Origin of the sequence: Rhizobium ruizarguesonis, from assembly GCF_017357285.1 — a bacterium.
Taxonomy (GTDB): Bacteria; Pseudomonadota; Alphaproteobacteria; order Rhizobiales; family Rhizobiaceae; genus Rhizobium; species Rhizobium ruizarguesonis.
This window is the reverse complement of the sequence record NZ_CP071678.1, coordinates 3,550,397-3,661,112: the sequence shown is the minus strand read 5'-3', so window position 1 is coordinate 3,661,112 and position 110,716 is coordinate 3,550,397. Positions and strand designations below refer to the sequence as shown.

Genomic DNA, 110,716 nt, shown 5'->3' with positions numbered 1-110,716 from the left:
GTTTTCGCACCGAGGCAGATCCTGCCGATTTCGACCAACACAATCTGCTCTTCAAGCTCCGCCAGGAATTCGAGGGCGGCCACCGCCTCGGCCTGACGGCCGAACGGTTCCGTCGCGATCTCCAGACCGACAAAAGAGATCTGCAGGGGACCGGGCGCACCTATATGATCGACAATTATGATGCCCGTGAGCTGAACGACCGCGACCGCGTTTCCCTCGATTACGATTATGAAGCCACATCGTCTGACGCTTTCTTCACCTCCGCCCGCGCGGTACTCTATTGGCAGGACCTGAAGAAGGAATCGGGCACGAACGGCCGCACAGCGGCCAATGTCGCCTATGGACGCAACAACGAGATCGAAAACAAGACCTGGGGCTTCAACGGCACCGTCACCAAGGATTTCGAATATTCGAACGTCCGCCATTCGGTGAAGGCAACGCTCGAAGCGACGACGTCGGACTGGACCCAGTACAGCTCCGCGCTATGCCCGACGCCGACGACATGCCCTTCGCTCAACAACCAGTCGGAAGTGCCCGACGTCGAGAGCAAGACGATCGGCCTGTCGATCGAAGACAAGATCGAGTTCGGCGATACGAATTTTGCGTTGACGCCGGGCATTCGTTTCGACTGGTTCAGCTATGATCCGTCGACGAGCGGCGGGTTCGCCAGCAATCCGGCGCTTGCCAAGTTCGGCACGCTGTCCGACCGCAGCGATCAGCACGTTTCGCCGAAGGTGCTCGCCACCAACGAACTGACACCCGATGTGCAGCTCTACACCCAGCTGTCGTCGGCCTTCCGCGCACCGACTGTCGATGAGCTCTACAGCCGCTTCTACAATGCGGGCGGCAACTATGCCCAGCTCGGCAACCCTGATCTGAAGCCAGAAACTGGCTATGGGGTCGAGATGGGCGCCAATTTCGACACGGGTGATTTCAACGGCCGTCTGGCGGTCTTCCACAACCGGTATCACAACTTCATCGAAACGGTGACGAGCGTCAACGCGACCACTGGCATCACGGAGTTCAACTATACCAACGTCAGCAGTGTGACGATCTCCGGTATCGAAGCGAGCGCCGACAAGACGTTCAACAACGGCATCAACCTGCATGCCGCACTTGCCTATGCCTATGGCAGGAATGAAGAAACCACTCAGCGCCTGCGCTCGGTGGCGCCATTCAAGGCGATCGTCGGCGGCGGTTGGAGCAACGAGACTTTCGGCTTCGACCTTTCCTCGACGCTTTCGGCCGGCATGCTCACCGACCATCTCAATACGCCCGTCACCAACACCGCCGACACGACCTTCGATGCGCCCGGCTACGCGATCGTCGACCTGACCGGTTGGTGGACGCCGGACCAGGTGCCGGGCCTGCGCGTGCAGGCAGGCGTCTACAACATCTTCGACCAGGAATATTTCAACGCGCTCGCCGTGCGCGATGTCAACCTGATCTCGACGGCGTCGCAGCCGCGCGATTGGTATTCCGAGCCCGGCCGCACCTTCAAGGTCTCGCTGACCAAGACCTTCTGATCGCGATCACGCTTTCAGGGCTGGGGATGGGCGGCTTTCGGGCCGCCCTTTTTCATTCCCGCATTCGCCTCTTGCGCAATGGCTGATCTCAGGCTAACAATTTTTTCCATGATCAAGTCCTTGAACATTGCAGTTTGGTGGTGGGTTCGCTAAGGCGGCCTCGACCAATCGTGTTCAAAGACGACGAGTGAGCCGCCCGAAACTTCGAGGCGGCTTTTTTGTTTTATGGCCGCCTGTCGTCCGGGCCCCGATAACGGAGTGGAACAATGGTAACGATCCTGCGGGATGATGGTGCGGAAATCTACGAGACCAAGGGCGGCATATCCGTCACGCGGCAGCGGCGGGCGATCCCCTACGGCGATGCGGTCTCTTCCTATGTCGACAAGCTCGACGAGCGCCGCGGTGCGGTGTTCTCGTCGAACTACGAATATCCGGGCCGCTACACGCGTTGGGATACCGCCGTCGTCGATCCGCCGCTCGGCATCTCCTCCTTCGGGCGTGACGTCTGGATCGAAGCCTATAATGAACGCGGCGAAGTGATCCTCGGCTTCGTGACCGAGCGGCTGAAGACGGTGTCCGAAATCGTGCTCGGCGTGTCCTCCGCCCGTCGCCTCGACCTCACCGTCAAGTCGCCGGACCGGGTGTTTACCGAGGAAGAGCGCTCGAAGATGCCGACGGTCTTCACCGTGCTGCGCGCCGTCACCGACCTGTTCTACTCGCAGGCGGATGCGAGCCTCGGGCTCTACGGCGCCTTCGGATACGACATCGCCTTCCAGTTCGATGCGATCGATCTGAAGCTGACGCGGCCCTCCGACCAGCGCGACATGGTGCTCTACCTGCCGGACGAGATCCTCGTCGTCGACAACTACGCCGCCAAGGCCTGGGTCGACCGTTACGACTTCGAAAAAGGCGGCGTGTCGACCGAGGGCAAGGCCCAAGATATCGCGGCGGAGCCCTTCAAACACACGGATGCCATTCCGCCGAAGAGCGATCACCGGCCGGGCGAATATGCCGAGCTCGTCACCAAGGCGAAGGAAAGTTTCCGCAAGGGCGACCTCTTCGAAGTCGTGCCCGGGCAGAAATTCATGGAGCGCTGCGACAGCAAGCCGTCCGACATTTCCAAGCGGCTGAAGGCGATCAATCCGTCGCCCTATTCCTTTTTCATCAATCTCGGCCACCAGGAATATCTGGTCGGCGCCTCACCCGAAATGTTCGTGCGCGTTTCCGGCCGTCGCATCGAAACCTGCCCGATTTCGGGTACGATCAAGCGCGGCGACGATCCGATCGCCGACAGCGAGCAGATCCTGAAGCTCCTGAATTCCAAGAAGGACGAGTCCGAGCTTACCATGTGCTCTGATGTCGACCGCAACGATAAAAGCCGTGTCTGCGAGCCGGGTTCGGTCAAGGTCATCGGCCGCCGGCAGATCGAGATGTATTCGCGCCTCATCCACACGGTCGACCATATCGAAGGGCGGCTGCGCGACGACATGGACGCCTTCGACGGTTTCCTCAGCCACGCCTGGGCCGTCACTGTCACCGGCGCCCCGAAGCTCTGGGCTATGCGCTTCATCGAGAGCCATGAAAAAAGCCCTCGCGCCTGGTACGGCGGGGCGATCGGCATGGTCGGCTTCAACGGCGACATGAACACCGGCCTGACGCTGCGTACCGTGCGCATCAAGGATGGTATCGCCGAGGTGCGTGCTGGTGCGACGCTGCTCAACGATTCCATTCCTGAGGAAGAAGAAGCCGAAACAGAACTGAAGGCCTCCGCCATGCTTTCCGCCATCCGAGACGCCAAGACGGGTAATTCCGGCAGGATCCAGCGCGACGTCGCGAGCGTCGGCAAGGGCGTCAGCATCCTGCTCGTCGATCATGAAGACAGCTTCGTCCACACGCTCGCCAATTATTTCCGCCAGACGGGGGCGACGGTTTCGACCGTGCGCACACCAGTGCCGGAGGAAATCTTCGACAAGCTGAACCCGGACCTCGTCGTGCTGTCGCCCGGACCTGGAACGCCCAAGGATTTCGACTGCAAGGCGACGATCAAGAAGGCGCGGGCGCGCAACCTGCCGATCTTCGGCGTCTGCCTCGGTCTGCAAGCGCTCGCCGAAGCCTATGGCGGGGAACTGCGCCATCTGGCGCTGCCGATGCACGGCAAGCCCTCGCGCATCCGCGTGCTGGAGCCTGGCATCGTCTTCTCCGGCCTTGCCAAGGAGGTGACGGTCGGCCGCTACCACTCGATCTTCGCCGATCCCTCGACGCTGCCGCGCGAATTCATCATCACGGCGGAAAGCGACGACGGCACGATCATGGGTATCGAACACGCCAAGGAACCGATCGCTGCGGTGCAGTTCCATCCGGAGTCGATCATGACGCTCGGTGGCGATGCCGGGATGCGGATGATCGAAAATGTCGTGGCGCATCTGGCGCGCAGGGTGAAGACGAAGGCTGCGTGACGCCAATTTCGCCTGGCCCTTCCTGATGTGGGAAGGGCCAGGCATCAGGCCGTCGGGCCGCGACTTGACTTCTTCCGGCAAATCAGAACATTTCAGGAACGATCAATCGGAACCTATCGCCGTGGCCAATGCTGAAAAGTTCATCGTTCTCCCTTACCGCAAGAACCGCGGCAATCTCGTGCCCGGCGAAATGCGCCAGGCATCGAACTCCGTCAGTGCGGAAAAGATCGCTTCGGCGATGGCTGAGCGTTTCGTCGGCGTGGCGGCCTATGCCGTGATCGTCGATGAAGAAACCGGCGACATGTCGTCGCCGCGATTGCTTGCACGATATGGCGAGATTGCCGATCTCAACGCCGCCTGAGGCGCCGTTTTTACATGGAGACGTCGCTCTACCTGCCGGTCAAAGCTTTCCTGGAGGCGGCGGGTTATGTCGTGAAGGGCGAGGTCGGCGGATGCGATCTCGTCGGCTTGAGCGATGCCGAGCCGCCGGTCGTGGTGGTCTGCGAACTGAAACTCTCCTTCAACCTTGAACTGCTTCTCCAGGCGGTTGACCGCGCGGCGATGAGTGATGAAGTCTGGGTTGCGGCCCGCGTTTCCGCCAAAGGCCGAGGGCGGGAGGCCGACAAACGATACCGCAACCTCTGCCGGCGACTTGGTATCGGCATGCTTGGCGTCTCCGATGGCGGCGAGGTCAGCGTCATCGTTAGTTCCGTCTCGCCTATGCCGCGCACCAATCCGAAGCGGCGGTCGCGCCTCGTCAAGGAGCATCAGCGCCGCCGTGGTGATCCCGCCGTTGGTGGCGGCTCGCGGGCGCCGATCATGACCGCCTATCGCCAGCAGGCGTTGCTCTGCGCGTCTGCACTCGATGGGGGGCTCAAGCGGCCGCGAGATATGAAGATGCTTGTGCCCAATGCCGGCCCGATCCTGCGCGACAACGTCTACGGATGGTTCGAGCGGATAGAAAAGGGTGTTTACGCCCTGACGTCTGCAGGGCAGGCTGCTCTCCTACGCTGGCCGCAGCCTGTCCTTTCCGACCCGGCTCCTTGAGCCGGCGCAGTGCCGAGCAACGGGGATCGCTCGTCGAGGGTTGCCTTCCGGCTACTGCGTAATTCCTTGAATCGGAATCGATATGAGGATGAAATTATGCAGTAATTCAAAGTGTTACAGCGCCTTTTGCGCGTCCGAAAGGATGCGCGGCGCTGTAAGGCCGGCAACGCCTGTGAACGGCGTGTCATTCCCCTTTGACAAATCCTCCGTCATCGCCCATATCACCCTGAAATGAACCGCCTGCGCGACATTCGCGTGGGCGGTTTTGCGTTTCAACGGCTTGAAAGCTGCAATTCATTCGCAACCGCAGGGGGACGAAATGAGTGACAACGGCGATCTTACGGTTCGGAAGCTGGCGATGTGGGGGATTCCACTGTCGCTCGGCGTCATGGGTCTGAAGATGGTGGCGTGGTGGGTCACCGGGTCAGTGGCGCTGCTGTCGGACGGGCTCGAATCATCGGTCAATGTCGTTGCCGCCTTCATCGCCTTCTTCGTCATTCGCTATGCGCAGAAGCCGGCCGATCACGACCATCCCTTCGGCCATCATAAGGCAGAATATCTGTCTGCCGTCACCGAAGGCGTGCTGATCGTCGTGGCCGCCCTGCTGATCGTCAACGAGGCGGTTGGTTATCTCGCCGAGCCGCGCATGCTGGATGCGCCCGTGCTTGGCCTTGCGATCAACTTCGCAGCCGGTGTCATCAATGCGATATGGGCGCGGTTGCTGATCAGAACCGGACGCAGACATCGCTCGGCAGCACTGACGGCGGATGGGCATCACATCATGTCCGACGTCGTGACCTCCGTCGGCGTGCTCGTCGGCCTGCTGCTGGCGCTGGCAACGGGTTATGCGATCTTCGACCCGGTGCTTGCCATTCTCGTTGCCGTCAACATCCTCTATCAGGGCTGGAGGGTGATCTCGCAATCGATCGGCGGGCTGATGGACCAGGCGGTCGAGCCGCACGAGGAGGAGGCGATCAAGCAGGCGATCGCCACCCACGCGGCCGGCTCGATCGGCGTGCATGACCTGAAAACGAGGCGGGCGGGTACCGTCACCTTCATCGATTTCCACATGGTGGTGCCCGGCGCGATGTCGGTGCGGCAGGCGCATGATATATGCGACCGCCTTGAGGATGCCATCAGGGCGGTGCACGAGGGCGCCACCATCGCAATTCACGTGGAGCCGGAGGGCGAAAAGGCTCACGGCATCCGAGTCAAAGTCGTCAAGGAGGCATAATGCCGAGTACCGATGTTTCCAACCTGTCGATGCTGGGTCAGCAAACTGAAACCGCGCAATCGCCGGAGGAGGCGGTGCTTGAAAAAGTGCCGTCCAACCATGCCGGCACCGATTACGTCGTGCGCTTCACCGCGCCGGAATTCACCTCGCTCTGCCCGATGACCGGGCAGCCGGATTTCGCCCATATCGTCATCGACTACATTCCGGGCGAATGGCTGGTGGAATCGAAGTCGCTGAAGCTCTTCCTGCATTCCTTCCGCAATCACGGCGCTTTCCACGAGGATTGCTCCGTCTACATCGCCAAGCGCATCGTCGAGCTGCTCGATCCGAGGTGGCTGAGGATCGGTGCCTACTGGTATCCGCGCGGCGGCATTCCGATCGATGTCTTCTGGCAGACGGGCACGCCGCCGGAAGGCGTGTGGCTGCCGGAGCAGGGCGTTGCCACCTATCGCGGCCGTGGGTGAGCCGCGGTCGGGCGCAGCCCGAGCAATCGATCCAGTGAATCGATTGCAGCGGTGAACGCCCTGAGCTTAGAGCGAAGGGCCGGGCAACGGCGCGGCAATCGCTGCCCGTCTCCGGCCGCTAGATCTCACACATCCGTCGTGTCGTCGCCGGACGAGTCGTCGGTGTAATCGTCGCTGTCGTCGTAATCGGCCTGCTGGATATTGTCGTTATCCTTGTCGTCTGACGCGGTATCAGCGGCCTGGCGGGTGTCGTCATTGCCGTAGTAATTGTTGATGACGGTTTCCTCGGTCGGCGCGCTGGCATTGCCGAAGGGATTGGCGCCGAAGGGCGAGCCCCAGCCGAGCGAGGACATGTGGTTGCCGAAGATGCCGCTCAGCGAGTTGGCAAGCAGCATGCCGCCAGCGACACCCGCCGCCGTGCCGAGCGCGCCGTGCAGGAAGCTGCCGCCCGCAGACGGCGCAGAGACCTGCTGGGTCCAGGGGCCGGTCGGCTGTTGGGGCGGCTGGCGGACATCGCGGTCGTAGCCGCGGGAATCGTCATAGCCGCGGGACTGCTGGCCCCAGGGACCGGGATTGGAGGGGCCAGGATTCGAGGGAACTGGGGCCGGCTGCTGCGTCTGGGTATTGCCGAAAATCGAGCTCAGGAAACCGCCGCCCTGTTCGGCCTGGCGGTGTTCGCTCTCGCCGGCTTCCAGCTGGCGGAGACGCTCTTCCAGTTCCTTGATGTGGTTGGCGGCCGCCTCCAGTCCCTTTTCCTGAACGATGACGGCCTGGGCGAGATAATAGGTGGCGGAGGGCTGTTCGCGCGTCGCCTGGTCGATCAGGGCTTCGGCGTCGCGGTCGCGCGGTGTGGCCGCGGCGGTGCGTACGCGGTCGAAGAGGGCGGTCAGCAATTGGCGTTCTTCGGGTGACATTGTCCTGCCTCCTAATCATCTGATGCGGCGTTTGCCGCGTGAGGCTGAGGTAGGAACCGATTTGGGCTTTTCAAAGCCTTTCGCCGTTACAATTCGGTAAGGCTTGCAGAACGGCGCGCGGCTTCTTAAGGATATCTCTATCGCTTCGGTGCCTTGTGTTTTTCCCGCATTGTTTTAGGCATTGAGTCGCACTATGTGCGAGGAACCCGAATTCATCTCCAAGAGGTTCGAATGAACGACGAAGACCAGGACGACAAGACGAAGGAACTGCCGCTCGGCAAGGAAACGGAGGCGAATCTTTTCAAGTCGCGTTCGATCTTCATCTACGGACCGATCAATCAGGAATTGGCGCAGAAGGTCTGCTCGCAGCTCGTGGCGCTTGCCGCGGCCAGCGACGAGGACATTCGCATCTATGTCAATTCGCCCGGCGGCCACGTCGAATCCGGCGATTCCATCCATGACATGATCAAGTTCATCAAGCCGAAGGTCTGGATGATCGGCACCGGTTGGGTCGCCTCCGCCGGCGCGCTGATCTATGTCGCCACTCCGAAGGAGCGGCGCCTGTGCCTGCCGAACACGCGCTTCCTGCTGCATCAGCCCTCCGGCGGCACGCGCGGCATGGCATCCGACATCGAAATCCAGGCGCGCGAAATCATCAAGATGAACGAGCGCCTGAACAGGATCATGGCAGCGGCCACCGGCCAGCCGCTCGACAAGATCGACAAGGATACGGATCGCGACTACTGGCTTTCGGCCGAAGAGGCGAAGGACTATGGGCTCGTTTCACGGATCGTGACGTCGCAGGCCGATATCTAAGTTTTCTCAGCCCAAACCATTGAAACGCCCTTGTCTGCAGACCGCAGGCGAGGGCGTTTCATTTTATTGCCGACCAGGAAAGGCTCTAGTATGAGCGCGTGAACCCGCCATCATGCATGATGTTCAGCCCGGTCATGTGGTCGGAGAAGCGCGAGAGGAGCCCTTCGACAGCGACGGCAACCTCTGCCGGTTCTCCGTATTTTCCCAAAGGGATGTTTGCCGTTTCCTCGGCAAGGCGTTGTTCAAACGTGATACCGACGGCATCGGCGCGCTTTTCGATCCCCTCTCGATACCAGGGAGATAGCGTGCCTCCGAGCGAAAGCGTGTTGACGTGGATGCCCCGGGCGCCGAGCGCGAAGGCCAATGTCTTTGCCTCGCCGATCCAGGCGCAGCGCAGCACGTTCGAGGTAGCGTAGCGCCCAAGTACCTGCGCAGACGATATTCCCGATATGATGACGATCTTTGCCCGGCGACCGTTGACCGGATCGGGGTTCATCCGGTCGATCGCCGCCTTCAGGACCTCGAGAGGTCCGATGAAGCAATTCTGAAACAGCGCACGCCAGGCGTCTGCGCCCGGCATCGGATCATTGGTGCTGTGGGCCTGCGGTGGCATCAGCACGACGCCATCCAGAGTGATGCGCCTTGCCGCCAGCTCTTCCCCGAATTGGCGGATCGACTGATCGTTCGTCATGTCCAGCTGCAACCAGACATGACCGTCGCCGGTCAATTCATCGGAAAGCGTTTTCAGCTTGGCCTCGTTGCGCGCGGCCAGAACCAGCGGATAGCCGCTCCCGGCGAGCTGATGGCAGACTGCCGTTCCAATGCCTCCGGTTGCCCCGGTAACGAGAACCATCCGTGCTTCGCCGACCATTCGTCCATCCCCCGATCTGACGGAATGGGGGTCACTCTATGCGCGCGGTGGGCGAGCGCAAAGGCGTTTTGTTGTGACATTTTCTTCGCCCGGAAGACGTTTGAACGGAGATGATCTTCTATCGCCAGGCAGCGAACCGAATGCGGTAAATCTGGACTTGCGCGTGCCGCAGCGGTCATGCTCCATGCGCCATCCCGCAGCGACGAGTCCTGCCATGTTCAAAGAGTTTTCCGTCCAGGCCCTGTTTATGGGGCTGCTGACCGCTTTCGTCGGTTCCGCCAGCTCCTTCGCCGTTGTGCTGCACGGGCTGCAGGCGGTCGGCGCCACGGATGTACAGGCGGCTTCCGGGCTGATGGCATTGTCGATTTCCATGGGCATCTGTGCGATCGTGCTGAGTGCCGTGACCCGATTGCCGGTCAGCATCGCCTGGTCGACACCGGGCGCCGCACTGCTGGCAAGCACCGGGGCGATCGAAGGTGGCTTCAATGCGGCGGTCGGAGCATTCCTGATCTGTGCTGCGCTGATTATCGCTGCTGGACTGTTCAAGCCGCTCGGGCGAGCGGTTGCCGCCATTCCGGCGCCACTCGCCAATGCGATGCTTGCCGGCGTGCTGATCGGCCTGTGTTTCGCACCGGTGAAGGCGATCGGCTTCAATCCGCTGTTCGGCCTGCCGATCGTCGTCGCCTGGATTGTCGTCGGCGCCTTCAAGCGGCTCTGGGCAGTGCCGGCAGCACTCGCGGCCTTCGTGCTGGTGCTCGCCTTCGGCGTTGATATCCCCGACGGTGCGCTCAGCTCGCTCGAGCAGTCGCTGGTGCCGACGGCGGAGTTTGTCCGACCGGTGTTCAATCTCGCCGGGCTCGTCTCGATCGCGCTGCCGCTCTTCATCGTCACCATGGCTTCGCAGAACATTCCGGGTATCGCGGTGCTGAAGGTCAACCACTACGACCCGAAGCCCGGTCCGCTCTTTGCCGTCACCGGCTTCTTCTCGCTGCTGTCGGCGCCGTTCGGCGGCCACGCGGTCAATCTGGCGGCCATCACCGCGGCAATGTGCGCCGGACAGGACGCCCATGCCGATCCGAAGCGGCGCTATTGGGCGTCCCTGATCGCCGGCGTCGGTTATATCATTCTCGGGCTGCTTGCCGGCGCTGTGACGGCCTTCGTCGCGCTGGCGCCTTCCATCTTGATCGAGGCGGTGGCGGGGCTGGCGCTGGTCGGCGCCTTCTCGTCCTCGGCGATGTCGGCCTTCCAGGCGCCGGACTCGCGCGAGGCGGCGGCGATCACCTTCCTCGTCACCGCCTCCGGCGTTTCCTTCGGGGGTATTTCCGGTGCCTTCTGGGGTCTGATCGCGGGTGGGCTGATGCTGGCGCTGTCGCGGCTGGTGAAGATTTGGAAAGACCGAGCTCAGTCGAGGTAACGGAAGGTCGTTGTGCTCTCCAAATGCCGGATCTTGGCGCTTTCAAGCAGCTCCGCCGGCAATAAGTGGGCAGTTCGTCGAATGTTGGCGGCGACCAAAAGCTGGACAAGGACTTGCCAGCTTTACCGTCCGAGGCTATAAGCGCGGGCATGAAGACCACTGGCGCCAGAATTTCTGACACGATTGCACGCGGCCGTATCGCCCTGCGTGACAATACGCGCGCCTTGACCTCGCTTCTTCTCCTCGGCCTTACGCGCGGTTGCCGGGTCCTTTGAGGAGCGCCCGGCGGCCGAAAGCCCGCCCGGCCATCGCTCCTCGCGACTCACTTTCAAAATTGACCTAACGACCGACAAGGTCCGCATTTGTTTATCGCCAAGCCCGACATGATCGGCTATGAGGCGGGCAAATGCCGGGACGAGGAGACGATACGATGGACGCGAAGACGCAATCCTCAGAGAATAAGATGGCCTCAGAGAATAAGATGGCCTCTGTGAATAACATGGTCTCCACAAACAAGACGGCCCCCGCAAAAGGCATGCCCGACGCTGCGGTAAAATACCGGGCCTACCCGCAGGTGAACATTCCCGACCGCACATGGCCGACGAAGACCATTACCAAGGCACCGGTCTGGTGCTCGGTCGACCTGCGCGACGGCAACCAGGCGCTCGTCGACCCGATGGGCCACGATCGCAAGGCGCGGATGTTCCAGCTGCTGATCGAGATGGGCTTCAAGGAAATCGAGATCGGTTTCCCCTCGGCTTCACAGACCGATTTCGACTTTGCCCGCTGGTGCGTGGAGGAGGGCAATGTGCCCGACGACGTCTCCCTGCAGGTGCTGGTGCAGTGCCGCCCGGAACTCATCACCCGCACTTTCGAAGCACTGGAAGGCGCAAACCGGCCGATCGTGCACTTCTACAACTCCACCAGCGAGTTGCAGCGCCGCGTCGTCTTCGCCAAGGATGTGCAGGGGATCAAGCAGATCGCCGTCGATGCCGCCAAGATGATCACCGATATGGCCACGAAGGCCGGCGGCGGTTACCGTTTCGAATATTCCCCAGAGAGCTTTACCGGCACCGAACTCGATGTGGCGCTGGAAATCTGCAACGCCGTCATCGAGGTCGTCAAGCCGACGCCGGATAACAAGCTGATCATCAACCTGCCGTCCACCGTCGAGATGGCGACGCCGAACGTCTATGCCGACCAGATCGAATGGATGTGCCGCAACCTCGACAATCGCGAGAACCTGATCGTTTCCCTGCATCCGCATAACGATCGCGGCACCGGCATTGCCGCTGCCGAACTGGCATTGCTGGCAGGTGCCGACCGCGTCGAAGGCACGCTGTTCGGCAATGGCGAGCGCACCGGCAATGTCGACATGGTGACGATGGCGCTGAACATGTTCACGCAAGGCGTCGATCCCGAGATCGACTGCTCGAATATCGAACGCATCAAGGAAGTGTTCGAATATTCGAACCAGATGGTGATCGGCGAGCGTCATCCCTATGTCGGCGAACTGGTCTATACGGCCTTCTCCGGCTCGCATCAGGATGCGATCAACAAGGGTATGAAGGCAGCACAGGTCGCCAATCATCCCGTGTGGGAAGTCCCGTACCTGCCGATCGATCCGCGCGATGTCGGTCGTTCCTACGAGGCGATCATCCGCATCAATTCTCAGTCCGGCAAGGGCGGCATCGCCTATATCCTGCAGCAGGATTACGGGCTGAACCTGCCGCGCAACCTGCAGGTGGAATTCCGCGAAGAGATCCAGCGCATCACCGACGTAGAGGGCAAGGAGCTTCCGTCCCGGCGCATCTACGACCGCTTCATCGAGCGCTACGTGACGCAGCCGGAAGGCCGCCTGCGCTTCGTCGACCATCACACCTATCCTGACACTGAGCACAAGGGCCAGCGGATCGTCGCAGCCGAGATCACCGACAATGGGGAGATCAAGCGCATCGAAGGGCGCGGCAACGGCCCGATCGACGGCTTCATCAACGCGCTGTCGCATTATCTCGGCATCGAGATGTCGGTCGAGGACTATTCCGAGCATTCGCTCCAGCATGGCTCGAACGCGGCGGCGATCTCCTATGTCGAGACCTCCTATCCCGGCGGCAAACTCTTCGGCGCCGGCATCAATACCAACATCGTCGCGGCATCGCTGGAAGCGATCGTCTCGGCCGCCAACCGTGTGCTCGACGTGAAGGCCGGCAAGGCCTGATCTTAAAAGGACTCAGGCCGCGACCGCACCACTGCACAATTCCTTAAATCGGAATCGATGGAGGATAAAATTGTGCAGTAATTCAAAGTGTTACAGCGCCTTGTTCGCGTCTGAAAAGAGGCGCGGTGCTGTAGCGCGGCGCGGCCTGACGATGCAGTCGGCGACTTTGTCGGCTTCGTTTCGCGCTTCGGCGTGGCGTTGGCCCCATTGGCAGAGCGCCAGCAGCACCGGTTCGAGCGCGAGGCCGAGTTCGGTCGCGTTGTATTCGACGCGAGCAGGGACTTCGGCGAAGATCTGGCGGGCGACCAGCCCGTGCTCCTCCATCTCGCGCAGCTGCTGGATCAGCACCTTCTGGGTGATGGCGGGCATCATCCGCTTCAACTCCGACAGACGCTTCGGACCGGAGAAGACGTAGTAAAGGATGACCGGCTTCCAGCGTCCTGAAATCACCTTCAGCGCGCGCTCGACCGGCAGCTCGGGGAGTCTTTTCATCGGCTCGGCCATGGTCACCTCCTGGTGGGTAGGGCACGAAAGAGTGTGTATTTTTGCCGGATATCCTATTGCTAAACCTGCCCCACGCCAATCAGACGTGAGGTTCATCTGCCATGAAAGCCGTTCAGTTCACTCGCTTCGGTCCGCCCGATGTCCTTGAGCCCGTGGAACTGCCGGTCCCCGAACCTGGGCCGGGCGAGGTTCTCGTCCGCGTCCATGCAGCGGGTGTCAACTTCTTCGAGGTGTTGATGCGGGCCGACCGCTATGCCGTGACGCCTGACCTGCCGATGTTTCCCGGTGTCGAGGTCGCGGGTACAATCGAGCGAGCAGGGACTGGTGCCGACCCGTCGCTCCTTGGCAGGCGGGTTGGCGTTCCTCTCTTTGCGATCGGGCGCGGTTCGGGCGGTTATGCCGAATTCGTCGCGGTCGATGGCGGGGCGGTGGTGCTGCTGCCCGATGCGCTTTCCTTCGCGGCGGCGGCCGCGCTGATGGTGCAGGGGCTGTCGGCGCTGCATCTCCTGCGCCGCAGTCCGGCGAAAAACAAAAACGTTCTTGTCAGTGCGGCAGCGGGCGGTGTCGGATCGCTGCTTGTGCAGCTGGCGAGACGCGACGGGGCGAGCTTGGTGATCGCGGCGGCGAGCAGCGACGAGAAGAGGGGGCTTGCCCTATCTCTCGGCGCCGATCATGCGGTCGATTATACGGCGCCCGGCTGGCAGGAGGACGTCAAAAGGCTGACCGGAGGGCTCGGTGCGGATATCATCTATGAAACCGTCGGCGGCGCGTTTTCAAAGGCGGCGCTCGATGCGCTGGCACCTTGCGGCGAGCTGGTGCTGGCGGCGATGGGGCGGTTCGGGCTTGGGGCGGCCGATGTTGAGGACATGCTTGATGACAATCAGTCGATCAAGGGATTTTCGCTGTTGCCGCTGCTGACGTCCCAGGGTGTGCGGGAGGATCTTGCCGAACTCTTCGAGCTTGCCGCGGCGGGCGCCCTGACGGTTATCGACGGCGGTCGTTTCCCACTGCATCAAGCGGCGGAAGCGCATCGCGCCATCGAAGGGCGGAGGGCGGTCGGCAAGGTGGTGCTGGTGCCTTAAATCAAAGAAGGCGAGCACGACGTGGTGCGAAAACCGCTCGAGGTCATGCTCTATCAATCAGATCGCCGTGGCGATCTCCATGGCAAGCTGTCCGAGGGTTGCTTCGGCGGAGGGGCCGGCAAGCACATAGGAGGTGCCGGCATTGTGCCAGGTCACGAGGCCGATCTCGTCCTTGATCGTTTCCTTGAAGTCGTCGGTCTCGGGCGGCTGCGCGTCCTTGCGGAAACAAATGGAGATGATGTCGCCGTCGGAATTAGAATAGACGAGCTGTCCGACAGGGCGGCTGTCGCCAAGGATGACGCGCGCGCCCTGGAAGGTCCAGGCTTCGGCGCTGAGATCAGGCACGCGGAAGGGCACGCCGATCGCGGTCGTCAGCCAGCTGGAGATTTCCTCGGCCTGCGAGGCGGGCACTTCGACGAGATGACGGGGCTGGCGGATCAGCAGGCGCTGATAGGCGGTGACGTCGCCCAGCCAGTCGTTGGTATTGGTCGGTGCCGTATTGGTGGTGGCCATGGTGGCTATCTCGTCGGCATCGGGGCCTGCGCCGACGAAATAGCCGATGCCGCAACCGACGACGAAGAGGATGAGGGCGGCGGCCAGCGCCTGCGGGCCGCTTGGCGCCAGTTTCACCTGCGGACGCGTGGCGCGCTGGGCGATCGGCGTTTTCGGCGGCTGTGTGCTCTTGATGGAGCGGACGAGGGCGAGCGGCACCGGCTCCTTCAGGATATCGTCGAGGCGGCGGCGGCCAAAATCGGCGCCGTGACGCAGCTTCTCATGCAGCCGGCGCGCATTCTCGTCACTTGCCAGACGCTGTTCCAGTTCGTGCCGCTGTTCGGGCGAGACTTCGCCGTCGAGAAGGGCGGTGAGCTGTGCTTCGAGCGGCAATTTCCTAAAATCGAGCAAATTCAGTACCTGTGGATCGGGTGAGTGCCGGCAAGCCCGGCGAAATGCAGCCTCGCGGTGGCGAGCTGAGAGACGACGTTTGCCACCGGAATGCCCATGATGTCGGCCGCCTGCTGGTAGCTGTGGCCTTCGACGTCGACGAGCAGGAACATGCTGGAAACGCCATCCGGCATATCGGAAATCATGTGATGGATGGTGTCGGGATCGACCGCAGCCGAGGCGGCCTCGCGAATATCGGTGACGTTGCCGCGGACGGAAGCCTTCGGCTTGCGCTTGCGGTTGTCGTCGGCCCATTGCTGGCGGGCAAGCGTGTAGATCCAGCTTTCGAGCCGGCCTTCGCCGCTCCATTGATGACCTTTGGCAATGGCGCGCTGACAGACGGCCTGAACGAGTTCATCGGCCACGGCAACCTCACCCGCGAGCGTGATCGCGAAGCGGCGAAGGCGGGGCAGGAGGCCGACGAGATCACGCCGGAGATCGATGGTCGTTGCGGGCTGACGCATTGTCTATCCAAGAAGCATTCACAATGGTTTCGCGGACGAAGGGTTCGCCGTCGGGCGCGAAACCGACTTTATCGACGCCGTCGATGCATGTGCTTTATGAAACAAGTCTCCTGCACTTCGCAAGCATCCGATCGTCTTCATCCCTCTTTCCCAAGGGATTTTCGTATTGTGGCCCGCAAAGCTTGCGTCAATATGTCTTGTAGCCGTTCAAGCTTTGCAGCAGGGAGCGATAGGCCCAGGTGCCTTCGCCGCCGCGATCACGGATTTCGACAAGCTGGACGCGGGCGCCCTGGATGTCTCCCTGTTCCACCAGCGCCATGCCCATATAGGAGCGGGCGAGGATATAATTCTCATCCGCCTGCAGTGCCTTGCGGTAGTAGGACATGCCGAGCTCCATGCGGCCTGCCTTGCGGTTGGCGTAGCCGAGATAGTTCAGGACGCGCGGGTCGTTCTGGTTGCGAGCGAGATTGAGCACCGTGATGGCGTTGTCATACTGCCCGGCATAGGCAAACTCGCGGGCGAACTGATAGAGATCGTCGTCGTTGAAGCTGCTCTTCTTCGGGTTGACACATTCCTTCTTGGCTTTGTCCCAGACCTTGCCGCCGGTGCAGGTCTTGGTCGTCTGGGTCTTCGGCGGCGGATTGGTGTCATCGTTGCTGTCGCCGGCCGCGAAAGCGGTCGTGGCGATGCCGAAGGCAAAGCCGGCGGCGAGCGAAAGTCTGGACAGGTAACGGAAAGAAGAAGTCATCGGCGCGCTCCGTTCTCAGGCAATGCAGTTGCTCGGATTGTACGCTTACCACTAAAAATACCAAGAGGGTAAGCAACCTCCATGGCAAATGTTGCGACGGTGGCCCGATGTCCTCGCAGATCGATTCAAGTGCTGCATAAAAAGCGTTCAGAGGTGACGCTAAGGCGCGAAAATATCGGCGCTTTCCGGCATCACCGCGTCGCCGGCCCTGTTGAGGCTGAAGCGCTCGCCGCTGAGCTCCCAGGCGCCGGGAGAGCCGTCGATGGAGAAGAGGTTGTAGGCGGCGGGCGGCTTGACGCTGCCCGGTCCCTGCGAGGCTGAGGCAATGCCGACGACCGGCACCGGCTGCACCTGGCCGCGCAGCCAATGCAGCGTGTTCAGGTGCGTATGGCCGTGCAGCACGAGTTCGGCGCCACCCGTCGAAATCACGGCGGCGAAGCGGCGGATGCCGATCATCCGTTTGTAGAAGGCCGTGGCGCCGCGGATCGGTGGATGATGGATCATGACAACGCGGAAGAGCCCGGCTTCGCCAGCCGCGCGCAACATGTTGACAGTATCGCGGGCCTGTCGCGCGCCGAAAAAGCCGGAGGCGGCGAAGGGAGGAGTGGCGACCGCCGTCGAACAACCGACAATCGCGACTTTGCCGCGAACACGCAGATAGGGGAAGATATGGCGGTCGTCCTGCCATTGCGGCGGAGCCAGATCGCCGCGGACGTAATCGTACCACGCGCGCATCGACTTCTCATATGCGCCTGGTACATAGGCGTCATGATTGCCGGGAACGACTGACGTGTTCGCGGGATCGCCGAACGCGCGCAGCCATGCAGCGGCGGCGCGAATCTCAATGCCGCTCGCCAGATTGACGAGGTCGCCGGTGACGGCCAGGTGATCGGCCTGGTGGGCGCGGATGTCGTCGAGCAGCAGATCCAACGTGCTGCCGAAAAGGTGCTTGCGTCGATTTCGATGCCAGTTCACAAAGCCTGTTATGCGTTTTGAAAACAGCTCTTGAATGGAAAGACTGGGCAGCGGCCCGAGGTGGACGTCGGAGATATGCGCGAGCTTGAACATGTTACGAGACATAGACCAGCTTATTGACAAATCAAACACATCGGGCGCGATGAAGAGCTGAAACGGAGTGATAGTGGATAAAGAGAACCGGCCCCTGCACATGAGGCTGGCATTGCGCCTGCTGCATGTCTATTTCAGTTTCGTCCGCAGCATGACCGTGGGCGTGCGGGCCGCTTGTTTCGATGCAGACGGACGCATCTTTCTCGTGCGCCACAGCTATGTCGGCGGCTGGCATATGCCGGGCGGCGGGCTGGAGCGCAACGAGACGGTCGAGGAAGCGCTTGCCAAGGAATTGCGCGAGGAGGGCAACCTCAGGATCATCGGCAAGCCGCAGCTGATCCAGGTCTATTTCAATACCACCACCACAAGGCGCGACCATGTCGTCTTCTACCGGGCAATCGTCGAGCAGACGGCGCCGCGGCCGCCGGACTGGGAGATATCCGACAGCGGCTTCTTTTCCCTCGACAGCCTGCCCGAGGGCACGACCAAGGCGACGCACCGCCGTCTTGCCGAGCTTCGCGGTGAGCAGGAGCCCGCCCACCGCTGGTAATTCTCAGGCGGCGGCAAGCCTGGCACGATCGTGCGGACTGTCGAAATCGAGTGCTGGGCCGACGGGAACGATGCCTGTCGGATTGATCGTCTTGTGGCTGCGATAATAGTGTTCCTTGATGTGCTTCAGGTTCACCGTCTCCGAAACGCCCGTCGTCTGGTAGAGATCACTGAGATAGTCGGGCAGGTTGGGGTAGTCGCCGATGCGGCGAATGTTGCACTTGAAATGGCCGACATAGACGGCGTCGAAGCGCACCAACGTGGTGAACAGGCGCCAGTCGGCCTCGGTCTGCCTGCTACCGAAGAGGTAGCGGCCCTTGCCGAGGCATTCATCGAGCATGTCGAGCGTTTCGAACAGATTGCCGACGTTTTCTTCATAGGCTTGCTGGGTGGTGGCAAAGCCGGCCTTGTAGACGCCGTTGTTGACAGTGTCGTAGACGGTGGCGTTCAGCGCATCGATGTCGGAGCGAAGGTCCTCGGGATAGTAATCGGCCGTCGAGCCGGTCAGCCCGTCGAAGGCACTGTTAAACATGCGGATGATCTCGGCGGATTCGTTGCTGACGATCGTGCCGGTCTTCTTGTCCCAGAGCACGGGAACGGTGACGCGGCCGGAATAGTGCGGATCGGCCTTGACGTAGATCTGCCAAAGCGCGGACGCGCCGAAGAGGTGGTCGCCGGTGGCACCGTCGCCGACCTTGAACTCCCAGCCGCTCTCGACCATTAGCGGATCAACGACCGAGACCGAAATCAGCTCTTCCAGCTTCTTCAGCTTGCGGAAAATCAACGTGCGGTGCGCCCAGGGGCAGGCGAGCGAGACATAGAGATGGTAACGCCCGGCCTCGGCCTTGAAGCCGCCGCTGCCCGAAGGGCCGGCCTCACCGTCCGATGTCACCCAGTTGCGAAACTGCGAGGGCTGCCGCTTGAAATGGCCCTTGCTCTCCTTTGTGTCGTACCAGACGTCGTGCCAGACGCCATCCACCAGCATTCCCATGGTCTTCATTCCCTTGATTGCGTGTTGAACGGAAGATATCGCAGATGGCAGAGCTTTACAGGCGACAAAGATTGAACAGTGCGTCACGTCGCGCATTTTGCGTTGGACGGCGGAAATTTTTCCTGCTATCGGCGTTTCACGATTTTCGGACCCCTGCCTGATGTTCATTTCCAGAAACCCGCGACGACGCTGATGCTCCCGAACGCCCAAGGCGTGTTCGAGACCCATCAATCTGTCCATCCGGTTTCTGTCATCATGTACAAGCACGATCTCGTCTACCTCACTGAAGACGCGTCTCATGACGCCGCCATCGAACACATCAACGAAGAAGCCTTCGGTCCGGGCCGCTTCACGCGCGCGGCAGCGCGCATCCGTGAGCAGGGGCCGCATGATCTGTCGCTCTCCTTCATCTGCACCGATAACGGCGAGACGATCGCCTCGGTGCGCATGACGCCGGTGGTGGCCGGCACGGTGAAGGGCCATCTGCTCGGCCCGCTCGCCGTCCGTCCCTCTCACAAGAACAAGGGCATCGGCCGGGAACTGGTGCGGATCGCAGTGGAGGCGGCAAGACGCAAGGGATCGGAAGCTGTCATCCTCGTCGGCGACCCGCCCTATTACGGACCGCTCGGCTTCGAGAAGGTCGCCTACAACGCGCTTTCTTTTCCAGGCCCGGTCGATCCCCGTCGTGTGCTCGTCGTTCCGATCGCCGAGGGCGTGCACGAGCGGCTGAAAGGCACGATCGCCTGGCGCGAATGATTTAGAGCGCCGTGAGTCCTTTCGGACGCACAAAGGACGCTCTAACTCTTTCAATCCCCGCATCGTGCTTCCGAAAATCGATTCCGATTTTCGGAAAGCACGATGCGCTAGAGCAATTCCAGCAAAAGTGCACAGCGGTTTTGCGTCCGGAATTGCATGAAAACAAAGAGATAGAGCACTTCCGTGATTCGAAGAAAAACGGAAATGCTCTAGAGGCTTTTCCGCAGGAAGCTGCGCGTGCGGCCTTCCGGGAAATCCTCAAGCTCCCCGAAGACCTCATAACCCTGACGCAGATAGACGCGCAGAGCCTGCGGGCTGAACGTGTCGATCCAAGCGCCGCGGCATCCCCGGGCTCTCGCCTCTTCTTCCGCCTTTGTCAGGATAGTGCCTGATATACCGGTGCCGCGCAGTGTATCGGGAATGTAGAGCATCTGGGTGAAGAGCCAGCCCCAGGCAGTAAAGCCGGAAAGACCGCCCGTCACCTTGCCGTCGGTATCGCGGATAAGGACCGCGAGCGGTCGGCGATCCGAGGGGCCGACATCGCTGTTGTTGAAGGCCGAGAGCGCATCGGTGATTGCCGCGAGTTCCTCCGGCGAGGGCGAGGCGGTGAGCTCGAATTCCGGCATGAGATTACCGCCCTTCGCGCCACCACATGGCGCCGAAGGCGAGCAACAGGATGCCGACGCCGGCGAAACCGGCAAAGAGGGGCAACGTGTTGATGCCCTTCAAGACGGTCTCGCTGGTCATGCGGATCATCATGCGATCGTTGTCAGAGACGCGCACCTGACCGCGCACTGGCAGGATCGGTGGCACGGAGATCGCGCCATTTGTATTGGAGACGCGGGCGACGAGACCCTTGCTTCTGTCGGCGACCGGCTGCAGCACATCGGTCGTCGAGATCATCGCTTTGAATTCCGGCGCATCGACGGCGCCGATATGGACAAGCGTCGACAGCTTGCCGTTGCGGATTTCGAAGAGGCCGATTTCGTCCATCCGCTTCTCGGCCTTGTAAAGCCCGGGTTCGGACTGGGTGAGCGGCAGGGTTTCGGTCTTGCCGGAGGGATAACGCACGGTGGCGTTGCCGGGATTGTCGCCGATCGTCTGGCGCGTGACCTCAAGGGTCCGGCCAGAAGCGCGCGCCGTCAGCGCTTCTTCCTCGAGCGCCGGCTCCTTCATCAGCCAATGGGCGATACGGCGATAGAGCGAAACGTTCGGACCGCCGCCTTCGAAGCCGCGCGCCCAGAGCCAGCCCTGATCGGAAAGCAGCATGGCGACGCGGCCCTGGCCGGCGCGGTTCAGCACCAGCAGCGGGTGATTGTCGGCGCCGAGCATGATCGTCTCGCCCTGCGGCCGGTCGACATCGACGCTGCGGAACCAGCGGCCCCAATGCGGCGGGTCCTCGCCCGACCCGTCAAGGCCGCGCGTGACGGGATGTTTGCGGCCTTCCTCGGAGAGGCGGGGATAAAAGGCCCTTTCGATCATCTCTCCGGTGGGCGTTGCCGGCAGGACCGAGGAAAGTGGCGTCAGTGCAATGGAATCGGGGCCAGCGTGCTCGGGACCGGCGGCGATCAGCAGCGCGCCGCCATTGTCGACATATTGCGCGATGTAATCGTAATAGAGCAGCGGCAGCACGCCGCGATGCTGGTAGCGATCAAAGATGATCAGGTCGAAATCCTTGATCTTGTCGACGAAGAGCTCACGCGTTGGGAAGGCGATCAGCGACAGCTCGTTGATCGGCGTGCCGTCCTGTTTTTCCGGCGGACGCAGGATGGTGAAGTGGACGAGATCGACCGACGCATCGGATTTCAGCAGGTTGCGCCAGGCGCGTTCACCGGCATGCGGCTCGCCGGAAACGAGCAGGACGCGGAGATTCTGGCGGATGCCGTCGATGACGTGGACGGCACGGTTGTTGGCGGTGGTGACTTCGCCAGGAAGTGCTGCGACCGAGAATTCGAGCACATTGCTGCCGCCACCCGGCACCTTGAAGGAGAAGGGCGTATCCTGCCCGGGTGTCGCCTGCAGGGTGGCGATCTCGTCACCATTCAGCTTCACCGTGACATCGGCCGTGCCGCCGGGGCTCGGGCCGTCGTCGAACACGCGCAAGATCACCTGCTGCTCTTCATTGACGATGCCGAAGCGCGGCCCCTTGATGACTTCGATGCGGCGATCGAATTCGTTGGCCTTGCCGGTTACGAGGCCATGGATCGGCGCGTCGAAACCGAGCGCCTGATTGGCGGCTGGAACATCATGGACTTCACCGTCAGTCAACATGATCGCACCGCCGATGCGGGCGGGCGGGACATCGGCGATGTTGGCCGACAGCGCGTCGAACAGGCGCGTTGACGGCACATCGGAATTGACGTCGCCTTCGACATCGACGAAGCGGGGCTCTATCTGGGGGAAGCGGGCGAGCTGTCCTTTCAGGGCCGCAAGCGCATCGTCGGTCATCTTGACGCGATCGGGCGTCTGCTGGCTCTGGCTTCGATCGACAAGAACGGGGACGATCGTCGACAACTGATCCCTGTCTTCCTGCAGCAGCACAGGATTGGCAAGGGCGGCCAGCATGGCGAGTGCTGCCAGCGTTCTGATCCAGGCACCGCGAATGCCGCGCCAGATCGCGAAGGCGGCGATAACGGCGCTGACGACGGCAAGTGCAGCCAGAACCGACCAAGGCAGGAAGGGCGAAAAGTCGAACGTCATCTCATTGTCCTAACCGTTCGAGGAGGTCGGGAACATGGACCTGGTCGGTCTTGTAGTTGCCGGTCAGCATATACATCATGATGTTGACGCCGGAACGGTAGGCATATTCGCGCTGCGTTTCATCCGACGGCACGGTCGGCAGTATCGGTACGCCGTTGTCGTCGATCGCCCAGGCGCCGGCGAAATCATTGCCGGTGATCAGGATCGGCGAGACGCCGTCGGCCGTCGCCGCCGATTTTTCGCTAGGCCCCTGACCACCCTGCCGGGACTCGATCCAGAGGGGGCTGCCAGTATAACGACCGGGAAAACTCGACAGGAGATAGAAGGATTTCGTCAGCACATGGTCTGATGGTACCGGTTCGAGCGGCGGAATGTCGAGATTGGCGAGGATTGCCTGCAGCCTCTCACCGTTGGCGCTGACATTGCCGCCATTGTCCAATGCGCTGATCTGATCGCGCGTATCGAAAAGCACGGTGCCGCCATTGCGCATGTAGGCGTCGATACGGCTGATCGCCGCCGTCGACGGCATCGGCGCCGTTGCCGAAACCGGCCAGTAGATGATCGGATAGAAGGAGAGCTCGTCTTTGGTGAGGTCGATGCCCACGGGCGGTGCCGGCTCCAGCGTCGTGCGAAAGGTCAGGAACTGGGTGAGTCCCTCGAGACCCCGCTCGGATATATTGTCCACCTCCTGTTCGCCGGTAACGACATAGGCGAGGTGTGTATTATCAAGCCTCTGCAAGATGAGGTCGTCGCCGGGCTGGGAGTCGTCGGCGTGAAGCGTGCCGGGTTGCACGAGAAAGCCGGCGCCGACGGCGATCGCGATCATCGCTGCGGTGCGGACGGCCGGGCGCAATCGCGAGAACGCGCCATTCATGAAAAGGACGATCAGGCTATCGGCCAGGAGCAGCAGAAAGGCCGCGAGAAAGAGTGCCGGTTTTGCCGACCAGCTTTCGCCGCCGATCAGGCCTTCGCGCACGGCATTGGTCCCTGTTGTGTCGAGCGGCTTCAGTTCGGCGTTCTCGGGCAGCACGTTCAGGGAGGTGAAACCGTCCTCCGAACCGTAGAGCCCGGGCGGGTTGTCGAAATTCGCCGTCGGTTCAGCTCCGGCCTGTGGAATAAGCGGCCGCGCCGAACCCGTCTCGGAGACGAGCGTGCCCTTGGACGTCAGCATACGGAATGGCGGCAGGGTTTCGGAAACACGCGCATTGCCGCGCGCCTCCGATGTCACGCCGCCCGAGCGCGATATCTGCAGGAGGTGACGCAGCATGTCGACGAAAGTGCCCGAGATCGGCAGATCGGACCAGGTTGCTTCCGCGGTGACGTGAAACAGGACGATCTGGCCGGATGCGATCTGCTTCATCGTGACGAGCGGCGTGCCGTCAGCCAGGCTCGCCCAGGTGCGCTCGGCAAGATCGGGTGTCGGTTCGGCAAGCACCTGCCGCTTGACGACGACATCGGCGGGACGCGCTATGCGGGCGAAAGGCCCGAAACTTGGAAATTCCGCAAGCGACTGCGGCTCGCTCCAGGACAATGTACCGCCCAGTGCCCGTTCTCCCTGACGCAGGATGACAGGGATCAGCGGATCGTCGGCGGGTGCGGCCGCCATGCGCGGGCCGGCAAAACGCAAGAGCATGCCGCCATTCGATATCCAGCGCGTCAGAGGCTCGTAAGTCTCCTCCGGCAGTCGGCCGATATCGGCCATGATGATGATGGAGGGATTGTTGGCGAGAAGTTTTGGTATCGCGACCGAAAGATCGGAATCGGCGGGTTGGATCAAATCCGCATAGGGCTGCAGTGCCCGCTGGATATAATAGAGCGGCGAGAGCAGCGGTTGGAACTCATCGCCTCCTTCACCCGATAGCAAGACGACGCGGCGCCGCTTGAATGCGTCGTCGAGAAGGTGGACCGCGCCTGCCGTGGCGCCATTGTCGACGCTGACGCGCGCGAAATCGTTGCGCATCTCAAAGGGTGCGGTGATCGAACTCGTTGCGACACTCTGGCCGGGGCGGAAGTCCACCCTGCCGTTGGCGATCGAGCGGCCCTGGGTATCGACGGCGTTCAACGCCACGGATGCGGCATGCGAGGTGTTGAGCCGCGTGACTTTGACGGTCATGGCGTCTGCCGCATTGTTGGCCGCGGTGATCGCCACTGTCCGCGCAGCATCGCCCTCGATCAGGCGGAGATCGGCGGGCTGGAGTTCGGCGAGCCTGCGCACCGTTGCGTCGTCGGCCTTGGCGGCGGCGCCGTCAGTCAGGAAGGCGAGAGTGCCGGGCTTGATGCCGTTCAGGGCCGTGCGCAGCGCCTGGAAGGCGCGTTCGCGGTCGGGTACCAGCGGTCGCGGCTCGGCGGCGCGCAGCTTGTCGCGGGCGGCAGCGGCGGTGCCGGGCACAGCATCGTTGGTCGGATCGGCGGTGAAGGCGATCGACACGGGCGTGCCGGCGGATTCGGCGTCGTCTATCAACGCGTCGGCAGTCTGGATGCGGCGCTCCCAGTCGGGTGCCGCCGCCCAGCTATTGTCGACGAAGAGGACGAGTGGGCCACCTGATGCGAGCGAACTGGTGCGCGGATTGAAAACCGGATCGGCGATTGCAAGGATGATGGTGGCGGCGAGCACCATGCGCAGCAGCGTCAGCCACCACGGGCTTTTCGCCGGCGTCTCCTCGCGCTTCAGCACGGAGGCGAGGATCTTCAGCGGCGGGAAGACTTCGGTCTTCGGACGTGGTGGCGTCAGCCGCAGCAGCCACCAGATGACCGGCAAGGCGACGAGCGCGCCGAGAATGGCGGGGTAGGCGAAAGCGAAGGGAAGGGCGTTCATAGCTGCCCTCCATGCGTCGCCTTGGCCGGCATGCCGGACAGATACATGTGCACTGCGACCAACGCCTCGGAAGCAAGATGATCGGTGCGATGGGTGGCGAAGGTCCAGCCGAGATGGCGCAGCGACTGGCCGAGGCTGTCCCTGCGGGCGAGGTAGGCGTTGCGATAGGCCTCGCGGATGTGTTCGGCGCGGCCGGAGACGAGCTTGGCGCCGCTCTCCGGATCGGTGAATTCTGTGCGGCCGCTATAGGGGAATATCTCTTCGGCGGGATCCGCGATCTCGACCACATGGCCGCGCAGGCCGCGGCGGGCAAGCGGGCCGAGCCGTTCCATGATTGCCGGCGCATCGTCGAGGAAATCGCCGATAAGGACGAGATCGCTCCAGCCGCGGATCATCGCCGTTTCCGGCAGGCCGCCGGTTAGCGGCGTGTGCATGAGTGCGGCTGCGAGGCGTTCAGCGGCGTTGCGGGCGGAGGCGGGTTCCATGATGCCGGGGCACCCGATGCGCTCGCCGGAGCGGGCGAGGATTTCGGCAAGCGCCAGCATGATGACCAGCGCGCGGCTTTCCTTGGAGACGTTGCCATAGCTCGACTTGTACATCATCGAGGGCGACATGTCGCACCAGAGCCAGATCGTGTGCGCCGCCTCCCATTCGCGCTCGCGCACGTAGGTATGGTCGTCTCGGGCGGAGCGGCGCCAATCGATGCGCGACAGGCTCTCGCCCTCGGCATAGGGTCGGAACTGCCAGAAATTCTCGCCGATGCCGCGCTTGCGGCGGCCATGCCAGCCGGCGATCACCGTATTGGCGATGCGCTTGGCTTCCACCAGGCAGTCTGGCACCAGGGCGGCCCGCTGCCTGGCGCGGGAAAGGGCATCGCTGCCGGGTGTCGGATTGACGATCTGTCCGATAGATGCCACGCGTCCGGCTTCCTTATCCCTTTGCCTGCTTGACCAGTCCGGCGATGACGTCACGCACCGACATGCCTTCGGCGCGGGCTGCGAAAGTCAGCGCCATGCGGTGCTGGAGAATGGGTTCGGCGAGCGCGAAGATATCGTCCAGAGACGGTGCGAGACGGCCTTCATAGAGCGCGCGGGCACGTGCGCAGAGCATCATCGCCTGGCCGGCGCGCGGGCCAGGACCCCAGGCGACGTTCTTGTCGGTCGAGGCATTGCCCTGTCCGGGGCGGGCGGAACGCACCAGCGCCAGGATGGCATCGACGACCGTGTCGCTGACCGGCATCTGGCGTACCAGGGTCTGGATCTCGATCAGCCGCTGCGCATCGATGATGGCTTCCAGCCGGGTTTCGCCCAAGCCCGTCGTCTCAAGCAGGATCTGGCGCTCGGCGGCGAGTTCGGGATAGTTGACGTCGACCTGCAGCAGGAAGCGGTCGAGCTGGGCTTCAGGCAGAGGATAGGTGCCTTCCTGCTCGAGCGGGTTCTGGGTGGCGAGCACATGGAAGGGCGCCGGCAGGTCATAGCGCTGGCCGGCGATCGTGATATGGTATTCCTGCATGGATTGCAGAAGGGCCGATTGGGTACGCGGCGAGGCGCGGTTGATCTCGTCGGCCATCAGGAGCTGGGCGAAGACCGGGCCTTTGACGAAACGGAAGGAGCGCCGTCCACTGTCGTCCTGGTCCATCACCTCGGAGCCAAGAATATCCGAGGGCATCAGGTCCGGCGTGAACTGGATGCGGTTGGCGGCAAGGCCGAGCACCTCGCCGAGGGTCGTCACCAGTCTGGTCTTGGCAAGGCCGGGAACGCCGACGAGCAGAGCATGACCGCCTGACAGCACGGCGAGAATGGTGTTCTCAACGACGCTTTCCTGACCGAAGATCACCTTCGAGACTTCCCCGCGGATGGCGGCGATATCGGAGAGCGCCCTTTCGGCGGCGGCGACGATCGCCTTTTCATCGAGGCTGGCTTCGGTCTTCATCATACCCATGCGTATCTCCAACGGCTGAATCATTCGGCAGCGAATCGGCGGACTTATACATGTGCCTCATACCCGATAGAGTTATGGAGATGTGACGGGCTGACAAGTTCGTTGCGAATGACTATCTCGTGACTTTACTTCGTTAAGGACAAACCGGGACGGAAGAATGGCAGCCGAGGAAATCAGCGGACAGGCGGATGCGGCGGGACTTGCCGCACTGATTTCGCGCGCGTCTCAGGAAAATGCCGGCAAAAAACGAGGATTACCGCCGGTCGAGCGGTGGAATCCGCCTTTCTGCGGCGATATCGACATGGAAATCCGGACGGACGGCACCTGGTTCTACATGGGTACGCCGATCGGCCGACCGGCGCTGGTGCGACTGTTCTCGACGGTTTTAAGAAAAGATGACGACCAGAAGACCTATCTCGTAACTCCTGTGGAAAAGGTCGGTATAAGGGTCGTCGACGCGCCTTTCATCGCCGTGGAGATGAGCGTGACGGAGGGGCAAGGCCGGCAGTTGCTGACCTTCCGCACCAATGTCGGCGATGTCGTGGAGGCGGGAGGAGAGCATCGGCTGCGCTTTGCCATTGCGGGCGAGAATGCCGAATTGAAACCCTATCTGCATGTGCGCGGGCGACTGGAGGCGCTGGTGTCGCGTGCGGTAATGTATGAACTGGTCGCGCTCGGCGAGACTTTCGACGTGGAGGGGCAGGCGATGTTTGCGATCCGCTCCGCCGGCGAGGTCTTCCCGGTCATGCCGGCCGACGAACTGGATGCGCTTTGCCGATGAATGATGCAATCACCCACCGCTACCCGCTGTTTTCCGCAACCGAATTCCGCCGCCGCGCGTTCAATCAGAATGGCGGACCGATCGATCACGCCTGGCGCGATCATGGAGACCATATCCTCAACCCTGATATCGTCGCCGAGGTCGAGACCTTCAAGCTGCGCGACGCCGCCGTGCTTGTGCCCGTCGTCGACGACGGGGAGGAAGCGCATGTGATCTTCACCAAGCGCACGGCGACGCTGCGCAAACATTCCGGGCAGATCGCCTTTCCCGGCGGCTCGATCGATCCCACCGATATCTCGCCCGAAATGGCGGCGATCCGCGAAACGGAGGAGGAGATCGGCCTGGCTGGTTCCTTCGTCGAAACCGTCGGGCGGCTGCCGAATTACCTTGCCTCGACGGGCTTCCGCATCACGCCGGTGCTCGGCGTCGTCACGCCTGGCTTTGCGCTGACGCTGAATCCGGCCGAGGTGGACGACGTGTTCGAGGTGCCGCTTTCCTTCCTGATGGATCCTGCCAATCACACCCGCGACAGGCGTGTCATCGACGGCATCGACCGGCATTTCTATCGCATGCCCTATGAAACCAGAATGATCTGGGGCATCACCGCCGGCATCGTCCGCACGCTTTACGAAAGGCTTTATGCATGACCGACCTTGCCGACCAAGCATGGTTTCGCGACCCGGCGCTCGGCCGGATCTTAGCACTTCTTAGCGCCGATGGCGGGGAAGGGCGGGTGGTTGGCGGTGCGGTGCGTAACAGCCTGATGGGCCTGCCGGTCAACGATGTCGACATAGCCACGACACTCAGACCGGAGGCGGTGATGGAGCGGGCGGCGGCGGCCGGCATCAAGGCAGTCCCAACCGGCCTGGAGCACGGCACGGTGACGCTCGTCATCGACGGAAAACCCTTCGAGGTGACGACGCTTCGCACCGACGTCGAGACCGACGGACGCCATGCAAAGGTTGCCTTCAGCACCGACTGGAAGGCCGATGCCGAACGGCGGGATCTGACGATCAACGCGCTTTATGCTGATGCAAAGGGCGAGGTGGTTGATCTCGTTGGCGGACTTGCCGACATTAAGACGCGCAACATCCGCTTCATCGGCGATGCCGCAAGGCGTATTGCCGAGGATCATCTACGCATCCTGCGTTTTTTCCGGTTCTTTGCCTATTACGGTTCCGGACGGCCGGATGCCGAAGGGCTGAAAGCGTGTTCCGCGGCGCGTTCGAAACTGACGACGCTTTCGGCAGAACGCGTCTGGTCTGAATTGCGAAAGCTACTTGGCGCCGACGATCCCGGCCGGGCGCTGCTCTGGATGCGGCAGGTGGCAGTGCTGACGGAAATCCTGCCGGAATCGGAACGGTGGGGGATCGATGCGATCCCTTCGCTGATCACCACCGAAAAGGCGCTCGGCTGGACGCCCGATCCGTTGCTGCGCCTTGCGGCGATCGTGCCGCCCGATCTGGCGCGGCTGGAGGCGCTCGCAGCCCGGCTCAAGCTCTCGAATGCGGAGGCGGCCACTCTCAAAGCCTGGGCAATGGCAGCACCGGCCAATGACGAGATGTCGCCGGCTGCTTTCGAGCGGCTGCTTTACCGCAACGGTGCCGATGGCATCACCACGCGGCTGAAGCTGGCGCTTGCGGTGGCGCGCGGCAAGGCTGAAAGCGATTTCGACGAAATGGCGCGATCGGCGCGGCTCATCAAGCTGCTGGACAAGGCAATGCAATGGAAGAAACCGCCGTTTCCGTTGAACGGCGGCGACGTGATTTCGGCAGGAATTGCATCCGGCCCGCGCGTCGGCGAGCTGCTTGCCGGCCTGGAAAACCAGTGGGTGGAAGAAAACTTCGTTTCCGACCGGGCGGCGCTGCTCGCCCGGCTGCATGAACGTGTGCAATAATCAGGCTGCGTTCACTTCGTCGCGGATGCGAGCCTTGATATTATCCACCATGTTCTCGCGGATCGTGGTTTCGCCGTGAGCGCTTTTCAGGTGCTCGACGGCCCGGCGGACCACCTCGGCGTCACTATCCGCCCTGGTATGCCAGGCGCAGCCGGGAACGAGTGTGCCACATTCGAAAAGTCGCATGGTCTTTTCCTCTATCCTGAACACAACGACAATCGCGCTTTCACGCGACTGATGAATGTGCGGGAGGAGAGAAGGTTCCGGCCGGCATCGACATGCCAGCCGGTGAAAGCAGTATCAGTCGGGCATCGCCCAGGTTTTGTAGGTATCCAAGAGATGGTCGGGCATGTTGCTGTTTGCGGCCGCTGCCTCATTCTGCAGCTGTTCCGGGGACTTTCCGCCTGCCAGTTGCAGCTTGACCTGCTCGATGAAGCAGGACAACGGCAGATCCGAGCCGCTCTTCGTCCTGAGTTGCTCGGCGATGCGCGTTAGAAACTCCGGGGTGTCGATCGTGCGGGATGTTTCCTGGACATCCGCGGACGCAGGCGAGCCACTTTGTATCGTCATGACAATCCTCCTCCGATTGTTACGCACATACATATAAAGTTAGGACGCACTGAGTTTTCGTGAAGGTCTATCACCTCGAATTTATCGATGAGATATCACTGTTTCATGGCCAGCGGACGACGGGGGGCAACGATGAGAGGATGGATTCAACGTTGCCGCCGGTCTTCAGGCCGAAGATCGTGCCACGATCATACAGCAGATTGAATTCGACGTAGCGGCCCCGGCGGATCAATTGTTCGTCGCGATCGGCCTCTATCCACAATTTATTGAAGTTGGAGCGGACGATTTTCGGATAGACCATGGCGAAGGCTCGGCCGACATCGCGCGTGAAGGCGAAATCGGCGTCCCAGCCGCCGGCTTCCTCGCTCGAATGCAGCCAATCGTAGAAGATGCCGCCGATGCCGCGGGCTTCGTTGCGGTGTTTCAGGAAGAAATATTCGTCGCACCAGGCTTTGTAGGCATCGTAATCGGCGACGGCATGATTGCGGCAGGCGATCTCCATGGCCTTATGGAAGAGCTGGCTGTCCTCGTCCTCCTGCGTGCGGCGGCGCGAAAGCACTGGCGTCAGGTCGGCGCCCCCGCCGAACCAGCGGCTTGATGTGACGACCATGCGGGTGTTCATATGCACCGCCGGAACGTTGGGGTTGACGGGATGAGCGATCAGGGAAATGCCCGAGGCCCAGAAACGCGGATCGTCCTTGGCGCCAGGTATCTGGCCACGGAAATCCGGAGAGAACTCGCCGTGGACGGTGGAGGTATGGACGCCGACCTTCTCGAAGACGCGGCCTTCCATCATCGACATCCGGCCACCGCCGCCGGCGCCGTTTTCGCGTGACCAGTCCTTGGCGGCGAAGCGGCCGGGCTCCTGGTCGGAAAGCGGCCCTTCCAACTCATCCTCGAGGGCCTCGAAGGAGGCGCAGATCGTATCGCGCAATCCCTCGAACCAATTGCGGGCGGCAGCCTTCTTCTCTTCAATATCGTCAGGCAAGCCGATCGGCAGTTCCGGTCTTTCCATTTACGCCTCCGACGGTCGACATCTCCTTCGGAGGCGACTCGCTCATTCTTGATTGCAGGCCATGATTAGCAGTTGGTGCTGCATCTCGCCAAGCCGAGGCAGCACTGCCGAGCGCTTCCAAGATTCGACTCGCAAATCAAGAATTTCGATATTACCTTTTCCGAGGAGGTAGGTTTGATGAAAAAAGTTCCAGGGCCTCCGTCCTTCGACGGCCTGAAGCGCAGGATAGCGAGACATCGGGCGGAAAATCCCCCGAGCAAGAAAGACCATTTCGTGCGTGAGACTTATTGCCTCGGCCTCATGGACGCACGCGCCAAGGCGCGCGAATGGTTCGACGAATATCCGAAAGCCGCCTATTGGACCGAGGTGGAGAGTTGGCGTCAGCTCGAGGGCGACCAAATCGAATTCACCATGCGCCGCCTGCCTTCGGCTGACTGACCGTCACTTTGCAGTCGCCCGCACGCGGCTTTCGATCAGCAGACCGCTTTCATCCATGATTGGATGCGCCACCGAGACGATGTGGGCATTGAGGCGCTTCAGGTCGCGCAGCATGTCGAGATGCAGCGAACTCGTCTGCAAGCTGTCGGCGCGGCCATCACGCAGACGTTCGAGGTGGCGCTCGGCAGACTGTTTTTCCATCCGGCGCACCTCGACCTTTACCTCCATCATCTGACGCGCGAGATTGAAATCGCGGGTGACGAAGATCGTCTGGGCGACGCGCAAATTGTCGATTGTCAGATCGAACAGCTTTCGCAGTTCCTGATGACCGTCCTCGGAAAATTTCAGGCCGAGGGAGATCTTCTTCGCCACCTGCTCCAGCAAGCCCTTCTCGATAATGTCGCCCATGTGCTCAAGGTTGATCGCATAATCGATGACGACGATCGAACGGCGGGCGTTCTCGTCGCTGAGACCCTCGCGGCCAAGCTTCGAGAGATAGACTTTCACCGCCTGCTGCAGCCGGTCGACGCGCTCTTCGAGGGCCGGGATCTCGGCAAGTTTGGATGCACTGTTATGCTCGAAAGCTTCGGAGACCCGGATGAGCATGCGCTCGATCAAGTCGCCGACGCCGAGCACTTCACGGGTGGCGCTGGCGAGGGCAACGACCGGCGTCGAAAGCTCCTGTGCATCCAGATATTTCGGCGCGTTATCGGGTTCGGCCTGATCCGGCACCAGCCGGGCCATCAGGGTGGCGAGCGGCCGGGAGAAGGGCCAGGCCAGCGCCGCCAGCAGAAGGTTGAAGGCAAGATGCGCATCGACCGGCAGCTTGGCGGGACCGAAGGGCAGCATTTGGATGAACTCCGCGCCATATCCCGCCAGAGGCAGCGCGATGAGGCAGCCGAGCGTGCGGACGGCGAGGTTGCCGAGGGTGACGCGCCTCGCCGAAGCCGGGCCGGACAATGTCGCGATAACCGGCGGTATCGCACCGCCGAGATTGGCGCCGAGCACAAGCACGATGACGAGTTCGGCGGAGACCACGCCGGCCGAGGCGAGCGACAGGATGAGCACCACCACTGCGAGGCTCGACGAGGACGCGAAGGCGAGTGCTGCCGAGACGAGCATTGCTACGGGCAGAGCGCCGTCCAGCAGGCCGATGAAGGCGGCGAGAGCAGGCGAGGCGCGCATCGGTTCCGTCGCAAGGCCAAGGAGATGCAGCGACAGCAGCATCAGCCCGATGCCGATCAGCGCCGTGCCGCCGCCTTGGCTGGAGCTTGAACGGCCGCGGTAAAGCACAATGCCAACAAGAATCAGAAGAGGAGAGAGCCATTCGATGCCGGTGGCGACGATCCAGGCAGTGATTGCCGTGCCGACATTGGCGCCGAGCAGGACGATCTGCGCCATGCGCGGCTTGATCAGGTCGCGCTCGACGAAGGAGGCTGTCATCAGTGCTGTGGCCGTCGAGCTCTGCAGCGCGACGGTTGCAACGAGGCCTGACAGGAAAGAACGAAGACTGCCACGCGTGCCGGTCGCCAGGCCTGTTCTCAGGCGGGCGCCGAAGGCCCTCGTCACGCCATCCTTCACCTGCGCGAGGCCGAACAGCAGCAGAGCCACGGCGCCGAACAGGTTGATCATGATGATTGTGGAGTCCATTTTTTGTTTTTATTCTTCTTTCGTCGGTCTGAAGAGATGCTGTTTTCCTCTCTGGCCCCAAGTTATTGGAATCGTGGAGGCTATACGAAATTTTTGGTTGTTCGGCTAATAAATATACCCCAGTCTGACCGATTGACAACGCCGTTTTGCGACATATTCCGGAGCTGTTCGGCAAATCCATCGCATGTGCTCCGCCAGCGCTGCGAGTTGGTCAGGCCCAGACGGTTTGGCGCATTGCTTCGCCGACGATCATCGCAGCCGAAACCGCGACATTGATTGAGCGTTGGCCTTCGACCATCGGAATCAGGACGCGCGCATCGGCTGCCTCATGCACCTGATCCGGCACGCCGGCGCTTTCGCGACCGAAGAGCAGGATATCGTCCGGCCGGAAGGCAAGATTGGTGTAGCGCTCCGCAGCTTTGGTCGAGGCGAGGATCAGGCGGCGGCCGGTGGTCAGACGCCATGCCTCGAAGCGGTCCCAGCTGACATGGCGGGTGAGGGCGGCGGCGGCGATATAATCCATTCCCGCCCGTTTCAGGTTGCGGTCGGAGATGTCGAAGCCGGCGGGCTCGATCAGATCGACCGCAAAGCCAAGGCAGGCGGCAAGACGCAGGATCGTGCCGGTATTGCCTGGAATATCCGGCTGATAGAGTGCCAGTCTGAGTGAAGTCATGATCCGCCATCTTCCTGCTTTCACCGCAAAACGCCTAATGCAACTGTGATTTCGACGCAACAGGGCGCGTTTTGACCCGAAAAGATGAAATTTTTGGCAGAACAGGGCTGGAAAATTCCTCGTTTTCGCGTTATCGGTGCATAACTTTAATCGCCAGCAAGGAGCGCCAGAATGAATATTTTGCTGTATGTGCGCCTCCCGGCCGTGATGCCAAGCGGTGCGATTTTCCGCCGATAGTGCGGGTTTCTTCCCTGAATTTCCTTTTTTGATCCCTTGTGCGGCTGTCTCAGCCTCGCCCCTTGAACGTTCGGTTCCCATATGTGCTTGCATAGCGCTGGGATGGCGCGAAGCCGGGAGCCGGAATGATGACGTTTCGGAGCAATTTCATGTTTGGCTGGTTCGAACAGCGACTCAATCCCTTTCCGAGCGAGGAGCCCGTCGCCCCGCCGAAAGGCCTTTTTGCCTTCTGCTGGCACTACAGCAAACCGGCTGCGCCCTGGCTCGGCCTGATGGCCGTGCTCACCGCGCTGATTGCGATCGGCGAAGTGGCGCTCTTCCAGTTCCTCGGGGACATCGTCGACTGGCTGACCAATGCCGACCGCGCCACCTTCCTGGAGAGAGAAGGCCACAAGCTGTTCTGGATGGCGGCGCTGGTGCTGGTCGGCCTGCCGCTGACGGCCGGGCTCGATTCGCTCATCATGCATCAGATGATGCTCGGCAATTATCCGATGATCGCACGCTGGCAGATGCACCGCTTCCTGCTGCGCCACAGCATGTCGTTCTTTGCCAACGAGTTTGCCGGGCGTGTCGCGACCAAGGTGATGCAGACGTCGCTTGCCGTGCGCGAGACGGTGATGAAGATCCTCGACGTCTTCGTCTATGTCGTCACCTACTTCCTGACGATGATCATCGTCATCGCAGCGGCCGACTGGCGGCTGATGATCCCGATCCTCGTCTGGCTCGCAGTCTATATCAGCATCGTCGCCTATTTCGTGCCGCGGCTTCGCAAGATCGCGGCGGCGCAGGCGGATGCGCGCTCGATGATGACGGGGCGCGTGGTCGACAGCTATACGAATATCGCGACCGTCAAGCTGTTTTCGCATGCGGGCCGCGAGGAGGTCTATGCCAAGGAGGGCATGGACGAGTTCCTGCAGACCGTGCACAAGCAGATGCGCAAGGTGACGCTCTTCCACATCTGCGTCTACGTGAACAACTGCGTTGCGCTCTTCGTCATCTCGGGCCTGTCGATCTGGTTCTGGCTGAGCGGGGCGATCTCGGTCGGCGCCATCGCCATCGCCATCGGTCTTGCCATGCGCGTCAACGGCATGTCGCAATGGATCATGTGGGAAGTCTCGGCACTGTTCGAGAATATCGGCACGGTCTATGACGGCATGGAGATGATGAGCAAACAGCACGACATCGTCGACAAGCCGGGCGCACCCACCCTGACGGCGAAGAAGGGTGCGATCCACTACGACCGCATCCGCTTTCACTACGGCAAGAGCAAGGGCGTCATCGACAACCTTTCGCTCGACATCAAGGCGGGTGAGAAGGTCGGTCTCGTCGGCCGCTCCGGCGCCGGCAAGACGACGCTGATGAACCTGCTGCTGCGCTTCTATGATTTGGAGGCCGGCCGCATCACCATCGACGGGCAGGACATCGCCGGCGTCTCGCAGGAAAGCCTGCGCTCGCTGATCGGCGTGGTGACGCAAGACACCTCGCTGCTGCATCGCTCGATCCGCGACAACATCGCCTATGGTCGCCCCGATGCAACGGACGCAGAGGTGATCGAGGCCGCCAAACGCGCGAATGCCTGGGAGTTCATCGAAGGTCTCGTCGACTTGCAGGGCCGCGAAGGGCTGAATGCGCAGGTCGGCGAACGCGGCGTCAAGCTCTCCGGCGGCCAGCGGCAGCGCGTCGCGATCGCCCGTGTCTTCCTGAAGGACGCGCCGATCCTGGTGCTCGACGAGGCGACCTCGGCGCTCGATTCGGAAGTTGAGGCGGCGATCCAGGAAAACCTCTTCGCCCTGATGGAGGGCAAGACGGTGATCGCGATCGCCCACCGGCTTTCGACGCTGACGGAGATGGACCGGCTGATCGTGCTCGACAAGGGCCGGATCATCGAGGCCGGTTCGCACAGCGAACTGATCGCGGGAGGCGGCATCTATGCCGACCTCTGGAACCGCCAGTCCGGCGGCTTCCTCTCCGATCACGCCGAGGAAGCGGAAGTGGCGGCGGAATAAGATGAAATGAGGCCCTCCCCACGGAAGCGGGGAGGGCCTCTTGAATTCTTAGGATGGCTATGAGCTTGCCGGACGGTTGCTGAAACCTGACCGCGTTTGCCTCTTGGCCGTTCAAAGGCTGTCGGCCCAATCAATCGCGCGGTGATGTTCGATGAGGACGATGGTGTTGGCGGCGGCGATCGTGCGCAGCGCTGTGATGCGGCGGCGCTCCTCCTGGTCGATCCAGGCGGTGATGGCGTCGGTGACGATTTCATCGCGCGGCAGCGCCAGGTCGATGGCCAGGGCATCCAGCCTTTCTGCAAGCGGAAGCGGAATATGCGCATCGAGCATTTTCGTTTCCATGGACGGTTTCTCCGGTGAAGCGCGATCGTAACGTCAGATTGTGACCGGTTGAGGGGCAGTCAATGCCGATGCCGCCGATGTTATCGATAATTACCAAAATATAACATTCTGTCCGCTTTTGATTCCCTTTGCCGGGTCGGCTAATCCGCCTATATCGCTTCTATGTTGCTGAACCCCATCCTCCGCCGGTTCGAAACCTGGATCGACCCGTTCCGCCCACGCGCCAATCTCCAACCGCCGCGCTCGACGCTCGGATTCATCTGGTTCTATATCGGCCAGGCGAGGATGCCGTTTATCGCCATGCTCATTCTCGGTGGGACATCGGCGGCAATCGAGGCTGCATTGTTCTGGTTCGTCGGCCGCTTGGTCGATATCCTCGGGAGCATCACGCCGGGTGCCGGCTGGAACGGTCTTCTCGCCGCCCATGGCGGCGAATTGTTCGGCATGCTCGCCCTTATCGGGCTCGTACGCTTCGTCGTCGCCTTCCTGATCGCGCTCGTCGACCAGCAGGTGATCACGCCGGGCTTCTACAATCTTGCTCGCTGGCAATCCTATCTCCACGTCTCCAGGCAATCATTGTCGTTCTTCCAGAGCGATTTTTCCGGGCGCATCGTCACCAAGGTCTGGTCGGCGGGGCAGGCAACCGGCGATCTCGTCACCTCGCTGATGGAAAGCGTCTGGTTCGTCGGCATCTATGCCGTAACGACGCTCGTGCTGGTCGCCCGGCTGGACTTTTCCCTTGCCGCCGTCGTGCTGTTCTGGCTTTGCGCCTTCAGCCTGCTTGCGCGCCACTTCGTTCCGCGGATCCGCCATCATTCCCGCGAAACGGCGGAAGCCGGATCGATGCTGAATGGCCGGATGGTCGACTCCTACAGCAACATGCAGACGCTGAAGCTGTTTGCACGCGATGAGGAGAGCGACCGCTACATGCGGCAGGGCTTCGATATCTATCAGGATACGGTGCTGCGCTTCACGCGGTTCATCACGGGCGTCAGGGCCTCGATGGCGCTGCTCTCCGGCCTGATGATCGTAACGATGGCGGGGCTGAGCGTTGATCTCTGGCTGCGCGGCCTGGTGAGTTCCGGCGCCGTGGCGTTTTCGCTGGCGCTGGTGCTCAGGCTGAATTTCCTGCTCGGACGGCTGATGACGCAGTTCAACGGCATCATGCGCAATCTCGGCACCATCCAGAATGCCGCCGAGCTGATCTCCCAGCCTCTGGGGCTCGTCGATCGGGCGGATGCGAAGAGCCTGGTGATCCGGCAGCCCGGCATCCGCTTCGACAATGTTTCCTTCCGCTACGGCATGGGTCATCAGCCGGTCGTCGAGAATTTTTCCCTGACCATCCGCCCGGGCGAAAAGGTCGGGATCGTCGGCCGTTCGGGCGCGGGGAAATCAACGCTGATGAACCTGCTGCTGCGTCTCTACGATATTCAGGATGGCCGCATTCTAATCGACGGCCAGGATATTGCAGCCGTGACGCAGGAATCTCTCAGGATGCAAATCGGCGTCGTCAGCCAGGACACCTCGCTGCTGCATCGTTCCGTGCGGGACAATATCCTGTTCGGACGGCCGGATGCCGGCGAGGAGGGGCTGGTCGAGGCAGCCAGGCGCGCCGAAGCCATCGACTTCATCGAACGCCTGCAGGATCAGCAGGGCCGCAGGGGTTTCGATGCACATGTCGGCGAACGCGGCGTCAAACTGTCAGGCGGGCAGCGGCAGCGTATCGCGATTGCCCGCGTCTTGCTGAAGGACGCGCCGATCCTCGTTCTCGACGAAGCGACGTCGGCGCTCGATTCGGAAGTGGAAGAAGCGATCCAGTCCAATCTCCACCGGATCATGGAAGGCAAGACGGTGCTTGCGATCGCCCATCGGCTGTCGACGATCGCCGCGCTCGACCGGCTGATCGTCGTCGATCTCGGCCGGATCATCGAGGAAGGCAGTCATGACGAACTGCTTCGCCGCGGCGGCCTCTATGCCGAACTTTGGGCGCGCCAGTCCGGCGGCTTCCTCGCTACGGATGAGGACACGGGCTCAAGGGTCGATGACAAATTCCGCCATCAGGCCAAAATGATTTGATCCGAAGCCGTTCTCGATACGGCGGACCGATTTCAGCCGCAGCGGCGCCCGGGTAAAGACGTGATCGATCGGAATACCGAAGGCGCCAGCCCGGATCGGCCATGTCGCGGGCTCCAGCGATACCGTGCCCAAGCCCTGGGTGCGCATGAGATACTGCACGTCTGGCGCCAGAATCGACGTATTGAAATCACCGGCAAGGACGAGTGGTCCCGAAATGGAAGGGATGATCTCTGCTAGATCCCAGATTTCGAGGCCGTGGAACTCATCGTAATAAGGTTTTGTCAGGTGCGCGGCGAGGAAATTGACCTTCTGGCCGTCGAAATCGATCGTCGAGATCGTCAGCCGATTGCGCCAGAGCAGGCCGAGATTGCTGATGCGGGGTTCGATGAGCGGACGTTTCGACAAGACCAGCGTATCGCATTGCTCCATGCCGACGCCGCATCCGATATAATAGGGATAGGCCTTCAACAACCGCGGCAGTTCAGACAGCAGCGGTTCGGCCTCCAGGATGTTGACGACATCGGCGCCCGAGGCGATGACCATGTCGGCGATGCCAGGGCCGTTTGCGAAATTATCGTTCTCGATATTGAAGGACATCAGCCTGAAGAGGGCGGGGCGGCTCTCCTCGACTGATGGTTCGATGAACTCGCGCATCATCACGACGCCGTGGACGGCAAGGACCACCGATACCGCGAGGGTCAGCAGCGCATACCAGTGCCGCTTGACGAGAAGGGCTGCGAGCGAGGCCATCACGCCGGCCACCGCCAGATGGACCTGGAAGCTGTAAAAGAACGACAGCAGATAGAAATCGGCAACGTATCGCAGGGAGACGATGGCGAGAACGAGGGTCGTGAGGACGCTGAATACGCAAAAAATCGTGTCTCTCATCCGCTCCGGTCCGGCTCGCTGGCGTGGCTGCGACTGCGCCTATCACGAGGCCGTTTTTGTTGCAACGCAACATAATAGCAAGCGCGTGTTTGCCTTAAAAAATTCATCCGAAATTTCCCGCGACATTGTGCCCTCATCCCCTTGCCAAGGCTGGACATAATTTGCGATCAAGCATAGAACGCGCCGGATTGCCGGGGAATCTATGGCCGAATTGTGTCCAGAGAGATTCGCCGGTAGAGGGGGCAGGGCGGAATTCCGCGAAAATTGCGCAGAGGATGTTAGCCGTGAGCGAACACGAAACGACAAGCGAGGGCATGGGCGAACCCACTCGCCGTGATTTCCTTTATCTCACCACTGGTATGGCAGGCGCCGTCGGCGCCGTTGCGGTCGCTTGGCCATTCATCGATCAGATGCGTCCTGACGCTTCGACGCTCGCTCTCGCCTCCATCGAAGTCGACGTTGCCAGCCTTGAGCCTGGCATGTCGCTGACGGTCAAATGGCGCGGCAAGCCGATCTTCATCCGCAATCGCACGCCTGAGGAAGTGGAAGCGGCAAACGCCGTCCAGCTTGGTGATCTGAAGGACCCGATCGCGCGCAATGCAAACCTTCCTGTCGACGCTCAGGCAACGGGTGTTGACCGTTCCGGCGGCAAGGGCAAGGAAAACTGGATCGTCATGATCGGCACCTGCACGCATCTCGGCTGCGTGCCGCTCGGCCAGGCCGGCGAATACAATGGTTGGTTCTGTCCCTGCCATGGCTCGGTCTACGACACGGCCGGCCGCATCCGCAAAGGTCCGGCGCCGCAGAACCTGGCGATTCCGACCTTTTCATTTTTGTCCGATACCAAGATCAAGATCGGTTGAGGGGAGACTGATTAATGAGTGGCCATTCCAGCTACGAGCCATCAACCGGCCTCGAGAAATGGGTCGATGCGCGCCTTCCACTGCCGCGCATGGTCTATGACAGCTTCATCGCCTATCCGGTTCCGCGTAACCTGAATTATGCCTACACTTTCGGCGCCATGCTCGCCGTCATGCTGGTGGTGCAGATCCTGACGGGCGTCACACTCGCCATGCATTACGCTGCCGAATCCTCGGTCGCCTTCAACTCCGTTGAAAAGATCATGCGCGACGTCAACCACGGCTGGCTGCTGCGCTATATGCATGCCAACGGCGCGTCCTTCTTCTTCGTCGCGGTGTACCTGCACATTGCCCGCGGCCTCTATTACGGCTCCTACAAGGCGCCGCGCGAAATCCTCTGGATCCTCGGCGTGGTCATCTACCTCCTGATGATGGCGACCGGCTTCATGGGCTACGTTCTGCCCTGGGGCCAGATGTCCTTCTGGGGCGCCACCGTCATCACCGGCTTCTTCTCGGCTTTCCCGCTGGTCGGCGAATGGGTGCAGCAGTTCCTACTCGGCGGTTTCGCGGTCGAAAACCCGACCCTGAACCGCTTCTTCTCGCTGCACTACCTGCTGCCGTTCATGATCGCCGGTGTCGTCATCCTGCACATCTGGGCGCTGCACGTCGTCGGCCAGACGAACCCGACGGGCGTCGAGGTCAAGACGAAGACGGATACGGTGCGCTTCACGCCTTATGCGACGATGAAGGATGCTCTCGGCGTCTCAATCTTCCTGCTGGTCTACGCCTATTTCGTCTTCTACCTGCCGAACTTCCTCGGCCACGCCGACAACTACATCCCGGCCGACCCGTTGAAGACGCCGGCCCACATAGTTCCGGAATGGTACTTCCTGCCGTTCTACGCGATGCTGCGTTCGATCACCTTCAACGTCGGTCCGATCGACTCCAAGCTTGGCGGCGTGCTCGTGATGTTCGGCGCGATCATCGTGCTGTTCTTCCTGCCCTGGCTCGATACGTCGAAGGTGCGCTCGGCCGTCTACCGCCCCTGGTACAAGCTGTTCTACTGGCTGTTCGTGATCAATGCGATCATCCTCGGCTGGCTCGGCTCGCAGCCGGCAGAAGGCTTGTACACCACGATCTCGCAGATCTGCACGCTCCTCTACTTCGCTTTCTTCCTGGTCGCGATGCCGGTTCTCGGCTTGGTGGAAACACCGCGCCGCATCCCGAACTCGATCACCGAAGCGGTGCTCGAAAAGCGCAACATGACCGCAGCGGTCAAGGCATAAGCGAGCGACGGAAGGGAATAGAAATATGAAAACGCTTGTTACAAGCATTCTCTCGTTCGCATTCGCCGCCGGTCTCGGCAGTGCGGTGCTGGCCCAGGAGGCGACGCCCGCCAACGGCGCGGCTGCGGCCCATCACGAGGAAAGTGCGACACCGCACTATCCGCTGAAGGAGCCGAAGGAGGAGGAATGGACTTTTGCCGGTCCGTTCGGCCATTACGACAAGAGTCAGCTTCAGCGTGGCCTCAAGGTCTATACCGAAGTCTGTTCCGCCTGCCACTCGATGAACCTCGTGCCCTTCCGCATGCTCGACGAACTCGGTTATTCCGAGGCGCAGGTGAAGGCTTTCGCTGCGAACTACGAGGTTCAGGACGGCCCGAACGCCGCCGGTGAAATGTTTACCCGCAAAGCGGTGCCATCCGATCACTTCCCGGCGCCTTTCGCCAATGCAGAGGCGGCGGCGGCTTCCAACAACGGCGCGGCTCCGCCCGACTTTTCGCTGATTGCGAAGGCTCGCGAAGTCGAGCGCGGCTTCCCGCAATTCGTCTTCGACATTTTCACGCAGTATCAGGAAGGTGGCCCGGATTACATCCATTCGCTGCTGACCGGTTATGAAGAGCCGCCGGCCGGTTTCCAGGTGCCGCAGGGCGGACATTATAACCCCTATTTCCACGCTGCGGCCGTCCTTGCCATGCCGAAGCCGCTCTCCGATGGCCAGGTGACCTATGACGATGGTGCGCCGGCGACGGTCGACCAGTATTCGAAGGACGTCTCCGCCTTCCTGATGTGGGCCGCCGAGCCGCATCTCGAGGAACGCAAGCGTACGGGCTTCATGGTCATGATCTTCCTCTTGATCTTCACGGTGCTGATCTACCTGACGAAGCGGTCGATCTACGCCAACAAGGAACACTGAGCGGTTCCCGATCGACATTCAAAAGGCGGCCTCGGGCCGCCTTTTTTGTTGGTTCCGCCCCTGGCAATTGATAGGGTGCGGCCAGTTTCATGCCCTCGCAGAATATGGACTTTCCATGGACAATACGACTTCGGAGCTCGCAGCCAGCATCCGCTCCATTCCCGACTATCCCAAGCCCGGCATCATTTTCCGTGATATCACCACGCTGCTCGGCAACCCACGCGCTTTCCGCAGGGCGGTTGACGAACTGGTGCAGCCCTATGCGGGCACCAAGATCGACAAGATCGCCGGCATGGAGGCGCGCGGCTTCATTCTGGGCGGTGCGGTGGCCCACCAGCTTTCCTCGGGCTTCGTGCCGATCCGCAAGAAGGGCAAACTGCCGCACGAGACCGTGCGCATCGCCTACAGCCTGGAATACGGCGTCGACGAGATGGAGATGCATCGCGATGCGGTGCAGCCCGGCGAGAAGGTGATCCTGGTCGACGACCTGATCGCCACCGGCGGCACGGCCGTCGGCGCAACGAAGCTGCTGCGCCAGATCGGCGCGGAAGTGGTCGGCGCCTGCTTCGTCATCGACCTGCCGGATCTCGGCGGCCGCAGGAAGCTGGAAGAACTCGGCGTTATCGTGCACACGCTGGTCGAATTTTCCGGGCATTAGATCAAAGAAATAGAGCATGATGTCGTCCGAAAACCGCTCACACTTTTCGGCATCATGCTCCGAACCACTTCCATTGCGGGCGGCGTCAGTCGAATTCGAGGACGCCGCTTTCGAAGCGGATAACGGGATCGCCGTTTTGATTGACGCCTTCGCAGAGGATCGTGTTGACGTGCCAGCCCGGCCGTGAGGCGAGCGCCCGGCTGGAGAGCAAGGCGACGGAATAGGTCACGTCATCGTCGACGAACACCGGCCGCAGCCATTGCAGCTTCTGAAAACCCGGTGAGGGGCCGAGCTTCGGTGCTGTCAGGCCCTTTTCCGCGAGTGCTGCGCTCTGCCTTTCCCAAAAGGCAATGAAAGTCTGCATCCAGGCGGCCGTCGTGTGCCAGCCGGAGGCGCAGAGATCGCCGAAGAGGCTTTCCTTTGCCGCCTGCCTGTCGATATGAAAACGCTGTGGATCGAAGCGCTTGGCGAAGCGGATGATGCTTTCCTCGGTGAAGGTGTAGCTGCCGATCTCGGCCTTCTCGCCGACGGTGTAGAGGTCGGACATTTTCATGCTGATGTCTCCGGGCGCGTGCGGAGCATGACCGAATTTTCTGAGACCAAGACGAGTTGGCCTCGCTGGTTTTCCACCTCATGGCGGAACTTGACGATGCCCATGCCGGGCCGCGAGCGCATCGGCCGGGATTCGAGCACAGTCGAATGGCCCGACAGCGTGTCGCCGGCAAGGACAGGCTTGCGCCATTCCATCAAATCGATACCAGGCGCGCCCTCGGCGAGCGCGGTCAGGAGATAGCTGTCGGCCATCATGCGCATGAACATCGAAGAGGTGTGCCAGCCGGAGGCGGCAAGCCCGCCGAGAATGCTGGCGCGGCCGGCAGCCTCATCAAGATGCATCGGCTGCGGGTCGAATTCGCTTGCGAACTCAATGATTTCCTCGGTGGTTACCGGCTTCGGGCCGAGCACGAAGCGGCGGCCGGGCCGGAAATCCTCAAAGGAAAGCTTTTCTGCCGACATTCGCTCCTCCCGCCATATGCAGCGCACAATGCTTACAATAGCATCCGCGCGGGCTCAATGATTCCGGGGAGATAAACCGGTATGACGGAACTGAGATCGATACTCGACGAAGCTGCACGCCAGGGGCTGATTTCGCCGGAGGCGGGCGGGCGGCTTTTGCCGTTTCTGGCCGAGCGCGGCGTCACCGTCATAGAGGCGCGGCCGGCAATGGCAGCGCAGGAAGAGCAGGCCTGGTCGGATACCGAGACACCGCGTTTCGTGCGCGGCTTTCACGATGTGCTGATCACGATCGGTGTCGTCGTGGCGCTCGGCGGCCTCTGGGGGCTTGCCGCACTTTATGCCGTGCTGCCTGCGATCATTGTGCTTTCGGAGATCCTGGTGCGCCGGCAGCGGCTTGCCCTGCCGGCCGTCAGCCTGACGATCGCGCTGTTCTGCTGGACATTCCTGCTGATGTCCTTCTTCTTCAAGCCGATAACATCCGCTTTCAACGGGGCGGAGGCGACGCAGTTCGTTGCCGGCTTCCCTATCATTCTCGGCGCCTATTATGTCCGCTATCGGGTGCCGTTGGCGTTGGCGCTCTGCATCATGTCGGCCCTTGCTTTCGTCCTCACCCTACTTTTGCGGCTCATGCAATGGGCGAGCGGGGATCCGCAATTCTTCGCCAACCATCCCGTCTTGCTCGCGGTGGTCTGCCTCGTTTGCGCGCTCGGGCTCTTTGCAACGGCGCTGTATTTCGACCTTGGCGATCGGATGCGCCGGACGACACGCTCCGATATCGCCTTCTGGCTTCATCTGGGTGCTGCACCGGCGCTGCTCTTCAGCGTCCGCCTGCTGATTTCGTTCGACGGCAATTTGCTGGATGTTGCCCAGACGGTTTCGATCAAGACGCCGATCATCGTTATCAGCGTTGGGGTGCTGATGCTGATCGGCCTTGTCATCGACCGGCGCGCCTTCGTCACGTCTGGACTGCTGTCGCTCGGTTTTGCGATCTACGGCATTTTCCGACAGGGAAGTGCGACGGTTGATACCTATATCTTCACGACGCTGATCGTCGTCGGGGCGATCGTGCTCGTCATAGGAACGGGCTGGATGCCGCTGCGCCGCATCGTGCTGCGGGCGCTGCCGGACGCCATTTCGCAAAGACTGCCGCCGGCCGTCTTAGGGGCAACTCCGTAAATCTTACGATTTCGCCCAAACCGCTGAGCGATTTGGGCGAAATGAATTGATCGGGATAGCGACAGTTTCCGTTCAGGTGTTGAAGCGGAAATGGATGACGTCGCCGTCCTGGACGACGTATTCCTTGCCTTCGTCGCGCGCCTTGCCGGCATCCTTGGCGCCGACTTCGCCGTTGTATTTGATATAGTCGTCATAGGCGATGGTGTTGGCGCGGATGAAGCCACGCTCGAAATCCGAATGGATGACGCCGGCGGCCTGCGGCGCCTTGGTGCCGCGCTCGATCGTCCAGGCGCGCGTTTCCTTCGGGCCGACGGTGAAATAGGTGATCAGGTGGAGCAGCTTGTAGCCGGCGCGGATCAGCCGGTCGAGGCCCGCCTCGTCAAGGTCGAGGGCGGAGAGGAATTCCTTGGCTTCCTCCTCGGGAAGCTGGGCGACCTCAGACTCGATCGCCGCCGAGATAGTGACGGTTTCAGCACCCTGCTCCTTCGCCATGACAGCGACGGCCTCGGTGAATTCGTTGCCGGTCGAGGCATCGCATTCGGCGACGTTGCAGACGTAGAGCACCGGATGTGAAGTCAGAAGATTGAGGCTCTTGAGGATGACGATTTCTTCCGCGTCGAGCGTCGACAGCAGCGTGCGCACCGGCTTGCCTTCGTTGAGCAGCTTCAGCGAGGCTTCCATGATCGGCAGCATCGCCACCGAATCCTTGTCCTTGCTGGTGGCGCGCTTGCGGGTCTGCTCGGTGCGGCGCTCCAGGCTTTCGAGGTCGGCAAGCATCAGCTCGGTCTCGATCGTCTCGGCATCGGCAACGGGATTGATGCGGCCTTCGACATGGGTGATGTCGCTGTCTTCGAAGCAGCGCAGCACATGCACGATAGCATCGACCTCGCGGATATTGGCGAGGAACTGGTTGCCGAGGCCCTCACCCTTCGAGGCGCCGCGCACCAGGCCGGCGATGTCGACGAAGGAGATGCGGGTCGGGATCAGTTCTTTCGACTTGGCGATATCGGCAAGCTTGCGCATGCGCGGATCCGGCACGGCGACTTCGCCGGTGTTCGGCTCGATGGTGCAGAAGGGATAATTCGCCGCCTGTGCCGCCGCCGTCTTGGTGAGCGCGTTGAAGAGGGTCGATTTGCCGACATTCGGCAGGCCGACGATACCGCATTTGAAGCCCATGGCTTGATCCATATCTATTGGTAACTTTGCCCTGCCTATGCGGGAATGGCCGCCCTGGGTCAAGGGTTCGCAACATGAATTGAAAAAGCTGAGGCGCTCGGATTGAAGGTAAGGCGATTTAGCCTTACTTTTGGAGCAAAGGATACCATCAGCATGGCAACTCTGACTGTGACGGCAAAGGGGCAGGTCACCCTGAAAAAGGAGGTGCTTCAGCATCTCGGCGTCAGGCCCGGCGACAAGATCGATGTCGATCTCCTGCCTGGCGGCAAACTTGAGGTCATTGCTGTTAAGAGGCGGCCGGTCGCCGGCTCGGTGGAAAGCTTCTTCGGGAGTCTGGAGAACAAGGAGAATATTCATGCGACGCTCGAAGAGATCGATGAGGCCATAAAGGCGGGCTGGGCAGGCGAGGTCGGCGTCGACAATGATCGTTGATACGAATGTGCTCGTACGTTCGGCCGTGCACGACAATCCGAAGCAAACTGAGCGTGCAAGGACGTTCATGCGCGAGGCCGAACGCCTGTTCATTTCCAATCTGACGTTTTGCGAATTCGTCTGGGTCGCCAGCCGGGTCTATCGCAAGAGCGCTTCAGAGATCTCAGCGGCCATCCGGCTGCTGATATCGGACAGGAAGGTTGTCTACGACAGAGTTGCCGTCGAAGCCGGATTATCCTGTCTCGATGCTAGCGGGGATTTCGCCGACGGCATCATCGTCTTCGAAGGTCGCAGACTTGGCGGCGAAACATTCGTGACATTCGACAAGAAGGCTGCCGCAATCCTGGAAAAAGCCGGCCAGAATTGCCTCCTGCTCTCCGCGGAATAACACTCCGTCATTGAACTGCCGTGCTTACGGTGCAATATATTGGTGGCGGATGTTTTCTCCGCCTTTTCCATGTCATCAACGGGTGGATTTTTCCGATGAGTGACAATGACATTGCCCTGAAACCGAAGGCCAAAGTGAAGCTCAAGCTGGACAAGCCGAAGCTCTACAAGGTCATTCTCGTCAATGACGATTATACGCCGCGCGAATTGGTGATCATGATCCTGAAGGCCGTCTTCCGCATGAGCGAGGAGACCGGCTACCGGGTGATGATGACGGCGCACAAGCTGGGTTCCTGCGTGGTCGTGGTCTGCGTCAGGGACATCGCCGAGACCAAGGCCAAGGAAGGCATCGACCTTGCCAAGGGCATGGGCTTTCCGCTGATGTTCACCACCGAACCGGAGGAATAGGCGCTTTCCGAGGGCCGCCGCGAATATGGAGTCAGGGCCGGCGGATCTGATAGCCGGTCTTTTCCTGCACGAAACCGCAATTCTCATAGAAGCGCAACGTTGCCGGATTCTTGGAGCCGGTAAGCAGCATCACCTTGTAGCATCCGGCGTTCCAGGCCTCGGCGACCGCGTGGCCGATGACGGTGCGGGCATAACCGCGCTTGCGATGATCGGCATGGGTGACGACGTTTTCGATGAGCGCATAGGGCGCGCCGTTCCGTGTCAGGTTCGGCACGACGACGCTTGTGACGGTGGCGACGGCGACCTCACCCGCAACACCGATGAAGACGGTCATGCCGGGCTGGGCCAGGATGGCGGAAAAGCGTTCCTCGGCACTGGCCTCGTCAAGAACCGGATCGGTGGGGTTCAGCTGGCGGTAGAGGGCCAGGAGACCGGGAAGATCGCCGCGGACTGCGGGCCGGATGATGACGTCTCCATCCGGCATCAAGCTCAATCGCCCTTGTTGCCGAACATCTTTTTCAGCATGTCGGCCATCGGGCCGGTCACCGGCAGCTTCGGCTGGTTGTGGCCGCGAGCCTGATGGATATGCGACTGGCCGGCCGGCTTCTTCTCGGCGTCCTTTTTTTCCTTCGCTGGCTTCTCCTCCTCGGCCTTGCCGCCGAGCGCCAGCGCGATCTTGTTCATCAACTGCGAATCCTCGTTTCGCACCAGCATATCGGCATTGTCGGCGAGCGTGTCCAGAAGCGGCTCCACCCAGGCCTTGTCGGCCTTGGCGAAATCGCCGAGCACGTGGTTCTGCACCATTTCCTTGACGCCGGGATGGCCGATGCCGAGGCGCAGCCGCCGATACTCCTTGCCGCAATGGGCGTCGAGCGACTTGATGCCGTTGTGGCCGTTGTGGCCGCCACCGGTCTTCAGCCGCGCCTTGCCCTGGGGAAGGTCGAGTTCGTCGTAGATCGCCACGAGATCGGCCGGCTGGAGCTTGTAGAAACGCATCGCTTCGCCGACAGACTCGCCGGAAAGATTCATGAAGGTCTGCGGCTTGATCAGCAGCACCTTCTCGCCGCCGAGCTCGCCCTCGGCGATCTCGGCCCTGAACTTCTTCGACCAGGGCGAAAAGCTGTGGCGCCGATGAATGGCATCGACGGCCATGAAGCCGATATTGTGGCGGTTGCCGGCGTATTTGCCGCCGGGATTGCCGAGACCCGCGATGATCAGCATGGTCTGTTTTTCCTTGCTAGAACTTCCCGCCGTTCACCACCGCGAAATGAAAGCAAAGTCAAGCGGAAAGGGCAGCGGTCCGTCGGCCAAGGTCGCTCAGACAGGGTCAGTCCGACAGGTTCATGCCGTATTTCAGGAAGATCTGCTTCTGGTCACCATCGGCGATCAGCTTGTCGAGGGCAGCCTGCATCCTGGCGAGCAGATCGGCCGGAAAGTTCTTCTCGCAGGCGATGCCCATCGGCTGGGAGGAGAGCACGGTCACCATCTCCACCGGCTGGTCGACCTGCAGCTTTTCGAAATAGAGTTCGGAGATCGGCATCATGTCGATGCGCCCGCCAAGCAGTTTGCGCAGCGTCGCGTTGAAGTCGCTGGCGACATCGAGCTTGGTGAAGCCCTTCTCCTTCAGGATCGTCTCGGTGTAATCCTCGCGCTGAGTGCCGACCGTATATTTCTTCGCCTCGTCCAGATTGCTGGCGGTGACATCAGAACCCTTGCGGGTGATCAGGATGTTGCGGTCGATGAGCAGCGGCTCGACCCATTTAAACAACGGGTCGCGCGCGCCGTTATGGGCGGTCGCAAAGACACAGGTCATCGGCGCCGTGCGGGCAAGGCTGAAAGCACGCGCCCAGGGCATGATCTCGATGGTGTAGTCGACGCCGATGGCGGCCATTATCTTTTCGACCTGCTCGACGGTCGCGCCCTTGATCTCCTTGCCTTCGCGGTAGTTGAAGGGGGCATAATCCTCGGTCGCGAAGGTCACCGTTTGCGCATGGGCGGTGCATGGCAGCACCAGGCATGCGAGAAGCAGGAGCTTTTTCATCGGTATCATCTCCTTCGTTCTTCGTTTACGAGGCGCGTGCGATGGCCGATTGCGAGGCCATCAGTTCCTCGATCAGCGTGGCTGCGTGCTGCGGACGGTGGAAGAGGTAGCCCTGGCCATAGTCAAGTCCCATCTGGTGGAGCGTGCGGCACTCCTCTTCGGTCTCGATGCCTTCGGCAATAACGGTGCAGTCCATCTTGTGGGAGAGCGTGGTGATGCCTTCGATCAGCATGCGGCTCTTCTGGCGCACGTCGTCATCGCCGTCGTTGATCGCGCGGGTGAACGACTGGTCGATCTTGATGATGTCGACAGGGAAGCGGTTAAGGTAGCTCAGCGACGAATAGCCGGTGCCGAAATCGTCAAGCGCGATACGGCAGCCGAAGCGACGAAGCTCGGTGACGATCATGCGGATCTCAGGGTTGTCGTGCATCAGCACGGCCTCGGTGATCTCGACGACGATGCGCTCGGGGCGGATGCCGTGGCGACCGACGATGGCGGCAAGACGGGCCGGCAGCGCCGGCTCGAACTGCAGCGGCGAGAAGTTGATGGCGAGATAGGTATCCTGCATACCGGGGATGCGGGAAATCTTCGCGAGGTTGGCGACCGCCTTTTCCATGATGACGTTGCCGACGCGGACAATTTTTGCCGTCTCCTCGGCGACACTGATGATCTCGGCCGGCGGCATCAAGCCCTTCTGTGGATGGTTGAGACGCAATAGCGCCTCGAAACCTGATATGCCGCGACCGTTCAGGTTGACGATCGGCTGCAGGAAGGCCTCGAACCAGTTGTCGACGAGGCCGGCTTCGATATTGGCTTCGATCTCGGCGCGGCTGCGGGCACGGTCGAGCATGGCATTGTCGAAGAGCTGCGCGCCGTTTTTGCCGTCGCGTTTCTTGGCATACATCGCCATGTCGGATTTCTGCAGCAGTTCGGCCGCGGTTGCGGCATGATGCGGATAGATGGCGATGCCGACGGAAGCGCTCAGATGCATGTCCGGGGCGAATGGCGTTTCGAAGAGCGTGGCAATCTGCTCGCACATTGCCTTGGAGCGTTTTTCGGCATCCTTCGCCGGCAGCAAGATGGCAAATTCGTCGCCGCCGAGACGGGCTGCCTCGTCGGAGGGGGCAAGATGCGTTTTCAGGCGCTCGACGAGCTCGACCAGCGCCATGTCGCCGGCGGCATGGCCCATATTGTCGTTGATCCACTTGAAACGGTCGAGATCGACGAAGAGACAGGCGAGTTCCTGGCCGGCGGCGTCGGCGGCGGCGATCTTGTTGTCGAGGACGGCTTCGAAGCCCTGGCGATTAAGAAGCCCGGTCAGGTGATCGGTGATTGCCTGGCGGTGGTTGCGGTCCTCGGAGGCCTTGAGTTCGGTGACATCGGTCATGACCGATAGCGAGAGGCGGTCGTGAGCGCCGGCTCCCGCCTCTGATTCCATGATCAGGACGTCCATGGTGCGACCGTCCAAGCAGACAAACTTGACGGTGACGGTCATGCCGCTTTCGGCCCGGCGGCGCTTGACGAATTTGTCACGGGTGGCGGAAGTGACGAGATCGGCGAAGTTGCGGCCGATGACGGCGGCGCGGTTATACCCTGTGGCAAGCAGCCAATAATCACTGACGGCGGTGATGCGGTCTTCCTCGTCGAGCGAGAAGAGCATGGCGGGCGTCAGATTGTAGATGTCGGTGGCGCGGCGGTGGGCGAGTTTCAGCTCCTTTTCCTCGCTTTCGAGCTTGGTCTGCATCTCGTTAAAGCTATGGGCAAGCCGTCCCATCTCGTCGTTCGACTGCCAGTCGACATGATGGCGGGAGCCCAGCTGGCGGGTGGCCTCGATCGCCGCCGTCAGCCGCATCAGCGGCTGGATGACGAAGAAACGGTTGCCGATCAGCGCCGTGCCGAAAACGGTCAGCACCGCGAAGATGAAGATCGAAATGAAGACGACCTCTTCCTGCTTCAGGCCGGAAAACAGGCCGAGCGCGGGATAATAGACGCTGATGCTGCCGAGGTTCTTCGGACCGTCGACAGTGTTGTAGATGATGGCGCGCGACACCTGCACCAGCTTGCCGCCGAAGGAGCGCGGAATGGTAGACTGGCTGACATCGAGCTGGCCTGACTGGTCACGCACTTCGACCTTGACGATGGCGCCCTGGGAAACGACCGTCGCGCTGATCTGGGTAACGCTCTCCTCATCGAGGTCCCACAGCGGTTTGGCCAGCGCCTGGGCATTGGCGACGAGAAGAACGGAGATGTGATCGCGTATTTCCTTGTCGGCTCGTTCCGAGGAAAGGAAAAGGAAGAGAACAAAGAGGGGAGCAACAAAAACAAGCAGCGCTCCGCAAACTATCGCAAAAAATCTGTTCTCAACGGAATTGTTCATGTTTCCGTCTACTCCCCCGGGCCGCCATATTTGCCGTCGCGCATTAAGGCGGGCTTCTTCGCAGCTGACGGAACATGCTTTCACGAATTTGTTAAATGTTGCTGAAACGGGGCGTTTGCGGACAATGAAAAGCCCGCTTTCCAGGGGAAAGCGGGCCATATGCTTTACAAATTGGTCGAAGCGATCAGGCTTCGGCTCCACCTTCCGCAGCGCTCTCGTCAATGCCGCCAGCCGGGGCAATGATGGTCGCGATCGTGAAGTCGCGGTCGATCACAGGAGTGACACCCTTCGGCAGAGTGACTTCCGAGATATGGATGCTGTCGCCGATCTTCTTGCCGCTGAGGTCAATGTTGAAGAACTCAGGGATCGCATCGGCCGGGCAATGAACTTCGACTTCATGGCGAACGATGTTCAGAACGCCGCCGACCTTGAGGCCCGGGGACTTCTCTTCGTTGATGAAGTGAACCGGGATTTCGACGGTCACCTGGGTGTTACCGGAGACGCGCAGGAAATCGACATGCAACGTGAAGTCACGGACCGGATCGAGCTGGTAGTCCTTCGGCAGAACCTTGTGCTTCTTGCCGTCGACTTCGATCGTCGCCACGGTGGTCATAAAACCACCGGCGTGAATGCGCTTCGTCACCTCATTGGTGTTGAGAGCGATGGCAATGGGGGCCTGCTTGTCACCGTAGATGACAGCGGGTATCAAACCGTTGCGGCGAAGTTCACGGGCGGACCCCTTACCAACCCGTTCGCGCGCCTCGGCCTTGAGCTCGTAAGTTTCCTGGCTCATGGCTATTCCTTTCGAGGTTATTTGGAGAGTTCGGCGGCGGGCAAAAGCCTTGTTCCGACGAACCGGAGGCGGTATGATCCGACCTCATCCGCGTTGCCTCCAAGGGTGTCTACACGGACCGGTGGCCTATATTATAAGTCGATCGGAAACGCAAGTTGCGGATTTGGGTTGTTTTTTGCCCATATACACGCTTTCGCCAAGGTTTAACCATCGAAAACGAAATCGGCGGCGATTAATAAATCCTGCGTTTACCCGCCGATATAAGCAGGGCCGTCTCAATTTGCCGGTTGCCTCTCATGTTGCGTGTCCTTTCCTGCATCACCGTCGAACACAGCCTTCCGCATCTGATCTTCGCCACCGTTATCTGTGTGCTCGGATCGATGCTGTCGATGCGCCTCTTCACCCGGGTGCGCCGATCGCAGGGGCTGCAGAAAACCAACTGGCTGTTTCTCTCCGGTTTCGTTGGCGGCTCGACCATCTGGACGACGCATTTCATCGCGATGCTCGGCTACCAGACGCCGGTGGCGAACGGCTATGAGCCGACGTTGACGCTGCTGTCGCTGTTCGCCGCCGTCGCGACGACGATGATCGGCTTTGCCATCGCGTCAATCGCGCAGAAGAGCGCGCTTATCGAGGCAGGCGGCGTGATCGTCGGCCTCGGCATCGCGGTCATGCACTATGTCGGGATCGCCGGTTACGAGGTCGAGGGTCGTCTCGAATGGAAGGCCTCCTATGTCGTCGCCTCGCTGGTCTTGGCCGGCTTGTTCGGCGCAGTCGCCACCAATCGCGTCGGCCGGCCGATCACGCGTTTCTGCCGCCACGGGGCTGCCCTTTCGCTGATCCTTGCGATCGTGCTCACGCATTTCACCGGCATGGCGGGGCTGACGATCTTGCCGGATGCCACTGTTGCGGCACCCACCGAGATCATCTCGGACGGCATCATGACCGGTCTCGTCAGCGCCGTCATGATCATCATCCTGGCGCTGGGTGCCTCCACCTATATCATCGACATGCAGTCGACGCAGGCAGCCGTCGAGCGTTACCGCCATCTGTCGCTGCATGACCCGCTGACCAATCTTGCCAATCGCGCCGCCTTCAACGAGCATCTGTCGGCGCTGGTCAACAAGCCGAGGGACATGACGGCCAATATCGCCGTGCTCTCCTTCGACCTCGACCGTTTCAAGGAAATCAACGACGTTCACGGTCACGCCGCCGGCGATGCCGTGCTGCGCGCCGTCGCCGAGCGGCTGTTCAAGATCATGCAGAACGGCCAGTTCGTGGCGCGGGTCGGCGGCGACGAGTTCGTGGCCGTCATGTGCGATTATTTCGTCCGTTCGGACGCTAAGGGACTGGCACAACGCATGCTCGACGAGATCGCTCGGCCGATCGAATGGAACGGCCATGCGCTGACCGTCGGCTCCAGTATCGGTATCTCCACCTATCCCGGACAGGCGGACAATTTGGACGACCTGTTGTCGCAGGCCGATATCGCCATGTATCGGGCAAAATCGACAGCGACCAACAGCATATGCTTCTACGAGCCCTCGATGGACCAGGCAGCGCGCGAACGCAACGCGCTGGCGAGCGAGATGCGGGAGGGATTGGCGCGCGGCGAATTCGAGCTGTTCTACCAGCAGCAGAATGACACGGTGACGCGCGACATCGTTGGCCTGGAAGTGCTCCTGCGCTGGAGACATCCCGCGCGCGGCTACATCGCACCCGTCGAATTCATTCCGATCGCGGAAAAGACCGGCTTTATCATTGAGCTTGGTGAATGGGTGCTGCGGGCCGCTTGCGCGGAAGCGGCGACCTGGAAGAACCCGTTACGCATCGCCGTCAACGTCGCGCCGCAGCAGCTCGGCGACAACCGCCTACCGCAGATCGTGCATCAGATCCTGCTCGAGACCGGCCTGCCGGCGGCGCGACTCGAGATCGAGATCACCGAATCCGGCATCATCGCCGATCATCAACATGCGCTGCAGGCAATCCGCCGGCTGAAAGCGCTGGGCGTAAAGGTGGCGATGGACGATTACGGCACGGGTTATTCGTCACTGTCGACACTGCAGAGCTTCCCGTTCGACAAGATCAAGATCGACCGCGCCTTCGTCGACGGCGTCGTCACCAACAAGCAGTCTGCGGCGATCGTGCGTTCGACGCTCATTCTTGCGGCAAGCCTCGACATACCGGTGCTTGCTGAAGGCGTCGAAAACGAAGACCATATCGACTTCCTTCGACGGGAAGGCTGCCTGCAGGTGCAGGGCTTCCTCTTCGGTAAGCCGAGACCGCGCTCGGGCATCGAGGCGATCGTCACCGGCGAGGCGCCGGCCGTACAGCAGGAAACGGTTCTTGCGCCCGCCGTGAAGAAATCCGCGGCCGCGTGAGTGGCAAATTGCCATTCTCTGCCGCAGCTGAGGTTGACATCGGCGCGCTTCGCATCTTTGGATGGCCGCATTCAAAAAAGGGCTGAGGAGAATTCGGACTATGCGTCTCAAACTTGTCACGGCAACGAGCTTGCTGGCACTTTGCCTTGTCACCACGGCCCAGGGCGTCGAGATCAATCAGGATGGCGCCAATGCGGTCAAGGACAATCTGACGAAGCTGCTTCCCGAGGATCTTGCGAAGAGCGGCCTGCTCACCGTCAATCCGGCAGGCACTCGCTATGAGATCATTTACGATCTGGCGAAGCTGCTTGCCAAGGCCGATCCGGCGACATTCGCGATCAACGGGCTGACGCCGTTCTCGATGTTCGCTACGCCGCTCGACAGCGGGCTCTGGAATATTGAGGGTGACAACAAGCTCAACGTCTCCGGCCATTTCAAAGGCCCTGACCAGAAGCCGACGGATTTCTCCTACTCCATCGCTTCGCTTGTCTATACCGGCGTCTTCGACCCGGCGATCAGCTACCTGCGCTCCGGCACCTTCACCGCCAAGGACATCAAGGTCGCTAGCAAGTCCGACACCGAGGAAGTCCATGCCAGCTTTGCCGGGATGGACCAAAAGCTGACCTCGACGGACAGCGCAGGCGGCAACGGGCGTATCGATTTTGCGGGCGGCGGCTCGATGTCGACTTTCGTCGAGCAGGTTTCCGGCCTGCAAATGCCGCCCGTTGAAATCCGTGCCGACTCGATCGATTTCGATGCCAAAGTGAACGGCCTGCCGGCCAAGCAAATCCGCGAGATCGTCCTTTTCATTCTCGACCATCTCGAGGAGAAAGAACTAAGCCCAGAGAACAGCGACAAGATAAAGGGAATGCTCAAGCAAGCCTTTCCGATTCTTGCCTCGTTCAGCGAGACAATCGGGGTCAATAATCTGACCGTCAGCAGCCAGATGGGCAATGGCGGCGTCAAGGCATTCGGTTACAACCTGGTTATGGACGGGCCGAGCGACGCCATGCGTTTCGGCTTCGGCATCGATGCGCAGGACATCAGCCTCGACAGTCCGGCAATGCCGGCAAGTTATTCGCCCTTCGTGCCGACCAATTTCGATCTGCAGCTCGCCATTCCGAATCTGGATTTCGCCACCTTCGGCGACGCGCTCATGGCGATGGATTTCAACGCCAAGCCGCCAGAGCAAAGCGGCGACGAGATGGCGAAAAAGCTCTTCCGCGATGGCCGGCTCACCATCGAGTTTCCGAAGGTCAGCGCCAAGTCCGATGTCTACGACGTCGATATGACGGGCAAGATCGAGGGACGGGTCGATACCCAGAAGGACTATTCGATGGAGGCGACGATCCTTGCCCGCGATCTCGACAAGACGATTGCCGCGGTTCAGGAGCTTGCCAAGACGGATCCCGACCTCAACCAGGTCTCCTTCGGCATCATGATGGTGAAGGGCTTCGCCAAGACCGATGCAGATGGCCGCTCGCGCTGGGACATCAGCATCAGCCGCGACGGCGCGATCGCCGTCAACGGCCAGGTGGTCAAGGAAGCGGACCAGGAAACGGTCCAGCCGCAATAGCGTATACCAGGGTCTTTCGACCGAAAAGCAGATGCGCCGCCTAGGGTCTCATCCTTTGCGGCGCAGCAGCGCCGTTGCCATGTCGAGAAAGGCGCGCAACTTCAGCTGCGTCTGCGAGCGGGCGGGGAAATAGGCAAAGAGGCCGGGCGTGGTCGGCAAGAAGGGATCGAGCACGCGTTCGAGCCGCCCTGATGCCACGGCCTCGCCGACGGAAATATCCGGCAAATAGGCAAGACCGAGCCCGGCCTCGGCGAGGTCGAGCAGCAGCAGGAAGTCGTTGACCATCAGGCTGCCGGGCGCATCGACGGAGAAGTCGCGGCCGTCTCGTTCGAATTCCCAGCGGTAGATGACGCCCGATGTCGGATAACGGTAGCGGATCGCCTGATGGCGGGTGAGGTCCTCCGGCGTTACTGGCCGACCGTATCGGGCGAAATAGCCGGGTGAGCCGACCACCGTCCAGGTGATATCAGATGTCAGCCGCATGACGATCATGTCCTTTTCGATCGCCTCGCCGATGCGGATGCCGGCGTCGAAACCGCGTTCGGTGATATCGATTGCCGCATCATCGACCGAGATCTCGACGGAGATATCGGGATAGGCGTTGCGAAATTGCGGCAGCAGCGGCGTCACGATCAGCGGCACGGCCATGCGCGGCACGGTGAGGCGCAGGTGCCCGAGCGGGCGGTCGCGGAAGCCACCCAACATGTCGAAGGCATCGGCAATGTCGGCGGCAGCCGGACGGACACGCTGGAAGAGCGCGGCACCGGCTTCGGTGAGCGCGACGCGCCGCGTGGTGCGGACGAAGAGCGGCACGCCGAGCCTCGTCTCGAGCGCCCGGATCGTCTGGCTGACGGCAGTCGGCGTGACGCCGAGCGATGCGGCGGCAGCGGTGAAGCTCCTGGCGTCGGCGACGGCCAGGAATTCCGTCAAGCCGTTGAAGGGGTCGGGCGCCATCGGTCCATTATGAAGTTGAACTTCATAAGCCTTATCGATCCGGCGGATTTTTCGCAATAATGTTTTGAGGCATTGTCTTTCCATCCGATCACGACAATCCAATGGATGGAGGATGACATGCAATATACGACCCTTGGCCGGACCGGACTTGCCGTTTCCAGGCTTGCCTTCGGCGCAATGACCTTCACATCGGGCGACCGCAGTTTAGGCGCGATCTACAAGACCGATGCCGATGTTGCCGATGCGCTCGTCGGACAGGCACTCGATGCCGGCATCAACTTCTTCGATACCGCAGACGCCTATGCATCCGGCCAGTCGGAAACGATCCTCGGACACGTGCTGATGGCGCGGCGCAGCGAGGTGGTGATTGCCACCAAGGTCGGCTTCCGCACCGGCACGCCTCTCGGCCAGGCCGGACTTTCCCGCCGCCACATCCTCTGGTCGGTCGAGGAAAGCCTGAAACGGCTCAGAACGGACTGGATCGACGTCTATATCGTCCACAAGGAGGATCCGTTCACGCCGCTCGAAGAGACGCTGTCGGCGCTCGATGCGGTGGTGCGCTCCGGCAAGGTGCGTTATATCGGCTTTTCCAACTGGTCGGCCTGGAAGGTGGCGGCGGCGCTTGAAATCCAGAAGGCGAACGGGCTGGCGCCCTTCACGCATGGACAGATGTATTATTCGCTGCTTGGCCGCGACGTCGAGCGCGACATTCTTCCCATGATGCAGCGTTATGGCCTCGGGCTGACCGTCTGGAGCCCGCTCGCCTCCGGCTTTCTCTCCGGCAAATACACCCGCGAAACGCTCGGCGATCCCGACAACCGCTATTCCGGTTTCGATATCCTGCCCTTCGACAAGGAGCAGGGCTTCGCGCTGGTCGAGCGCATGCGGCTGATCGCCGCCGCGCACGGGGCGAGCGTCGCCCAGGTGGCGATCGCCTGGCTGCTTACGAAAAAGACGGTCTCCAGCGTGCTGCTCGGCGCCTCGAAACCGCATCAATTGGCCGACAATCTCGGTGCGGCGGAGCTGGTGCTTGATGAAGGCGACCTTGCAGCGCTCGATGCGGCGACTGAGCCGGCGCCGGTCTATCCGAACTGGTTCATCGACAATCTCGTCGATCAATCGCAGAAGGCGGCCCTCGGCCGTTGATCGCCGATAGAGGATTTTTGTCGCAAGAGGCCTGTCGCAACGCCATCGGGTCGAACTTACGTCGAGCCGGGGCTACGGCAATCATCATCGCATTGACTAGTCATAAATTAACTAGTAATACTATGACTATGACTATGACATCAATCAAACGCTCTCCGACCGCGCTCGCTGTTCTTGGAATGCTCATGGAGGAGCCGCTGCATCCTTACCGGATGCAGCGGCTCATCAAGGAGCGCGGCAAGGACGAGGTGATCAATGTCACCCAGAGGGCGAGCCTCTATCAAACAATCCAGCGGCTCGAACGCGAGGGTTTGATCACTGCGCAGAAAACAGTCCGGGATGACAAGCGGCCCGAGCGGACCGTGTACGAGATAACCGAGAAGGGCCGCGACATCGCGCTGGAATGGATGCGCGAGATGTTGTCGACCGTGACGCGGGAATATCCGGAATTCCCCGCGGCCATATCATTTCTTCCTCTGCTCACGCCGAACGATGTGATGGGTCGGCTTGAGCACAGGGCAAAGACCATCGAGTCGGAGCTCCGCCGGATCGACGGAGTCCTGAGGGAGGCGCAGGCCGTACCAAGGCTCTTCCTTCTGGAGATGGAATATCTCCGGGCGCTTCACGCAACCGAATTGTCTTGGGTCAACGGCGTTGTCGAGGACCTGCACGCCGAGCGCATCACCTGGACAGACGAGTGGCTGAGGCAGATCGCCGCGAAGTTCTCCATCGACCCCAACCTTGACGCGGACTAGTACCATGAAAGTTTTGATTATCGGCGCCGGGACCGGCGGTTTGGCACTCGCCCATCTGCTTAAGCAGGCTGGAGTTTGCATAGCGGTGTATGAGCGCGACCTCGCCCCGAACGCCGACACCGGTGGCTATCGCGTCGGCATCAGCCCGGCTGGAAGCCGAGCGCTAAAAGCCTGTATCCCCGGCGAACTCTACGACCTCTATGTCGCCACCTGCGCCAGGTCGCCGCGCTATTTCAACATGCTCACGGAACAGCTCGGCGAAGTGCTGAGCTTTGACGTCGATGACGCAGACCCGAACGCTCTCGACGGTGAAAAGAACGTGGTTCGAAAGACGCTGAGGCGGGTTCTGCTCAGGGGACTTGAAGACGACGTGTTCTTTGGGAAGGCGCTTCAAGGTTACACAAGTAACGGGGACGGGTCGGTCACCGCGTGCTTTCAGGATGGAAGCCTCGCGACGGGAGATGTCCTGGTGGGTGCTGACGGCACAAGTTCCACTGTATGCAAGCAACGCTTGCCGGACGCGCGTCTGGAAGACACTGGGATCGTATCGCTCGGGGGCAAAATTCCTATGTCGGCCGAGACGAAAGCTCTGCTGTCGGACAAAATGTTCAAAGGCATGTCGCTGATTATGGCGCCGATGGGCTTCGGAGCAATCATTCACTCGCTCGAGTTCGCCGACAGCCGAAGGGACCCAGGGTTTGCTGCGCGTTGGCCGGATTTTGTCGAAGCACTCGACGAGGACAGCATCGGCTGGGGTATCTGGGGCGCCCGGCAGAATTGCCCGCGGGATCCGTCCGGCCTGAACGGTGAACAATTGAGAGAACTGGGCTTGGAGCTCGCTCGAGACTGGCATCCGCACTTACGTGCTCTCATCCTTATGACGGAGCCCTCGACGATCTACGATGTCAAGGTCAGGACCTCCGTCCCGCTGACGCCTTGGACAAGTTCGAATGTCACGCTGCTCGGTGACGCCGTCCATACGATGACACCCGGACGAGGCGCGGGCGCCAACACCGCACTTCGCGATGCAGCTCTGCTTGGACGCATGCTGGTCGAAGCGAACCAAGGGCGAAAGCCGCTCGTTGAAGCCATACACGCCTACGAAATCGAGATGCTTCGCTACAGTACCGAAGCAGTCCAAGAATCGAAAAAGCAGATGGATGCTAACGATCTTGCTCATCGGCCGATTGTCGGCACAGTTCAGCTCGCTTTCATGCGGAGCATGATGCGCATCGTCAACGCAATACCTGCACTAAAGCGGCGCGCCTTTCGGCAGATGATGCGAGTTCGCGGCGAAAACTAAGGTAGTCGCTGACAATCAGCAAATCCGGAGGTTCGTCGGATGCCTGATGTTTTCAGTCAAACAGACTGGAGACGGACTCTTCCTGGGCCGTTCGGCTGATGGCTTCGCCGATCAGCGGCGCCGTCGTTACGACGCGGATATTGTGGGCCGAAAGCACGGCCGTGGTCGGCTGGATCGAATCCGTGATGACGAGTTCGCGCAGCTTCGAGGAGGTGACGCGGGTGACCGCGCCGCCGGAGAGAACGCCGTGGGTGATATAGGCGGTGACGCTGGATGCGCCCTTGGCCAGCATCGCGTCGGCCGCGTTGCAGAGCGTGCCGCCGGAATCGACGATATCGTCGATCAGCAGGCAGTCCTTGCCGGCAATGTCGCCGATGATGTTCATGACTTCGGATTCACCCGGCCGATCGCGGCGCTTGTCGACGATGGCCAGAAGACAGTCCAGGCGCTTCGCGAGCGCGCGGGCGCGAACCACGCCGCCGACGTCGGGCGAGACGACCACGACGTTGCTGAGGTCATAGTGGCTCTTGATGTCGCGGGTCAGCACGGGCATGGCAAAGAGGTTGTCGGTCGGGATATCGAAGAAGCCCTGGATCTGCCCGGCATGGAGATCGAGCGTCATGACGCGGTCAGCGCCGGCCTCGGTAATGAGGTTTGCGACCAGCTTGGCGGAGATTGGCGTGCGGCCGGAAGCCCGGCGGTCCTGACGGGCATAGCCGAAATAGGGTAGGACGGCGGTGATGCGGCGGGCTGACGAACGACGCATGGCGTCGATCATGATCAGCAGTTCCATCAGATGGTCGTTGGCAGGAAAGGCGGTCGGTTGCACGAGGAAAACATCCTCACCGCGCACATTTTCCTGGATCTCCACGAAGATTTCCTGATCGGCAAACCTTCGAACACTGGCTTTCCCCAAGGGAACATTGAGATAGTTGCAGATCGCTTCGGCGAGTTGCCGGTTCGAATTGCCTGCGAAAACCTTCATTTTGGTCCGCCTGTTATGCGCTGATAGCCGCGCTTTTTAGTCAGCTTCCCCGTGAATGCAAGGGCAAAGGCGCCACAGGCTTCCATATTTGCAAAAAGTTTGTGACTAACCACCCTGAGTCTGCCGCCAGGAGGAGAATTCCGCGATCGTTTTTGAGCCGATCTGCTGCATCACCGAGGCCGGAACGCCCGCCCATGGATCGGTCGCGGCCGTCGGCACGCTTTCTTGCCCCTGGATGCGGTGCAGGCGGCCCCCGCCGCTGTCGAGAATATCCCAGACATAGACCACGGTGACCTTGCCATCGTCGCTGAAGGCGGAGAGGTAACCTTTGAGAATATAATCGCTGCTCGCATCGTTGGAACTCTTGATGGAAAGGCCATGCGCGCGCGCCTCGGCGCCGAGCTGGCGCGAGAGCGGGGTCACGGCCTGCACCGGCGCGCCGATGATCGGCAGGAAGCGCACGGTATTGCCGCGGGTGGAGGAGGGGGCCGGGCTGAGGGCGGCGGTCTGCTGTGGCTGTTGCGTCTCGGCCGGTTCAGCCGACTGTGCGGGAAGCCCACCACTGGCCGCCGGCGGTGGCAGCGATTGTTCCTCGATCGGGGCGGAGGCAGCCGGCGAGGAGCCGCTCCTCGATAGGGCGTTTGCCTGCTCCTGCATTGTCGTCGGTGGCGCGCCGGTGCCGGGTCGATAGGCCTGTTGCGACTGATCATAGGCCGGATGGTAGCCGCCCTGCTGCGAGCTTCCCGAGAAATTCGGCTGGCGGGTGCCCGCCAAACGCTCGGCTTCACTCTGCGTCACCGGGCTCGACGACGCGCCGCCCGAGGAATCGCCGATATCGACCTGCGGTGTCAGCGCATCGGTGGTATTGCAGGCGGTCAGCAGAGCCATGACGAGTAGGAGCGTGGGCACAATCGCAGCTCGCGTCATCCCTTGATCAGTCCTTCCCACAATCGCAATCAGCCCCACCCGAATTTATGCGGGTGGGGACCGTCGTCTGTCAATTCCGGATTCTCACCGGTCAGAGGCCGATGAAATCGAGCGGATGGCGGGACAGCGCGCGCGGCGCATCCGCTGTGGTCAGATAAGTCTGGCCGAGCGTCATCGCCGTGCCCGTATCGGAATCGGCGATGATCATGTGCACGAAGAGCGACATGTTCGGCTCGATTGGCTGCGGATTGCCGACATGGAACATCTGATGCTCCATCCAGGAGGGCGAGAAGCGGGCGCCGAGCGAATAACCGCAGGCATTCAGCCGGTGGCGGGCTAGGCCGCGCTCGTCGATTATCTTGGCATGCATGTCGAAGACATCACCAAAGGTCTGGCCGGGCTTCAGCACGGTCTCGATCGCCTCGATGGTTTCGCGGCAGGCGTTGTAGAGTTCGCGGTGGCGGTGCGTCGGTTCGCCGATGACGATCGTGCGCATCATGGCGGCATGGTAATGCGCATAGGCGCCGGCCCATTCGAGCGTCAGCTGGTCGTTCGCGTCGAGCTTGCGGCGGCCGGCCTTGTAGCGGCAGAGCAGCGCGTCGGCGCCGGAGCCGATGATGAACTCGTTGGCGGGGTAGTCGCCGCCGCCGGAAAAGACCGCGCCCTGCATGGCGGCAAGGATATCGGCCTCGTCGGCGCCGGGCTTTGTCAGCCGGATCGCGGCATCGAGCGCATCGTCGGCGAGAACGGCGGCACGCTCGACATAGGCGACCTCCGTCGGGCTCTTGATCAGGCGCAGGCGGCTGACGAGGTAGGAAGCGTCGACGATCTGGCCGAAGGTGGTCAATTGCGCGTCGAGCAGACGGGCGACGCGGCCGGTCATGCCGTGCGTATCATATTCGACACCGATGCGGGCGCCGAGCAGATCCATCTCGACCAGCAGGTTCTTCAGGTCGAGCGTCGGATCGGCATTGACCCGATCGACCCAGATATGGATGTCCTCGAGGATCGAGGTATGCCTCGCCTGGCGAAGATCGGCCGAGCGGGTCATCAGCGCCATGGTGCCGTCGCTCTTGACGACCAGCGTCTGGAAGAAGCAGTAGCCGAAGGTGTCGTAGCCGGTCAGCCAGTACATGCTTTCCTGGGCGAAGAGCAGCAAGGCGTCGAGCTTTTCTTCCTTCATTTTCTCGGTGAGGCGCGCAAGCCGGCTTGCGAATTCGGCCTTTTCGAAATGCAGTGCCATTCTGCTCAAGTCTCCCTGATGGATATCGCGGAAATCTGGCGGCCGTAATCCGGCTCCTTGCGATGTGTCGTCCTGCGGTAGGAAAAGAAGCGCTCGCTATCCGGATAGGTGCAGAGGCCGAGGCTTTCGGCACGCACGCCGGCTTTCGTCAGCCGGTCGACGGTCAACGCCGGCAGGTTGAACATGGCATGGCCGGGCGTCGCGGAAGGCACAAAAAAGCGCACGTCCTCCGGGTTTTCGGCGACGAAACGCTCGACGAACTCGGGACCGACCTCATAACTTGCCTGGCTGATCGAGGGGCCGAGGCAGGCGACGATGCGAGCGCGATCCGCACCCAGCGCCTCCATGGCGGCGATGGTATTTTCGAGCACGCCCGTCAGCGCGCCCTTCCAGCCGGCATGGGCTGCGCCGATGACGCGGTTATCGGGATCGGCAAAGAGGATCGGCCCGCAATCGGCCGCGAGCACGCCAAGCGCGATACCAGGGGTGTGCGTTACCATCGCATCGGCGTCAGGGCGGGCGCCGTCATAATCGGCACCGACCACCACGACATCGGGAGAATGGACCTGATGCACGGTTGCCAGCCGCTCGACCGACAAGCCAAACCAGGCGGCGACACGGCGCCGGTTTTCGAGGACCTTGTCACGTTCGTCGCTGGAGCCGAGGCCGACATTGAGGCCACGATACAGACCTTCGGAAACGCCGCCGGCCCGCGTGAAATAACCGTGCCGGATGGTGCTACCCGCCGCTTCGTTCAGCAGCGCGCTTTCGATCGGTGCGGGAGAGGCCGCGTCCTGCATCTGTGATTCCGGGGTTTTCGAGGGGTTTGTTACTATCCCAAGCGCATCGCATATGCGGCGCGCTTCAAGTTCTTGTTTCGCGCCGATGTTGAACCAGCCGCGTGCGCCCTGTCAATCCACCGGACGAAAGGGCATGAGATCGATGGCGGGATGGGAGACCGCCATCACCTTGAAGAGTTCGCCCATCCGGCCTTCACCGGCGCCGGCAAGCCTTTCGACCGCCGCCTGGATGACCTGCTGGGTTTGCGGCTCGCGATCGCGACCGAGGGCCGCCGCACGTTCGAGAATGCCGAGGCCACTTAGAAAATCACCTTGATGCAGGGCGCCGTTCAGATGGAGGCCGGCCGCAAGCGCCGTTTCGGCGAGCTGCTGGAAGTCGACATGGCTTGTTAGATCGGCTTCACCGGGATGGGCGAGCGGCGGGTCGAATTCATGCATGCGCACGGCTTGGAGCGTATCGCCGAAGCCGGTGACGAGATGGCCGTAGTCGATCGTAAGCGCCGTGCCGCCGAAGACGCGCAGCCGCTCGCAGATTGCGATCATCACCGCCTGGCGGGCCGGCGAGATTTCAAAGAGGGTGCCGACCGGCACGTTCTGCACCGGTTCGGGAAGAAGCGCGGGATCGAGGCCGGCGACGCCGGCGGCGAAGGTCAGCTCGCCATCGGCGTCGATACCGACCATGCGCTCGCGGAAACCCGTCGGCATGCGGACGAACTGGCGGATCGGGATGGCGTCGAAGAGTTCGTTGGCGGCAATCAGCGTGAAGCCGGGCGGCACTTCGTCGAAGCCATTATGCCAGGCGATTTTCTCGCCGTAAGGCTCGAGTGTCTGGCTCTGGACGTCGCGCAGGCGCTCGCTGGTTTCGACGAGATGCACGCTCATCGCATCCAGGAGTGGCGGGGCGATGCGGGAGATGACGCGTAGCATGTCAGCCATCATCGTGCCGCGGCCGGGGCCGATCTCGACGAGGCGCACATCAGTCGGTGCGCCGTGGCGCTGCCAGGCATGGACGAGGAAGACGCCGATCATCTCGCCGAAGATCTGGCTGACCTCGGGCGCGGTGACGAAATCGCCGGAACGGCCGAAGGGCTCGCGCGTCCGGTAATAGCCGTGTTCGGGATCGGCGAGGCAGAGCGAGAAATAATCGGTGACGCTGATCGGGCCGTTGGCCTGGATGATCGCCTTGATCTTTTTGCCGAGAGTGGTGGTCATGTCGCGCGTCCTGCCGTTTTCAAAGCTGCAGCGCAGCCTGGCGGCGGGCCCGCAGCATCGCCCAGAGGCCGAGCAGGATCATCGGGGAGGAGAGCACCATGCCCATGGTCAGCCAGTTCGTGCCGAGGAGGTAACCGAGCTGGGCGTCGGGCTCGCGGAAGAATTCGACGAAGATGCGCGACAGCGCATAGCCGCAGACGAAGACGCCTGTGATGAAGCCGGGGCTTTTCAGCGCGCGCATGCCGTAGACTAGGGCGGCCAGCACCACGAGCAGAACAATGCCTTCGAGGCCGGCTTCGTAAAGCTGGCTTGGGTGGCGGGCGAAGGGACCGCCGGTCGGGAAGACCACGGCCCAGGGCACGTCGGTCAACCGGCCCCACAGCTCGCCATTGATGAAATTGGCGATGCGGCCGAAAAACAGACCGAAGGGAACGACGGTGGCGACGATGTCGAACAGGCTCCAGATCGGTATGGCGTTGCGGCGCGCAAAGAGGATCATGGCAATCGTCGTGCCGGTCAGGCCGCCATGGAAGGACATGCCACCGTTCCAGATCTCGAGCGCACGGACGGGACTGCGCAGGACGGCGGGGAGATCATAGAAGAAAATATAGCCGAGACGGCCACCGAGGACGACGCCAAGCGCTGCCCAGACGATGAAATCGTCGAGCTGCGTCCTTGACATCGGCGAGACGTTGCCGGGCCAGAGACTTTCATTGGCGGCAAGGCGGCGCGCATAGGCCCAGCCGAGCAGGATGCCGGCGACGTAGGCGAGGCCGTACCAGTGAATCGCCAGCGGACCGATCGAAAAGGCGATCGGATCGATATCCGGGAAAGGCATGATGGCAAGGAGATCGGCTGCTATCGGCAAGGTTTTCCACCTGTTGAGTTGGGCGGAACATGCCGCTGCGATCCCGGACGGTCAAGTCCATTGTTCGTGATGGCTCGTTCCCGGCCGGCGCCGGCAAGCTTATCCCGTGCAAAGCGCTTGCATCGTCGGTGGCGAAGCCCTACCTCAATTCCTGAGGCCCCGAAGGGCTGAATTCACCTCATGCGAAGGGAGAAAAACGCCATGACGACCGGAACGAACCGTATCATGGACGAATTCGCCAAGCTGATGACCGATGCGGCCGGTGCCGCCCAGGGCGTCCGCAAGGAGATCGAAACCGCCGTCAACGCCCAGGCCGAGCGTTGGCTGAACAGCATGGACATCGTCAAGCGCGAGGAGTTCGAGGCCGTGCGCGAGATGGCGATCAAGGCACGCGACGAGAACGAGGCGCTTGCCGCCCGCATCGCAGCGCTCGAGGCGAAGCTTGCCGGCGAGGGCGCTTAAGTCCCGGTATGACACAGATGCGGCGTTGCCTTCATGCCACACGCCGCATCTTCCGTAAAAAAACCAGGTGAGTTTTCCACCTGTGGACACTGCCAAAAAAGCCAATTCGCAGAGTCGCTTATTCTCCCTTCTGAATTGAATTTCGAAGCGCCTTTCCACAGTGGCCGGTCCTATTTTCCCTTCAGGGGGCTGGCAGGGGGCAAGGGGCGCTATACACTGATTTTAAATGATGATTCGAAGCGACTTGGTAAGCTCCGGGCAGGTTATCTGCGTTAAGTCTGGCAGCGGTTCAACGATCATCCGAGTGGTGTTTCCGGTATTTGCGTGTGTCTTTTCTTGTGTTCGTACACGAAGTTAGGCCGCATTCGTTCCGGTCAAGAAGGTGCTGCATGAACCTGATGGAATTGGAAGTCGAGCGTCAGTCGAACCCGGTCGATATGATCGAGTACGTTGCCTCCAACAACGACTGGTCGTTCGAACGGTCCGGCGAGGACGAGATCGCGATGACGGTCGAGGGTCGCTGGACGGACTATCACGTCTCCTTCTCCTGGATGGAGGAATTCGAGGCGCTGCATCTTGGCTGCGCCTTCGATATCAGGGTTCCCGACATCAGGGTCAACGAGGTGGTCAAGCTGCTTTCGGCGATCAACGGGCAGGTGCTGATGGGTCATTTCGATCTCTGGCGCCAGGAAGATGTCGTCATTTTCCGCCAATCGCTGTTGCTTGCCGGCGGTGCGGAGCCCACCAACCGCCAGGTGGAGGTGCTGCTTTCCAGCGCGCTCGACACCTGCGAAGCCTATTTCCAGGCATTCCAGTTCGTCGTCTGGTCCGGTATGGAAGCGACGAAGGCGATGGAAGCCGTGCTGTTTGAAACGGTCGGCGAGGCATAAGATGCCGACGACCCCTTTCTCCTCGACACATCCCGTCGTTCTGATCGGCGCCGGAAACATGGGCGGGGCGATGCTCTCCGGCTGGCTGAAAAGCGGCGTTCCGGGCTCGGCCGTCATTGTCGTCGATCCCGGCCCGTCGCCGGCGATGCTGGCGACGATCAGCGAGGCTGGTGCGACGCATCTGACCGCGCTTCCCATGGATTTGAAGGCAAGCGTGCTGTTCCTCGCGGTCAAGCCGCAGGTGATGGAGACGGTGCTGCTGGCGGTGAAAAGTGCGGTCGCGCCGGGCACGGTCGTCGTCTCGGTCGCAGCCGGCAAGACGCTCGATTTCCTTGAGAGGCATCTCGGCAAGGCCGCCATGGTGCGGGCCATGCCGAACACGCCGGCCATGGTCGGGCGCGGCGTCACCGGCGCCTTTGCCAATTCGGGGGTCAGCGATCAGCAGCGCGAACGCGTCCATTCCCTTCTGCGCGTCTCGGGCCCGGTCGAATGGGTGCCGGCGGAAGCCGATATCGATGCCGTGACGGCGCTTTCGGGCAGCGGTCCGGCCTACGTATTCTATCTCGTCGAATGTATGGCGGAGGCAGGCCGTAAACTCGGCCTGCAGGCGGACCTCGCCATGCGTCTTGCGCGGGAAACAGTCGCGGGGGCTGGTGAACTCATGCACCAGTCCCCCGACGACGCTTCGCGGCTGCGAGAGAATGTGACTTCTCCCGGCGGCACCACGGCGGCGGCGCTCGCCGTGCTGATGGCCGAGAACGGCATGCAGCCTCTGTTCGACGCCGCCCTTGCGGCGGCGCGCAAGCGGGCCGAGGAACTGGCCGGCTGACGGAGACCATATGGCAGCAGAGATCAACTACGCCGATTTCGAGCGTGTCGACATTCGTGTCGGCACGATCATCGAGGCCAGTCCCTTTCCGGAAGCGCGCAAGCCGGCAATCAAGCTGGTGATCGATTTCGGCCCTGAGATCGGCGTTAAAAAATCCTCGGCGCAGATCACCGTGCATTACACGCCGGAAAGCCTGCTGGGCCGGCAAGTGCTCGGCGTCGTCAATTTCCCGCCGCGCCAGATCGGGCCGTTCCGCTCGGAAGTGCTGACGCTGGGTTTCGAGGACGAGAACGGCGCGATCGTGCTTGCTGCAGTCGAACAGTCGGTGCCAAACGGCCGAAAGATGATGTGAGCGGGAGCTCACACTTAAAGCACGTCGCGTCGAATCGGATTCATGCAACGCACTTTAAGTCTTTATGCAAGTCGTTATCCCAACACCGCTGCTTACTATTGGGCGACACGCATTAGATCAGGGTGATTTTAGGCCTGATCGGCCTAAAATCACCCTGATCTAAATCAAAGAAATAGAGCATGATGCCGAAAACCGCGCACACTTTTCGGCATCATGCTCTAGTTGTTCGGGGCTTCGCCTGATGCGCCGGCATCGGATCCTCGACGAGGTCTGATTTCCTGCAGAAATGGATTGCTTCGCCGCTCGTCGCCGATGCTGCTGCCCGGGCCGTGGCCGCAGATGAAGCCGACCTCGTCGCCGAGCGGCAATACCTTGTCGCGGATCGAATCGAGAAGCTGCTGATGATCGCCGCCCGGCAGGTCGGTGCGACCGATCGAGCCGTTGAAGAGGACATCGCCGAGATGGGCGAAATTCTGCGCACGGTTGAAATAGATGACGTGGCCGGGGGCATGGCCGGGCGTGTGATAGACCTCGAATTCATGGGCGCCGAAAGAGATCTTGTCGCCGTCCTTCAGCCAGCGGTCGGGCACGACGTTACGCAATCCTGATATGCCGTATTTCGCGGCCTGGGTCTCGATCCGCTGCAGCAGCGGCAGGTCGTCCTGATGCGGGCCGACCACGTCGATGCCGAGAGCTTCCTTCAGCTCGCTGGCACCGCCGGCATGGTCGAGATGGCCGTGTGTCAGCCAGATTTCCTTGATGGTCAGGCCGTTCTGGGCAATCGCCTGCAGGATGAGCGGCACGTCGCCGCCGGGATCGACGACGACGCCTTCCTTCGTATCGGGATCGAAGAAGATCGTGCAGTTTTGCTGGAAGGGTGTCACCGGAATGATGCCGGCCTGGAGCATGCCCATAAGTGCCTCGCTTGGTGTCTCTGCTGCTTCGGGTATAGTCCGAAACCGCGGCAAGGACAGCCGGAATCTTGTGCCATTGGCGGTGTGGCTCACGGTAAAAAGACGGACTGCAACAAGAATTTATGCCCTCTTCGCCATCGTCGCAGTGCGAGAAAATCGAGTTTTTCTCAATTTTTCCAAATATTTGCATGAAATCTCCCGCAAGTAGTGTTTCGCTCGGCGGAGCACAGGGGAACATCGTGGAACCCCGTGCGTTGTCAGCCCATCGAAACCAAGGAGACGCTCACATGACCTTGAAGAGAAACATTCTGCTGGCAGGCGCGGTGCTGATGGCTAGCGCCGGTCTCGCGCAGGCTGAGATGATGGCGACGACGGTCAACGATCTTAACGTCCGCGCCGGTCCGGGCCCGCAATATCCGACGGTCGGCCTTGCCACCCGCGGCTCGACAGCGGTCCTCGACGGCTGCATCGAAGGCAGCCGCTGGTGCCGTGTCGACGTCAATGGCATGCGCGGCTGGGTCTATGCCGATTATCTGCAGGTCGATCAAGGCGGCAGCCCTATCATCGTCGAGCAGCACCGTGCCGAGATCGGCGTTCCCAGCGTGACTTATGAGTCGACCGCGAGTGTCGTGCCGGCCGAGCCACAGCCGGCACCGGGCGACGAGTTGCTCGGCCCCGTCGGGGCGGTCGAGACCATCACCCCGCCAGAGACGGTCCGCACTTATATCGAAACCAATCCGGGCCAGACGGTGCAGCTCGGCGGCGATGTCGTCGTCGGCGCTGAGGTGCCTGACGATGTCACCTTCCAGTCGATTCCCGACTACGAGTACCGTTATACGAGGATCAACGATCGGCCGGTGCTGGTCGATCCCGGTACACGCCGGATCGTCTACGTCTATCAATGACGTGATCGACAGAAACTGAGGCGAGGCGGACGTCGGACCGCCTCGTTCCGGGGCGCTTCTCCCTGCCTTAATCCCGCATCGGTTGATTTTTCTTAACGCTTTCCTCCAAAATATGATAAAATACTAATATGCCGAAGGTTCGGCATGGATCGGCGATCGGGGAGATCGCCAGAGGAGGAAATCATGGAAGCGCTACTTCCGCTCATCACACAATTGATTGCCGGTGCAATCGGCGGCAACGCCGCGAGCGCCGCTTTGAAGCAGCAGGCGATCAACGTCGTCGCCCGGACCATCGCAGGTGCGATCGGCGGTGTTGCCGGCGGTATGCTGCTCAGCATGGTCGGCGGGGAAGCGGCCATGACCGGCCTGATCGCCGACGGCATCGGCGGCCTGATCGGCGGCGGCATTCTCTCGACGCTCGCCGGACTGGTCATGGCACGGGCGCATAGATAAAAGGCCCGACGGGTCTGTGCTACAGCGTCGCGCGTCTTTTGAGACGCGCAAAGGACGCTGTAGCACTTTAAATTGCTGCATAATTTTAGCCTTAAATCGATTCCGATTTAAGGAATTATGCAGTAGCCGGACCGATTGCGTGAGGGGCTTATTCGGCGGCGATCGCCGCCGGATAGACTTCCTTCATGTAGTCGTTCATCAAGCATCATCGCATCGGCGTAGCCTTGGCTTCGGCGACGTGCTTGGAAATGGTGCAGATCGTGTAAAGACCGGCAGCCTTGGAGGTGCAGGGCGCCGTCGTCGGATCGGGACGGCGACATTCGGCGATATCGAGGCGGATGCCCTTCAGCGTTTCGGTCGGGTTGAAATAGCTGCCCCATTGCCAGATGGCGATGGCGACGTTGATGCGGTTGGCCTGCGCCCCCGTCCAGCTGATCCAAAGGAATCGAAGCCATCCCCGAGCTCCTCCGGCGCTTCAAGCGCCGTGCCTGTTGATTGTTGTCCCCATTACGTTTTATCCACAGACGCAAGGGCAAATCGCGAATTGCGTCGGAGTGCCGGACGGGCCTTGTTTTCCGGGGAAATGCCAGGGAAATGAGAGGCCGTGCGGGGCTCCCGCAGAGTTCGCGGAAGCTAATAGCGACGCAAATTTATGTCAATAAAGCTGACATATCTTCGCGAAAGCTTCCGCAGCGCGCGGAAAGAGAAAAGGAAATGCCGAGTGTCACGACAGACCGGCCCGAAAGCAGGCAAGCCAGAGCCGCTGGCCACGCCGATGGAAGATACAGGGATTATCGATTTCGAGATCATCGAGCTGTTCTTCTTCGCCTATCGTGACTTCGTTTCCGATCCTGACGCCATCCTCGAAAAGAGCGGCTTCGGCCGGGCGCACCATCGCGTCGTGCATTTCGTCAACCGCAACCCTGGCATGACGGTTGCCGATCTTCTCGATACCTTAAAGATCACCAAGCAGAGCCTCGCAAGGGTGCTGAAACAGCTGATCGATTCAGGCTATATTCGCCAGGTGGCCGGCCCCGAGGATCGGCGGCAGCGGAAGCTTTATCCGACGAAATCGGGACGAGAGCTGGCGCTTGCCCTTGCTGAGCCGCAATCGCGCCGCATTGAGCGGGCATTCGAAGGGGCTTCTGCGGAGGTGCGGGAGGGCGTAAAAGCTTTCCTCAGCGGAATGCGGGACAGACAGAGGGCGGATTGAATGGCGGTCAAGACAGGTATTTCCGACGATGCGGCGCACTTGCTGGTGGTCGATGACGACTCCCGCATCCGCGCGCTGCTCAATCGTTATCTCGCCGAGAACGGCTTCCGCGTTACCGTCGCCGCCGACGGCGCTGAGGCGCAGCGCAAGCTCACTGGTCTGGATTTCGACCTCATCATCATGGACGTGATGATGCCTGGCGAATCCGGCATCGACGTCACCCGCGGACTTCGCGCCATCAAGAACGTGCCGATCATCATGCTGACGGCGCTGGCAGAATCGGGCAATCGCATCGAAGGCCTCGAGGCCGGCGCTGACGATTATCTCTCCAAGCCCTTCGACCCGCGCGAGCTGGTGCTGCGCATCAACAACATCCTGCGTCGCAATGCGGGCGGCGAGGGACCGAAGATCGAACAAGTGATGTTCGGGCCCTACACCTTCTCGCTGACCCGCAAGGAGCTGAAGAAAGCCAGCGAGGTTATCCGGCTCACCGACCGCGAGCAGGAGATCATGCTGCTCTTTGCACGGCGTGCCGGTGACACGATCCCCCGCCATGAACTGATCGGCAACGATACCGAAGTCGGCGAGCGGACGATCGACGTGCAGATCAACCGGCTGCGGCGTAAGATCGAGGATGATCCCGCCAATCCCGTCTGGCTGCAGACCGTGCGCGGCATCGGATACAGGCTGAGCATCGACTAAACTCAAGGTTCGGGACCGGCGCTGATGGTGACGATCGACAGCTTGCGGCGGGAAGACCGCACTTCTGCGCCGGGCTGGCGCTGGGTCGTCCGCTGGCTGCGCCGCCGGCTGCCGACCGGACTTTACGCGCGCTCGCTGCTGATCATCATCATTCCGATGGTGCTCTTGCAATCCGTCGTCGCCGCCGTCTTCATGGAGCGTCATTGGCAAATGGTGACGGAGCGGTTGTCGCTTGCCGTCACCCGTGACATCGCCGCGATCATCGAGATCATCGAGACCTATCCGCAAAATTCGGACTATAGCGAGATCGTCCGTATCGCCCGCGACCAGCTCAGCCTGCAGATCTCGATCGAGCCGGATGGCGACCTGCCGCCACCGCGCGTCAAACCGTTCTTCTCGATCCTCGACGGCATCCTCAGCGACGAGATCACCGACGAGATCCACCGGCCCTTCTGGATCGACACGGTCGGCAACTCGAACCTCGTCGAGATCCGCATCAAACTCGACAACAAGATCCTGCGGGTGCTGACCAAGCGCAGCCAGACCTATGCGTCGAACACTCATATCTTCATCGTCTGGATGGTCGGGACCTCGCTGGTGCTGATCGGCATCTCGATCCTTTTCCTGCGCGGGCAGATCCGGCCGATCCTGACCTTGGCGCGAGCGGCTGAAAGTTTCGGCAAGGGGCAGAAGCCCGATAATTTCTATCCGCGCGGCGCCGACGAGGTCAGGCGTGCCGGTCTTGCCTTCATCCTGATGCGCGAGCGAATCGAACGGCAGATCGAGCAGCGCACCGCGATGCTCTCCGGTGTCAGCCATGATCTGCGCACCATCCTCACCCGCTTCAAGCTGCAACTGGCGCTCGCCGGCGACAATCCCGACCTGCATGGTCTGAATGACGACGTCAACGACATGCAGACCATGCTGGAAGCCTATATGGCCTTTGCACGCGGCGAGGTCGAAGAGGATGTCGGCGAACTCAAACTCAGCGAGATCTTTGCGAAGCTGGAATCCGATTTCGCCCTGCATGGCAAAAAATTCAGCTATTCCATCGAAGGCGATGACGACATATCCGTCCGGCCGAACGCCTTCATGCGTCTCGTCACCAACCTTGCCTCGAACGCGCGTCGTTATGCCGATAGGCTCGACATCGAGGCCAAGCACAATGCCAAATGGCTGACCGTCATCTTCGACGATGACGGGCCGGGCATTCCGGAAAAGAATCGCGAGGACGTGTTCAAGCCATTCTTCCGGCTGGATACGGCGCGCAATCTCGATGCGTCGGGCACCGGGCTCGGCCTTGCGATCGCCCGCGACATCGCCCGCAGCCATGGCGGCAACGTCACGCTCGGCGACAGCCCGCTCGGCGGACTGAGGGCAACGATCCGCATTCCGGCCTAAAGCATGTCGCGCAAAAGTGTGCAGCGGTTTTGCGCTAGCGACGTGCGTAAAAACAAAGACCTAGAGTGCGAGGAGCGAATCTGAAAGATCGCGACGCGCTTTAGGCACGGGCCGCCGTCAGCTTCACGGCTTTGCGCGCATCGAAATCGTCCAGGTGTTCGACGATCCAGCGCCAGAGCGCGGCGACCTGCATGAGGAGGTCGCGTCCGAGCGGCGTCAACTCATATTCGACGCGCGGCGGCACTTCGGGATAGAGTGTGCGGATGATGAGGCCATCTCTTTCGAGGGTGCGCAGCGTCTGCGTCAGCACTTTCTGGCTGATGCCCTCGACCCTTTCCATAAGGCGCGAGAAGCGCAGGGGTGCGCCGGCATCCGAGAGCACATGCAGAATGCGCAGCGGCCATTTCGCCGCCGCCCGCTCGATCAGTTCGCGGGCTCGCGCATCCTGTTCATCCGTCATGCTGCTGCAGAAATCGAACATGTCGCTGGTCACGTTGGTTACCTCAAGGTGTGTATGGATCGTCTGGGTACCTTCTTTCGATCGGATACAGTAGAGCATACATGAGCCGGGAACCAAAGAAGGAGGGTTTCCGATGTCCAGGGTCTGGTTGATAACAGGGAGTTCGCGCGGTCTCGGCCGGGCGCTGGCGGAGGCGGTTCTGGCCTCCGGCGACAATCTGGTGGCGACGGCGCGCGATCCCGGCCAGCTTGCCGATCTTTCCGAGCGGTATGGCGATCAGGTGCTGACGCTGGCGCTTGACGTGACCGACGAGGCGGCGGCAGCGGCGGCAGTCGAGGCGGGTGTGAAGCGGTTCGGGCGCATCGACGTGCTTGTCAACAATGCCGGCTACGGCAATGTCGGCTCGATCGAGGATACCAGCCTTGCCGATTTTCGCGCCCAGATCGAGACCAACCTCTTCGGCACGATCATCATGACCAAGGCAGTCATCGCCCTGATGCGTGGGCAGGGAGCGGGGCACATCATCCAGTTCTCATCCGTCGGCGGCCGGATCGGACCTGCCGGGCGCGGCGCCTATTCGGCGGCGAAATTCGGTGTTGAGGGATTTTCCGAGGTGCTGGCGAAGGAGGTCGCGCCATTCGGGATCAAGGTGACGGTGATCGAGCCCGGCGGCTTCAGGACCGATTTCGCCGGCTCCTCGACGGTGCTTGCCGAAGGGCGGCAGGACTATGCGGAGACGGTCGGCGCCACGGTGCGCTTCCAGCGTGAATACGATGGGCGCCAGCCCGGCGATCCTGCCAAAGCGGCTGCGGTCGTCATCCACATCGCCGGTCTCGAAGAGCCGCCGTTGCGGCTGCTGCTCGGCAGCGATGCGGTACGCAATGTCGAAAAGGCGGATGCGGCGCGTATCGAAGCTGATCGGATGTGGCGCACCGTGAGCGTCTCGACCGATTTTGATACCGAGGCCGAGTCCATGCCCCAGATCAGGATGATTTTAGGCCAGATCGGCCTAAAATCTGAATCCTGATCTAAATCAAAGAAATAGAGCATGATGTCGCCCGAAAACCGCGCACACTTTTCGGCATCATGCTCTAGGAAAAGAAGGCCGGTTGACCCATGCAAAACAAAAGCGCCGCTGAAAAGCGGCGCTTTGCATCAGGGATATTCGACGATTCAGCCGGCGGTGCAGAAGTGGCTGCGGCCGTCATTGCCGATATAGGTGCCGCTGCGCGGATCGAAGGAGCGGTAGCGGTACGAGCAGTAACGCTGCCATTGCGGTGACCAGGGCTCCACCGCCGTGCGAACCGGTTCGTAATATTGCGGCTGATCGACATAGACGCGGCGCGGGGCGCGATAGACTGGAGCGGGCTCGTAGTAATCCGGCTCGTAGGCTGGGTCGATGTAGCGACGCTCTTCGTAAACCGGACCATTATTGGCGTTGGCGATGGCAGAGCCGACGATCAGGCCGGTGGCCAGGCCGACGGCGCCGCCGACCCACGCATCGTTGTTGCCGTGATGATTGTCGTGGCGCCAGTGGCGGTCGCGGGCCGACGCTTCACCGATCGCGGAAAGCGTGAGTGCAGCAGCGGTTGCCGTCAGCAGAAGGGTCTTGGCGAGCCTGTTCATAAGCAAAAATCCTAATCCCGGGAACCGAACGCCGGTCCCTTTCTCGATGGTCACAGCAGTAAAGATTTGTAGCTGAACGAAGGCTGAACGACAAAACCCGGCATTGCTGCCGGGCTTCAACTCGAACTCGCCAGCCTTGTTAAGGGTTCAGCCCGCAATCTGCAGATTGACGGCCTTCGGGCCCTTGCCGCGGCGATCCGGCTCCGTGTCGAAGCTTACCTTCTGGTTTTCCGTCAGACCGGCCAGGCCGGAGGCCTGAACGGCAGAAATGTGAACGAAGATATCGGCGCCGCCCCGGTCCGGCTTGATGAAGCCGAAGCCTTTGTCGGTATTGAAGAATTTTACAGTGCCAGTCTCTGCCATGCGTCAGGTCCTTTTCTCTCTGCCCGCCATCCACACGGGCAGCATCATAGCATTGCCTCCCTTGCAGGAGGCGTTGGCAGGCAATTCTTGAAATTTGAGAAAAAGGTCCCCTCTACCTCGGCCTGTTCCAGGCAGGACTTTCGCCCGCCATTTTCGGAACCGGCTGACCGGAATATTAGCGTTCCCGGCGCGCAAATACTTAAGGACTTCCCATGCTCGCAAAATGCCCGAACGCGCTGAGAGTGCTGCGTTTAAAGGATTTTGGCAAGCAAAAGTTTTTTTACGTGTCGTTCCTGGCACACCCCTGCCGATATCCAATTTGCGCAAAAACGCAAAATTTCCTTCGCCGACAGGGAATGATTAACGTTTTATATCGTCAGCAATATAAGTTCCGAGCAGATTTTCCCAAAAATGCAACGTGAACGCGTCTCCCGCATCGGATAAAATTTTTTTCCGATGCGTGACTTACCCAAATTTGGACGCGTGTTCACGCGGCCGGCAGGCGCCGCCGGGTGAATCCGGGTACGAGTTCGACCACAAGCATAGCGATAAACATTAGCGCGCAACCTGCATAGCCTGTTACCGGCATCGTCTCGCCGAGCATCAGGGCCGCAAGCGAGGCACCGAAGAGCGCTTCGGAAGAAAGAAAGATCGCGGCCTGCGAGGGCGTCGTGTAGCGCTGGCCGATCACCTGCAGCACGAAAGCCACGCCCGACGAGAAGATACCGACATAAAGGATCTCCGGCGCCGCGGCCTGTATCGCCGAAAGGCTGACCGGTTCGACGGCTGCGGCAACGGCCAGCGCACAGACCGCGGTGACGGCGAATTGCACGGCGGAGAGCGCGAGCGGCCTTCCGGTCTCCGAAACGGTGGTGCCGGCAAGAGTGATCTGGATCGCCCAGAAGACGGCGCAGACGACGGTCAGCAGATCGCCAGGCGCCATCGCCGAGAGCTGGCCGCCGGACAGGAGGTAGATACCGGTGATCGCCATCAGTGCGCCCGGCCAGATGATCCAATGCGGAGCACGGCGTAGGAAGAACACGGCGATCAGCGGCACGAAAACGACGTAGAGGCCGGTGATGAAGCTGGAATTCGTCACCGTCGTCGTCTGCAGTCCGACCTGCTGCGTGGCTGCACCGCCGAAAAGGGCAAGGCCGATCAGGATGTAGAGCTTGGCATGGCGCGCGCTTGTCTTCTCCGTTGCCTTGCGCGCTTCAAAAAGGACAAAAGGCAGCACGGCCAGGGTGGCGACGGCAAAGCGCAGGCCGATGAACCAGAAGGGGCCAATCGCCTTCATCGCCGTCGACTGCGCGACGAAGCCGCCGCCCCAGATGGCGGCTGCAAGCAATAGAAGGAGATTCGCCTGAACGCGCGTCATGTCGTCCTCGATGGGGAAGGGAGATGTGCCCAAGCGGTTAGCAGTTGCGTTTCCTTTCGGCAAGGGTGAAGACTTCGTGTCGGTTGACGGAGATGAATGCATGCGACGCGAGGAACGGAAGCCGACCGGCGATGCGGCTGCGCCTAGGACGGCAGGTTATTCCGGCACGCCGCTTGTCAGGAAGCTCGGCCTTGCACAAGGGCAGGCCGCCGCCCTTCTCGGCATTCCGGAAACGATCGGTGACATCAATGGTTTCGACGGTTTTGCTTCGGTCGTCCGCGCGCTTCCCGAGACGCCTCAGCGTGCATTTGACTATGTGCATCTGTTTACGACCGAACGGGCGGCGCTGGATGCGGTTGCGCCTGCGCTTTTCCGTGTCCTCAGGCGGGACGGCATGGTCTGGATATCATGGCCGAAGAAGAGTTCACGCGTGCCGACTGACATCTCGGAGGACGTACTGCGGGAGGTTCTGCTCCCAACCGGTCTGGTCGACGTCAAGGTCTGCGCCGTCGACGAGATCTGGTCCGGGCTGAAGTTCGTCATCCGCAAGGAGTTGCGCGGCGCGTTGTGATCGCTCAGCCGTTGCCGCCGTGCGCCGTGTTCGATTTGATCGCAATCTGAAGACGGCAACTATCGCGCAGGGCTGGTCCAGATTGCAGATTATGTATATGGCGGAAGACCGTATCATCAAGTCGAATGCAGCCGGAGCGCGTTCTAATGTATGGCAGATATGTAAAGTATATCACTTTGTGGGGACTTCTTGCGGTTGCCACAGAACCAGCGGATGCCCGCGACGCTATAGATAGTGGAGCAACACAGCTTAGCGGCTCGAAATTCAATTATTCAGTCATTGCTCTAGCTTCCAAAGATCGAAGGATCGAAGTCACTCATAGCGGGGAAAAATACCGTGGCCCGCTAGCGAATATGTCGTTTCGGGATCGTCATTTGCAGGTCTTCGAGATGGTGGCGAGGTTGATCAAAAACAGCTGCCAGAACGGCGTCTCTTCGCTCGGCGATATATGGTTGAGCAAAGACCCGGAACAAGATGTGGATCCGGACGCTAGGCATCCCCAATACTTCATTTGGGAATATAGTTGTAAATAGACGCACGAGTTTGGGGTCCCAGTTCGCTGTCGAGATCGATGACGGCGTTCCATTCCGGGTTGCTAGCCTCGACCTTTAGTCCGTTTCTCATCGTCATCGTGACCTCAGCCGTTGCTGGCTTCCACGCGCGAAACCCTGAGCAGCGCGCCGTTATCCTCGTCCGTCACCATCAGCAGCGCTCCGTCGGGTGCGATGACAACGTCGCGGATGCGGCCGTATTCGCCCTCGAACAGGCGCTCTTCGGCGACAAAGGCGCCGCTATCGTCACGCTGCATGCGCGAGAGCAGTTGGAACTTCAGAGCTGCGACGATGAAATTGCCGTCCCATTCCGGAAACATGGCGCCGCGATAGATGGCGAGCGCGCCGGGTGCGATCGAAGGATCCCAATAATGCAGCGGCTGTTCCAGCCCTTCCTTGGCCGTGCCTTCGCCGATCTCGGCGCCCGAATAGTCGCGGCCATAGGTGATGATCGGCCAGCCGTAATTCTTGCCGGCCTCGGGCTGGTTGATCTCGTCGCCGCCGCGCGCGCCGTGCTCGACGGTATAGAGCTTGCCATCCTTGGCGTCGAAGGTGATGCCCTGCGGGTTGCGGTGGCCTTTCGACCAGATTTCCGGCAGCGCCTTGCCGCCGTCTTTGAACGGATTGTCGGCAGGGATGCTACCGTCGGCATTGATGTGGATGATCGAGCCGGCATCGTCCTGCCAGTCTTGCGAGCGGTCGCGGTCGCCACGGTCGCCGACGCTGATGAACAGCGAGCCGTCACCTGATATCGCGATGCGCGAGCCATACTGGATATTGCCTGAGGTGAAGCGCCGCATGGTGAAAACAGGCGTCACGGCGTGGAGCGTCTTTTCGTCAGTTGAAAGCGTGGCGCTGAAGGCTTCGGTGCCGGAGCCCTGGCTGTTGGCGATGGCGGCGGTGAAATAGAGCTTTCTAGATGTCGCAAAGTCCGGCGCGAGCGCCACGTCCATCAGGCCGCCCTGGCCACGGGCGCTGACCTTGGGCACGCCGCCGATCGGGTCGGAGACCGTGCCGTCGCGGACGATGCGCATGCGGCCCGGCCGCTCGGTGACGAGATAGGCGCCATCGGGCAAGACCTCGACCGCCCAGGGATGTTGGAGGCCGTTGGCGAGCTTGTCGACACGGACCGCGAGATCCTGCGTGTTGATGGTGTCGGCTGCATACGCCGATGCGGTGCCGAACAGGACCAGCGCTGCGGCGAAATGGAAGGCGGACATTCTCTTCATCTTGCTTCCCCGTCGTCTCTCCAGGCTGAACGTGGAGCGGGCAGGGGAGAGCTTCAACCCTCATTCGGTCTGCAATAACGGCTTTGTGTTTACCGTTTGAACCGATCCCGTTGCCTGGCCATCGACCAATTCCGCCTCGAGGATGTAGCGCAACGGCCCGCGTTCCGTCGCGTCGAAGGGCCAGCAGGTGGTCAGCACCAAGTGGCGGCCGTCGGAGGAGGGATCGATACCGCTTGCATCCCACGGGGCGATGCGGCCCTCGCCGGCCTTGAAGGTCAATAGTTTGCCGTCGCGGCGCGTGACTTCAATCGTATCGCCGGGCCTTATATATTGCAGCCAGCGGAAATGCGTGTCGCGATGGGCGGCGATGACGGAGGTGCCTTCCTCGCCCGGTTGCGGCGTGTTGGCGAGCCAGGCCGGACCGAAGGCGAGAGCCTCGCCGGAGGCGCCGGAGAGCACGATCGCCTCCTTGCCGAGGCGCGGGGCGCGCACCTTGGCCTCGGTGGTGAAATCCGCCCAGGGCCAGGGTTTTGTTTCTTCGCCCCGCAATTCGGCAGCGAAGGCGCGTTTCAGCAGAACCTGGGAAAGCTCTGCCTTCGCCTTCAGCAGGAAGCCGTCGCCGATCAGCGCCAGGCCATAGAGGGCAAGGCCGGCGATGGCAAAGGCAATTGCTTTTTCGATCGAGGAAAGGCGCCAGAGGAAGAAACCCTTCTTCTGGCGCATCTTCGGCCGATCATAGGCCGTGGCGGCGGCCATGGCGAGTTCCAGATAGGTCGGAAGCGGCTCGAATTCGGCCGCTTCCTCATTCTGGCTTGCGGAGAGCCTAGAGACCATTTCGCTTGACCCCGACCGCAATAATGCCCTTGAGGCGTCGCCGCCACACGGCAAGCCCGCTTGCCGCCGTCAGCGCCACGAGCAGCATGGTCAGCCCGCGGATGATCTGCTCGTCGGCGGGCGTCGCCGTCTGCGGCAGGTTCACGGTCGCGCTTTTTTGCGCGATCATGGTGGCCGCCTTAGCGGTCGGGGCTGCGGCCATCATGTTTGCGATCTCAGGCGATGCGGCGAGCTCCTGTGTTTCGGCCGCAGCCTGCTCCGGTCCGGGGTTTCCTGTCGGCGTAGCCGAGCCACGGCGCTCCGTGCCGCCAAGAGGGGCGGGGTTTTCGCCGAGGATCTTATCAAAGTCCCAACCTTCCGGCAGGTTGAGCGGCAGCTTGGTCGAGCCGAGCGGCTGGTCGACCGGACGAGACGGAGTGACGTCGACGGCGACCAGGCTGGTGACGCGGGAGACGAGGTGATGGGCGAGCGCCACGGTCTCGATATCCTTGTCGAGCGCGGCCGGATCCTGACGCTCATAGGCGCGGGCCTCGAAATCGTCGATCTTGCGCCGCGCCCAGAGCTTGGAAATGCCGTTCCCGTTGGCGGCATTGGCGATATCCATCTCGACGCGCCAGGGCTGGTCGCCTGTCTTGCCGATGATATGCAGCTTGCCGGCGGGCTGATCGTCAGGCAGCTGCGCGGTCAGCACGACGGGCTCGCCGCTGTAGAGGTCGGGCATCGGGTTCGGCGTGATATCCTCGGCTGCGATGCCTTCGAAGGTTGCGGTGATATCGGTCATGGCTGGGTTCTGCAGCTTGGCGAAAAGCTCGCCCATGCGGCTTGCCACCTGATCGGTCGAGCCGATCGCCGTGAAGGTGCCGCGGCCCATCTCGGCGGCCTTGGTCATGAAATAGGTGTTCGGGGCCGAGCCGATGCCGACGGTGAAGACGCGGGCATCGGCTCGGTTCGCGGTGATTTCCTCAAAAAGCTGCTGTTCGTTGCCGATCGCACCATCCGTCAGGAATACGACCTGGCGCAGCGCTCCGGTTGCGACCGGTCCCTGGTTACGCAGCGCAGCCTGCAAGGCAGGCAGCATTTCCGTGCCGCCGTCGGCTGTCAGGCCTCTGACATAGGCGATCGCCTTTTCGCGATTGTCAGGGGTGGCTGCGACGAGACCCTTGAAATAATCGGTCATCGTATCGTCGAAACGGATGACGTTGAAGCGGTCGTCGGGGTTCAGCTTGGCGATGGCAAGCGCCAGGCTCTGCCTTGCCTGCTCGATCGACGGGCCGGACATGGAGCCGGAATTGTCGATGACGAAGACCACTTCGCGTTTTGCCGGCGGTGCTGCTGCATCCGGGGCCGTGGGCGGGGTGACGAAGGCGAGCAGATAGGTCTTACCATCAATCACTTCGCGGAAGAGGCCGGCACTCAGCATCTTGCCGGGGGCGGCCTTCCAGGTGAGCTCGAAATCCTTGTCGGCGGGAACGGAGTCCGCCTTCAGGCTGATCGTCCTCGCCTGGTCGCCGTCCTGGCTGATATCGACCGCATGGAAGGAGGATTTGACGTCGCCGAGCGGGAAACCGGCCTTGAGGTCTACGGTCAGCGAAACCGGATTGATCCTGGCGTTCTCACGCGGATCAAGCGCGGGGGCTTCGATCTTGTCGCGGTTTTCCACCGGGTCGCGCGGCGTGGCAAAACCAGCGCCGTTGTTGAACTCGACGGTCTGGATGATCGGCGCCGGATTGTAGCGCGGGGCGACGACCATCGGGAAGCGCAGCGAGAACTCGCCGCCCGATTGGTGGATCATCTGCTGATATTCGATCTGGACGACGATGGTTTCGCCGGGGCCGATATTGGCGACCTGGTTGGTGAAGATGTTCGGCCGCTGCTGTTCGAGCAACGCCGTCTTCTTGCCCTCGGCCTTGGCCTGCTCGTAGATCTCGCGGGCTTCCTGGCGCGGCTTGATCTGGCCTTCGATGAAGCGTTCGCCGATCTGCATTTTCAGCGCGTCGACGGCGGAATTATCCGGCAGCGGGAAGACGTAGGTGCCTTCGACCCAACCCTGGCTCGGATTTTGGAAGCGCTGCGTCACCTTCACCCTGGCGATCGGGCCGGAGACATCGATGGCAACATCACTCTTCAGCCGCGGCGCTTCGACATAGAAGCCCGGCTCCTTCGACGGAAAGAGCAGCGAGCCGCTGTTGACGTCGTTCGGCCGGACAAGCGCTGCGAGCTGGACGGATGCCTGCGGCGTCTCGGCGGCGCGGGCGGCGGAGGCAAGCCCCAGCATCGCAGCGATGCAGGCGGCAAAGGCGGTGACGGCAACAAGGACTGAAACGGAAATTCGGCGCGCACGAATGCGCCCTACGGCAAACTCATCTTCCAGAAACATTGGCATACCCTCAATAACCAATTTCGGAGACCGGATGATGCGGCTTCGATCTCGGCGCGCTCGCGACCGAATTGCGGCGTGGCGCGGCATTTGTTGCGGCTTATTCGTGGCAATGGCCGAATTCGACGATGCCACTGATTTCAGGGGATAAATCCGGATGACTTCAGAGATTGATTCAAGATCTTCGCATGGCGTTTCGACCGCGTGACGCAAGCCTCTCCGAAGGGGGCGGCATGCCGGGCTGGCGGAGCGGCGAACCGATCAATAAGAATCATGCCACCATGACGCCTTTCCGCTTGAAATGCCGTCACACATTGGACATAGAGCTAACCGCAGAACTCCGGTCCCGGCTTTCTGCCCGTTTCAACCATTAGGACCGTTATCATGGCTTTCCTTGCCGATGCTCTTTCCCGTGTGAAGCCTTCAGCCACCATCGCCGTCTCCCAGAAAGCGCGCGAGCTGAAAGCAAAAGGACGTGACGTCATTGGCCTCGGCGCGGGTGAGCCGGATTTCGATACGCCCGATAATATCAAGAAGGCCGCCATCGACGCGATCAACCGCGGCGAAACGAAGTACACGCCGGTTTCCGGCATTCCCGAGTTGCGCAAGGCGATCGCCGCCAAGTTCAAGCGCGAGAACGGCCTCGACTATTCCTGGGAGCAGACGATCGTCGGCACTGGCGGCAAGCAGATCCTTTTCAACGCCTTCATGGCAACGCTGAACCCCGGCGACGAAGTCGTCATCCCGGCGCCTTACTGGGTTTCCTATCCTGAGATGGTGGCGCTGTGCGGCGGCACGCCGGTTTTCGTTTCGGCCACCCAGGAGCATAACTTCAAGCTCCAGGCGGCCGATCTCGAAAAGGCGATCACGCCGAAGACCAAGTGGTTCATTTTCAACTCTCCGTCCAACCCGACGGGGGCGGCCTATACACATGACGAGCTGAAGGCGCTGACGGATGTGCTGATGAAGAATCCGCAGGTCTGGGTGCTGACCGACGACATGTACGAGCACCTGACCTATGGCGACTTCAAGTTCGTCACGCCTGTGGAAGTCGAGCCTAAGCTCTACGACCGCACGTTGACGATGAACGGCGTCTCCAAGGCCTATGCGATGACCGGCTGGCGTATCGGCTATGCGGCCGGCCCGATCCAGCTCATCAAGGCCATGGACATGATCCAGGGGCAGCAGACCTCGGGTGCGACGTCAATCGCCCAGTGGGCGGCTGTCGAAGCGCTGAACGGCACGCAGGACTTCATCCCTGCGAACAAGAAGATCTTCGAAGGCCGTCGCGATCTCGTCGTTTCGATGCTGAATCAGGCCAAGGGCATCGTCTGCCCGGTGCCGGAAGGCGCCTTCTATGTCTATCCGTCCTGCGCCGGCCTGATCGGCAAGACGGCGCCGTCAGGCAAGGTCATCGCGACGGACGAGGATTTCGTCTCCGAACTGCTGGAATCCGAAGGCGTTGCCGTCGTTCATGGTTCGGCCTTCGGCCTCGGCCCGAACTTCCGCATCTCCTACGCGACTTCGGAAGAGTTGCTCGAGGAAGCCTGCCGCCGCATCCAGCGCTTCTGCGGCGCCTGCAAGTAAGCGGGTTTTCAAAAACACCGATCGAAGGCCTGGCGGCGACGGCGGGCCTTTTTGTTTGCTGCGACGTTGGACTGGCGCTGCGATTATCGCTCACATCCCGATTCAACGTGCTGCGGAGTTGATTCCGCTTTGCCTTGCAAGCCGTTGAAATCGGATTCAAAACGTGACGCAGAGTGACGGTCCGGCGGCTGATCTGCGGTTGCGGGTTGGCATCAAACCAACTAGATATCCGGCATCAAGTTGAAGTTGCCGCTTCGGGAGGCCGGGATTTTGCAGCAGAGTGCCGTGATCGTCTGTTCGGATGTCAACATGCTGCCTGCCGCCTGCTGCACCCTGCTTTCCGTCAAGCGCAATCTCTCGGGTCCTGCCGTAGAGTTCCTGCTTCTCGGCATCGACCTCAAGCCGAACGAGATCGCCGAGGTGGAAAATTTCGCGCGGCTGCATGACATGGCGATCAGGGTGCTGCCCTACAATACGCCGGATACGGCGCTGCAGGCGCGGGGCCGCTGGTCGGGTGCGACATTGGCGCGACTCTACATGGATCTGCATATACCCGATCATATCGAGCGCCTGCTCTATCTCGACGCCGATGTGCTGGCGGTTTCGCCGGTCGACGAACTCTTCACGAGAAATCTTCAAGGCAAAGCCCTTGCTGCGGTCGACGATTATGTCATGGCCTTTCCTGAGAAGGCCGGTGCGCGACAGCGGAAGATCGGCATGCGTGAGGATGGCCGCTACTTCAATGCCGGCGTGCTGCTGTTCGACTGGTCGGCCTGCCGGGAGAGGGAGCTTTTTGCCAGGACACGGGAGATCTTCGAGGAGCGGTCGCATCTTTTCGAGAATAACGACCAGGATGCGCTGAATGTCACTTTCGACGGCGACTGGCTGGTGCTCGATCCGCGCTGGAACACGCAGACGGGCTTGCTGCCCTTCGTCGGCCGGCCGGCGATCCTTCATTTTACCGGCCGGAAAAAGCCGTGGCAGGCCACCGTGCCCTGGGTGCACCGGCGGATGGCCAAGCACTATATCGAGGATCTCGGCAATACACCGTGGGCCTCTTTCTGCAGGCAGCCGTCGATGGCGGGCCGGGTTGCGGGTTTCCTCTCGCATTTGGGGAAGCGCCTCGGCGGGCTGACGCGGGTGGCACGAACGCGCGCCTATTTCAGCAACAACTAGTAAGGCGGGCAGAGCGCATCGTCCTTGGAAAGTGCATGTGAGGCGATATGGAAGCAATCCCCAGCGATAACAAGGCTGCGACCGCTCCGGATGGCGGCTTCAAATTCTTGACGCCGGAAGCGTGGAAGGCGCTATTGTCGGGCTATTCCCATGTCGTGCTGGTAGCAAACAGCGAGGCGGTCGATCTCGAACGGCTGCGGAGCGAATTGCCGGAGACGGCGCTCTACGTCTTCTTCAACAAGGTCTATAAGGTGCTCGACGAACCCTTCGTCGGCCATTCCATGCTGGTTGCCCGCAGCGACGTGATGGGCGCCCATATCGTCCATCGGCGCGAAGCGGCGGATGTCTTGCGCTTCTTTGGCGGCGACGATTTCCTCGGCGTCGTCAACATCCGGGTCTCCGCCGAGGAAAATCTCAGCGAAAAGAGCTGCTTCGAAGGCGCTAAGGCCCGTCACCTTGATCTGACACAAATGCTCGCCGATCTCTATCCGATCGGCAAGATCGCGACGAGCGGCTTTGCGGTAGCGCTGTGGCTCGGCGATCTGCAGCTGCCGGGCAAGATCCTGCTTGCCGGCTTTTCGGCGAAGCGGAGCGAGAAGTGGAAGGTGTTCGACGTGCACGACTGGACGTTCGAGCAGATCTTCCTGCGTCTCTTTGCGCGCATGGGGTCGATCTCGATGGTGGGCGGCGTCAATGCCAGCCCCTATTCGGCGCTCGCCAAACGGTTTCCTGAGGTGCCGCCGATCGAGATCGCGATGACTGCGGCTGAGGTCTTGTCGGAGCGGCTCGACAATACGAACAGCCAGATCGACAGGCTGATGTCAGTCACTAAATTCATCCGAGCCGTCGACAATTTCTTTCGGCGGTTCAAACCGAAAACCCGCAAGCAGCGTTTTCTCGAAAAGTCGCAGGGATGACTGTCGCAGGCCTTTGCTAACAGGCGTGGGTGGCCAAAAACGCTGTTTCCGATACCAATCAATTCATCTCTCTATACTGGCGATCGAGGTGGGCAATGGAACAACAGAACGTCCGAATTTTCGTGGGATTCGATCCCAAGGAAGTGGTTGCCTACCACGTTCTCGTGCAGAGCATCATCGAGAAGTCGTCGATCCCGGTCGAGTTCTCGCCCATTGCGCTCTCCAATCTTGGCGGGATTTTCACCCGCCAGCGCAACGCGCTGCAATCCACGGAGTTCTCCTTCTCGCGTTTCCTGACTCCCTATCTGAGCGGTTACGGGGGCTGGAGCATCTTCATGGATTGCGACATGCTGATGCGTGCCGATATCGCCGAGCTTTGGGCATTGCGCGACTGGCGTTACGCCGTTATGTGCGTCAAACACGATTACCAGCCGAAGATCGACACCAAGTTCCTCGGCCAGGCGCAGACCAAGTACGAAAAGAAGAACTGGTCGAGCTTCATCCTCTTCAACAATGACGAATGCCGCGCACTGACGCCCAACTACGTCAATACCGCGACCGGGCTGCAACTGCATCAGTTCAAATGGCTGGAGAATGAAGACCTCATAGGCGAATTGCCGGTGACGTGGAATTACCTCGTCAATGAATACGACTACCGCGAAGACGCCAAGAACGTCCATTTCACCGATGGCGGGCCGTATTTCGAGGAATACAAGAACGACGATTACGCCGAGGAATGGTTCGCAGCCCGCGAACGCCTGCTCTTCGCCCAACAGCCCGCCTAAACAGCTTGTTCTTTCCCTTTCTCCGCGGGGGCGGGAGCCTTCAAAGCCCCAGCGCGGTCAGCATGACGAAGGTGGCGAAGAGGATGAAATGCGTCATGCCCTCGATAGCGTTGGTCTCGCCGTCGTTGAGGTTGATCGCGGCCGCAATCAGCGTGATCGCCACCATCACCGTCTGTACCGGGGTCATCGCCATCATGAAGGGCTGGCCGGTATAGAGCGCGATCGCTTCCATGACGGGCACGGTCAGGATGACCGTCGACAGCGAGGCGCCCATGGCGATGTTGACCGTCGCCTGCATGCGGTTCCTGAGTGCCGCCCTCAACGCGGTCAGGATCTCGGGTGCGGCCGAAATTGCCGCGACGACCACGGCGGTCACCGCGATCGGCGCGCCGCTGTCGCGCAGGCCTTCGGTCATGAAGGCCGCCATGAACTCCGCCAGCAGGCCGATGATGACGACGCCGACGAGAATGGTGGCGATCGAAATCGCGGCCGACTCGTCGGGGCCATGCTCGTCCGGACTTTCCTTCTTTCGTTCGGAGCGCGGATAGCTGTAGCTGAAGAAATAGCTGTGCTGGCCAACCTGCATGCGCAGGAAGAGGCCGTAAAGCGCGATCATCGCGACGATGGTGAAGGCGGAATAATAGTGCCATTTGTCGCTGGGCACGAATTCCGGCACGATCATCGAGATGCCCATGGCGGTGAGGATCATCACGCCGTAGGTCTTGCCGGAATTGTCGTTATAGGGCTGTTCGCCGTGCTTGAGGCCGCCGAGCAGGGCGGCCAGGCCGAGAATGCCGTTGATATCGAGCATCAGGGCCGAATAGATCGTGTCGCGTACTAGCGTCGGCGAGCTCTCGCCGCTCATCATGATGGCGAGGATGATAACTTCGACGGCGACGGCCGAGAGCGTCAGGATCATCGTGCCGTAGGGATCGCCGACCTTGACGGCGAGCAGCTCGGCATGATGGGCAACGCGGATCGAGGCGAGCACGATGGTGCCGACCAGGGCAGCGGCGGCAATCAGCGCGACGCCGCGCCCCATCTCGATCACTGCTTGTTCCAAGAGATAGGCGATCGCTGCAACGACAAGTGCGGCGACCAGAAATTTTTCCTCTTTAAGGCGTGACGCAATCCCCAAGCCTCTGCTCCTGTTCAGATTCATGCATTTTATCTAAGTCACTGATTTCGCCTATCAAGCAAGCCCCGGCCGAGTGCCATTTGCAGTCTTCGGCGTTTAATGGAATACTGAACGTTATCGGGGCCGGAAAGCAGATCGCGGCGTCCTCGAATTCTCGTCAAGCGGCCGCGATGATCCGGATCCTGTCCGGAAGCGTGCGAATGCGCAACAAGAAGATGAGGAGACGGATGCATGATCAAGGTGGTCTACGAAGTCGTGCCGCATGACGGCGGCTGGGCCTACAGGCTGGGAGGTGTCTATTCCGAGGCATTCCCGACCCATGCCGAGGCGCTCGAAGCTGCACGCATCGTCGCGGCCGAACAGCAGGTCGGCGGCGATTCCGCCGAGATCAGTTGGCAGGACGAGAACGGCAAGTGGCATGAAGAATATGCCGAGGGCGGCGACCGGCCGGAAACCGAGGTGGTGGACGGCCAGTGGAAGGATCGCACGGCCGAGGCCTCGCAAGGCATCGGAAACTAACCATCTCCCGCCAATGCCCGCGCGACGATCGCATCGACGAATTCGCGCTTATGCGCAGTATAGCCGTCGCCGTCCATCCGGAATTCGGCTGCCAGCCTGCGTTTGAGTGCGGCATAATCGGCCGCCGCCAGTGGATGCGCGATGAGGTAATCCCGGAAAGCCAGCCTGTTTCGATGCGTGCCGTTGCCTGTCGGGCAAAGGTAGACCCGTTCCGCCGGCACCGAACCTCTCGATAGAAGAGCCCAGACATCGTCGTCATAGCGGTTGCCGCGCGGCTCGTAGCCTTCGGCCAGAAGCACGCGTGTGGCGTCCTCGATATGCCCGGGGCCGGGAAGAACGATGTCGATATCGATGAGCGGCTTGGCGATCATGCCCGGTATGGACGTGCTGCCGATGTGATCGATGAACAACACCTGCGGCAGCAAAGCCAGAAGCCTGCCGCGGATGCGCTGGAAGGCTTGTGGCCATTGCGGATCGCAGGGCACGAGTTCAACCGCATGGTGCTTTGTCATTTGCATCCCGCTGGGGTGCACGTCCGATAAGACGCGTTAAGGAGGCTCTATCGCTTCGAAATTTGCGCATGATTCTTTGCGAAAATCGATTCTGATTATTGCGATTATGCGCTGGTCGAATATCGGAGATAGTCCTGAAGCCCCTTGACCAATACGTCAAAGGTAGCGCGGCAGCGCGGCGAAGACTTCAGGCTCTCATGCATCGCCACCCACGTGCCGAGCGGTAGGCTGAAGGCATCAGGCAGGATGTGAACAAGGTCGGGATTTTCACGCGCGAGCCCTCTCTGGCAGATGCCGATGCCGACGCCGGCGCGGATTGCGGAAAGCTGGGCAAGATTGCTGTCGGTCCTGTAGGAGAACTCGATGCCGGGCACCGCATAGCGTTTCATCACCATGCGGACATAGGCCGTCTGGCGGTCGAAGCCGATAAGCCGGTGGTTTGCGAGGTCAGCCAGGGTTTGCGGTATGCCGTATCGTTCGAGATAACGGCGATGGGCGTGAAAGCCGAGCGGGATATCGCCGATGCGGCGCACGACGAGTGCAGCCTGCTGCGGCTCCGCCATGCGCACGGCGATATCGGCCTCGCGGTTCACCAGGTCCTCGATCGTATCGGATGCGGAGAGCTCGATCTGCAGTTCGGGATAAGTCTCCTGCAGCAGTCCGAGAATCCCGGGCAGCACTTCGACGGCGATGACCTCGCTGGCGCTGATCCTAACCGTTCCAGCCACGCGCTCGCGCTGCCCGGATGCGGTGCGTAAAAGGGCGGCCGTGGTTGCCGCCAGCGTCTCGGCGTAAGGCTTCAGCGCCAGTGCGGCGTCCGTTGCCAGCAGCCCATTCGGTGAGCGGGTGAAGAGTTCGGCGCCGATCGCCAGTTCCAGTGCGTCGACATGGCGGCCTATGGTCGGCTGGGTCAGCCCCAGTTCGCGGGCGGCGGCCGACAGCGATCCCTGTTGGAGCACGGTCAGGAAACTGCGGTAGAAATCCCAGCTGGGTTCAGAGTTCATATATTTTCGTATATCAGATGCATTTCTTTCGTCAATTTCGTTTATATCCCTCTGATGGCATGATCCTCTCATTCCATCGAAGGAGATGATTGTCATGAACAGCGAAATGAAGACGACGGCCCTCATTCTCGGCGCCACCGGCGGTATCGGCGGCGCGGTGGCCCGCAAGCTGCTGGCGCGCGGCTGGCGCATCCGGGCGCTCAATCGTGATGCCGCCAAGGTGTCGAGGAACGAGCCAGCCTTCGACTGGGTGCAGGGCGATGCGATGAATGTCGGCGACGTCCTGAAGGCGGCTGAAGGCGTCGGCCTGATCGTCCATGCCGTCAACCCACCTGGCTACCGCGACTGGGAAACGCTGGTGCTGCCGATGCTCGACAATACCATCGCCGCTGCTCGCGCCGTCGGCGCGCGAATCGTGCTGCCGGGCAATATTTATAATTTTGGTCCCGATGCCCTGCCGACGCCGACGGAAGAAAGCCCGCAGCATCCAACGACGAAGAAGGGGGCGATCCGCGTCGAAATGGAGAAGCGGCTGAAGGCGGCGTCGCAGTCCGGCGCCGGCGCCATCATCGTCAGGGCAGGGGATTTCTTCGGTCCAGGCGCGACGGCCAACAGCTGGTTTTCGTCCGGTCTCGTGACCCCAGGCAAGCCGGTTGGCACGATCAGGAACCCGGCACGGCGCGGCATCGGTCATCAATGGGCCTACCTGCCCGACATGGCGGAAGCCGTTGTCCAGCTCATCGAACGGGCCGATCGGCTGCCGCCTTTCTCCGTCTATCACATGGAGGGCTTCTGGGATGCGGACGGCATGCAGATGGCCGAAGCAATCAAGCGCGTCGCCGGCGGCAAAGCAAAGATCGGCAACTTCCCCTGGTGGATCGTGCCGCTGGCCGCTCCTTTTGTTCCTGTGATGCGGGAGATCAAGGAGATGCGCTATCTCTGGAAGGTGCCGGTGCGGATGCGGAACACCAGGCTTACGGCCGAACTCGGCGGGGAACCGCAGACGCCGATCGACGAGGCGGTCAGGGCTTCGCTCGTGGCGCTTGGCTGCCTGCCCGAACCGCGTCGTGACACGGCGGCTGCCTTTGTCGGGCACCCGTCGCAGAACGCGGGTTAGCTCTCGAGTTCGGCCAGCGCGATCCGGGCGACCGTCATGGCCGTTTCTGCCTGCTGAATATTCGGATCACCGAGGAACCAGGCGGCGGAAAGACCGGAATAGGCGGCGATCCATTGCAGCAGTCGCTTCGGCTCCAGCTTCGCCTCCGCTGAAACGATGGCGAGTTGGCGGCGGAAACGGGCGGGATCGGTGATCATTGGCAGTTCTTCGTTGGCGAAGATATTGGCGAAATCGAAGCCGCGCTCGCCGTACAGCCGCTTCGGATCGATCGCCAGCCAGCCGCGCGCCTGGAAATCGAGAATGTTGCCGTGATGGATGTCGCCGTGGAGGATGGTGACATCACGCTGATCGGCAAGGAGGACGTTGGCGATCGCCGAGCAATCGGCAAGCGTGCTGCCATGCTTGCCTGCTGCCGGCTCCAGATCGCGAAACCAGCGGGTGAGGGGCACGGGATCGGGAAGCGGTTTTTCGCGCGGCGCATGCAGCCGTGCCGCCGTCCCGCAGAGGATGCGGCTTGCCTCATCGTCCTCGCCGTTCTTCGCCATGGCAAGCAGCGAGCGTTTTCCCGTCGCCCGTTCCAGCAGCACGGCGTCGCCCTCATGGGCGTAGACATAGGCTGCGCCGTCACCGTCCCACCACTGCATCAGAAGCGCGCCGTATCGTTCGTCGATATCTGCCGCCACTTTCAGCATGGCGGGCCTGTCCCGCCAGAGGACCGGCAGCAGGCGGCTGGAATGGGTAATGATGGGTTCACCGTCTGATATCAGCGACCAGCGATCAAGATGGGGACTAAACATGGCGCAACTTACCAAGACGTCGTGAAAATGCGAATCCCGCCTCTCGGCGGGATTCGCGTTCGCATGTGAAAGATTCAGGCGACGTTTTCGAGGACGGGATAGTCGATATAGCCCTTGCTGGTGCCACCGTAAAAGGTCGACTGGTCGGGCGTGTTGAGCGGCAGATTGTGTACCAGGCGCTCGACGAGATCGGGATTGGCGATGAAAGGCTTGCCGAAGGCGATGAGATCAGCGCGGCCGCTTTCGACGGCGTCGATCGCCAGATCGCGATCGTAGCCATTGTTGACCATCCAGTCGGCTTTGCCGCCGGCCTTTTCATAAGTCAGGCGCAGTGCCTTGTAATCGAAGGCGGGATTGTCGCCCTGCTTGTAGTCGCGCTCGCCGCCGGTCTGGCCTTCGACGACATGGATATAGGCGAGGTCGTATTTGGCCAGCCCTTCGACGACATTTGCGAAGGTCGCTTGCGGATTGGAATCGTAGCTTTCGCCGGACGGCGTCACCGGCGAGATGCGGATCGCCGTGCGGCCGGCGCCGATTTCCTTGACCACGGCATCGACGACTTCGAAAGTCAGACGGGTGCGGTTTTCGATCGAGCCGCCATATGCATCGGTACGGTCATTGACGCCGTCGCGGATGAACTGGTCAAGGAGATAGCCGTTGGCGCCGTGGATCTCGACACCGTCGAAGCCGGCGTCGATCGCCGCCCGGGCAGCCTTGCGGTAATCCTCGATGATGCCGGGGATTTCGGCGGTTTCGAGCGCGCGCGGCTCGGAGGTGTCGGCAAAGCTGCCGGTGCCGTCGGCATTGACCAGATAGGTCTTGGCCTTGGCGACGCGATTGGTCGAAGAAACCGGCTTGCCGTCGTTCGGCTGCAGCGTCGTGTGCGAGATGCGGCCGACATGCCACATCTGGACGACGATCTTGCCGCCGGCCGAGTGAACGGCGTCGGTGACGCGCTTCCAACCGTCGAGAGCCTCTTTGGTGTAGAGACCAGGCACGTTGGCATAACCCTGGCCCTGATGGGTGATCGCGGTTGCTTCGGTGATAATCAGGCCTGATGTGGCGCGCTGGCGGTAGTATTCGACGTTGAGGTCGTTGGGGATTGCGCCCGGCGAACGGTTGCGGGTGAGTGGCGCCATGACGATGCGGTTCTTAACCGATATGTCGCCGACTTTCGTGGGTTCGAAAAGCTTGGCCATGATGGTCCTTTCTTTTGCGGGAGGATCACTCGGCAGGGGCGAGGGCGGCCCGGCCCCTGGCGGAGAGATAGGTGAGCGCCGTCGCGCCGAGGCCGATCAGGGCCATCAAGGCTGCAGCGAGCGGAACGCGGGTGAGATCGAAGCCGGCGTCGATGACCAGGCCGCCCACCCAGGCGCCGAGCGCATTGCCGGTGTTGAAGGCGCCGATATTGATTGTCGAAACCAGGTTCGGGGCGTCCTTGCCGAAGCCGACGACGCCGACCTGCAGTGCCGGCACGGCGGCGAAGCTTGCCATCGCCCAGAGGAAGAGGGTGATTTCAGCCGGGATGAAGAAGCGGCTTGTATAGCTGAAGGCGATGGAGGTGATGGCGATCGCGGCGAAGACGCCGGCAAGCGTCGCGCCGAGGCGCCAATCGGCAAGTTTGCCGCCGACGAGGTTGCCGATGGTCAGTCCGAGGCCGATCAGGAACAGCGTCCAGGTGACGCCTTCCGGTGATACGCCGGTGACGTCGCGCAGCAACGGCGCGATATAGGTGAAGGGGGCGAACATCGAGGCGGCGAAAAAGACAGTGGTGGAGAGCGCCAACCACAGGCCGCTATTCTTGAGGGCTGCGATCTCGCGCAGGATGCTGCCGTTTTCTTGCTGCTTGTCCCTGGGCAGGATGGCGATCAGGCCTGATATGGTGACGATGCCGATGACGGTGACGACGCCGAAGGTGGCGCGCCAGCCATAGGCCTGGCCGATCGCGGTGCCAAGCGGCACGCCGAGAACATTGGCGAGCGTCAGGCCGGTGAACATCGGCGCGACGGCGCGGGCCCTGCGGTCTTCGGCAACGAGGCCGGCGGCTACCACCGAGCCGATGCCGAAGAAGGCGCCGTGGCAAAGTGCTGTCACGACACGGGCGATCATCAGCACCCAATAGTCGCTCGCCAGAGCGCAAAGCAAATTGCCGGCGATGAAGAAGGCCATCAGCGCAATCAGGGCGGTACGGCGCTTCAGCTTCGCGGTCAAAACGGCCATCACAGGGGCGCCGATCGCGACCGCCAGGGCATAACCGGTGACCAGCCATCCGGCCTGCGGGATGGTCACAGAGAGATCGGCGGCGACCTCCGGCAACAGACCCATGATGACGAATTCGGTGGTGCCTATCGCAAACGAGCTCAAGGCAAGAACGAGGAGGGCGAGGGGCATTCTAAAGATCCTGCGTCAGTTGCTTGAGGAAGGCGGCGATCGTTTCTTCGTTGCGCTTATAAAAGATCCACTGGCCGACGCGTTTGGTGGTGACGAGGTCGGCGCGATGCAGCGTGCCGAGATGGGCAGAGACCGTCGACTGCGACAGGCCGCAGCGTTCGAACTGGCTGGCGCAGACGCCCATTTCGAAAGGATGCTCCTGCGAGGGGAAATGTTCCTCGGGGTTTTTCAGCCAGCTCAGAATGTCCATCCGGGTGGGATGGGCGAGCGCCCTGATAATTTCGTCTTTGTCCATCGTTGTTCGCCGAACTATAAATCGTGTTTAACCGATATATTGATCGTCAGGCTTCGATATGCAAATCACGGAGGCGTGAGGCAGTGGTTTTTAGTGAATGCGCAAATTTTGGGCAAAAAAAGAGGGCCACCGGAAAACCAGGGCCCTTATAATTGTGAAGGTCAAAAACCTCCAGAGGGGAACAGCTAATGCGGTGGTACTGGGAGAGAAACCACAAGATGCATCAGCTGAGAGAGATATGGTGCTTCCTTGAGCAGGTTTCAATGCTTTTTTGTGCATGTCTGCTATGCGTCGCACAATTTTTTTGCGGTGCGGCATTTATCGAGGAAGCAAGGACAAAAAAAGAGGGCCACTGGAAAACCAGGGCCCTTATAAGTGTGAAGGTCAAAAACCTCCAGAGGGGAACAGCTAATGCGGTGGAACTGGGAGGAAAAGCCACCATGTGCATCAGCTATGTGCGATATGGTGGTTTATTGGGCAAGCGGCAACCCTCATTTGTGCATGTCAGTCATGCACGTTCTGCATAGTCGGTAATTCATCAATAAAACCGGGCTTAAAAGTTCCAGTTTCTGGCCTTGCTGACGATAAAATCGCGGAAGGCCTTCAGCTTGGCGGCGTTCTTGATCTCGTCGGGATAGCAGAAATAGGTGTCGAAGGACGGGACGTCGGCATTGATCGCCAGCTGAATCAGGCCGGGGTCGCGGCCGACGATGTAATCCGGCAGGCAGGCGACACCGATTCCGAGCAGGGCGGCGCGCTTGATCGAGGTCTGGCTGTTGATCTGCAGATGCGGGATGCGCTTGTTGTCGGAGGAGCGGCCGGCGACCTCAAGCCAATTGACATCGAGCAGGTAACTCGGCGCCGGCTCGCCAAAGGTGATGATGCGGTGATTGTCGAGATCCTCGACCTTCTGCGGCTCGCCGTGGCGATTGATGTAGGACGGGGCCGCATAGACGTGCATGTGCACAGTGAAGAGCTTGCGCTGGATGAGGTCGGATTGCTGCGGCTGGCGCAGGCGGATCGCGCAGTCGGCATGACGCATGTTCACATCCACTTCCTCGTTGTCGAGGATCAGCTGGATCTGCACATCGGGATAGAGCTGCAGGAATTCCTGGATCTTGTCGGTCAGCCAGCCCTGGCCGAGGCCGACCGTCGTCGTGACGCGCAGCTTGCCGGATGGCGTCTCGGTCGTCTCGGTGAGCTGCATCTTCACGGTTTCGAGCTTCAGCAGCACGTCATGGGCGGTGCGGTAAAGCAGCTCGCCCTGTTCCGTCAGAATTAGGCCGCGTGCGTGGCGATGAAACAGCTTGGTGCCGACATCCTGCTCCAGCGCGCTGACCTGGCGGCTGATGGCGGATTGGGACAGATGCAGTTTATCCGCCGCATGCGTGAACGAACCCGCCTCGGCAGCTGCGTGAAAAATACGCAGCTTGTCCCAATCCAATGGCATTCCCCCACCCCTCATGCCGATCTTACTCCGCGGCCACGGCGACGGGCATGTGGCCCGTCAAGTATCGCTCGGCTTCAAGTGCAGCCATGCACCCCAAGCCGGCTGCAGTGATCGCCTGGCGGAACGTATCATCCGTCACGTCGCCCGCGGCATAGACTCCGTCCAGGCTGGTCGCGGTCGAATCCGGCGCGGTCCAGAGATAGCCATTGTCCTTCAGCTTCAGCTTGTCCTTGAAGAGCTCGGTTGCCGGCGCATGGCCGATCGCAACGAAGACGCCATCGATTACCATATCGGTGATCGTGCCCGTGCGGGTGTCGCGCAGGCGCGCGCCGGATACGGATTGCGGCATTGGCGGCTTGGCCGGTGTGCCTGTTATTTCGGCCACTTCGGTATTCCACAGAACCTTGACATTGTCCTTGGAGAACAGGCGTTCCTGCAGGATCTTCTCGGCTCGGAAGAAGTCGCGCCGGTGCACTAATGTCACCGACTTGGCGATGTTGGAGAGATAGAGCGCCTCTTCGACGGCGCTGTTGCCACCGCCAACCACGATCACATCCTTGTTGCGATAGAAGAAACCGTCGCACGTGGCGCAGGCCGAAACGCCGAAGCCCTGGAAATGCTGCTCGCTCTCGATGCCGAGCCACTTGGCCTTGGCGCCGGTGGCAATGATCAGCGTATCGGCGGTCCAGACCTGGCCGCCGTCGGTGCGGGCGACGAAAGGACGCTGGTTCATGTCAACTTCAGTCACGAGGTCGTTGACGATCTCGGCGCCGACATGTTTTGCCTGCTGCAGCATCTGTTCCATCAGCCAGGGACCCTGGATCGGATCGGCAAAACCCGGATAGTTCTCGACATCGGTGGTGATCATCAGCTGGCCGCCCTGTTCGAGACCGGCGATCAAAACCGGTTTCAGCATGGCGCGCGCGGCATAGACCGCGGCAGTATAGCCTGCGGGTCCGGAACCGATGATGAGCACCTTGGTATGGCGGGCAGGCATGTCATTTCCTTTCGACTGGCAGGAGGGCGGCGGCTAAGTGGCGATTGCGGCCGTTTCGCGGTCCATCCGCCATTTATGAACGTCCAATGCTTTTATTCAAGGGCAGCCTTGCGTTACCAACAAGGCAAATCGCCCGGATATGCAAGAATCCGTCATGGGCGTGAAACTTTCTTGCGTATTCCGCGGCTTTATATAGAAGCTCCCCGCGGAGAATTAAAGAAAGGCAATGATGTGGGGCGTGCGGAACTCGACGTCATCGATATAAAGATCCTCCGGGAGCTGCAGGCCGATGGCCGCATGACCAATGTGGAGCTTGCCGATCGCGTCGGCATCTCGGCGCCGCCTTGCCTGCGCCGGGTGCGCAAGCTCGAGGAAGCCGGCATTATCGAGGGCTACCACGCGATGCTGAACAGCCCGAAGCTCGGCTTCGACCTCGTCGCTTTTTGTATGGTCGGCCTCAAGCACCAGTCGGAAGGCAATCTCAAGGCGTTTGCCGCCGCCACCGCCGAATGGCCGCTGGTGCGCCAGGCCTGGATGGTCTCCGGCGACAGCGATTTCCTGCTGCATTGCGTGGCGGAGAACCTCACCCGCTTTCAGGATTTTGTCATCGAGGTGCTGACGGCGAACGAACATGTCGATACCGTGCGCACCATGCTGACGATCCGGCAGGTGAAGAAGCTGGGACTGGTGGAAGTCTGAAGCCACTCGGCAGACAGACCGTCATCGCCAACTATTTGCGCGAGATATAGCCGCCCCGATTGATGCCGTGGCGCTGAAGTTTGTCATAAAACGTCTTTCTCGGAATGCCGAGCGCTTCGATGGTCCGGCGAACGTCTCCATCATTGGCCGACAGCGCGTCACGGACGATCTCCGCTTCGTAGCGCTCTAGCCGTTCGGGAAGTGTCTCGCCTGTCGGCTGCGGAGAGACAACCGCCGTTGCCCCACCTTCCACGCCAAGCACGACTCTTTCGGCATAATGGGAGAGTTCGCGGACATTGCCCGGCCATGCGTGCGAGGCAAGATGCCGGCGGACATCGGGTGAAAGCGGCGGCACATCACGGCGGAAGCGCTCCGCGGCGCGGGCAGTGAAGTGGGAGAACAGCAGCGGAATATCGTCGCGACGTTCTCTCAGCGGCGGAATGGAGATCGTCACGACATTCAGCCTGTAATAGAGATCCTCGCGAAAATCCCCGCGCACCGAGGGATCTCCGAGGTCGATCTTGGCTGCCGCGACGACGCGAAGATCGACCGGACGCACCTCGTTGGTGCCGAGCGGCGTGATCTCCCGCATTTCCAGCACCCTCAGCATTTTGACCTGCGTGGCGGCCGGCATGCTTTCGATTTCGTCGAGGAAAAGCGTGCCGCCGCTTGCATGTTCGATGCGGCCCGTGCGGCGCTTCTGAGCGCCGGTAAAGGCGCCGGCCTCGTGGCCGAACAGCTCGCTTTCGATGACGGTTTCGGGCAGGGCGCCACAGTTCAGCGCCACGAAATTGCCCTTCCGGCGGTGGCTCCATTGATGCAGGATCTGGGCAACCACTTCCTTGCCGCTGCCCGTTTCGCCGGCGACGAGCACGTCCACATCGGTATCGGCGATGTGCCGAAGGATGTTTCTGAGGTTTTCCATGACAGGCGTCTGGCCGATCAGCGGCAAATTCTCCTGCGCATCCTCGGCTGCTTTCCGCAGCATGCGGTTTTCCAGAACAAGCCGCCGCTTCTCGCTTGCGCGACGCACGCTCTGCACGAGCCGATCGGCTGCGAAGGGCTTGGCGATAAAATCATAGGCGCCGTCCTGGATCGCCTGAACGGCCATGGGAATATCGCCGTGGCCGGTCATCAGGATCACCGGCAGGTCGGCATCCATGCCTTGCAGCGTGGCGAAGAGTTGCAGTCCGTCGATCTCCGGCATGCGGATATCGGTGACGATGGGGCCGGCAAAGTCCGCCGGCAGGTCTGCCAGCGCGGCTTTCGCACCATCATAGGCGGAAACGGAAAATCCGGCGAGTTCGAGCGTCTGCGCGGTGGCGCGACGCAGATCCCTGTCGTCGTCGATCAGCGCAACGGGCATCAGTGTGTCCATGACCTCAAGCCTTCCTCAACTGAACGGTGAACCGAGTTCCGCCGCCATCGCTTGCAACCTCCATCCGGCCGCCGTAATCGCCGACGATATCCTTGGAGATCACCAGGCCAAGGCCGAGACCGCTTTCCTTCGAGGTATTGAATGGCGTGAACAAGCCTTTGCGGATCTCCGGCGGGATGCCGGGGCCGTTATCGGCGACCGTCACCGTTACCATCCCTGCATCAGTGGACGTCGTGACCTCAACGCGACCCTCTCCGGCCTTCGGCGCCACCGCCTCCAGGGCGTTTTGAAGCAGGTTGATGAGCACCTGCTCGAGACGAATCCGGTTTCCCATCACTTGCAGGTCAGGGGGCGGCAGGTCGATGTCGAGCGTATCCATCCGCCCGGCAAAGCGGCTGCGCAACAGCATCACCGCACCCTCGATGACGTCTTTCAATCCGGTTGGTTCGGCGCTGCCGCGGCCCTTGCGGGCAAAGGTCTTCAGCTCCTCGGTGATCGAGCCTATGCGCTCCGTCAGCGCCGCAATGCTTTCGAGATTTTCGCCGGCAGGCGCCGTTTGGCCGCGATCGAGGAAGGTGCGGGCGTTATCCGCATAGGCACGAATGGTCGCCACCGGCTGGTTGATCTCATGGGCGACGCCGGCGGCCACCTGACCCAGGATGGCCAACCGGTTGGCCTGCACCAGATCCTGTTGCACCGCCTGCAGCTTCTGCTCCGTACTCTTGTGGCCGATGATTTCAGCCTGCAGCCGGTCCCGCGCCTGGCTGAGATCCAGCGTCCGCTCGACTACCCGCCGTTCCAGTTCCTCCCGCGCCTGCTGTTCGCTGGAGATCCGCAGGGTGATCACATGGCGGCGGCGCAACAGGAAGGCTGCTCCGGCCAGCAGCGGCAGGAGTATCAGCAATGCCAGCATCCGGGCCTCGCGAATCCCGGCATCGACGGACGGCCCCAGCGCCACGAGATGCTGCAAATGCCATCCGGTCGCCGGCACCGACGTTGCGACATCGAGAAACCTGGTTTTCCCGGCATCGCCCGGCATGACGATCTCGACGACATCGAGCCCGTCACCGAGATTTCGGACCATGTCGAGGGGCAAGGGTTGAAGCGGCGCATCGCCGAATTGAAGGCTTTCGCGGATCGGCGTCAGCCGGTCTTCGGCGATCCGGCCGATCGTCATGAACCGCCATGACGGAAGACTGGTGATGAGGACAATCCCGCGCTCGTCAACGACGTAGGACGGGGTGCCCGAGGCGTTCCAATCTGCCTCGACGTCGTCGAATTCGACCTTGACGACAACGACGCCCAGCAGGCCATGGCTGCCCGAAATCCGCTGGGAGATATAGAGACCCGGTTTCTTGCTGACCGTGCCGAGCGCGAAGTGCTCGGCCTGTCCTCGTTCGGCCGCCCCCTGAAAATACTCCCGGAAGCGGTAGTCATTGCCGACGAAGCTCGTCGGTTCGCGCCAGTTGCTGGCCGAAACCGCGATGCCGTCCTTGTCGATGACATAGATGACGGCAGCCTTCGTGCCCGCCGCCAGCATTTCAAGCTTCTGACTGAGCTGCTTGAACGTGCCGGCATCGTTTCCCGCCAGTGCCGCGGCGAGCGCGGTATCCTGCGACAGCACGAAGGGAAGCGCCCGGTATTTTTCGAGAACCGTGCGCAGCAAAGCCGCATTCAGCCTCGCATCCATGCGGGCCTGTTCCTCGAGGGCAGCCTCCGCCCGGTGCCGGCCGATCTCGCCGCTTACCCACAGGCTGACCACGACGGCGACAAGGGCGAGCACAGCATAGGCCCACCACATCCGGCGGATGCGGTGCTGCAAGGGCAGGGAAGGCCACAATTTCTGCGACACGGACATAACAGATTTGTGCATTTTTCTGCACGAAGCGCAAATGGATTTGTGCGGATTTCCGCATTGCTTAATTAGCCCTCAGCAGTCTCCGTAAATTTTTTTGTAATAAAATCAAATGTTTGTCTCGGGGCGCGAAACTGGCACGGCGATTGCGAAAGGATATGCCAACAACGGCTGAGCTGTTGGACTTGAAGCGAACGGCTCGGGAGGCCGGAGTTCGTTCCGGACGAGCCATTAGGAGGACATCATGATCGCAGCACCACTCGATGCAGTCGCAGGCAGCAAGGGCAAGAAGCCCTTTTATACCCATCTTTACGTCCAGGTTCTCGCAGCTATCGCTGCGGGCATCCTTCTCGGCCATTTCTATCCCGAACTCGGCACCCAGTTGAAGCCGCTCGGCGATGCCTTCATCAAGCTCGTCAAGATGGTCATCGCGCCGGTCATCTTCCTGACGGTCGCGACCGGCATTGCCGGCATGAGCGACCTGCAAAAGGTCGGCCGCGTCGCCGGCAAGGCGATGCTGTACTTCCTGACCTTCTCGACGATGGCGCTGATCATCGGCCTGATCGTCGCCAATGTCGTCCAGCCCGGCGCCGGCATGAACATCGATCCGGCTTCGCTGGATCCGAGCACTGTCGCCACCTTTACCGCGAAGGCGCATGAACAGAGCGTCGTCGGCTTCCTCACCAACATCATCCCGACGACGATCGTCGGCGCTTTTGCCGATGGCGACATTTTGCAGGTGCTGTTCTTCTCGGTGCTCTTCGGTATCGCGCTCGCCATGGTCGGCGAAAAGGGCGAGCAGGTCGTCAACTTCCTCAATTCCCTGACGGCGCCTGTCTTCAAACTCGTCGCCATCCTGATGAAGGCAGCGCCCATCGGCGCCTTCGGCGCCATGGCATTCACCATCGGCAAGTATGGCGTCGGGTCGATCGCCAACCTCGCCATGCTGATCGGCACCTTCTACGTTACATCTCTGCTCTTCGTCTTCATCGTTCTCGGCGCTGTTGCCCGCTACAACGGCTTCTCGATCGTGGCGCTGCTGCGCTACATCAAGGAAGAGCTGCTGCTGGTGCTTGGTACGTCGTCTTCAGAGGCCGCACTGCCGGGACTGATGAACAAGATGGAAAAGGCCGGCTGCAAGCGCTCGGTCGTCGGCCTCGTCATCCCCACGGGCTATTCCTTCAATCTCGACGGCACCAATATCTACATGACGCTGGCGGCCCTGTTCATTGCCCAGGCAACCGGCATCCAGCTTTCCTGGGGTGACCAGATCCTGCTGCTGCTGGTCGCGATGCTGAGCTCCAAGGGTGCCGCAGGCATCACCGGCGCCGGCTTCATCACGCTTGCCGCGACGCTCTCCGTCGTCCCGTCCGTGCCGGTCGCCGGCATGGCGCTCATCCTCGGCATCGACCGCTTCATGTCGGAATGCCGGGCGCTGACCAACCTCGTCGGCAATGCGGTTGCGACGATCGTCGTGGCACGTTGGGAAAATGAGCTGGATACGGCGCAGCTTGCTGCGGCACTGGGGGGGCAGACCGGAGAGGATACTTCGGCTGCCGGGTTGCAGCCGGCCGAATAGTCAGCCGCATCCTCTTATCCTTAGAAACGCTGCAGCGGCCCGTCATCCAACGGGCCGTTTCTCTTTTCTGCTTCAGCTGCGATTGTCGCCGAGAAGGCTGTTATAAACGGCGCCGATCGCGCTCGCTTCTTTCTCCAGCGCGAAATTCGCCCTGACATGCCGCAGCGCACTCTCGCCATGCGCGATCGCCAGCGCGGGATCGGCGATGTAAGGCGCGATTGCCCGCGTCAGCGCCTCGCCGTCGCCGGCGGCGACGACCGAACCCGTCTCGCCCGTGACGATGAGCTCGGCATAGGCGCCCGCATCCGATGCCACCACCGCGGTCCGCGAGGCCATGGCTTCGAGCGGCGTCAAGCCGAAGCCCTCGTTGCGGGAGGGGGCGACGTAAAGCGTCAGGCGACGATACCAGACCTTGATATCAGGCACTTCGCCGAGGAAGTGGATACGGTTGCTGAGCCCGGCGGCGGCGACATCCGCCTTGAGTTTGTCTGCGAATGCCACGTGCTCGGCCGTCACGCGACCGGAGACGACTGCCGTCCACTCAGTATGCTGCGGCAGCAGTTCGATCATCGCCCTGACGAAAAGGTCAGTGCCTTTCTGATGGCGCACACGGCCGAAACAGCCGACGAGATGGCGGCCGGGCAGGCCGGTGGCGGCGATGCCGTCCTCTGCGGTATCAGGCGGATGGAAGAGGGCAAGGTCGACGCCATGCTGGATGACCGTGTGCGGCACCTCGAGGAACGAGCCGGAACGGTCGCTGGTCGCGATGACGGCGTCCATGCGGCGGATCAGCCATTTCGTATAGGCGGTGTGGCGGCGTTGCGCGGCCGAGGTGAAGAGAAGCTTCAGCGGCATGCGCGTGAGATGGCGAAGCAGGATGCCGACGGCCATCTCGTTGTTGCGGCGCGCGTGCCAGACACGCCGGCGCCGGCTCGCCGGCGGGCGCCAGAGGCCAAGGAGCTGCCGCCACTTAAGTTTCGGCAGGTCCTCCGGCAGGCCGGGGCCGAGTGTCGCGATCTTGATCCCGAGCCGGATCTGGCACGGGATGAGCTGGACGATCGTCGACGTGACGCCGGAGAGCCGGCGCTTGAAATTGGGCGCAATGATCTCGACGTCACGGATATCAGGCAAGGGAGGGGTCTCGCGGCTGGCGGGCGATCAGCCCCAGGAAACCTGGAGGATTTCGTAGGCCTTGGAGCCGCCCGGCGCGTTGACCTCGATGGAATCGCCGACTTCCTTGCCGATCAGCGCACGGGCGATTGGCGAGGAGATGGAGATGCGGCCGGCCTTGACGTCCGCTTCCTGGTCGCCGACGATCTGGTAGGTCTTTTCTTCCTCGGTGTCCTCGTCGATGAGCTTCACCTTGGCGCCGAACTTGATCTTGTCGCCCGACATCTTGGTGAGGTCGATGACCTCGGCGCGCGCCGTCAGGTCTTCCAGCTCGCTGATGCGGCCTTCATTGTGGCTCTGGGCTTCCTTGGCGGCGTGGTATTCGGCGTTTTCGGAAAGGTCGCCATGGGCACGGGCTTCGGCGATCGCCTCGATGATTCGGGGGCGCTCCTCCTGCTGACGCCAGCGCAGCTCTTCCTGCAGCTTGACGAAACCGCCCTGTGTCATCGGTACCTTTTCAACCATTTTTCTGTCCTTCAATCCTCGTATCCGCACAATCAGCGGCGAACACAAAAGAAAACAGGTCCCGAAGGGGAGCTTCGGAACCGTGCCACAATCTTAGTCGGACGCTTATAGCAGATCGCCAAGGCCGATTTCCAGAAAATTCGCATAAAAGAAACGCGGCCCGCCCCGATATCAGGTGGTGCGACTTGAAAATGGGCAGAAATCGGATCGTCCTGATTGACTCCCATTGTGGGAACATATAGTGAACATACTAATGAAGAAGTCGCTCACAGAACGCTTGGCCATCCTTTCCGATGCTGCGAAATATGACGCTTCCCGCGCTTCCAGCGGCACGGTGAAACGTGATTCCCGGGCAAGTGGGGGGCTCGGTTCGACCGAAGGATCCGGCATCTGTCATGCCTATGCCCCGGACGGACGGTGCATTTCGCTTTTGAAAATACTGCTGACCAATTTCTGCATCTACGACTGCGCCTATTGCGTCAATCGCTCGTCGAGCAATGTCGAACGGGCGCGCTTTACGCCCGAGGAGGTCGTCTGGCTGACGCTGGAATTTTACCGCCGCAACTATATCGAAGGCCTGTTCCTTTCCTCCGGCATCATTCGTTCGTCCGATTATACGATGGAAGAAATGGTCCGCATCGTCCGCGAACTGCGTGTGACGCATAATTTTCGCGGCTATATCCATCTGAAGTCGATCCCCGAGGCGTCGCCGCATCTGATCGAAGAAGCGGGGCTTCATGCCGACAGGCTGTCGCTGAATATCGAGTTGCCGACGGATAACGGCATCACCCGCTTCGCGCCGGAAAAGAAGCCTGCCAATATTCGGCGATCGATGGGAGATCTGAGGCTGAAGATCGAGGCCGCCGGCGAACCGACGCTGCGGACGAAGAAGCGTCAGCGTTTTGTGCCGGCCGGCCAGAGCACGCAAATGATCGTCGGCGCCGATGGCGCGAACGATGCGACGATCCTTGCGACCAGCGGTCGGCTTTACAGCAGCTACGGCCTTAAGCGCGTCTATTATTCCGCCTTCAGCCCCATCCCGGATTCGTCGAAAAATCTGCCGCTGATCAAGCCGCCGCTGATGCGCGAACACCGGCTCTATCAGGCCGATTGGCTCTACCGATTCTACGGCTTCGGCATTGACGAGATCACCGCGAACCAGGCGGGAGGCATGCTCGATCTTACCCTCGACCCCAAACTTGCCTGGGCGCTCGCCAACCGGGCCGAATTCCCTGTCGACATCAACAAGGCCGAGCGTGAACGGTTGCTGCGTGTGCCCGGCCTCGGCACCAAGACAGTCAAGGCGATCGTCTCGGCCCGCCGTTTTCGCCGCCTTCGGTTGGACGATCTCCAGCGGCTCGGCATTTCGATCAAGAAGGTCCAGTCCTTCATCTCGGCAGAAGGATGGTCGCCGCGCCGATTGATCGAGCGCCCCGACCTTCGCGCCATGTTCGAACCGCAACCTGAACAATTGTCGTTGCTGTGATGCGCCGGGTCGTGCTTGCAGGACGCGGGGAGCTTGCCGAATGGCGTGACGCCGCGCGCGCTTTCGCGGCCGCCGGTATCCTGCCGGAAGAGATCGATTGGCGCGAAAGAGGCGCAGAGGCGGACCTTGCGTTTCAACGCGACGCCATGCCGCCGACGCCTATCATGGCACGCAAGCTGATGACGGTGCCGCCCGCCTTCATCGAGCTCGCGGAAACAGTTCTCTGCCATTCCGACCCGGCGCGCTTTTCCCTGCTTTACCGTCTGCTCTGGCGGCTGCAACTGGACCGGCAACTGCTTGAAGTGGCTTCAGACGAGGACGTCGCCCGTGCCAGGCTGATGGCGAAAAACGTTCGACGCGACGCGCACAAGATGACGGCCTTCGTCCGCTTCAAGGAGGTTGCTGCGGTATCGGCGGACCGTCGAAAATTCCTCGCCTGGTTCGAGCCGGATCATCATATCATCAGGCGCACAGCCCCCTTCTTCCAACGGCGCTTCACCGACATGGACTGGCTGATCGCCACGCCCAAGGGGTTGGCCGCCTGGGACGGCGAGCGGCTGACGATGAGCGATGCGCCGTGCGAAAAACCCAATCTCACCGATGCCACCGATGAACTTTGGCGCACCTACTACGCCAGCATTTTCAATCCGGCGCGGTTGAAGCTGAAGGCGATGCAGGCGGAGATGCCGAAAAAGTACTGGAAGAACCTGCCGGAAGCCGACCTTATTCCTGGGCTGATCGCATCGGCGGAGAGCAAGGTGCGCGCTATGGCCGCACGGGAGGCGACCCAGTCATTGCCCTTTCACGATCGCCTGCAAGAAGCCGCGCGCAGCATTCCAGCTGAACCCGAAGCGCCGGCGGGCACGCTGGAAGCACTGCGCGCGGAAGCTGCCGCCTGCACCCGCTGTCCGCTTCATGCGAAGGCGACGCAAACCGTATTCGGGGAGGGGCCGCGCGATGCCGAGGTGATGTTCGTCGGCGAGCAGCCGGGCGACCAGGAGGATATATCAGGGCGCCCCTTCGTCGGTCCCGCCGGCAGGCTCCTCGATCAAGTGATCGCTGAAGCGGGCATCGACCGCTCAACGCTTTACGTCACCAATGCCGTCAAGCATTTCAAATATGAGCCGCGCGGCAAGCGTCGCATCCATCAGAAGCCCAATATGGGCGAGGTGAAGCATTGCCGCTGGTGGCTCAATCTGGAGATGGCGCTGATCAAGCCGAAGCTGGTCGTCGCCATGGGGGCGACGGCGCTCGCGGCGCTGACCGATGCGAAACAGCGGCTACAGGATGTCAGGGGGAAAGCGATCGCGATCGACGAGAGGCGAACGCTCTTCGTGACGGTGCATCCATCCTATCTGCTGCGTATTCCCGACGAGCGGTTGAAAACGGAAGAACTGGCACGATTTCGCGAAGATATGCTGAAAATCCAGCGGCTTATGGCAGGGGCTGGATAAATTGATTCCGATTTAAGGAACGACCGAACGGAGGTGCGCCACCGCTCATCGAGCGATGGCGTTGCCGTATCTCAGGCGAAGTAGCTCTGCAGCGGCCGCACTTCGAGATTGCCGGCCTTCAGCGCCTTGATCGCCTGGGCGGCTGCCTCGGCGCCTGCCATCGTCGTGTAGTAGGGCACCTTCTGCATCAGCGTCGCACGGCGCAGCGACTTGGAGTCCGAGATCGCCTTGTTGCCATCGGTGGTGTTGATGACGAGCTGGACCTGGCGGTTGCGGATCGCGTCCTCGATATGCGGACGGCCTTCAAGCACCTTGTTGATCTTGGTGGCCGTGATGCCGTTTTCGGCGAGGAAGCGGGCGGTGCCGCCGGTCGCCAGTACCTTGAAGCCCTGTTCGACGAGGATGCGGATCGCCGGCAGAACGCGCGGCTTGTCGGCGTCGCGGACGGAGACGAAAACCGTGCCGTCACGCGGGAGCTCGACGCCAGCGCCAAGCTGCGACTTGGCGAAGGCCAGCGCAAAATCGGTGTCGAGACCGATGACTTCGCCGGTCGAGCGCATTTCCGGGCCGAGCAGCGTGTCGACGCCGGGGAAGCGGGCGAAGGGGAAGACGGCTTCCTTGACGGCGATGTGCTTCAGCTTGCGCGGATCGGGCTTCTCACCATAGGCGGCGAA

General features: G+C 61.2%; 109 protein-coding genes and 1 pseudogene (2 of these 110 cut by a window edge). 52 read left to right on the top strand and 58 right to left on the bottom strand.

The features are described 5' to 3' along the window. The 6 genes from J3P73_RS18165 to queF form a co-directional block, all read left to right on the top strand. Nucleotides 1-1,526, top strand: partial view of a TonB-dependent hemoglobin/transferrin/lactoferrin family receptor gene (locus J3P73_RS18165; protein ID WP_130692387.1) — the 3' portion only. Its footprint begins 727 nt before the window's first position; 1,526 of the gene's 2,253 nt are visible here — the last part of the coding sequence; its start codon lies beyond the left edge, outside the window; it ends in the stop codon at nt 1,524-1,526. 266 nt (nt 1,527-1,792) lie between these two features. After that, nucleotides 1,793-3,982 (top strand): anthranilate synthase, encoded by a 2,190-nt coding sequence (locus J3P73_RS18160; RefSeq protein ID WP_130655982.1) that lies wholly within the window; start codon nt 1,793-1,795, stop codon nt 3,980-3,982. Nucleotides 3,983-4,103: 121 nt separating this feature from the next. Beyond that, on the top strand, nt 4,104-4,343 hold the full coding sequence (locus J3P73_RS18155; protein ID WP_003561395.1) for a hypothetical protein: 240 nt from the start codon (nt 4,104-4,106) through the stop codon (nt 4,341-4,343). A gap of 14 nt (nt 4,344-4,357) precedes the next feature. Further along, entirely contained in the window at nt 4,358-5,029 is a 672-nt protein-coding gene (locus tag J3P73_RS18150; RefSeq protein WP_018483172.1) for a DUF2161 domain-containing phosphodiesterase, read from the top strand. A gap of 319 nt (nt 5,030-5,348) precedes the next feature. Beyond that, nucleotides 5,349-6,263: a CDF family cation efflux transporter EmfA gene (gene emfA / locus J3P73_RS18145; protein WP_130672943.1), complete on the top strand. Its 915-nt coding sequence runs from the start codon at nt 5,349-5,351 to the stop codon at nt 6,261-6,263. After that, nucleotides 6,263-6,727 (top strand): preQ(1) synthase, encoded by a 465-nt coding sequence (gene queF, locus J3P73_RS18140; protein WP_026238726.1) that lies wholly within the window; start codon nt 6,263-6,265, stop codon nt 6,725-6,727. Before emfA ends, queF begins: the two co-directional genes overlap by 1 nt. A 125-nt stretch (nt 6,728-6,852) precedes the next feature. Here queF and J3P73_RS18135 read toward each other — a convergent pair whose 3' ends face one another. Next, complete coding sequence (locus tag J3P73_RS18135) at nt 6,853-7,641, bottom strand: DUF2076 domain-containing protein (protein ID WP_130672942.1); 789 nt, start codon at nt 7,639-7,641, stop codon at nt 6,853-6,855. Between the two features lie 231 nt (nt 7,642-7,872). On the opposite strand from J3P73_RS18135, the gene J3P73_RS18130 reads away from it, so the two are divergent. Beyond that, nucleotides 7,873-8,457 (top strand): ATP-dependent Clp protease proteolytic subunit, encoded by a 585-nt coding sequence (locus J3P73_RS18130; RefSeq protein WP_003541822.1) that lies wholly within the window; start codon nt 7,873-7,875, stop codon nt 8,455-8,457. Nucleotides 8,458-8,542: 85 nt separating this feature from the next. Here J3P73_RS18130 and J3P73_RS18125 read toward each other — a convergent pair whose 3' ends face one another. Then, the gene (locus J3P73_RS18125; protein WP_018073926.1) at nt 8,543-9,328 is read right to left on the bottom strand and encodes an SDR family oxidoreductase; all 786 of its coding nucleotides are present in this window, start codon (nt 9,326-9,328) and stop codon (nt 8,543-8,545) included. A 184-nt stretch (nt 9,329-9,512) separates the two neighbouring features. Between J3P73_RS18125 and J3P73_RS18120 the strand changes: the two genes are divergently transcribed. Then, nucleotides 9,513-10,742, top strand: a complete 1,230-nt coding sequence (locus tag J3P73_RS18120; protein ID WP_130655980.1) for a benzoate/H(+) symporter BenE family transporter — start codon at nt 9,513-9,515, stop codon at nt 10,740-10,742. 430 nt (nt 10,743-11,172) lie between these two features. After that, nucleotides 11,173-12,960: a 2-isopropylmalate synthase gene (gene leuA / locus J3P73_RS18115; protein WP_197726840.1), complete on the top strand. Its 1,788-nt coding sequence runs from the start codon at nt 11,173-11,175 to the stop codon at nt 12,958-12,960. Between the two features lie 90 nt (nt 12,961-13,050). On the opposite strand, the gene J3P73_RS18110 is transcribed toward leuA, so the two are convergent. Beyond that, a complete protein-coding gene (locus J3P73_RS18110; RefSeq protein ID WP_197726839.1) occupies nt 13,051-13,560 on the bottom strand; it encodes a winged helix-turn-helix transcriptional regulator in 510 nt (169 codons plus the stop codon). 5 nt (nt 13,561-13,565) lie between these two features. Between J3P73_RS18110 and J3P73_RS18105 the strand changes: the two genes are divergently transcribed. Then, the gene (locus tag J3P73_RS18105) at nt 13,566-14,546 is read left to right on the top strand and encodes a quinone oxidoreductase family protein (RefSeq protein ID WP_130692383.1); all 981 of its coding nucleotides are present in this window, start codon (nt 13,566-13,568) and stop codon (nt 14,544-14,546) included. Nucleotides 14,547-14,603: 57 nt separating this feature from the next. Here J3P73_RS18105 and J3P73_RS18100 read toward each other — a convergent pair whose 3' ends face one another. The 4 genes from J3P73_RS18100 to J3P73_RS18085 all read right to left on the bottom strand — a co-directional run bounded on the left by J3P73_RS18100 (nt 14,604) and on the right by J3P73_RS18085 (nt 17,768). Beyond that, nucleotides 14,604-15,449, bottom strand: coding sequence for an anti-sigma factor family protein (locus tag J3P73_RS18100; RefSeq protein ID WP_018073931.1), 846 nt, complete (start codon nt 15,447-15,449; stop codon nt 14,604-14,606). A 2-nt stretch (nt 15,450-15,451) separates the two neighbouring features. Beyond that, nucleotides 15,452-15,952 (bottom strand): RNA polymerase sigma factor, encoded by a 501-nt coding sequence (locus tag J3P73_RS18095; protein ID WP_024319512.1) that lies wholly within the window; start codon nt 15,950-15,952, stop codon nt 15,452-15,454. Between the two features lie 187 nt (nt 15,953-16,139). Then, nucleotides 16,140-16,700: a tetratricopeptide repeat protein gene (locus J3P73_RS18090; protein WP_018073933.1), complete on the bottom strand. Its 561-nt coding sequence runs from the start codon at nt 16,698-16,700 to the stop codon at nt 16,140-16,142. Nucleotides 16,701-16,859: 159 nt separating this feature from the next. Further along, complete coding sequence (locus J3P73_RS18085) at nt 16,860-17,768, bottom strand: metallophosphoesterase family protein (protein WP_029767235.1); 909 nt, start codon at nt 17,766-17,768, stop codon at nt 16,860-16,862. A gap of 73 nt (nt 17,769-17,841) precedes the next feature. Between J3P73_RS18085 and J3P73_RS18080 the strand changes: the two genes are divergently transcribed. Then, complete coding sequence (locus tag J3P73_RS18080) at nt 17,842-18,318, top strand: NUDIX domain-containing protein (RefSeq protein ID WP_018073935.1); 477 nt, start codon at nt 17,842-17,844, stop codon at nt 18,316-18,318. Nucleotides 18,319-18,321: 3 nt separating this feature from the next. Here J3P73_RS18080 and J3P73_RS18075 read toward each other — a convergent pair whose 3' ends face one another. After that, the gene (locus J3P73_RS18075) at nt 18,322-19,308 is read right to left on the bottom strand and encodes a glutathione S-transferase family protein (RefSeq protein WP_130693094.1); all 987 of its coding nucleotides are present in this window, start codon (nt 19,306-19,308) and stop codon (nt 18,322-18,324) included. Between the two features lie 192 nt (nt 19,309-19,500). Here J3P73_RS18075 and J3P73_RS18070 point away from each other — a divergent pair, with 192 nt between their 5' ends. Beyond that, complete coding sequence (locus J3P73_RS18070) at nt 19,501-20,064, top strand: GNAT family N-acetyltransferase (protein ID WP_080634419.1); 564 nt, start codon at nt 19,501-19,503, stop codon at nt 20,062-20,064. A gap of 209 nt (nt 20,065-20,273) precedes the next feature. Here the strand turns inward: J3P73_RS18070 and J3P73_RS18065 are convergent, their stop codons facing one another. Genes J3P73_RS18065 through J3P73_RS18045 form a run of 5 tightly spaced genes read right to left on the bottom strand, consistent with a single transcriptional unit; the run spans nt 20,274 to nt 27,520 of the window. Then, nucleotides 20,274-20,690 carry a GNAT family N-acetyltransferase gene (locus tag J3P73_RS18065; RefSeq protein WP_018073938.1) on the bottom strand — a complete coding sequence of 139 codons (417 nt, stop codon included), beginning with the start codon at nt 20,688-20,690 and terminating at the stop codon, nt 20,274-20,276. 4 nt (nt 20,691-20,694) lie between these two features. Continuing rightward, on the bottom strand, nt 20,695-22,764 hold the full coding sequence (locus J3P73_RS18060) for a hypothetical protein (RefSeq protein WP_130692381.1): 2,070 nt from the start codon (nt 22,762-22,764) through the stop codon (nt 20,695-20,697). A gap of 1 nt (nt 22,765) precedes the next feature. Further along, nucleotides 22,766-25,579, bottom strand: a complete 2,814-nt coding sequence (locus J3P73_RS18055; protein ID WP_018073940.1) for a DUF4159 domain-containing protein — start codon at nt 25,577-25,579, stop codon at nt 22,766-22,768. After that, the gene (locus tag J3P73_RS18050) at nt 25,576-26,496 is read right to left on the bottom strand and encodes a DUF58 domain-containing protein (protein ID WP_018073941.1); all 921 of its coding nucleotides are present in this window, start codon (nt 26,494-26,496) and stop codon (nt 25,576-25,578) included. The genes J3P73_RS18055 and J3P73_RS18050 overlap by 4 nt, the downstream gene beginning before the upstream one ends. Before the next feature lie 13 nt (nt 26,497-26,509). Beyond that, a complete protein-coding gene (locus J3P73_RS18045; RefSeq protein ID WP_018073942.1) occupies nt 26,510-27,520 on the bottom strand; it encodes an AAA family ATPase in 1,011 nt (336 codons plus the stop codon). A 157-nt stretch (nt 27,521-27,677) separates the two neighbouring features. Here J3P73_RS18045 and J3P73_RS18040 point away from each other — a divergent pair, with 157 nt between their 5' ends. From J3P73_RS18040 to J3P73_RS18030, 3 genes are read left to right on the top strand one after another with little or no spacing between them, the layout of a single operon-like run. Continuing rightward, nucleotides 27,678-28,301 carry a DUF1285 domain-containing protein gene (locus tag J3P73_RS18040; protein WP_130692379.1) on the top strand — a complete coding sequence of 208 codons (624 nt, stop codon included), beginning with the start codon at nt 27,678-27,680 and terminating at the stop codon, nt 28,299-28,301. Continuing rightward, nucleotides 28,298-28,948: a CoA pyrophosphatase gene (locus J3P73_RS18035; RefSeq protein ID WP_130692377.1), complete on the top strand. Its 651-nt coding sequence runs from the start codon at nt 28,298-28,300 to the stop codon at nt 28,946-28,948. The genes J3P73_RS18040 and J3P73_RS18035 overlap by 4 nt, the downstream gene beginning before the upstream one ends. Then, complete coding sequence (locus tag J3P73_RS18030) at nt 28,945-30,198, top strand: CCA tRNA nucleotidyltransferase (RefSeq protein ID WP_075224526.1); 1,254 nt, start codon at nt 28,945-28,947, stop codon at nt 30,196-30,198. The genes J3P73_RS18035 and J3P73_RS18030 overlap by 4 nt, the downstream gene beginning before the upstream one ends. Here the strand turns inward: J3P73_RS18030 and J3P73_RS18025 are convergent, their stop codons facing one another. The 3 genes from J3P73_RS18025 to hemF all read right to left on the bottom strand — a co-directional run bounded on the left by J3P73_RS18025 (nt 30,199) and on the right by hemF (nt 31,783). Continuing rightward, a complete protein-coding gene (locus J3P73_RS18025) occupies nt 30,199-30,384 on the bottom strand; it encodes a DUF1059 domain-containing protein (RefSeq protein WP_018073946.1) in 186 nt (61 codons plus the stop codon). A 114-nt stretch (nt 30,385-30,498) separates the two neighbouring features. After that, nucleotides 30,499-30,768 (bottom strand): hypothetical protein, encoded by a 270-nt coding sequence (locus J3P73_RS18020; protein WP_026236870.1) that lies wholly within the window; start codon nt 30,766-30,768, stop codon nt 30,499-30,501. Nucleotides 30,769-30,871: 103 nt separating this feature from the next. After that, a complete protein-coding gene (gene hemF, locus J3P73_RS18015) occupies nt 30,872-31,783 on the bottom strand; it encodes an oxygen-dependent coproporphyrinogen oxidase (protein WP_018073947.1) in 912 nt (303 codons plus the stop codon). Between the two features lie 177 nt (nt 31,784-31,960). Here hemF and J3P73_RS18010 point away from each other — a divergent pair, with 177 nt between their 5' ends. Beyond that, nucleotides 31,961-32,221, top strand: a complete 261-nt coding sequence (locus tag J3P73_RS18010; protein ID WP_024319520.1) for a hypothetical protein — start codon at nt 31,961-31,963, stop codon at nt 32,219-32,221. Between the two features lie 3 nt (nt 32,222-32,224). On the opposite strand, the gene J3P73_RS18005 is transcribed toward J3P73_RS18010, so the two are convergent. Further along, nucleotides 32,225-33,871, bottom strand: a complete 1,647-nt coding sequence (locus tag J3P73_RS18005; protein WP_018073949.1) for a Na/Pi cotransporter family protein — start codon at nt 33,869-33,871, stop codon at nt 32,225-32,227. Nucleotides 33,872-34,082: 211 nt separating this feature from the next. Next, nucleotides 34,083-34,544 (bottom strand): tRNA (cytidine(34)-2'-O)-methyltransferase, encoded by a 462-nt coding sequence (locus J3P73_RS18000; protein WP_018073950.1) that lies wholly within the window; start codon nt 34,542-34,544, stop codon nt 34,083-34,085. Between the two features lie 386 nt (nt 34,545-34,930). Between J3P73_RS18000 and J3P73_RS17995 the strand changes: the two genes are divergently transcribed. Continuing rightward, the gene (locus J3P73_RS17995; RefSeq protein ID WP_024319521.1) at nt 34,931-36,787 is read left to right on the top strand and encodes an ABC transporter ATP-binding protein; all 1,857 of its coding nucleotides are present in this window, start codon (nt 34,931-34,933) and stop codon (nt 36,785-36,787) included. 111 nt (nt 36,788-36,898) lie between these two features. Here J3P73_RS17995 and J3P73_RS17990 read toward each other — a convergent pair whose 3' ends face one another. Continuing rightward, on the bottom strand, nt 36,899-37,129 hold the full coding sequence (locus J3P73_RS17990) for a ribbon-helix-helix domain-containing protein (protein WP_024319522.1): 231 nt from the start codon (nt 37,127-37,129) through the stop codon (nt 36,899-36,901). Nucleotides 37,130-37,291: 162 nt separating this feature from the next. Here J3P73_RS17990 and J3P73_RS17985 point away from each other — a divergent pair, with 162 nt between their 5' ends. Further along, nucleotides 37,292-39,205 carry an ABC transporter ATP-binding protein gene (locus J3P73_RS17985; protein WP_018073952.1) on the top strand — a complete coding sequence of 638 codons (1,914 nt, stop codon included), beginning with the start codon at nt 37,292-37,294 and terminating at the stop codon, nt 39,203-39,205. Here J3P73_RS17985 and J3P73_RS17980 read toward each other — a convergent pair. Beyond that, a complete protein-coding gene (locus tag J3P73_RS17980; RefSeq protein WP_024319524.1) occupies nt 39,161-40,093 on the bottom strand; it encodes an endonuclease/exonuclease/phosphatase family protein in 933 nt (310 codons plus the stop codon). The genes J3P73_RS17985 and J3P73_RS17980 overlap by 45 nt on opposite strands. 284 nt (nt 40,094-40,377) lie before the next feature. Between J3P73_RS17980 and petA the strand changes: the two genes are divergently transcribed. The 4 genes from petA (at nt 40,378) to J3P73_RS17960 (ending at nt 43,807) form a co-directional block, all read left to right on the top strand. Next, a complete protein-coding gene (gene petA, locus J3P73_RS17975) occupies nt 40,378-40,956 on the top strand; it encodes a ubiquinol-cytochrome c reductase iron-sulfur subunit (protein ID WP_026154254.1) in 579 nt (192 codons plus the stop codon). A gap of 14 nt (nt 40,957-40,970) precedes the next feature. After that, nucleotides 40,971-42,239, top strand: coding sequence for a cytochrome b (locus tag J3P73_RS17970; RefSeq protein WP_018073954.1), 1,269 nt, complete (start codon nt 40,971-40,973; stop codon nt 42,237-42,239). Between the two features lie 25 nt (nt 42,240-42,264). Continuing rightward, nucleotides 42,265-43,149 carry a cytochrome c1 gene (locus J3P73_RS17965; protein ID WP_018073955.1) on the top strand — a complete coding sequence of 295 codons (885 nt, stop codon included), beginning with the start codon at nt 42,265-42,267 and terminating at the stop codon, nt 43,147-43,149. Between the two features lie 115 nt (nt 43,150-43,264). Further along, nucleotides 43,265-43,807: an adenine phosphoribosyltransferase gene (locus J3P73_RS17960; RefSeq protein ID WP_018073956.1), complete on the top strand. Its 543-nt coding sequence runs from the start codon at nt 43,265-43,267 to the stop codon at nt 43,805-43,807. An 85-nt stretch (nt 43,808-43,892) separates the two neighbouring features. Here J3P73_RS17960 and J3P73_RS17955 read toward each other — a convergent pair whose 3' ends face one another. Next, nucleotides 43,893-44,360: a MaoC family dehydratase gene (locus tag J3P73_RS17955; RefSeq protein WP_018073957.1), complete on the bottom strand. Its 468-nt coding sequence runs from the start codon at nt 44,358-44,360 to the stop codon at nt 43,893-43,895. Next, nucleotides 44,357-44,821, bottom strand: a complete 465-nt coding sequence (locus J3P73_RS17950) for a MaoC family dehydratase (protein WP_130697836.1) — start codon at nt 44,819-44,821, stop codon at nt 44,357-44,359. The genes J3P73_RS17955 and J3P73_RS17950 overlap by 4 nt, the downstream gene beginning before the upstream one ends. A gap of 81 nt (nt 44,822-44,902) precedes the next feature. Between J3P73_RS17950 and J3P73_RS17945 the strand changes: the two genes are divergently transcribed. Further along, the gene (locus J3P73_RS17945; protein ID WP_018073959.1) at nt 44,903-45,997 is read left to right on the top strand and encodes a hypothetical protein; all 1,095 of its coding nucleotides are present in this window, start codon (nt 44,903-44,905) and stop codon (nt 45,995-45,997) included. A gap of 72 nt (nt 45,998-46,069) precedes the next feature. On the opposite strand, the gene ychF is transcribed toward J3P73_RS17945, so the two are convergent. Next, a complete protein-coding gene (ychF, locus tag J3P73_RS17940) occupies nt 46,070-47,173 on the bottom strand; it encodes a redox-regulated ATPase YchF (RefSeq protein WP_130692373.1) in 1,104 nt (367 codons plus the stop codon). Nucleotides 47,174-47,326: 153 nt separating this feature from the next. On the opposite strand from ychF, the gene J3P73_RS17935 reads away from it, so the two are divergent. The 3 genes from J3P73_RS17935 to clpS all read left to right on the top strand — a co-directional run bounded on the left by J3P73_RS17935 (nt 47,327) and on the right by clpS (nt 48,400). Further along, nucleotides 47,327-47,605, top strand: a complete 279-nt coding sequence (locus J3P73_RS17935) for an AbrB/MazE/SpoVT family DNA-binding domain-containing protein (protein WP_018073961.1) — start codon at nt 47,327-47,329, stop codon at nt 47,603-47,605. Next, entirely contained in the window at nt 47,595-47,993 is a 399-nt protein-coding gene (locus J3P73_RS17930; RefSeq protein ID WP_130692371.1) for a type II toxin-antitoxin system VapC family toxin, read from the top strand. Before J3P73_RS17935 ends, J3P73_RS17930 begins: the two co-directional genes overlap by 11 nt. A gap of 95 nt (nt 47,994-48,088) precedes the next feature. Then, nucleotides 48,089-48,400, top strand: a complete 312-nt coding sequence (clpS, locus tag J3P73_RS17925) for an ATP-dependent Clp protease adapter ClpS (RefSeq protein ID WP_003541733.1) — start codon at nt 48,089-48,091, stop codon at nt 48,398-48,400. Between the two features lie 31 nt (nt 48,401-48,431). Here the strand turns inward: clpS and J3P73_RS17920 are convergent, their stop codons facing one another. The 5 genes from J3P73_RS17920 to J3P73_RS17900 form a co-directional block, all read right to left on the bottom strand. Continuing rightward, on the bottom strand, nt 48,432-48,884 hold the full coding sequence (locus J3P73_RS17920; protein ID WP_018073964.1) for a GNAT family N-acetyltransferase: 453 nt from the start codon (nt 48,882-48,884) through the stop codon (nt 48,432-48,434). 5 nt (nt 48,885-48,889) lie between these two features. Continuing rightward, a complete protein-coding gene (pth, locus tag J3P73_RS17915) occupies nt 48,890-49,621 on the bottom strand; it encodes an aminoacyl-tRNA hydrolase (protein WP_027689221.1) in 732 nt (243 codons plus the stop codon). 106 nt (nt 49,622-49,727) lie between these two features. Then, a complete protein-coding gene (locus J3P73_RS17910; RefSeq protein ID WP_024319530.1) occupies nt 49,728-50,441 on the bottom strand; it encodes a substrate-binding periplasmic protein in 714 nt (237 codons plus the stop codon). Nucleotides 50,442-50,466: 25 nt separating this feature from the next. After that, nucleotides 50,467-52,818, bottom strand: a complete 2,352-nt coding sequence (locus tag J3P73_RS17905) for an EAL domain-containing protein (RefSeq protein ID WP_130692369.1) — start codon at nt 52,816-52,818, stop codon at nt 50,467-50,469. 184 nt (nt 52,819-53,002) lie between these two features. Continuing rightward, nucleotides 53,003-53,611, bottom strand: coding sequence for a 50S ribosomal protein L25/general stress protein Ctc (locus J3P73_RS17900; RefSeq protein WP_018073968.1), 609 nt, complete (start codon nt 53,609-53,611; stop codon nt 53,003-53,005). Nucleotides 53,612-53,907: 296 nt separating this feature from the next. On the opposite strand from J3P73_RS17900, the gene J3P73_RS17895 reads away from it, so the two are divergent. Further along, on the top strand, nt 53,908-55,992 hold the full coding sequence (locus tag J3P73_RS17895; RefSeq protein WP_130692367.1) for a putative bifunctional diguanylate cyclase/phosphodiesterase: 2,085 nt from the start codon (nt 53,908-53,910) through the stop codon (nt 55,990-55,992). Nucleotides 55,993-56,092: 100 nt separating this feature from the next. Next, complete coding sequence (locus J3P73_RS17890) at nt 56,093-57,568, top strand: hypothetical protein (protein ID WP_130692365.1); 1,476 nt, start codon at nt 56,093-56,095, stop codon at nt 57,566-57,568. Nucleotides 57,569-57,616: 48 nt separating this feature from the next. Here the strand turns inward: J3P73_RS17890 and J3P73_RS17885 are convergent, their stop codons facing one another. Then, nucleotides 57,617-58,522, bottom strand: coding sequence for a LysR family transcriptional regulator (locus J3P73_RS17885; protein WP_130692363.1), 906 nt, complete (start codon nt 58,520-58,522; stop codon nt 57,617-57,619). Nucleotides 58,523-58,639: 117 nt separating this feature from the next. Here J3P73_RS17885 and J3P73_RS17880 point away from each other — a divergent pair, with 117 nt between their 5' ends. The 3 genes from J3P73_RS17880 (at nt 58,640) to J3P73_RS17870 (ending at nt 61,726) form a co-directional block, all read left to right on the top strand. After that, on the top strand, nt 58,640-59,668 hold the full coding sequence (locus J3P73_RS17880; RefSeq protein WP_130664914.1) for an aldo/keto reductase: 1,029 nt from the start codon (nt 58,640-58,642) through the stop codon (nt 59,666-59,668). A 134-nt stretch (nt 59,669-59,802) separates the two neighbouring features. Continuing rightward, nucleotides 59,803-60,423, top strand: coding sequence for a PadR family transcriptional regulator (locus J3P73_RS17875; protein WP_245002689.1), 621 nt, complete (start codon nt 59,803-59,805; stop codon nt 60,421-60,423). Nucleotides 60,424-60,427: 4 nt separating this feature from the next. Next, nucleotides 60,428-61,726, top strand: coding sequence for an FAD-dependent oxidoreductase (locus J3P73_RS17870; protein ID WP_130692361.1), 1,299 nt, complete (start codon nt 60,428-60,430; stop codon nt 61,724-61,726). Nucleotides 61,727-61,778: 52 nt separating this feature from the next. Here J3P73_RS17870 and J3P73_RS17865 read toward each other — a convergent pair whose 3' ends face one another. The 6 genes from J3P73_RS17865 to lgt form a co-directional block, all read right to left on the bottom strand. After that, a complete protein-coding gene (locus J3P73_RS17865; RefSeq protein ID WP_018073974.1) occupies nt 61,779-62,711 on the bottom strand; it encodes a ribose-phosphate pyrophosphokinase in 933 nt (310 codons plus the stop codon). 105 nt (nt 62,712-62,816) lie between these two features. Further along, nucleotides 62,817-63,638 carry a hypothetical protein gene (locus J3P73_RS17860; protein WP_018073975.1) on the bottom strand — a complete coding sequence of 274 codons (822 nt, stop codon included), beginning with the start codon at nt 63,636-63,638 and terminating at the stop codon, nt 62,817-62,819. Between the two features lie 91 nt (nt 63,639-63,729). Continuing rightward, complete coding sequence (locus J3P73_RS17855; RefSeq protein ID WP_018073976.1) at nt 63,730-64,881, bottom strand: M24 family metallopeptidase; 1,152 nt, start codon at nt 64,879-64,881, stop codon at nt 63,730-63,732. Between the two features lie 5 nt (nt 64,882-64,886). Next, nucleotides 64,887-65,681 (bottom strand): peptidoglycan editing factor PgeF, encoded by a 795-nt coding sequence (pgeF, locus tag J3P73_RS17850; protein ID WP_130692359.1) that lies wholly within the window; start codon nt 65,679-65,681, stop codon nt 64,887-64,889. 111 nt (nt 65,682-65,792) lie between these two features. Beyond that, on the bottom strand, nt 65,793-66,893 hold the full coding sequence (locus J3P73_RS17845; protein ID WP_018073978.1) for a class I SAM-dependent methyltransferase: 1,101 nt from the start codon (nt 66,891-66,893) through the stop codon (nt 65,793-65,795). 19 nt (nt 66,894-66,912) lie between these two features. Continuing rightward, the gene (lgt, locus tag J3P73_RS17840; RefSeq protein ID WP_018483220.1) at nt 66,913-67,761 is read right to left on the bottom strand and encodes a prolipoprotein diacylglyceryl transferase; all 849 of its coding nucleotides are present in this window, start codon (nt 67,759-67,761) and stop codon (nt 66,913-66,915) included. A 201-nt stretch (nt 67,762-67,962) separates the two neighbouring features. On the opposite strand from lgt, the gene J3P73_RS17835 reads away from it, so the two are divergent. The 4 genes from J3P73_RS17835 (at nt 67,963) to J3P73_RS17820 (ending at nt 70,294) form a co-directional block, all read left to right on the top strand. Beyond that, entirely contained in the window at nt 67,963-68,223 is a 261-nt protein-coding gene (locus tag J3P73_RS17835; RefSeq protein WP_130692357.1) for an accessory factor UbiK family protein, read from the top strand. A gap of 389 nt (nt 68,224-68,612) precedes the next feature. Further along, entirely contained in the window at nt 68,613-69,113 is a 501-nt protein-coding gene (locus J3P73_RS17830) for a type III secretion system chaperone family protein (protein ID WP_130692355.1), read from the top strand. Between the two features lies 1 nt (nt 69,114). Next, complete coding sequence (gene proC / locus J3P73_RS17825; protein ID WP_130692353.1) at nt 69,115-69,942, top strand: pyrroline-5-carboxylate reductase; 828 nt, start codon at nt 69,115-69,117, stop codon at nt 69,940-69,942. 10 nt (nt 69,943-69,952) lie between these two features. Next, nucleotides 69,953-70,294, top strand: a complete 342-nt coding sequence (locus tag J3P73_RS17820; RefSeq protein ID WP_024319540.1) for a tRNA-binding protein — start codon at nt 69,953-69,955, stop codon at nt 70,292-70,294. 218 nt (nt 70,295-70,512) lie between these two features. On the opposite strand, the gene J3P73_RS17815 is transcribed toward J3P73_RS17820, so the two are convergent. Then, on the bottom strand, nt 70,513-71,208 hold the full coding sequence (locus J3P73_RS17815; RefSeq protein ID WP_130692351.1) for an MBL fold metallo-hydrolase: 696 nt from the start codon (nt 71,206-71,208) through the stop codon (nt 70,513-70,515). A 287-nt stretch (nt 71,209-71,495) separates the two neighbouring features. Here J3P73_RS17815 and J3P73_RS17810 point away from each other — a divergent pair, with 287 nt between their 5' ends. Both J3P73_RS17810 and J3P73_RS17805 read left to right on the top strand, forming a co-directional pair. After that, nucleotides 71,496-72,113 (top strand): DUF1236 domain-containing protein, encoded by a 618-nt coding sequence (locus J3P73_RS17810; RefSeq protein ID WP_024319541.1) that lies wholly within the window; start codon nt 71,496-71,498, stop codon nt 72,111-72,113. Nucleotides 72,114-72,296: 183 nt separating this feature from the next. Next, nucleotides 72,297-72,566, top strand: a complete 270-nt coding sequence (locus tag J3P73_RS17805; RefSeq protein ID WP_003541697.1) for a hypothetical protein — start codon at nt 72,297-72,299, stop codon at nt 72,564-72,566. 161 nt (nt 72,567-72,727) lie between these two features. Here the strand turns inward: J3P73_RS17805 and J3P73_RS37630 are convergent. Then, nucleotides 72,728-72,990: pseudogene (locus J3P73_RS37630) on the bottom strand (branched-chain amino acid aminotransferase); the annotation flags it as partial. A 297-nt stretch (nt 72,991-73,287) separates the two neighbouring features. On the opposite strand from J3P73_RS37630, the gene J3P73_RS17800 reads away from it, so the two are divergent. The 3 genes from J3P73_RS17800 to J3P73_RS17790 are packed head-to-tail and all read left to right on the top strand — an operon-like array spanning nt 73,288 to nt 75,882. After that, nucleotides 73,288-73,779 carry a MarR family winged helix-turn-helix transcriptional regulator gene (locus J3P73_RS17800; protein WP_018073988.1) on the top strand — a complete coding sequence of 164 codons (492 nt, stop codon included), beginning with the start codon at nt 73,288-73,290 and terminating at the stop codon, nt 73,777-73,779. Then, nucleotides 73,780-74,481, top strand: a complete 702-nt coding sequence (locus tag J3P73_RS17795; RefSeq protein WP_018073989.1) for a response regulator — start codon at nt 73,780-73,782, stop codon at nt 74,479-74,481. It begins immediately after the preceding gene. Between the two features lie 24 nt (nt 74,482-74,505). Continuing rightward, nucleotides 74,506-75,882 carry an ATP-binding protein gene (locus tag J3P73_RS17790; RefSeq protein ID WP_024319542.1) on the top strand — a complete coding sequence of 459 codons (1,377 nt, stop codon included), beginning with the start codon at nt 74,506-74,508 and terminating at the stop codon, nt 75,880-75,882. Nucleotides 75,883-75,982: 100 nt separating this feature from the next. Here the strand turns inward: J3P73_RS17790 and J3P73_RS17785 are convergent, their stop codons facing one another. Further along, nucleotides 75,983-76,441 carry a winged helix-turn-helix transcriptional regulator gene (locus J3P73_RS17785; RefSeq protein WP_018073991.1) on the bottom strand — a complete coding sequence of 153 codons (459 nt, stop codon included), beginning with the start codon at nt 76,439-76,441 and terminating at the stop codon, nt 75,983-75,985. Between the two features lie 34 nt (nt 76,442-76,475). Between J3P73_RS17785 and J3P73_RS17780 the strand changes: the two genes are divergently transcribed. Continuing rightward, entirely contained in the window at nt 76,476-77,369 is an 894-nt protein-coding gene (locus tag J3P73_RS17780; RefSeq protein ID WP_018073992.1) for an oxidoreductase, read from the top strand. A gap of 146 nt (nt 77,370-77,515) precedes the next feature. Here the strand turns inward: J3P73_RS17780 and J3P73_RS17775 are convergent, their stop codons facing one another. The 3 genes from J3P73_RS17775 to J3P73_RS17765 all read right to left on the bottom strand — a co-directional run bounded on the left by J3P73_RS17775 (nt 77,516) and on the right by J3P73_RS17765 (nt 79,709). Next, the gene (locus J3P73_RS17775; RefSeq protein ID WP_032996031.1) at nt 77,516-77,968 is read right to left on the bottom strand and encodes a BA14K family protein; all 453 of its coding nucleotides are present in this window, start codon (nt 77,966-77,968) and stop codon (nt 77,516-77,518) included. 147 nt (nt 77,969-78,115) lie between these two features. Then, complete coding sequence (locus J3P73_RS17770) at nt 78,116-78,331, bottom strand: cold-shock protein (RefSeq protein WP_003561293.1); 216 nt, start codon at nt 78,329-78,331, stop codon at nt 78,116-78,118. A gap of 487 nt (nt 78,332-78,818) precedes the next feature. Next, on the bottom strand, nt 78,819-79,709 hold the full coding sequence (locus tag J3P73_RS17765; protein WP_018073994.1) for a DMT family transporter: 891 nt from the start codon (nt 79,707-79,709) through the stop codon (nt 78,819-78,821). Between the two features lie 100 nt (nt 79,710-79,809). On the opposite strand from J3P73_RS17765, the gene J3P73_RS17760 reads away from it, so the two are divergent. Next, on the top strand, nt 79,810-80,280 hold the full coding sequence (locus tag J3P73_RS17760; protein ID WP_075224515.1) for a DUF3052 domain-containing protein: 471 nt from the start codon (nt 79,810-79,812) through the stop codon (nt 80,278-80,280). Nucleotides 80,281-80,917: 637 nt separating this feature from the next. On the opposite strand, the gene J3P73_RS17755 is transcribed toward J3P73_RS17760, so the two are convergent. From J3P73_RS17755 to J3P73_RS17745, 3 genes are read right to left on the bottom strand one after another with little or no spacing between them, the layout of a single operon-like run. Then, nucleotides 80,918-82,060 carry a PQQ-dependent sugar dehydrogenase gene (locus J3P73_RS17755; RefSeq protein ID WP_130692349.1) on the bottom strand — a complete coding sequence of 381 codons (1,143 nt, stop codon included), beginning with the start codon at nt 82,058-82,060 and terminating at the stop codon, nt 80,918-80,920. A 60-nt stretch (nt 82,061-82,120) separates the two neighbouring features. Continuing rightward, nucleotides 82,121-82,894 carry a class GN sortase gene (locus tag J3P73_RS17750; RefSeq protein WP_018073998.1) on the bottom strand — a complete coding sequence of 258 codons (774 nt, stop codon included), beginning with the start codon at nt 82,892-82,894 and terminating at the stop codon, nt 82,121-82,123. Beyond that, nucleotides 82,884-85,271: a marine proteobacterial sortase target protein gene (locus J3P73_RS17745; RefSeq protein ID WP_130692347.1), complete on the bottom strand. Its 2,388-nt coding sequence runs from the start codon at nt 85,269-85,271 to the stop codon at nt 82,884-82,886. The genes J3P73_RS17750 and J3P73_RS17745 overlap by 11 nt, the downstream gene beginning before the upstream one ends. Before the next feature lie 384 nt (nt 85,272-85,655). Between J3P73_RS17745 and J3P73_RS17740 the strand changes: the two genes are divergently transcribed. The 4 genes from J3P73_RS17740 to J3P73_RS17725 all read left to right on the top strand — a co-directional run bounded on the left by J3P73_RS17740 (nt 85,656) and on the right by J3P73_RS17725 (nt 89,736). Continuing rightward, nucleotides 85,656-86,858, top strand: coding sequence for a pyridoxal phosphate-dependent aminotransferase (locus J3P73_RS17740; protein ID WP_130692345.1), 1,203 nt, complete (start codon nt 85,656-85,658; stop codon nt 86,856-86,858). A gap of 270 nt (nt 86,859-87,128) precedes the next feature. Beyond that, entirely contained in the window at nt 87,129-88,034 is a 906-nt protein-coding gene (locus J3P73_RS17735) for a glycosyltransferase family 8 protein (RefSeq protein ID WP_130692343.1), read from the top strand. A 47-nt stretch (nt 88,035-88,081) separates the two neighbouring features. Beyond that, nucleotides 88,082-88,951 carry a 3-deoxy-manno-octulosonate cytidylyltransferase gene (locus tag J3P73_RS17730; protein WP_130692341.1) on the top strand — a complete coding sequence of 290 codons (870 nt, stop codon included), beginning with the start codon at nt 88,082-88,084 and terminating at the stop codon, nt 88,949-88,951. Nucleotides 88,952-89,046: 95 nt separating this feature from the next. Then, complete coding sequence (locus J3P73_RS17725) at nt 89,047-89,736, top strand: LPS glycosyltransferase (protein WP_018074003.1); 690 nt, start codon at nt 89,047-89,049, stop codon at nt 89,734-89,736. 40 nt (nt 89,737-89,776) lie between these two features. On the opposite strand, the gene J3P73_RS17720 is transcribed toward J3P73_RS17725, so the two are convergent. Then, the gene (locus J3P73_RS17720) at nt 89,777-90,874 is read right to left on the bottom strand and encodes a calcium:cation antiporter (RefSeq protein WP_130692339.1); all 1,098 of its coding nucleotides are present in this window, start codon (nt 90,872-90,874) and stop codon (nt 89,777-89,779) included. A 231-nt stretch (nt 90,875-91,105) separates the two neighbouring features. Here J3P73_RS17720 and J3P73_RS17715 point away from each other — a divergent pair, with 231 nt between their 5' ends. Further along, on the top strand, nt 91,106-91,393 hold the full coding sequence (locus tag J3P73_RS17715; RefSeq protein WP_018074005.1) for a DUF2188 domain-containing protein: 288 nt from the start codon (nt 91,106-91,108) through the stop codon (nt 91,391-91,393). Here the strand turns inward: J3P73_RS17715 and J3P73_RS17710 are convergent. Both J3P73_RS17710 and J3P73_RS17705 read right to left on the bottom strand, forming a co-directional pair. Continuing rightward, nucleotides 91,390-91,905 (bottom strand): GrpB family protein, encoded by a 516-nt coding sequence (locus J3P73_RS17710; RefSeq protein ID WP_018074006.1) that lies wholly within the window; start codon nt 91,903-91,905, stop codon nt 91,390-91,392. The two genes, J3P73_RS17715 and J3P73_RS17710, sit on opposite strands and share 4 nt — an antisense overlap. Nucleotides 91,906-92,009: 104 nt before the next feature. After that, nucleotides 92,010-92,909, bottom strand: a complete 900-nt coding sequence (locus tag J3P73_RS17705) for a LysR family transcriptional regulator (protein ID WP_130692337.1) — start codon at nt 92,907-92,909, stop codon at nt 92,010-92,012. Nucleotides 92,910-93,003: 94 nt separating this feature from the next. Here J3P73_RS17705 and J3P73_RS17700 point away from each other — a divergent pair, with 94 nt between their 5' ends. Beyond that, on the top strand, nt 93,004-94,026 hold the full coding sequence (locus tag J3P73_RS17700) for an NAD(P)H-binding protein (RefSeq protein ID WP_018074008.1): 1,023 nt from the start codon (nt 93,004-93,006) through the stop codon (nt 94,024-94,026). Here the strand turns inward: J3P73_RS17700 and J3P73_RS17695 are convergent. The 6 genes from J3P73_RS17695 to trxB all read right to left on the bottom strand — a co-directional run bounded on the left by J3P73_RS17695 (nt 94,023) and on the right by trxB (nt 99,956). Beyond that, a complete protein-coding gene (locus J3P73_RS17695; protein WP_130692335.1) occupies nt 94,023-94,823 on the bottom strand; it encodes an aminoglycoside phosphotransferase family protein in 801 nt (266 codons plus the stop codon). The two genes, J3P73_RS17700 and J3P73_RS17695, sit on opposite strands and share 4 nt — an antisense overlap. Before the next feature lie 74 nt (nt 94,824-94,897). Further along, the gene (locus tag J3P73_RS17690) at nt 94,898-96,022 is read right to left on the bottom strand and encodes an alkene reductase (protein WP_018074010.1); all 1,125 of its coding nucleotides are present in this window, start codon (nt 96,020-96,022) and stop codon (nt 94,898-94,900) included. 25 nt (nt 96,023-96,047) lie between these two features. Next, the gene (locus J3P73_RS17685) at nt 96,048-97,214 is read right to left on the bottom strand and encodes an MFS transporter (protein WP_207579677.1); all 1,167 of its coding nucleotides are present in this window, start codon (nt 97,212-97,214) and stop codon (nt 96,048-96,050) included. 1 nt (nt 97,215) lies between these two features. After that, nucleotides 97,216-97,509, bottom strand: a complete 294-nt coding sequence (locus J3P73_RS17680) for an ArsR/SmtB family transcription factor (protein WP_018074012.1) — start codon at nt 97,507-97,509, stop codon at nt 97,216-97,218. 553 nt (nt 97,510-98,062) lie between these two features. After that, the gene (locus J3P73_RS17675) at nt 98,063-98,959 is read right to left on the bottom strand and encodes a LysR family transcriptional regulator VtlR (RefSeq protein ID WP_018446649.1); all 897 of its coding nucleotides are present in this window, start codon (nt 98,957-98,959) and stop codon (nt 98,063-98,065) included. Nucleotides 98,960-98,981: 22 nt separating this feature from the next. After that, entirely contained in the window at nt 98,982-99,956 is a 975-nt protein-coding gene (gene trxB / locus J3P73_RS17670) for a thioredoxin-disulfide reductase (protein ID WP_018074013.1), read from the bottom strand. Between the two features lie 231 nt (nt 99,957-100,187). On the opposite strand from trxB, the gene J3P73_RS17665 reads away from it, so the two are divergent. After that, nucleotides 100,188-100,655 (top strand): Lrp/AsnC family transcriptional regulator, encoded by a 468-nt coding sequence (locus J3P73_RS17665; protein ID WP_003541645.1) that lies wholly within the window; start codon nt 100,188-100,190, stop codon nt 100,653-100,655. 31 nt (nt 100,656-100,686) lie between these two features. On the opposite strand, the gene J3P73_RS17660 is transcribed toward J3P73_RS17665, so the two are convergent. Both J3P73_RS17660 and J3P73_RS17655 read right to left on the bottom strand, forming a co-directional pair. After that, the gene (locus J3P73_RS17660) at nt 100,687-102,033 is read right to left on the bottom strand and encodes a sigma-54-dependent transcriptional regulator (RefSeq protein WP_018074014.1); all 1,347 of its coding nucleotides are present in this window, start codon (nt 102,031-102,033) and stop codon (nt 100,687-100,689) included. 4 nt (nt 102,034-102,037) lie between these two features. After that, nucleotides 102,038-103,906 carry a sensor histidine kinase gene (locus J3P73_RS17655; RefSeq protein WP_018074015.1) on the bottom strand — a complete coding sequence of 623 codons (1,869 nt, stop codon included), beginning with the start codon at nt 103,904-103,906 and terminating at the stop codon, nt 102,038-102,040. Nucleotides 103,907-104,132: 226 nt separating this feature from the next. On the opposite strand from J3P73_RS17655, the gene J3P73_RS17650 reads away from it, so the two are divergent. Beyond that, nucleotides 104,133-105,467, top strand: coding sequence for a dicarboxylate/amino acid:cation symporter (locus tag J3P73_RS17650; RefSeq protein ID WP_018074016.1), 1,335 nt, complete (start codon nt 104,133-104,135; stop codon nt 105,465-105,467). 72 nt (nt 105,468-105,539) lie between these two features. Here J3P73_RS17650 and J3P73_RS17645 read toward each other — a convergent pair whose 3' ends face one another. Together J3P73_RS17645 and greA are read right to left on the bottom strand one after the other, a co-directional pair. Beyond that, complete coding sequence (locus J3P73_RS17645; RefSeq protein WP_130692331.1) at nt 105,540-106,598, bottom strand: glycosyltransferase family 4 protein; 1,059 nt, start codon at nt 106,596-106,598, stop codon at nt 105,540-105,542. Nucleotides 106,599-106,625: 27 nt separating this feature from the next. After that, nucleotides 106,626-107,102, bottom strand: a complete 477-nt coding sequence (greA, locus tag J3P73_RS17640) for a transcription elongation factor GreA (RefSeq protein WP_018074018.1) — start codon at nt 107,100-107,102, stop codon at nt 106,626-106,628. 253 nt (nt 107,103-107,355) lie between these two features. Here greA and J3P73_RS17635 point away from each other — a divergent pair, with 253 nt between their 5' ends. Further along, nucleotides 107,356-108,588 (top strand): putative DNA modification/repair radical SAM protein, encoded by a 1,233-nt coding sequence (locus J3P73_RS17635; RefSeq protein ID WP_207580011.1) that lies wholly within the window; start codon nt 107,356-107,358, stop codon nt 108,586-108,588. Continuing rightward, nucleotides 108,588-110,042, top strand: a complete 1,455-nt coding sequence (locus J3P73_RS17630) for a UdgX family uracil-DNA binding protein (RefSeq protein ID WP_018074020.1) — start codon at nt 108,588-108,590, stop codon at nt 110,040-110,042. The genes J3P73_RS17635 and J3P73_RS17630 overlap by 1 nt, the downstream gene beginning before the upstream one ends. A 71-nt stretch (nt 110,043-110,113) precedes the next feature. Here J3P73_RS17630 and carB read toward each other — a convergent pair whose 3' ends face one another. Next, nucleotides 110,114-110,716, bottom strand: partial view of a carbamoyl-phosphate synthase large subunit gene (gene carB / locus J3P73_RS17625; protein ID WP_018074021.1) — the final stretch only. It continues 2,886 nt past the right edge of the window; the window shows 603 of its 3,489 coding nt (coding positions 2,887-3,489); the start codon falls outside the window, past its right edge — the gene reads right to left on this strand; its stop codon occupies nt 110,114-110,116.

What these genes read in the sequence shown, in the direction of transcription:
- J3P73_RS18040 (WP_130692379.1), top strand. Translation starts at nt 27,678, where the DNA reads ATGGCAGCCGAGGAAATCAGCGGACAGGCGGATGCGGCGGGACTTGCC.
- J3P73_RS17745 (WP_130692347.1), bottom strand. Translation starts at nt 85,271, where the DNA reads ATGTTTCTGGAAGATGAGTTTGCCGTAGGGCGCATTCGTGCGCGCCGA.
- J3P73_RS17815 (WP_130692351.1), bottom strand. Translation starts at nt 71,208, where the DNA reads ATGGGCATGCTCCAGGCCGGCATCATTCCGGTGACACCCTTCCAGCAA.
- J3P73_RS17660 (WP_018074014.1), bottom strand. Translation starts at nt 102,033, where the DNA reads ATGGACACACTGATGCCCGTTGCGCTGATCGACGACGACAGGGATCTG.
- J3P73_RS17885 (WP_130692363.1), bottom strand. Translation starts at nt 58,522, where the DNA reads ATGGCGCCCGACCCCTTCAACGGCTTGACGGAATTCCTGGCCGTCGCC.
- J3P73_RS17650 (WP_018074016.1), top strand. Translation starts at nt 104,133, where the DNA reads ATGATCGCAGCACCACTCGATGCAGTCGCAGGCAGCAAGGGCAAGAAG.
- J3P73_RS17820 (WP_024319540.1), top strand. Translation starts at nt 69,953, where the DNA reads ATGGCAGCAGAGATCAACTACGCCGATTTCGAGCGTGTCGACATTCGT.
- J3P73_RS18030 (WP_075224526.1), top strand. Translation starts at nt 28,945, where the DNA reads ATGACCGACCTTGCCGACCAAGCATGGTTTCGCGACCCGGCGCTCGGC.
- J3P73_RS17795 (WP_018073989.1), top strand. Translation starts at nt 73,780, where the DNA reads ATGGCGGTCAAGACAGGTATTTCCGACGATGCGGCGCACTTGCTGGTG.
- J3P73_RS17785 (WP_018073991.1), bottom strand. Translation starts at nt 76,441, where the DNA reads ATGCTCTACTGTATCCGATCGAAAGAAGGTACCCAGACGATCCATACA.
- J3P73_RS17730 (WP_130692341.1), top strand. Translation starts at nt 88,082, where the DNA reads ATGGAAGCAATCCCCAGCGATAACAAGGCTGCGACCGCTCCGGATGGC.
- J3P73_RS17685 (WP_207579677.1), bottom strand. Translation starts at nt 97,214, where the DNA reads ATGCCCCTCGCCCTCCTCGTTCTTGCCTTGAGCTCGTTTGCGATAGGC.
- pgeF (WP_130692359.1), bottom strand. Translation starts at nt 65,681, where the DNA reads ATGCAGGACGCGGCCTCTCCCGCACCGATCGAAAGCGCGCTGCTGAAC.
- J3P73_RS17680 (WP_018074012.1), bottom strand. Translation starts at nt 97,509, where the DNA reads ATGGACAAAGACGAAATTATCAGGGCGCTCGCCCATCCCACCCGGATG.
- J3P73_RS17890 (WP_130692365.1), top strand. Translation starts at nt 56,093, where the DNA reads ATGCGTCTCAAACTTGTCACGGCAACGAGCTTGCTGGCACTTTGCCTT.
- J3P73_RS18160 (WP_130655982.1), top strand. Translation starts at nt 1,793, where the DNA reads ATGGTAACGATCCTGCGGGATGATGGTGCGGAAATCTACGAGACCAAG.
- J3P73_RS17835 (WP_130692357.1), top strand. Translation starts at nt 67,963, where the DNA reads ATGACGACCGGAACGAACCGTATCATGGACGAATTCGCCAAGCTGATG.
- J3P73_RS17995 (WP_024319521.1), top strand. Translation starts at nt 34,931, where the DNA reads ATGTTTGGCTGGTTCGAACAGCGACTCAATCCCTTTCCGAGCGAGGAG.
- trxB (WP_018074013.1), bottom strand. Translation starts at nt 99,956, where the DNA reads ATGCCTGCCCGCCATACCAAGGTGCTCATCATCGGTTCCGGACCCGCA.
- J3P73_RS18065 (WP_018073938.1), bottom strand. Translation starts at nt 20,690, where the DNA reads ATGCCGGAATTCGAGCTCACCGCCTCGCCCTCGCCGGAGGAACTCGCG.
- J3P73_RS17955 (WP_018073957.1), bottom strand. Translation starts at nt 44,360, where the DNA reads ATGAAAATGTCCGACCTCTACACCGTCGGCGAGAAGGCCGAGATCGGC.
- J3P73_RS17700 (WP_018074008.1), top strand. Translation starts at nt 93,004, where the DNA reads ATGAACAGCGAAATGAAGACGACGGCCCTCATTCTCGGCGCCACCGGC.
- proC (WP_130692353.1), top strand. Translation starts at nt 69,115, where the DNA reads ATGCCGACGACCCCTTTCTCCTCGACACATCCCGTCGTTCTGATCGGC.
- J3P73_RS17725 (WP_018074003.1), top strand. Translation starts at nt 89,047, where the DNA reads ATGGAACAACAGAACGTCCGAATTTTCGTGGGATTCGATCCCAAGGAA.
- J3P73_RS17715 (WP_018074005.1), top strand. Translation starts at nt 91,106, where the DNA reads ATGATCAAGGTGGTCTACGAAGTCGTGCCGCATGACGGCGGCTGGGCC.
- J3P73_RS18090 (WP_018073933.1), bottom strand. Translation starts at nt 16,700, where the DNA reads ATGACTTCTTCTTTCCGTTACCTGTCCAGACTTTCGCTCGCCGCCGGC.
- J3P73_RS17985 (WP_018073952.1), top strand. Translation starts at nt 37,292, where the DNA reads ATGTTGCTGAACCCCATCCTCCGCCGGTTCGAAACCTGGATCGACCCG.
- J3P73_RS17655 (WP_018074015.1), bottom strand. Translation starts at nt 103,906, where the DNA reads ATGCACAAATCTGTTATGTCCGTGTCGCAGAAATTGTGGCCTTCCCTG.
- J3P73_RS17945 (WP_018073959.1), top strand. Translation starts at nt 44,903, where the DNA reads ATGACGGAACTGAGATCGATACTCGACGAAGCTGCACGCCAGGGGCTG.
- J3P73_RS17740 (WP_130692345.1), top strand. Translation starts at nt 85,656, where the DNA reads ATGGCTTTCCTTGCCGATGCTCTTTCCCGTGTGAAGCCTTCAGCCACC.
- queF (WP_026238726.1), top strand. Translation starts at nt 6,263, where the DNA reads ATGCCGAGTACCGATGTTTCCAACCTGTCGATGCTGGGTCAGCAAACT.
- ychF (WP_130692373.1), bottom strand. Translation starts at nt 47,173, where the DNA reads ATGGGCTTCAAATGCGGTATCGTCGGCCTGCCGAATGTCGGCAAATCG.
- J3P73_RS18005 (WP_018073949.1), bottom strand. Translation starts at nt 33,871, where the DNA reads ATGGACTCCACAATCATCATGATCAACCTGTTCGGCGCCGTGGCTCTG.
- J3P73_RS18130 (WP_003541822.1), top strand. Translation starts at nt 7,873, where the DNA reads ATGAACGACGAAGACCAGGACGACAAGACGAAGGAACTGCCGCTCGGC.
- J3P73_RS17895 (WP_130692367.1), top strand. Translation starts at nt 53,908, where the DNA reads ATGTTGCGTGTCCTTTCCTGCATCACCGTCGAACACAGCCTTCCGCAT.
- emfA (WP_130672943.1), top strand. Translation starts at nt 5,349, where the DNA reads ATGAGTGACAACGGCGATCTTACGGTTCGGAAGCTGGCGATGTGGGGG.
- J3P73_RS17900 (WP_018073968.1), bottom strand. Translation starts at nt 53,611, where the DNA reads ATGAGCCAGGAAACTTACGAGCTCAAGGCCGAGGCGCGCGAACGGGTT.
- J3P73_RS17755 (WP_130692349.1), bottom strand. Translation starts at nt 82,060, where the DNA reads ATGAAGAGAATGTCCGCCTTCCATTTCGCCGCAGCGCTGGTCCTGTTC.
- J3P73_RS17750 (WP_018073998.1), bottom strand. Translation starts at nt 82,894, where the DNA reads ATGGTCTCTAGGCTCTCCGCAAGCCAGAATGAGGAAGCGGCCGAATTC.
- J3P73_RS18060 (WP_130692381.1), bottom strand. Translation starts at nt 22,764, where the DNA reads ATGACGTTCGACTTTTCGCCCTTCCTGCCTTGGTCGGTTCTGGCTGCA.
- J3P73_RS17865 (WP_018073974.1), bottom strand. Translation starts at nt 62,711, where the DNA reads ATGAAGGTTTTCGCAGGCAATTCGAACCGGCAACTCGCCGAAGCGATC.
- J3P73_RS17635 (WP_207580011.1), top strand. Translation starts at nt 107,356, where the DNA reads ATGAAGAAGTCGCTCACAGAACGCTTGGCCATCCTTTCCGATGCTGCG.
- J3P73_RS17630 (WP_018074020.1), top strand. Translation starts at nt 108,588, where the DNA reads ATGCGCCGGGTCGTGCTTGCAGGACGCGGGGAGCTTGCCGAATGGCGT.
- J3P73_RS17965 (WP_018073955.1), top strand. Translation starts at nt 42,265, where the DNA reads ATGAAAACGCTTGTTACAAGCATTCTCTCGTTCGCATTCGCCGCCGGT.
- J3P73_RS18035 (WP_130692377.1), top strand. Translation starts at nt 28,298, where the DNA reads ATGAATGATGCAATCACCCACCGCTACCCGCTGTTTTCCGCAACCGAA.
- pth (WP_027689221.1), bottom strand. Translation starts at nt 49,621, where the DNA reads ATGCTGATCATCGCGGGTCTCGGCAATCCCGGCGGCAAATACGCCGGC.
- J3P73_RS17910 (WP_024319530.1), bottom strand. Translation starts at nt 50,441, where the DNA reads ATGAAAAAGCTCCTGCTTCTCGCATGCCTGGTGCTGCCATGCACCGCC.
- J3P73_RS17880 (WP_130664914.1), top strand. Translation starts at nt 58,640, where the DNA reads ATGCAATATACGACCCTTGGCCGGACCGGACTTGCCGTTTCCAGGCTT.
- J3P73_RS17760 (WP_075224515.1), top strand. Translation starts at nt 79,810, where the DNA reads ATGCGACGCGAGGAACGGAAGCCGACCGGCGATGCGGCTGCGCCTAGG.
- J3P73_RS17960 (WP_018073956.1), top strand. Translation starts at nt 43,265, where the DNA reads ATGGACAATACGACTTCGGAGCTCGCAGCCAGCATCCGCTCCATTCCC.
- J3P73_RS17705 (WP_130692337.1), bottom strand. Translation starts at nt 92,909, where the DNA reads ATGAACTCTGAACCCAGCTGGGATTTCTACCGCAGTTTCCTGACCGTG.
- J3P73_RS17805 (WP_003541697.1), top strand. Translation starts at nt 72,297, where the DNA reads ATGGAAGCGCTACTTCCGCTCATCACACAATTGATTGCCGGTGCAATC.
- J3P73_RS18095 (WP_024319512.1), bottom strand. Translation starts at nt 15,952, where the DNA reads ATGCGTCAGCCCGCAACGACCATCGATCTCCGGCGTGATCTCGTCGGC.
- J3P73_RS18135 (WP_130672942.1), bottom strand. Translation starts at nt 7,641, where the DNA reads ATGTCACCCGAAGAACGCCAATTGCTGACCGCCCTCTTCGACCGCGTA.
- J3P73_RS17855 (WP_018073976.1), bottom strand. Translation starts at nt 64,881, where the DNA reads ATGGCACTGCATTTCGAAAAGGCCGAATTCGCAAGCCGGCTTGCGCGC.
- J3P73_RS17845 (WP_018073978.1), bottom strand. Translation starts at nt 66,893, where the DNA reads ATGACCACCACTCTCGGCAAAAAGATCAAGGCGATCATCCAGGCCAAC.
- J3P73_RS18125 (WP_018073926.1), bottom strand. Translation starts at nt 9,328, where the DNA reads ATGGTCGGCGAAGCACGGATGGTTCTCGTTACCGGGGCAACCGGAGGC.
- J3P73_RS18045 (WP_018073942.1), bottom strand. Translation starts at nt 27,520, where the DNA reads ATGGGTATGATGAAGACCGAAGCCAGCCTCGATGAAAAGGCGATCGTC.
- J3P73_RS17765 (WP_018073994.1), bottom strand. Translation starts at nt 79,709, where the DNA reads ATGACGCGCGTTCAGGCGAATCTCCTTCTATTGCTTGCAGCCGCCATC.
- J3P73_RS17790 (WP_024319542.1), top strand. Translation starts at nt 74,506, where the DNA reads ATGGTGACGATCGACAGCTTGCGGCGGGAAGACCGCACTTCTGCGCCG.
- J3P73_RS17980 (WP_024319524.1), bottom strand. Translation starts at nt 40,093, where the DNA reads ATGAGAGACACGATTTTTTGCGTATTCAGCGTCCTCACGACCCTCGTT.
- J3P73_RS17695 (WP_130692335.1), bottom strand. Translation starts at nt 94,823, where the DNA reads ATGTTTAGTCCCCATCTTGATCGCTGGTCGCTGATATCAGACGGTGAA.
- J3P73_RS18075 (WP_130693094.1), bottom strand. Translation starts at nt 19,308, where the DNA reads ATGGGAATGCTGGTGGATGGCGTCTGGCACGACGTCTGGTACGACACA.
- greA (WP_018074018.1), bottom strand. Translation starts at nt 107,102, where the DNA reads ATGGTTGAAAAGGTACCGATGACACAGGGCGGTTTCGTCAAGCTGCAG.
- J3P73_RS17780 (WP_018073992.1), top strand. Translation starts at nt 76,476, where the DNA reads ATGTCCAGGGTCTGGTTGATAACAGGGAGTTCGCGCGGTCTCGGCCGG.
- J3P73_RS17905 (WP_130692369.1), bottom strand. Translation starts at nt 52,818, where the DNA reads ATGAACAATTCCGTTGAGAACAGATTTTTTGCGATAGTTTGCGGAGCG.
- J3P73_RS17775 (WP_032996031.1), bottom strand. Translation starts at nt 77,968, where the DNA reads ATGAACAGGCTCGCCAAGACCCTTCTGCTGACGGCAACCGCTGCTGCA.
- J3P73_RS17690 (WP_018074010.1), bottom strand. Translation starts at nt 96,022, where the DNA reads ATGGCCAAGCTTTTCGAACCCACGAAAGTCGGCGACATATCGGTTAAG.
- J3P73_RS18085 (WP_029767235.1), bottom strand. Translation starts at nt 17,768, where the DNA reads ATGTTCAAGCTCGCGCATATCTCCGACGTCCACCTCGGGCCGCTGCCC.
- J3P73_RS17930 (WP_130692371.1), top strand. Translation starts at nt 47,595, where the DNA reads ATGATCGTTGATACGAATGTGCTCGTACGTTCGGCCGTGCACGACAAT.
- J3P73_RS18105 (WP_130692383.1), top strand. Translation starts at nt 13,566, where the DNA reads ATGAAAGCCGTTCAGTTCACTCGCTTCGGTCCGCCCGATGTCCTTGAG.
- leuA (WP_197726840.1), top strand. Translation starts at nt 11,173, where the DNA reads ATGGACGCGAAGACGCAATCCTCAGAGAATAAGATGGCCTCAGAGAAT.
- J3P73_RS18055 (WP_018073940.1), bottom strand. Translation starts at nt 25,579, where the DNA reads ATGAACGCCCTTCCCTTCGCTTTCGCCTACCCCGCCATTCTCGGCGCG.
- J3P73_RS17830 (WP_130692355.1), top strand. Translation starts at nt 68,613, where the DNA reads ATGAACCTGATGGAATTGGAAGTCGAGCGTCAGTCGAACCCGGTCGAT.
- J3P73_RS17710 (WP_018074006.1), bottom strand. Translation starts at nt 91,905, where the DNA reads ATGACAAAGCACCATGCGGTTGAACTCGTGCCCTGCGATCCGCAATGG.
- J3P73_RS17920 (WP_018073964.1), bottom strand. Translation starts at nt 48,884, where the DNA reads ATGCCGGATGGAGACGTCATCATCCGGCCCGCAGTCCGCGGCGATCTT.
- hemF (WP_018073947.1), bottom strand. Translation starts at nt 31,783, where the DNA reads ATGGAAAGACCGGAACTGCCGATCGGCTTGCCTGACGATATTGAAGAG.
- J3P73_RS18070 (WP_080634419.1), top strand. Translation starts at nt 19,501, where the DNA reads ATGCTCCCGAACGCCCAAGGCGTGTTCGAGACCCATCAATCTGTCCAT.
- J3P73_RS18120 (WP_130655980.1), top strand. Translation starts at nt 9,513, where the DNA reads ATGCGCCATCCCGCAGCGACGAGTCCTGCCATGTTCAAAGAGTTTTCC.
- J3P73_RS17950 (WP_130697836.1), bottom strand. Translation starts at nt 44,821, where the DNA reads ATGTCGGCAGAAAAGCTTTCCTTTGAGGATTTCCGGCCCGGCCGCCGC.
- J3P73_RS17770 (WP_003561293.1), bottom strand. Translation starts at nt 78,331, where the DNA reads ATGGCAGAGACTGGCACTGTAAAATTCTTCAATACCGACAAAGGCTTC.
- J3P73_RS17935 (WP_018073961.1), top strand. Translation starts at nt 47,327, where the DNA reads ATGGCAACTCTGACTGTGACGGCAAAGGGGCAGGTCACCCTGAAAAAG.
- J3P73_RS17875 (WP_245002689.1), top strand. Translation starts at nt 59,803, where the DNA reads ATGACATCAATCAAACGCTCTCCGACCGCGCTCGCTGTTCTTGGAATG.
- J3P73_RS17675 (WP_018446649.1), bottom strand. Translation starts at nt 98,959, where the DNA reads ATGCCATTGGATTGGGACAAGCTGCGTATTTTTCACGCAGCTGCCGAG.
- J3P73_RS17990 (WP_024319522.1), bottom strand. Translation starts at nt 37,129, where the DNA reads ATGGAAACGAAAATGCTCGATGCGCATATTCCGCTTCCGCTTGCAGAA.
- J3P73_RS17870 (WP_130692361.1), top strand. Translation starts at nt 60,428, where the DNA reads ATGAAAGTTTTGATTATCGGCGCCGGGACCGGCGGTTTGGCACTCGCC.
- J3P73_RS18025 (WP_018073946.1), bottom strand. Translation starts at nt 30,384, where the DNA reads ATGCGACTTTTCGAATGTGGCACACTCGTTCCCGGCTGCGCCTGGCAT.
- J3P73_RS17810 (WP_024319541.1), top strand. Translation starts at nt 71,496, where the DNA reads ATGACCTTGAAGAGAAACATTCTGCTGGCAGGCGCGGTGCTGATGGCT.
- clpS (WP_003541733.1), top strand. Translation starts at nt 48,089, where the DNA reads ATGAGTGACAATGACATTGCCCTGAAACCGAAGGCCAAAGTGAAGCTC.
- J3P73_RS18110 (WP_197726839.1), bottom strand. Translation starts at nt 13,560, where the DNA reads ATGAACCTCACGTCTGATTGGCGTGGGGCAGGTTTAGCAATAGGATAT.
- J3P73_RS17970 (WP_018073954.1), top strand. Translation starts at nt 40,971, where the DNA reads ATGAGTGGCCATTCCAGCTACGAGCCATCAACCGGCCTCGAGAAATGG.
- J3P73_RS18010 (WP_024319520.1), top strand. Translation starts at nt 31,961, where the DNA reads ATGAAAAAAGTTCCAGGGCCTCCGTCCTTCGACGGCCTGAAGCGCAGG.
- J3P73_RS18150 (WP_018483172.1), top strand. Translation starts at nt 4,358, where the DNA reads ATGGAGACGTCGCTCTACCTGCCGGTCAAAGCTTTCCTGGAGGCGGCG.
- J3P73_RS17860 (WP_018073975.1), bottom strand. Translation starts at nt 63,638, where the DNA reads ATGACGCGAGCTGCGATTGTGCCCACGCTCCTACTCGTCATGGCTCTG.
- J3P73_RS18000 (WP_018073950.1), bottom strand. Translation starts at nt 34,544, where the DNA reads ATGACTTCACTCAGACTGGCACTCTATCAGCCGGATATTCCAGGCAAT.
- J3P73_RS18020 (WP_026236870.1), bottom strand. Translation starts at nt 30,768, where the DNA reads ATGACGATACAAAGTGGCTCGCCTGCGTCCGCGGATGTCCAGGAAACA.